The organism is Phyllobacterium sp. UNC302MFCol5.2 (assembly GCF_000686005.1).
Lineage (GTDB): Bacteria > Pseudomonadota > Alphaproteobacteria > Rhizobiales > Rhizobiaceae > Phyllobacterium > Phyllobacterium pellucidum.
This window is the reverse complement of sequence record NZ_JMLL01000010.1, coordinates 672,815-788,157: the sequence shown is the minus strand read 5'-3', so window position 1 is coordinate 788,157 and position 115,343 is coordinate 672,815. Positions and strand designations below refer to the sequence as shown.

Sequence of the window (115,343 nt, the reverse complement as noted above, 5' to 3'; positions counted from 1 at the left end):
ATCATCACCTCGAGGTGGCGGTCGCGCTCCGTAAGCACCAGAAGACCAGGTGCTTCATGCTCTACAAGGAAGAAATCTATCCGGTCTCCAGCCCGTACAGCGTCTCGCTTCGCACCTGAGAAACCGCCGATCCGCTTCACACCAAAGCGTGAAGCGATGGCGTCCCTTATTCGGAACGCCACGCGCATCATCGGCTGAGGGTCCTCCATGATGAAATTCCACGCCTCAAGCGGAGGGATAGCTATCGGCAACAGGACCGACCGGGTGTCGTAGTAATCGAGTTCAGAAACGGGGCGTAGAGTGTAAGCGGACGTATCTGAAACCATGCTTACTGCTCCCCGTCACCAATTTGCTCAGCCCTTCGGCTTTGCCTTATCCTTGTCTTTCAGCATGGTCCAGGAATTCTGCTGTGCCAGCATGGTGCGCAGATATTTGACATTGGCTTGCGCCTGCTGCGGCGAGAGCTCTTGGTTGGCGATGGTCTCGGCCTCGTCGAAGCGACCCTGAAGTCCGACCACGAGCGCAAGGTTCTGGCGGACGCGGCTGTCGGACCCCGGTGCCTTTACCGCCTGGCGCATGTAGTTTTCGGCACTGGCGAGATCGCCCGAGAGGACGTAGGACATGCCGAGATTGGAAAGGATCGAGGCTTCGTTGGGGTTGATCTGCAGCGCCTGCCGGTAGAGGTCGCGGGCTTCGCTTTCCTTGCCCAACTGGTCGAGGATAGCGCCTTGCGCCGACAAGAGCTTCCAGTCCGGATATTCCGGCGTCTGGGCCCGTCGCAACGCATCAAGCGCTGCTTCGAACTCGCCGGCGCTTGCCAGCGCTTTGCCGTAAGCGGCGAGCACGTCCCGATCCTGCGGGTAGGCGATGGCGAGGCTGCGCATGACGGCAAGGGCCTGATCGCTGCGATTGGTCATCCTGAGGACCGCGGCAAACTTCATCGCCGTGACCTTGTCCTTTGGATTAGCCTGATAGCGCGAACCGAGGCTGGTCGATGCCTGCATCAACTGCTGTTCGTTCATCTGGTCGAAATCGCCGCTTGCGCTCGTTGCCGTCGCCGCTACAGCGGGTGAAATGGAACCTGTCGTCGTCTTGTCGGTGGTCGTGCAGCCCGATATGCCCCCCACGAGCCCCGCTATCGCCACAGAGAAAAGCATGCGGCGATTACGTTGAATAATGCCTGCGATTACCATAGTTTGCCCCGTACCCACGCAAATCAGCTGTGTTAACCCAATCCCAGGACTAGAAATATTCTGTTAACCCTAACGGACCGTTAACGACCCGCGGTGCAGCACAAGAATGACCAAGGAGAAATTCGCCGATGCCGATTGAAATCAAAGGCAAAATGCCCGATGGCAGCAAACCCGTCTGGCTGGTGCGAAGCGGAGGACTGAACGACGCGGGACTAGACGACCGTGCGCTGAACTGGGCCAAGGCAAACGGTTTTGATGGTCAGTCCGCGCGCCTGTTAATCATTCCCAACGACAAGGGTGAAGTTGCCGGAGCGTTGCTCGGTACCGGCAAAGACGATGCACGTCTTGTTGCCGGCAAGCTTGCAACGGGTCTGCCCAAGGGGAGCTGGCATTTCGCCAATGTCGTGGGCGAGCCCAACCTTGCCGCGCTCGGCTTTCTACTCGGCGGATACAAATTCACAAAATATGGCAAGAAGGACGAACTGGATGTGACGCTTGCCTCGCCTGCAGGCGCCGACAAGGTCGATGTGAGACGTCTTGCCAATGCCGTCACCCTGGCTCGCGATCTAATCAACACGCCGACGAACGATATGGGCCCCGAGGCGCTGGAACAGGCAGTCCGCAAGGTTGCCGATAACTACAAGGCGTCGGTGAACGTCATCAAGGGCGACGCACTTCTCAAGCAGAACTTTCCGATGATCCATGCCGTTGGCCGTGCGGGGAGCGAGGAACCCCGCCTGATCGACGTCGAATGGGGCAAGAAGGATGCGCCGCGCGTGACGCTAGTGGGCAAGGGCGTTTGCTTCGATACAGGCGGGCTCGATATCAAGCCCTCGAGCAGCATGCTTTTGATGAAGAAGGACATGGGTGGAGCGGCAAATGTCCTGGCGCTCGCGAGCCTCATCATGGATGCGAAGTTGCCTGTGCGCCTGCGCGTCCTGATCCCGGCTGTCGAGAATTCGATCTCGGCCAATGCATTTCGACCAAGCGATATCCTTGCAAGCCGCAAGGGTTTGACTGTCGAGATCGGCAACACCGATGCGGAAGGGCGCCTCGTGCTTGCCGATGCGCTGGCGCTTGCGGATGACGAGGAACCGGAAATCCTGATCGACATGGCAACCCTGACCGGTGCAGCGCGCGTTGCGCTTGGCCCGGACCTTCCGCCGTTCTACACCAATGACGAAACGTTCGCCGCCGAGGTCGCGCGGGCCGCGGACACCGTTGCCGATCCTGTCTGGCGCATGCCGTTGTGGCAGCCCTACGAAAGCAAACTGTCCTCCCGCGTGGCGGACACCAACAATGTCACCACCGATGGCTTTGCCGGATCGATTACCGCAGCGCTTTTCCTGCAGAAATTCGTCGGCAAGGCCAAGGTGTGGGCGCATTTCGATATTTACGGCTGGAATCCCGTCGAGAAACCGCATTCCCCGGTGGGTGGTGAGGCTCAGGCGATACGCGCCCTTTACCATCTTCTGAAGCATCGTTATCCCAGCAAATGAACGGCTTGCCTGGGTCGGCCAAGGGGGTAGAATGGAACGGAACCGAAATGATCTCGGATACCGTCCATGTTCATCGAACTGAAGCCTATCCAGGCATTGACGCTGTGGAAGGAAATCGCGATCTCCGAGGTGCGCGATGATGCGCATGACCTTACGTTGCGGCAGATGGCCGTCTTGCTGACGGTCTATCTCGAGCCGCCGCCGCACACGATACGCGGCATGGCGGCGAAACTCGGCGTTACCAAGCCGGTCATAACCCGCGCGCTCGATACGATGGGCGGCTATGGTCTGGTCGATCGGCATCGCGATGAAAAAGACAAGCGCAACGTTCTCGTCAAGAGAACGGTAAAAGGTGCGCTTTATGTTGAAAAGCTTGGCGATCTCGTGATTGCCAAGGCAAGAGGATTACCGCTTTGACAGATCCAACAGTGTCGCTGGACAAACGACTGAATGCATATCGGCCCGACCGAGCCGATGAAAGCCTGCGTGGGCTGGTGCAGGCGGAACGCTTCGTTCCCGGCAAGCCCATGCGCATTGCGGACCCGGTGGTCGATGTGAGATCCGAGCCGCGGGGCGATGCCCCGATCACCACGCAATTCCTCTATGGCGACGACGTCCTCGTTTTCGAGGACGACAATGGCTGGTGCTGGATACAGAATGAGCGCGACGGCTATGTGGGCTATGTGGTCGATACTAGCCTCGACCGGCGAACCGGCGATCCCACGCATATCGTCATTGCCCCCCGCACTTTCGTCTATCCCGGATCCGATCTGAAATTCCCGCGCACCAAAGCCCTGTCGATGGGTTCGCTTGTTACGATTACGGGCGGTGAGGAACGGCGGGGCACGTTGTATGCCATGCTGCCGAGCGGTGAGGCGATCATCGCAAAGCATCTGGTGCCGATCGACGAGGTTGCGGAAGACCACGTGGCCGTCGCCGAGACGCTGATGCACACGCCCTATCTCTGGGGTGGCGTTTCAGGCTTCGGCATCGATTGCTCGGGCCTCGTTCAGCTGGCATTGCTCATGACCGGGCAGGGCGTCCTGCGGGATTCGGACATGCAGGCAGCCTCGATCGGAGAGGCGATCGAACCGGACCCGGACTATCATAATCTCAGGCGCGGCGATTTCGTCTTCTGGAAAGGCCACGCCGCAATGATGGCAAGCCACTCGACGCTGCTCCACGCCAGCGGACATACGATGAGCGTGACGCTTGAGCCATTGCGCGACGCGATCGAACGCATCGCTTATCTCTACGGCAAGCCGACCGCGGTCCGTCGCCTCACGTGATGTGCCCGCCACCTGCGCAGCGGACACAACCCGATCGCGCACTCAGGCGGCGGTGAGTTCGCTCACCTGCCGCAAGGTGCGGATGATCTGGAGGCAGGCCCGCGCCGCCTCCTCACCCTTCACGAGGAAATGCCGCGTGAAGAAATCGATATGCTGCTCGGTCTCCTGGAAGTGGTGCGGCGTCAGAACGGCCGACAGCATCGGCACGCCTGTTTGCATCTGCGCGGTCAAAAGCGCGTTGACGACAGAGCCGGCGACGAAATCGTGCCGGTAGATGCCGCCATCGACGACGAGCCCGGTAGCGACGATGGCGTCGTAACGGCCGCTTTCAGCAAGTTTTTTGGCGAGGAGCGGAATGTCAAAAGAGCCGGGCACGTCGAAGACATCGAAGCGGGCTGGTGTCACACCTTGCCGGCGCAGTTCTTCCTCGAAGCCGAGGCGGCACTGGTCGACAATGTTTGCATGCCATCGCGCCTGCACAAAGGCGATACGCGGGGCTGGGTCTTGGGGAACGTTATTCTGGAACTGATCCATGTCTTTCTCCTTCGAGTGGACGTGAATCAGGGCACAACCAAAAAGGCGCAAGGCTGACACGGAGCCAGCCTTCACTTTCGATTGTTCTCTTTCATCCGGACTATACCGTCGGCTTCGGAATTGCACCGAAATCTGCTGACCCTCCCGGATGACCGGGAGGCGCTCGCGGGCTCGCACCAGACATCGGGTGATGCAAGGTGATTACCGCCGGTGGGGAATCTCGCCCCGCCCTGAGAACACTAACGGTCGCACCCTAGTGAATTGGTCCGGGTGGTCAAGCTCGAAGCTGCCTAGAGCAACACGGGTACTCTAGTATTGGGCCGCGCGGTCGACGATATTTTTCAACGGTTCGCCGCGTTCGAAGGATTCGATCTGGGCGACGATCTCTGGGACCAGCGCCTGCGGGCTCGAGCTTGCCGCCGCGTGCGGAGTGATCGTTACCTGCGGATGCGTCCACAGCGGGCTGTCCTTCGGCAGGGGCTCGCGGTTGAACACATCGAGCGTCACCGCCGACAGCATGCCGCGGTCGAGCGCCGCGAGAATATCGGGCTCGTTCTGCAGCCCGCCGCGTCCGGCATTGATCAGCGTCGGGGCGCCTAGCGGCCCGTGCTGCTTCATCTGCGCGAACATGCTCATTGAAAGAATGCTCTTGGTGTCGGGCGTCAGCGGCAGGAGGCAGACGACGATATCGACATCCTTGAGGAAGTCCTTGAGGCCATCCTTGCCGTAATAGGTCGTAATACCTTCCATGGTCTGCAGGCGGCGGCTCCATCCGCTGACGCGGAAGCCGAGCGCGCGCAGCTTCTGCGCCGCATCGCGGCCAAGCACGCCGAGCCCGAGAATGCCGACATTCACCTCGTGCGCCGCAGGCTGGCGCCGATCCTCGTGCCAGACGCGCTGGCCCTGCTGCTGGCGATAGCGCATCCCGAGCCGGTGATGGTCGAGCACCTGCCACACCACATATTCGCTCATGCGCATAGTCAGGTCCGGCGAGACGATTCTTACGATCGGCACGTCCGGTATCTGCTGGTCATGGAAGATGTGATCGACGCCGGCGCCGAGCGAGAAAATAACATCGAGGTTAGGCAAGCCGGCCAACGAGCCCTGGCGCTGTTTCCAGACAAGCGCGTAGCGGATCTTATCCTTGTCCGTCGAGTTGAGAACCAGTTTGCGTTTCGGCGCGGCCTTGGCAAATTCGGACACCCAAACGTCCGGGTCCCATCCCGTCACGGCCAAAAGGATCGTATCGGTTGCATTGCCAGTCATTCACTCACCGCTCCCTGTTCGGCAGTTTCTATCCTGAAGGCCGCCGCCATCAGGGCTCTCGTATAATCGGTCTTGGGCCGCGCAAAAATCTCCTCCGACGGCCCATATTCCACTGCCTTGCCATTGCGCATCACCAGCACCTCATTGGCAAGCGCCTTCACCACCTTGAGATCGTGGCTGATGAAAAGATAAGCCAGATTGTGCTTCTGCTGCAATGTGCGCAAAAGGTCGACTACCTGCGCCTGAACGCTCATGTCGAGCGCCGATGTTGGCTCGTCCAGCATGACGAAGCGCGGATTGAGTACCATGGCGCGTGCGAGGGCGATACGCTGGCGCTGGCCCCCGGAAAACTCGTGCGGATAGCGGAAGCGATTCTCCGGGTCGAGGTTGACCTCCTTCAGGGCGGCGACGACCCGCGCGTCGCGCTCATCGGCGGAGAGCTTTGGTTCGTGCACTTCAAGACCCTCTGCAATGATATCGGCCACCGACATGCGCGGCGACAACGATCCATAGGGATCCTGAAAAACGATCTGCAATTCGCGGCGCAGCGGCCGCATCTCGCGGAATGAAAATTTGTTGATGTCCGTCTCGCCGAAGCGGATGACCCCTTCCGACGATATCATGCGCGACAGTGCCAGGCCGAGCGTGGTCTTGCCCGACCCGGATTCGCCAACAACGCCAAGCGTCTGGCCGGCGCGGATCGTTACATCGATCCCGTCGACCGCCTTTACATGATCGACCGTCTTGCGCAGGAAGCCCTGCTTGATCGGGAACCAGACCTTGATATTTTCGCCGCGCATGACCGGCGCCGCAGCAGCATTTGCTGCCGGCGGGTTGCCCTTTGGTTCGGCGGCGAGAAGGTGGCGCGTATAGGGATGCTTCGGGTTCTCGAATATTTCCCGCGTCGGGCCGGTTTCGACGATCTTCCCGCCGGTCATGACGCAGACGCGATCCGCAATCTTGCGCACGATACCGAGGTCGTGGGTGATGAACAGCATCGACATGCCCTGCGCTGCCTTGAGATCGGCAAGAAGCTTCAAAATCTGCGCCTGCACGGTGACGTCGAGGGCGGTGGTCGGCTCGTCGGCGATCAGGAGCTTCGGCTTGTTGGCAAGCGCCATGGCGATCATCACCCGCTGGCGCTGCCCGCCGGACAATTGGTGCGGATAGGCGTTCATGCGCTTTTCCGGGTCGCGAATGCCGACTTCCTCCAGCAGTGCAAGCGTGCGCTGCCGCGCCGCCTTGTCAGCCATGCCCTGGTGCAGCTTGAGGATTTCGCTGATCTGGTCCTCGATCGTGTGGAGCGGATTGAGCGACGTCATCGGCTCCTGGAAGATCATGGTGATATCATTGCCGCGCACCCGGCGCAGCTCGTTCTCGCTGCTTGCAAGAAGATCCTTGCCGCCGAACAGAATTTGTCCTGAGGGGTGCGACGCCGGCGGATACGGCAAAAGTTTCAGGACCGACAGGGCCGTGACCGATTTGCCGGAACCGGATTCGCCGACGAGCGCCACGGTCTCGCGCTCGCCGATATCGAAGGATATGCGATCGACGGCAAGCGTCTCCTTGCCGCCCTGCGAGAAGGCGACGGAAAGATCGCGAACTGAAAGAAGCGGGGCGCTCATTTGAATGCCTTGCGCGGGTCAAAGGCATCGCGCGTGGCTTCGCCGACGAAGATGAGCAAGGACAGCATCAGCGAAATCACGATGAAGCCTGTAAGCCCGAGCCAGGGCGCCTGCAGATTGTTCTTGCCCTGTGCGAGCAATTCGCCGAGCGAGGGCGATCCCGGGGGCAGGCCGAAGCCGAGGAAGTCGAGCGAAGTCAATGTCGTGATCGATCCGTTGAGAATGAACGGCAGGAAGGTCAGCGTCGTCACCATGGCGTTCGGCAAAAGGTGGCGGAACATGATGGTCCGGTTGCGCACGCCAAGCGCCCGGGCAGCGTTGACATATTCGAAATTGCGGGCGCGCAGAAACTCGGCGCGAACGATGCCGACGAAGCTTACCCACGAGAACAGCAACATGATGCACAAGAGGATCCAGAAGCCCGGCGGCAGGATCGATGCCATGATCAGCAGTAGGTAAAGCGTCGGTACGGAGGACCATATCTCGATGAAACGCTGCGCGATGAGGTCGAGCCAGCCGCCGAAGTAGCCTTGCAATGCGCCGGCGGTGACACCGATCACGGCAGACGCTGCGGTCAGGATCAGGCCGAACAGCACCGAGATGCGGAACCCGTAGAGCGCCCTGGCAAAGACGTCGCGCGCCTGATCGTCCGTGCCGAGAATATTCATGTTGCCGAAAACACAGTTTGGATCGTCCACGCCTTGCGGATAGCGGGCGCAGCGCTCCTCCGGCGTAAACAGCCAGAACGGCTTCGATGGCGCCGTATCGGGCAGTTCATTATTGACCGTCCGATAGGAATAGCGGACCGGTGGCCATATCGACCAGCCATTGCGGTTGATCTCCTCCTGGATGACCGGATCGCGGTAGTCGGTCACGGCATAAAAGCCGCCGAATTTCTCTTCCGGATAATCGACGAGGACTGGGAACAGGATCTCGCCCTTGTAGGAAACAATGATCGGCTTGTCGTTGGCTATGAACTCGGCAAGGAGTGAAGCGACGAACAGGAACAGGAAGATCCACAGGGCCCACCAGCCGCGCCGGTTCGCCTTGAAGTTCTGCCAGCGCCGGGCATTCAGCGGCGAAAGTCGCGGTCGTTTGACGGGAAGGGCTGGGGTCGTGCCGATAATATCGGTCATCAAACATCCCTCCGCTCAAAGTCGATACGCGGATCGATCCATGTATAGAGAAGATCTGAAAGCAGGCTGACGACGACGCCGACAAGGGCGAAGATATAGACGGTCGCGATCACCACGGGATAATCGCGGTTGATAATCGATTCGTAGCCGAGAAGGCCAAGTCCATCGAGCGAAAAGATCGCCTCGATCAGGAGCTGGCCGGTAAAGAAGATCGAGATGAAGGCGCTCGGAAATCCGGAAATGACAATGAGCATCGCATTGCGGAAGACATGGCCGTAAAGAATACGGCGTTCACTGAGGCCCTTGGCGCGCGCCGTCGTCACATATTGTTTGCGGATTTCGTCGAGGAACGAGTTCTTGGTCAGAAGCGTCGTCGTCGCAAAGGCGGAAAGCAGCATGGCCGTCAGCGGCAGGGCGAGGTGCCATGCGTAGTCGACGATTTTTCCGCCCAGCGACAGCTGTTCAAAATCGTTCGATGTCAGCCCGCGAATTGGAAACCAGTCAAAGAAGGATCCGCCGGCAAAGAATACGATCAGCGCGATGCCGAAGAGGAAGCCTGGTATAGCGTAGCCGACGATGATGATGCCGCTGGTCCATATGTCGAATGACGAGCCGTCCTTGATGGCTTTTCGTATGCCGAGCGGTATCGAGATCATGTAGGAGAGCAGCGTCATCCACAATCCGAGCGAAATCGATACCGGCAGCTTCTCCTTGATCAAATTCACGACGCTGATATCGCGGAAATAGCTCTTGCCGAAATCGAAGCGCACATAATTCCATACCAGCAGACCGAATCGCTCAAGCGGCGGCCTGTCGAGTCCGAACTGCTTCTCGAGGCTGGCGATGAAAGCAGGGTCGAGGCCTTGGGCGCCACGGTATTTCGAATTGCCTTCGCCGAGCCCAAGCTGTTCCTGCGACTGGCCAAGGTCAGCGCCGCCGCCGCCGATGCGGTCCATCGCATTGCCGCCCTGACCGGTAAGCTGGCCGATGATGCGCTCGACCGGGCCGCCAGGGACGAATTGCACGATCACGAAGCAGACAAGCAGGACGCCGAAAAGTGTGGGAACCATCAGCAGGAGACGGCGGAGAATATAGGCTCCCATCAGGCAACGACTCCGCCAAAGATTAAATCGATAGACGAAACGCGCAGGACGTTTCCTTGATCTTCAAGCCTTGCCAATAGCCTTTGCCTTTGCTTCATCGAACCACCACAGCGACTCAACCGGAAAGCCGTAATCGGGCTTGGGCTCCTTGAAGCCGAACATGTCCCAATAGGCGACGAGGTGATTCGCTGAGTACCAATTTGGAATCCAGTCGCGTCTTATACGCAAGAGTCGATCGAGAACACGCATGACTGTGACCAAATCGTCGCGGGAACGCGCTTCGCCAACCTTCTCGATCAGTGCGTCGATAACGGGATCGGCGATTCCGGGAAGGTTATAGGAACCCGGCGCCGAGGCCGACCGCGAGCCGAACATTGATGTGAGCGATTCCGATGTCGGGGTCGCGTTCAGCATGACAGCCACACCGATAATGTCGAAATCGAAATCCTGAACTCGAAGCTGGTATTGAGCCGGATCGACAAGACGCAGGGAGGCATTGACGCCGATTGCCTGGAGATTGTTGATGAAAGGCGAATAAGAGCGGGTGAATACCTCCGCCTGGATCAATATTTCGAGGTCGAACGATTTGCCGGCACCGTCGACAAATCGGTTGTTCTCACGTTTGAACCCTGCTTCCTGGAGGAGCTCGACAGCGCGGCGTAAATTCTTGCGGTCGCGCCCTGAACCATCGGTCGTCGACTGGATCACCGCTTCGCCGAAAATGCCCTCCGGCAGGCGATCGCGCAGCGGCTCCATTATGGCAAGTTCCTGCGGGGAGGGCATGCCGTTCGAACGAAAGTCCGACATCTCGAACAGCGACTGCGACTGCTCGTACATGCCATAGAACAGGTTCTTCCGGGTCCACGCGAAGTCGAAGCACAGCGCAATGGCCTCCCGCACCTTCGGATTGCGAAAGCGCTCCCGCCGCTGGTTGACAGCCCATGCTTGCAAGTGCGGGCGTTTCTCGTCGGGAAACTCACGCTGGATCACACGCTTCTGCTGGATGGCCGGGAAATTATACTCGGTGACCCAAGTCTTTGCCGTGTGCTCCATGCGCCAGAATATGTCACCCTTCTTGAAGGCTTCGAACTCGGGCTGGCGGTCGCGGTAGAACTCGATCTTGATCGTATCGAAGTGATTCAGTCCGCGCCGTACCGGAAGGTCCTTCGCCCAGTATTCATCGACACGCTGGTATTCGATGCCCTTGCCCGGTGCCATCCGGCCGACACGATAAGGGCCGGAGCCGAGCGGGGTCTCGAGCGTCGATGCATCGAACGCGCGGCCAGCAAACCACGCCTTTGAAAGAATCGGCATGTTGCTGGCGATATCGAGTATCGCGCGGTCGGAATGTTTGCCGGTAAAGGCGATGCGCAGCGTCTGGTCATCCTCGGCGACGATCTCCTTCATCTCGGTCAGCAACAGCAGAAGCTCCGGATGCCCTTTCTCCTTGATCGACTGGAAGCTGAAAACGACGTCGTGGGCCGTTAGGGGCGACCCATCGTGGAAACGCGCTGCGGGGCGCAGTTTGAAGGTGAATGTGTTGCGATCGGCCGTGACAGTGACGCTCTCCGCGACGAGGCCGTAGATCGAGTCCGGCTCGTCGAGCGCTTCCTCCATCAGCGTGTCATAGCAGATTTCCATGCGCGGCGGCGCATCACCCTTGGCCGAATAGGTATTGAGCGTGTTGAAGGTCTGTGGCGACTGATTATAGAGCCAGTTCGCCGGAGAAAAGGCGAAGGTCCCGCCCTTCGGCGCATCCGGGTTGGCATAGTCGAAGTTTTTGAAATCCTTCGGGTATTTCAACTCGCCAAAGGCCGATAGACCGTGCAGCGGCACCCCGGTGGCAATCTCGGCGAGCGCGATGCGCGGCGAAAAAGCGGTCAGAAGTGTTGCGCTCGAAATCTTCAGAAGATCGCGCCGGTTGAGCTGCGTCATTCGGCGCGCGCTTTCAACGCCTGCTCCTTGGCCGTGTCGATCCACCATGAGAACGGGTCGATACCTGCATAGTCCGGCTGTTTGGCCGGCATGCCGAATTTGTTCCAGTAGGCGATCTTGATGCGATCGTCATACCATTGCGGGACGGCGTAGTAGTTCCACAACAATACCCGGTCGAGAGCGTGGGTGGCGGCGACGAGTTCATCCCGGTCCTTGGCAAAGATGATCCGGTCGATCAGCTTGTCGACGGCCGGATTCTTGATGCCCATGTAGTTGCGGCTGCCGGGTGTGTCGGCAGCGCCCGAACCCCAGAAATCGCGTTGCTCGTTGCCCGGCGACAGGCTTTGGGAAAGAACGACGTTCGGGGTGGTGATATCGAAATCGAAATCATTGATCCGGGCGGTATATTGGGCGTTGTCCACGACCCTGATCTGGGCATCGATGCCGAGCTTTCGAAGGCTGGCCATGAACGGCCCGATAAAGCGCTCATCCGCCGGATCGTCCGCCAGGAATTCGATGGTGAATGGTTCGCCGGTCTTGGCATTGACGAGCTTGCCGTTCTTCTGCTCGTAACCCGCGTCGCGCAGCAGCGTGACGGCCTGGCGCAGATTGTCCCGCTGCGATTGGGGCGTATCGTATACGGGCAGCTTGAACTCCTTGGTGAAAACTTCCTCCGGCACGTCGCCTTTCACTGTTTCAAGGATTTCAAGCTCCTTGCCCGTCGGCAGGCCGCTCGACGCGAGTTCCGAACCGGAGAAATAGCTGTTTATGCGCTTGTATTGCCCGAAAAAGAGATTTTTGCTCATGCTCTCGAAATCATAAGCCCAGGTCAGAGCCTGGCGGACGCGCGGATCCTTGAATTTGTCGCGCCGGGTGTTGATCAGGAAACCCTGCATGCGCCCGGATGAACGTAGCGGAAACACGGCCTTGACCACATCGCCGCGCTGGAAGGCCGGAAAGTCATAACCGCGCATCCATTTGCCAATACTGGCTTCCGGGCGGTAGTCCTCGAAGCCTCCCTTCTTGAAGGCTTCCCACTCGGCATTCTGGTCGCGGAAATACTCGTAGCGAATACGATCGAAATTGTTGCGGCCGATATTTACCGGCAAGTCCTTGCCCCAATAGTCCGCCACACGGCTCCAGACGATGGTATTGCCGGGTGAGGCGCTCTCGATCTTGTAGGCGGATGAGCCAAGTGGGATTTCTGTTGTTGGCTTGCTTATATCGCGCTTCTTGCCGCTCGCGTCGTTACCCTCCCACCAATGCTTGGGCAGGATCGGGAAATCGCCCATGATACTCGGCAGTTCGCGGTTGCCGCCGCTCGAAAAGGTGAACGTCACCTCGTGGTCGCCGGTTTTCTCCGCTTTGGTCACATCGTGATAATATTTATTGTACAGGGGGCTTTGGGCTTTCAGCGTGTCGAAGGACCAGATGACATCGTCCGCGGTGATCGGCTGGCCGTCATGCCACCTCGCAGCGGGGTTCAGGCGAAATTTTACCGAGGAATAGTCATCCGGATAGGCGATAGCCTCGGCGATGAGCCCGTAATTTGTCGCTGGCTGATCGAGGGATTGGCTGAGCAGCGTATCGTAAAGCAAGCCACCGCCGACGGTGGCAGGCAGCCCCGCTGCTGGCGTTCCCTGCACGACAAAGGGGTTGAGACTGTCAAACGATCCGTACGCGGTCTGGTTGAGCGTCCCGCCTTTCGGCGCATCGGGATTGACGTAGTCGTAGTGCTTGAAATCGTCGCCGTATTTTGGTTCGCCGAGGACGCTCGCGGCCTTTCTCCATTCGGGTTCCGCAGCCTGTACACTCTGATGGGAAGCGACGGTGAAAGCGGCGAAAAGGGCAAGGCTGGCAATGAGGGGGCGAAATCGCAAATCAGGTCTCCACGGATTCTCTACAGTCATAAGTCTAAGAGAAATTGCGGCAGAGAACAGGCCTTCACGTTAAAAACACGCGCAGTTGATGCAAAAAAGCCGGGCGCAGGCCCGGCTTTTTTAAAGCAATTGTGACGGATTTAGTTCTTCGGTGCTTCCGGAGCAGCGGGAGCAGCGCCGTCGGCCGGCTTCTCCGCAGCGGGCGCGGCAGGAGCGGCAGGTGCTGCTGCGTCGGCAGGCTTGGCGGCATCGCCGCCTGCAGGTGCGGCATCAGCGGTCGGAAGCGGCTTCGGACTGTCGGACAGCGTGCGCAGATAGGCAATGAGGTCGGCGCGCTCATTATCCTTCTTGTCGCCGGCAAAGCCCATTGCCGTGCCCTTGATGTAGCCCTTCGGCGACGTCAGGAAGTGGTTGAGATGGTCGAAAGTCCACTTTTCCTGTCCGCCCTTGGAGAAATCCTTGATGGCCGAGGAATAGCTGAAGCCTTCATGTGTCGCGATTGGGCGATCGACGATGTCCCAGAGGTTCGGACCGACCTTGTTCGGGCCACCCTTTTCGCCGGTGTGGCAGGCAGCGCAGCGCTTGAAAACGGCTTCGCCGCGGGTTGCATCAGCTGAAGCCAGCAGCGTCGCGATCGGCACGGCTTCTGCAGCGGGTGCAGCAGCGCCGGCTTCGCCTTCACCGCCGGCCTCGGCGGCCTGGATGATGAAGCCGGGCTTTTCTGGCGCATGCGAGTCGAAAATAGAATCGGACAGGATACCTGCCGTCATGACAACGAACACGGTTGCCAGAAACGCCATGGCATATTTGTTGAACGGGGTCGATTCCATCGTCGATCAGTGCTCCACTTGTGTCCTGTTCAAGTGCGCTCAATATCAAGTCCACTCTGACGCTTGCCTGGAGCAATTGCAGGGCTCGATGTTCAGCACACTTGCGGAGGTTCTCAATATCTGGTCAATGCAGTGCGCTGCATTTCTTGACAAGAGTCCCCTCGTGATCGCGCGGAAACTAGGTCTTTTGCTGAAGACTTGCAACACCTATAAGGGCGCTTCTGCCTGAGACTTTTTGACACCTTAGACCGTGTGCAACGATGAAAATATTGACCCTGATCCCTGCCCGGATGGCCTCGACCCGGCTGCCCAACAAGCCACTGGCCGATATTGCGGGAAAGCCGATGATCGTGCATGTCGCCGAGCGCGCGATCGCCGCCGGTCTCGGGCGAACCGTCGTTGCGACAGATAGTCCCGACGTCAAATCGGCCATAGAAGCGCACGGCATCGAGGCGATCATGACGCGGGCCGACCACGAATCGGGTTCGGATCGCATCCACGAGGCGCTTCTCGCACTCGACCCTGACGGCAGCGTCGATGCAGTTGTCAATGTCCAGGGCGATCTTCCGACCATCGAGGCCGATATCATCAGGCGCTCGCTTAAGCCCCTGCAGTCCGGCCCCGCCGATATCGCGACGCTCGGCGTCGAAATCCGCCGCGAGGACGAGAAGACCAATCCGAATGTGGTCAAGATCATCGGTTCGCCGATTGGTCCCGACCAGATGCGAGCCCTTTATTTCACCCGCGCAACAGCGCCGTGGGGTGAGGGGCCGCTCTACCATCACATTGGGCTCTACGCTTACCGGAGAGCTGCGCTCGAGCGGTTTGTCAGCCTTGGGCCTTCGCCTCTGGAGCGCCGGGAACGCCTTGAACAGCTGCGCGCGCTCGAAGCGGGCATGCGCATTGACGTCGAGATCGTCGATTCGGTGCCGCTCGGCGTCGATACGCCGGAAGATCTCGAACGGGCGCGAGAAATCCTTACTTCCTCAAAAGGCAGATAATAATGGCAACGACTAACCGCATCTCGTTCCAGGGCGAACCCGGCGCAAACTCCGATACGGCCTGCCGCAACATGTTTCCCGACATGGAACCACTGCCGTGCCCGACTTTTGAAGATGCGTTCAATGCCGTCGAGAGCGGCGCCGCCGACCTTGCGATGATTCCGATCGAAAACACGATCGCGGGGCGCGTCGCCGATATCCATCACCTCCTGCCGGAATCGCGGCTGCACATCGTCGGCGAATACTTCCTGCCCATTCATTTTCAATTGATGGTGCTGCCCGGCACCAAGCGCAGCGACATCACTTCCGTGCACAGTCATATCCATGCGCTCGGCCAGTGCCGCAAATACATCCGCAAGAACAACTGGAAGCCGGTGATCGCCGGCGACACGGCCGGCGCAGCCCGGCTCGTTGCCGATGTCAAGGACAAGACGATGGCGGCGCTCGCCCCCCGCCTGGCCGCCTCGCTGTACGGCCTCGACATTCTCGAAGAGGATGTGGAGGATACTGAAAATAACGTCACGCGCTTCGTCGTTCTCAACAAGACCAAGAAATGGGCCCCGCGGGCCTCTGATGAACTGATGATGACGACTTTCGTCTTCCGCGTGCGCAACGTGCCCGCGGCGCTTTACAAGGCCATGGGCGGATTTGCGACGAACGGCGTGAACATGACGAAGCTCGAAAGCTACCAGATCGACGGAAAGTTCACCGCGACGCAGTTTTACGCGGATATCGAGGGACACCCGGACGACAAGAACGTGGCACATGCGCTTGATGAACTCGAATTCTTCTCGAAGGAAGTCCGCATCCTAGGCGTCTATCCGGCCGACACCACCTTCCGCAGCTCGCAGGCCGAGGAAGAGTAGCGTACCCTCAACCTTCCACCCAGCTGCGGATGAGATGAGCGGCGATGGCGCCGGGAGGAGGGGTGATCAGGCCGTCCGGATGGGTCCGGTCGAGCATCGACACCACCTCGTCGCGTGAGAACCAGCGCCCGTCCTCCAGCTCGGCCCGGTCAAGGATAAAGTCATCCGAAAGCGCTTCGGCATGACAGCCGATCATCAGGGAGTAGGGAAATGGCCAGGGCTGGCTCGCGTGATACAGCACCCGGCCGATCTTTAGGTTTGTTTCTTCGAAGGTTTCGCGTCGCACGGCGTTTTCAATCGTCTCGCCGGGTTCGATAAATCCGGCCAGGCAGGAAAACATGCCAGGACCGAAATGCGGCCCGCGCGCCAGGAGGCACTTGTCGCCGCGCACCACCATCATGATCGCCACCGGATCGGTCCGGGGAAAGTGTTGCGCCTCGCAGTTGGGGCAGGTTCGCCGGTAGCCGCCGTCACGCATGAGGGTCGCTGTGCCGCAGCGCCCGCAGTATTTGTGATTCTCGTTCCAGGTCAGGAGCGAAACCGCTTGCGCCATGGCGCCAAGTTGGTCGGGCGGGATGATGCCCTGCGTATAAACCGAGCGGTAGTCGATTGCCTGGACCGCCTCGGGCAGCGCGGCGAAATCAAAAGCGCTCGGCGCAGCGAGAACAGGCGCGTCATCCTGCAGGCCGAGATAAACCGTGGAAGACCGCGCAGGCAGAAAAGGCGCTGCGTCCTTTAGTGTAAAGAAAGCATTGCTGTCAGCCACCAACACCTTGCCTTGCCCGATCAGGAGCATCCGTGCGTCGGCATTGGCAAGCGCAACATCGACTGCGTCGTCGCTGCGCTTTTCAGCGTGGCGGTTGATCCGGTTGCCGGCGAATCCGACGAAATGGCTGGGTTCCTTTTCCGGGATATCGAAAAGGCGAAACGACATGCTTGGAGCTCCAGAAACGGACCCGGGGACAGGGCATTGATGATGTTGACGGATTAAATAGCGTTGAGTATGGCGCTGGCAAAGGCCCGGGCATCTTTTTCGCCGTAGGGCTCACGGGTGCCATGGCCCCACACCGGGCCAGGCCAGGCGGGATCGCCACTGTTGCGGGCAATCACATGAAGATGCAGTTGACGCACGATATTGCCAAGCGCACCGGTGTTGATCTTTTCGCAATTCACAACCGATTTCAGGGCCTGGGCGGCAATGCCCGCCTCGAAAGTCAGGATGGTCTGGTCGAGCGGGGTCAATTCATGAATCTCGCATATCCCCGGCCGCTGCGGCACGAGGATGAGCCACGGCCAGCGGCGGTCATTCATAAGGCGCAGATCGCAGAGGCCCAGCCTTGCAATTGAATAGGTGTCTGCTGCAAGTTTGTTATCCAGAACAAAAGTCATGATCGATAAGAGATAACAGTTTTTTCGCGGTTTCGCTTGCTTTTTGCGCGCGGATTGACGATATGAGCCTCGGGAGGTTGGTGGTGGACGAGCCACTCGCCAACCGGGTCAGGTCCGGAAGGAAGCAGCCCCAACGAGCCAGGCACGGGTCGCCGTGCCAGCCTCCCACCTTTTCCTGTCGCCTTGCCTGTGTCAAAGCCGTCCGCGGCATTGACGCTGCGGCGCATGCGGTTAGACTTCGTGAAGGGCAAGGGTCGGGAGCCTTAGCGCAGGAGCCAAACAGGACGCGATGGATACAAGAACGCCAGACAGCGCCTATCGCGTGCTCGCCCGCAAATACCGCCCGCAGAATTTCAACGATCTGATCGGCCAGGAGCCGATGGTCCGCACGCTGACCAATGCGTTCGAAACGGGGCGTATTGCCCAGGCCTGGATGCTCACCGGTGTTCGCGGCGTTGGCAAGACGACGACGGCGCGCATTCTGGCGCGTGCACTCAACTACCAGACTGCCGATATCGACAAGCCGACGATAGACCTCACCGTTCCGGGCGAACATTGCCAGGCGATCATGGAAGGCCGTCACGTCGATGTCATCGAGATGGACGCGGCGTCGCACACGGGCATCGACGACATTCGCGAGATTATCGAGCAGGTGCGCTATCGCCCGGTCTCGGCGCGCTACAAGGTCTACATCATCGACGAAGTTCACATGCTGTCGAACCAGGCCTTCAATGGCCTGTTGAAGACGCTTGAAGAACCGCCGCCGCATGTGAAGTTCATATTTGCAACGACTGAAATACGCAAAGTACCGATTACCGTGCTTTCGCGTTGTCAGCGGTTCGATCTTCGGCGCATCGATACCAGTGTCCTCGTTCGCCACCTGCAGAAAATCGCCGACCTTGAATCGATTGCCGTCGATGACGTTTCGCTCAGCATGATCGCGCGTGCCGGCGAAGGTTCCGTGCGCGATTCATTGTCGATCTTCGATCAGGCCATTGCCCATGGTGCGGGCCGTGTCGAGGCGGAAGCCGTGCGTTCGATGCTCGGCCTTGCCGATCGCGCCCGCATCATCGATCTCTTCGAAATGCTGATGCGCGGCGACGTCGCTTTGGCACTAAGGGAATTTCGTGCCCAGTATGATGTCGGCGCCGATCCTGCCGTGGTGCTGACGGACCTTGCCGATTTCAATCACCTGGTAACGCGCATACGGTTCACGCCCGATGTCGCCGACGACATTTCGCTTTCGGAAGACGAAAGGCTGCGCGGCAGGGATTTTGCCGAAAAGCTGTCGATCCGCGTCCTCTCGCGCACCTGGCAGATGCTGCTGAAAGGGATCACCGAGGTCGAGGGATCAAGCCGTCCCGTCCAGGCGGCAGAGATGTTGCTGATCCGTATTGCCCATGCCGCCGATCTTCCGACGCTCGACGAGGCGCTGAAGTCCCTTGAGGACGGCGGCATTCCGGCATCGCCGAATCGCAGCGATGGATCACGTCCGGGAAATGGTGGTGCGCCGACCGCGCGCGCAGGCCAGGTGGATGCGATGGCAACGCAACGTGGTGTCGTCACGTCCAATGGCGGCGCGACAATGCGGCTTGTCGAGCCCGCGCCGAAGTCCGAACCGAGTGTCGCTCCTCCGGTGGTTGTCGAGCAGCCGCAGTCTCCAGCCGTACCCGTTGAAAACATCGAAGATATCGTGGCGCTCGCCGACAAGCACCGCGACATGCAATTCAAGATCATGGTCAAGAATTGCGTACGGCTTGTCAGCATGAAGCCCGGGCGGCTCGAAATCAACCTGACCGAAAACGCTCCAAAATCCTTGCTGACGGATCTTTCGCAAAAGCTCAGCGAATGGACCGGTATTCGCTGGATGGTGTCGCTGTCGCGGGAACCGGGAAACGCTACGGTCAACGAGACAGAAACGGCCAAACGCGATACGCTGCTCAGCGATGCGCGCTCCGACCCGGATGTCGCCGCGATCCTTGCAAAATTTCCGGGCGCCAAGATCATCAACGTGCGCATTACGGCCCCGGCCGGACAGATGGATGATGCCGTCGCAGCGGGAGATGATACGCTCGCACCGGTCGAAGAAGACGATTGACGAACAGGAGTTTTCCCCATGCGTGACATTATGGGCATGATGAAGCAGGCCAAGGAAATGCAGGCCAAGATGGCAGCCATGCAGGAAGAGATCGCGGCTCTGGAGGCCGAAGGTCATGCTGGCGGCGGCCTTGTCACCGTCAAGCTTTCGGGCAAGGGCGCGATGACGGCGCTCAGCATCGATCCGTCCCTTTTCAAGGAAGACGATATCGAAGTCATCGAAGACCTCATCATTGCCGCGCACAATGAGGCAAAGTCGAAAGTCGAGGCGATCATGGCTGAAAAGACGCAGGCTTTGACGGCCGGGCTTCCGATACCTCCCGGTTTCAAGCTTCCCTTCTAAGCGTAGTCTACAACTGGAAGCTTATTGGAAAGCGAGATCAACTCAGCTATATTGAGTTTGGAGTGGGAACGAGCTTTCGCCAGTCCCCGTTTCTTATCTGAATTGAACCCGGACGGTCCATGACCAGCTCGTCCGGGTTTTCTTCATGATAAGGCTGATACTCCACGGAAATTTCCGCATCGTTTCACTCCAAGTTCGAAAGCAAGGCTGTTGCCGCAGTCGGGGAGCCCATTCTCCCGATGCGCCGGCTGGTGCGGCGCTGCTGCTTTCGCCTTCGAACCGCGGCATCATCGAGGTGTAATTTCGAGATGGCAACGAATGCAGGGTTGTATCGCTTTTGGCATTTGAGCCGTCGAGGTTGTGTTCCCGCCAATTCCATAAATCGTCAAATTGCTCTAAACCGACGCTATGTCGAAACGAATCGCCGGTCCCGAAATCGAACGCCTGATCCAGCTCCTCGCCAAGGTGCCGGGGCTAGGGCCACGATCGGCGCGCAGGGCGGCGCTGCATCTCATCAAGAAGAAGGAAGCCTTGCTCATCCCGTTGGGTTCGGCGATGCAGGACGCCGCCGAAAAGGTGCGTGTCTGCTCGACCTGCGGCAATGTCGATACCGCCGATCCATGCATGATCTGCACCGATCCGCGTCGGGAACGCTCGACGCTAATCGTCGTCGAAGACGTCTCCGACCTCTGGGCGCTCGAGCGGGCGGGTTCGATGAACGTGCGCTACCACGTGCTCGGAGGACGACTTTCCCCACTTGATGGAATTGGCCCCGATGATCTCAACATCGCCTCGCTTGTCGGGCGGGTCGCTGAGGGCGAAATCAAGGAAGTCATCCTCGCCGTCAATGCCACGGTGGAGGGACAGACCACCGCCCACTACATCACCGATCAACTGGCCGGCTTCGATGTGCGGATTACCCGTCTTGCCCACGGTGTTCCGGTGGGCGGCGAACTCGATTACCTCGATGAAGGAACCTTGGCCGCCGCCTTGCGGGCCCGAACGTCGCTATAGGAGACGACTTGAGCATGCGCCCATGGATGAATGCCCTCTGGGCGCTGATCGGACTGATCGTCATGCTTTACACGCCGGCAGGCCTCGCTGCGTCCAGGCCTCAGGTAGAAGCCCAGTTCCAACAATGGCTGGACAACGATCTGTGGCCGGAAGCCAAGGCCAAGGGGATATCGAGGGCGACATTTGACCAGGCCTTCAAAGGCGTGACGCTTAACTTCGACCTGCCCGACCTTGTCATGCCCGGAGAGAAGCCGCAGACACCGCAAAAGCAGGCACAGAGCGAATTCGGCTCCCCCGGAAAGTACTTCAACGACAAGACCGTCAACAACGTAACATCCGGCGGGACGGCGCGTGCTGGCCAATATGCACGGATATTGCAATCAGTCGAAAAGACATACGGCGTGCCGGGCGAGATTGTCCTCGCCATATGGGGCCGCGAAAGCGGCTTTGGCAGCGTCAAGATTCCGTATAATGCCTTTGCCGTCCTGGGGACCAAGGCCTTCCTCGCAACGCGCAAGGATATGTTCCGCAAGGAACTGCTTGCTGCGCTTGAAATCGTCGAGAAAGGCTATATTGGCGCCGGCAGCATGAAGAGTTCCTGGGCAGGAGCCCTTGGCCAGCCGCAATTCATGCCGACGTCCTACCTCGAGCATGCCGTTGATTTCGACGGCGACGGCAAGCGCGACATCTGGAACTCGGTGCCCGATACGCTGGGGTCGATCGCGCACTACCTTGCCCAATATGGCTGGCAGCGCGGCCGTGACTGGGGCTATGAGGTGACCGTCCCCGAGAGTGTCAGTTGCGCACTGGAAGGTCCCGACCAGGGCAAGCCCTTCAGCACCTGGGGAAAGCTTGGCATCAAGCGTGTCAATGGCAGGCCATTTCCTGCGGCGGAGGCCAAGGGCGAAGGGTTTCTGCTGATGCCGGCCGGAAGGCACGGCCCTGCATTCATCGTCACGAAGAATTTCTACGTACTCAAGGAGTACAATAAGAGCGATCTCTATGCGCTGTTCATCGGCCATGTAAGCGACCGCATCGCGAATGGCGCCGCGAACTTTACCGCAGGGTGGGGCGATGTCGGCGGGCTCTACCGGTCCGACATTGCGGCCCTGCAACGGGCGCTGGAGAAAAAGGGTTACGACGCTGGCGGTGCCGACGGATTTCCAGGGTTCAAGACGCGCCGCTCGATTGGAGATTGGCAATCGAAGCAGGGCATGGCGGCCACATGCTTCCCGGACAAGGCGGTGGTTGCTGCGATCCGCTAATGCCATCGCACATTGCCGGTCTGCCGTTTGACAGCCGTCCTCAAGGAGCGTCAAATCGCTTGCCTGAACAGGAGGTGCGGCCATGGCAGCCAATGAGCGTTCCAAGCACATCACCGAGGGTATAGCGCGGTCGCCGAACCGCGCGATGTATTATGCGCTCGGCTATGAAAAATCAGACTTCGCCAAGCCGATGATCGGCATCGCCAATGGCCATTCGACCATTACTCCCTGCAATGCCGGCCTGCAGCCGCTCGCCGATGCGGCCGTCGCCGCAGTAAAAGCGGCAGGCGGCAATCCGCAGCTGTTCGGCACGCCGACCATTTCCGACGGCATGGCCATGGGCACCGAGGGGATGAAATATTCGCTGATATCGCGCGAGGTTATCGCCGACTGCATCGAGACGTGCGTCAACGGCCAGTGGATGGATGGCGTGCTCGTCATCGGCGGCTGCGACAAGAACATGCCGGGCGGCATGATTGCCATTGCCCGCACCAATGTCCCGGCAATCTATGTCTATGGCGGTACGATCAAGCCCGGCAGATGGAAGGGCAAGGATCTTTCCATCGTCTCGGCCTTCGAGGCGGTGGGCTCATACATGGCCGGCAAGATGAGCGAGGAGGATTTCGAGGGCATAGAGCGTCATGCCTGCCCGTCGACGGGCTCATGCGGCGGCATGTATACGGCCAACACCATGAGTTCGGCCTTCGAGGCGCTCGGCATGTCGCTGATGTATTCGTCGACTATGGCGAATCCGGACGCGGAGAAGATCGACAGCACGGCGGAATCAGCGCGGGTGCTCATCGAGGCGGTGCGCAAGAATATTCGCCCTCGCGACATCATCACCCGCAAGTCCATCGAAAATGCGGTCGCATTGATCATGGCGACAGGCGGCTCCACCAATGGCGTCCTGCATTTTCTTGCCATTGCCCATGCTGCGGAAGTCGAATGGACGCTCGACGATTTCGAGCGCGTGCGCCGCAAGGTTCCGGTCCTGTGCAACCTGCGTCCCTCCGGCCAGTACATGGCGGTCGACCTGCACAAGGCCGGCGGCATACCGCAGGTCCTGAAGCTGTTGCTGAATGCTGGCCTGTTGCACGGCGAGTGCCTGACCATCACGGGGCGCACATTGGCCGAAGAACTCGCCAATGTTCCGGACGCGCCCCCCGAGGGCCAGGACATCATCCGGCCGATCGCCAAGGCACTCTACAGTGAGGGCCATCTTGCGATCCTCAAGGGCAACCTTGCAACGGGCGGAGCGGTCGCCAAGATCACTGGGCTTAAAAATCCCGTCATCAAGGGACCTGCACGGGTGTTCGACGACGAGCAATCGGCGATGGACGCCATACTCTCCGACAAAATCAAACCGGGCGATGTCCTTGTGCTGCGCTACCTTGGCCCGCGCGGCGGTCCAGGCATGCCGGAAATGCTGGCACCCACATCGGCAATCATCGGTCGGGGCCTCGGAGAAAGCGTTGGTTTCATTACGGATGGGCGCTTTTCGGGCGGAACCTGGGGCATGGTGGTCGGGCATGTGACGCCGGAAGCCTTCGAAGGCGGCACCATCGCGCTTGTCGAGGAAGCCGACACTATCACCATCGATGCGCATAAGCAGTTGCTGCAACTCGAGGTCAGCGACGACGAAATCGAACGCCGGCGCAGCAGCTGGAAGCAGCCACCGCCGCGTTATACGCGCGGTGTCCTCGCCAAATTCGCACAGTTGGCGAAATCGGCAAGCGAAGGCGCGGTAACCGGTTAGCAGCCACTGTTCCTTGCCGGAATACAGTCTGTCAAAGCGGCGCCGGTAGGAAACGCATGCGCGACGTGCAATCTTGGTCTTTTCAACAGAAGACCAGGATTTAGCACATGCCGGCATTGGTGAATGGAGAATGGGTCAAGGGCGACGTTGCCGCCAGCGAAATGAAGGATGGCGCGTTCCACCGTGAGGCGACGCATTTCCATAGCTGGATTACGCCGGATGGCGCGCCGGGTCCGTCCGGCCAACCCGGTCTGCCTGCCGAACCCGGACGCTATCAGCTTTTTGTCTCTTACCTCTGCCCCTGGGCTTCGCGCACGCTGATCTTCCGCAGTTTGAAGGGGTTGCGCGAAATCATCCGGATATCTGTCGCGGAGCCGGCAATTGGCGAAAATGGCTGGACCTTCGCGGACCCGCAGGACGCAGGGCCGAAGGCGCCGCCCATTCGCTATCTGCACCAGCTCTATACGGCGAGCGAGCCCAACTATACCGGCAAGGTTTCCGTTCCGGTGCTTTGGGACCGCAAGGAAGGGCGGATCGTGAATAACGAGTCAGCCGACATTATCCGCATCCTCAATACGGCATTCAACGAACTCACCGGCGACCACCAGGATTTCTATCCCGAACCTCTCCGCGCGGAAATCGACCGCTGGAACGGGCTCGTCTGTGACAATGTCAATAATGGCGTCTATCGCGCCGGCTTTGCCAAATCGCAGTCGGCTTATGAAGATGCCGCCGGAAGCGTGTTCAAGGCCCTCGACAAGATCGAGGCGCATCTTGCCGATCATCGCTATCTCGCCGGGCAATATCTTACTGAAGCGGATTGGCGCCTTTTTGTAACGCTTGTGCGGTTTGACGCTGCCTATCATGGCATCTTCAAGTGCAATATTCGCCGGATCGCCGATTACCACAACCTTTCCAACTATATGCGCGAACTATACCAGTGGCAGGACGTGCGCACGACGGTAAAGATCGACCACATCAAGGCCGGCTACTATTCGATTGCCCACATCAACCCGACACTCATTGTTCCGCTTGGGCCGGTCCAGAATTTCGATGCGCCGCACGACCGCGAGCACCTTTTGGGCAAGGGAATTTTCAAAGGATCATAAGCCAGACCGCTTGCCATTTCCACTCATATGTGAAAATATTATTCACAAGAGAAGATATGGGAGGCAATCATGGGACGCAACTGGCGCAATCCGCACGTTGAAAGCGTGCGGCATTGACTGGCTTTACGCCGACAGTCGGCGTATCCTCGACGCATCCAAGAAACATGCCGGAGGCCCATGCAGCGCTGCCCGTATGGAACGCGGAAAACTGGTATTATGAGGATTGGCCTGTTGGTCAGAAGATACGATCGCTGCGGAGGACAATATCCGAAAGCGACAGCCACCTCTTCAACGTCCTCGTCACCGACATCCATCCCTATGTCCAGGACCAGATGTTCGCGGAAAGCGAGGGCATGTTCGGCAAGCGTCTGGTCGCAGGTGCGTTCGTCTTTTCCGCTGGCCTCGGCCTGGTAGCCACCAATTGCATCAACGCTTTTTCGTACGGCTATGACAAGCTGCGGTTTATCAAGCCCGTCTTCCTGAACGACACGATCTATACGATCCGCACCAACCTCGACAAACGGCCGCGCTACAAGGACCTTGGCCTTATCCGGGCCAGCTATGAAGTCTTCAAGAATGAGGGCGAGCTCGTCCTCTACTGCGAACACCTGCAAACGGTGAAATACAAGAATCCTGCTGATTTTGTTGGAAAGACCGAAAAATAATGACTGCGAACGAATTGCCCCTGACAGGCCTGCTTGTCGTCGATATGAGCCAGTTTCTGTCGGGACCCTATGCCTCCCTGCGCCTGATGGATCTTGGCGCGCGTGTCATCAAGATCGAGCGGCCCGATGGGGGCGACCTTTCACGGCGCCTTTATCTCAGCGACACCGAAATCGGCGGGGATTCGACGATTTTCCATGCAATCAACCGCGCCAAGGAAAGCCTCGCGATCGATTTGAAGAACGAGGCTGACCTTAAGGCGCTGAAGGCGTTGCTCGCGCGTGCCGATGTGCTCATCCAGAACTTCAGGCCCGGCGTCATCCAGCGGCTGGGCCTCGATTATGAGGCAGTAAAGGCGATCAACCCGCGTCTGGTCTATGCCAGCATCAGCGGTTACGGCGAGGAGGGGCCATGGGTGTCGCGTCCGGGTCAGGACCTGCTGGCGCAGTCGCGTTCCGGCCTGATGTGGCTCAACGGCGATGAAAGCCAGGGACCTGTGCCCTTCGGCCTCGCCGTCGGCGACATGCTTGCGGGGGCGGCGATCGTGCAGGGTATCCTCGCGGCCCTGGTGCGGCGGGGGATCAGCGGCGAGGGCGCCCATATCGAGACGAGCCTGATGGAATCACTGATCGATTTTCAGTTCGAGGTGCTGACAACACACCTCAACGATGGGCGCCGATTGCCGAAACGCTCCGATTTCCGCAGCGCGCACGCCTATCTTTCGGCACCCTATGGCGTCTATCAGACGAAAGACAGCTATCTCGCGCTCGCCATGACACCTTTGCCGAAGCTCGCGGATCTCCTTGGTCTCGATGCGCTTGCTCCCTACCGCGATCAGCCTGCAACCTGGTTTACGGCCCGTGATGCGATCAAACGCATTATCGCGGAGAAGCTGGCGACCGAGCCAACCGATCACTGGCTCGCCATACTCGAGCCTGCAGATATATGGTGCGCGAAGGTGCTCAACTGGGAAGAGCTCCTGCAAAGCGAAGGGTTCAAGGTGCTCGATATGCTGCAGACGGTCGAGCGCGAAGACAATGTGTCGATCGAGACAACGAGGTCGCCGATCCGCGTCAATGGCAAGCGCGCCAAGTTCGATCGGGCTGCGCCACGGATCGGTGAGCATAGCGACCGCATTCGCAAGGAATTCGGGCTGTGAGCGACATTGTTCTCAAGGGGATGACGTGGAGCCATCCGCGCGGCTATGACCCGATGGTGGCTTGCTCGCAGCTCTGGAAGGAGAAGTCCGGCGTAACCGTCCAGTGGGAAAAACGCTCGCTGCAGGATTTCGAATCCTTTCCCGTGGATGAGCTTGCCCGCGCCTACGATCTGATCGTGATCGATCATCCGCATGTCGGGCAGATCACCGCGGAGAACTGCCTCCACCCGCTGGATGTTCCGGGCCGTGAGGCTGAGCGGAACGCGCTCATGACCGGCAGCGTCGGACAATCCTACCAGAGCTATTGCTGGCAGGATCGCCAATGGGCGTTCCCCATTGATACGGCGAGCCAGGTTCTGGCGTGGCGCTCGGACCTGCTCGACCGGCCGCCAACGACATGGGCAGAGGTGATGCGGCTCGCTCGCGAAGGCAAGGTGCTGCTGCCGCTGCGCCCGCCGCATACGCTGATGACGTTCTATACGCTCTGCGCCAATCTGGGTTCGCATTGCGCGACCACATTCGGTGACCTCGTAGCACCAGAGGCGGGTGCCAGGACATTCGAGATGATGCGCGAGATTTCAGCGCTGATCGATCCCGCCTGCTATGATATGGATCCGATCGCCGTGCTCGAACGGATGGCGCTACCGGAGGCGGACATTGCCTGTTCGCCATTGATTTACGGCTATGTCAGTTATGCGATCGAAGGTTTCAGGCCCTCGCTGATTGCTTTCGCCGACATCGCAGATGCGGGTGGAAATGGTCCTATTGGATCAGCGCTTGGCGGTACCGGCATTGCCGTTTCCGCATTTTCTGCGCATCGCGATGCCGCGAGCGACTTTGCCTATTGGATCGCAAGCGGCGATGTTCAGCGCGGTCCCTATGCCGCGGCCGGCGGGCAACCGGGCCACGCCGCGGCCTGGGAGGATGCTGCGGTAAATGCCGCAACGACCGATTTTTATGCCGCAACCCGAAGGACACTCGAGTCCGCTTGGGTCAGACCCCGGCACAATGGCTACATGGCATTTCAGCAGAAGGCGTCCGACCGTATCAATGCTGGGCTCATGAATGGACATGATGCGGCAGCCGTTGTGGCGGATTTGAACCGACTGTTCCGGGATAGCTTCTTGGCTTAAGGGCTACATGTTCCGGCGCATTTGGCCCGCGCGCCCGTAAGCGCCAGGGCAGATGCCGATGCCGCGCTGGCAATCGACCGGGCTTGACTGGGCCACATCCGGCGGCCGCGGCGACCAGGACGCATAGGTTCCACCGCCGCAGGCGCTCAAGACGAGACTGCTGAGCAAAGTGGCAAGGGTCATGAATTTCATTCTCGGCCTCGGCTGCAAGATTCCTCGCAGCCTGATAGCCGGAAACTGCGTTGAAAGTCAAAGTTGCAATTAGTAGCGCGCTCTACCCAAGGTGGGCTTGAAGGCATTATGCGACGCGCTGCTCGGTGCCATCCTTGGTCCCGCTGACCGTTGGATGCGAGTTCACCGCAATCACAACCGCCAGCGCGGCAAGCGAATTGATATCGCGATTGCCGCGGTTGAAAGCCGTCATTACGGTTTCGGCAATGACCTTCGCCTCTTCATCCGAACTGGACTTGACCACGAGCGTCGCAGCGGCCTTGTCGTAGGCTGCTTGCATGATGTCCCAGTCATCTTGAGAGTACATTGGATTCAGAGGGTTATCGAAAGCCATGGAGGTGTTCCTCTTCATTATTATTGCTCCAGCGACGGCGAGAATCGTAATCGCTGGATTGTGGCATGGCAAATCGAAACAGATTTTCAGGTCATTTAAAGGGCTTACCGCAAAGCAGCAATGAAATGCGCGCTGCGAAATGTGGCAAACGCGCTCATTCAGTCGAATTCATTACAAGGGAACCGACGCTAAAGCGTCGGCTCGGCTTCGCTGCGCTCGCGGATGGCACGCGACAGGCGCGACCAGCGCGGGCTGAACCATGGGGTCAGCAACGACACTTTATCGAAGCGCTGGCGGTTGAAGGAAGGGTCGTGCTCCTCGAACGTCCAGACCTTGAAATTGGTCAACTCATGCGGTCCGAACGTATGGATCAACGGAATATCGGCGGCGTCGCGGCCGCGCGCGACCACGATGCGCCCGATGCGACGCTGGTTGTGACGGGCGTCGAACGTGTGCCACCTGTCGCCGAGGAAAACCTCGATCCAGGCGTTGAAATCCATTGGCGCCGGGTCGGCCGGCACACCGATATCACCCATATAGCCGTTCACGTAGCGTGCCGGAATATTCATGCAGCGGCAAAGCGCAACGGCAAGATGGGCGAAGTCACGGCAAACGCCAACCCGTTCCTCATGTGCCTGGGCCGCGGTGCGTGTCGAGCGGGCAAAGCCATAGCTGAAGGTTAGCCGCTGGTTGACGTAGTCGCAGATCGACTGAACGCGGGTCCAGCCCGGCTTTATATGGCCGAAAAGGTTCCACGCAAGCTGGCTCAACTCGTCCGTCTCGCAGTAGCGGCTGGCGGAAAGGTAGGCGAGGCATTCGGTCGGAAGCTTGTCGACCGTGATCTCGACAGCATCTTCATGAACCGGATCCGGCAGGCCATCATCCTTGACCACGGCATCATAAGTCAAGGTGAGATTTCCAGCCGGAGCGAGAAGGCGGATAGCGGTATTGCCGAACAGATCCTTGAATTTTTCAAGCTTCACGTCCGGGCTTGCCACCGGGCCATTCTCGCACTTTATGTCGGCAGTCCGCGCCGATTCGAGATTGAGATAGGTGGTCATTGGAGTGGGCTGGTTGCACCTAATGGCAATCTCATAACCGACACGTATCAACATTGGCATATCCTTTAATGTTTGGAGGACAACGCCGCTTTTCCGTTAGAGTTCCGCATCCAATCATTAAAATACGATGGCAAGCTGAAGAGCGAATGCGGCTCGGATTCCGGTCCCGCCGGTCATATTCAGCATTTATTGACCATAGACCCATAGGATTTGAAACAAAAGCCTTCCGACCCCTTTATAGGGTCATGGATGTCGAAGCATGGAGTGAAAATGATGGCGCCAGCTTCAGAGCCGATTGGAAGTATTATGACTGGAAAACGAGTGGCTAAGCCTCATCCTACGGCAAGCGTCGTCCGCGACCAGCTTCAGCGCCCGGAATTCCAGCACGCTATCCGCACGACAAGCGCCGCCAGGGTCGAAAAGAAGATGCCCAAGCAATTCCTCGACTTGCTGGAACAACTCGACATCGCCGAAACCCGCAACAAGAAGCGCAGCTGATCGCTTAGCCCTGACGATAGACAAGGTTACCGTGCATGTCCGGATGCGCGATGCGCCCCGACTTCGTGTAATTGATAAAGCTACCAAACCCCAATGCGAAGACAAGGAAAATGGCAAATACGATGCCAAGACGTTGAACAAGCATGACAAAATTTCCCCAGTGACCGCTTGAAACTAGACAAGGGCATCTGAACGCTGGCTGAACCATCCATTCACCTGGCGGTTCAAATGATTGCCGAATTCTTCCCCCGTTGCGCGCACCGCACGTGACGCTGAAACGCCGCTGATCTATGCTTCGCGCAAAATTGTATTATCCATCGCTTTTAAAGCACGCAGGCAAGGGAGGTTCCGGCATGAGCAAGCCATTCGACGCCATCGTCATCGGGGCAGGACAAGCTGGCCCATCGCTTGTCGGCCGGCTCACTGGAGCCGGGATGAAAGTGCTGATGGTCGAGCGCAAGCTGTTCGGCGGCACCTGCGTCAACACCGGGTGCATGCCGACCAAAACCCTCGTCGCCAGCGCTTACGCTGCCCACCTTTCCCGGCGCGCCGCCGACTTTGGCATATTGGTCGGCGCCGAAGTTAGTATCGACATGAAGCGGGTGAAGCAGCGAGCCGACACGGTCTCCTACAACGCGCGCACCGGCGTCGAAAAATGGTTGCGCGGCATGGAAAACTGTACGGTGATCGAGGGCCACGCGCGCTTCACTGCTCCACACGAAATCGCAATCGGCGGCGAAACGTTCACTGCGCCCCGCATCTTCCTCAATGTGGGCGGACGGGCAAACATACCTGACATGCCCGGGATCAACGATATCGAGTACCTTACCAACACCTCGATCCTTCAACTGGATGAGGTGCCCGAACATCTGGTCGTCGTTGGCGGCAGCTATATCGGCCTCGAATTTGCGCAGATGTACCGAAGATTTGGCTCCAAGGTGACGGTGGTCGAAAAGGGACCGCGCCTTGTCAGCCGCGAAGACGAGGACGTCTCCGACGCCATAAAGGATATTCTCGAGGCCGAAGGCATCGCCATGCGGCTCAATGCGGAGTGCATATCGTTCAAGCCGCATCCGAACGGCGTCGAGGTCGGCGTGGATTGCACAAATGGCGCGCCGAGCGTCGTTGGGTCGCACGTGCTGATGGCAATCGGCCGCCGTCCCAACACGGATGACCTTGCCCTCGACAAGGCGGGCGTCGCCTTGGACGAGCGCGGCTTTATCAAGGTCGATGATCATCTTGCGACAAACGTCGATGGCATCTGGGCGCTCGGCGATTGCAACGGACGCGGAGCGTTTACCCACACGGCCTATAATGACTATGAAATCGTCGCGGCCAATCTTTTGGACGGTGAGAACCGGAAGGTCAGCGAGCGTATTCCAGGTTATGCACTTTATATCGATCCGCCGCTTGGCCGCGTCGGCGTGACCGAGAGCCAGGCCCGCGCGTCTGGCCGACCCATCCTCGTATCAAAGCGTCCGATGACGCGTGTTGGGCGCGCTGTAGAAAGGGATGAAACGCTGGGCTTCATGAAAGTGATAGCGGACGCCGAAACGCAAAAGATTCTCGGCGCGGCGATTCTCGGCACCAGCGGCGACGAAGCGATACACGGTATACTCGACACGATGAATGCCGATGTCGGCTATCCGCAGCTGAAATGGTCGGTGCCGATCCATCCAACAGTGTCGGAGCTCATTCCGACACTGCTTGGCGACCTGAAGCCTGCTTGATAGGGCATCTGCAGCTTCGGCAAGGTCATTCCATGACGGCGCTGTGGTCCGGCGGGGCCGCATCCGAACCGGGCTTGCGCAGCAGCATTACCAGCGGAATGGAGATGATCGACATGATCATCAACAGCTTGAAATCATCGATATAGGCGATGATCGTCGCCTGCTCGGTGATCATGCCGTCAAGCGCGGCGCGGCCGGCGGCTTTCATCGGGTCGAGATGCTGCATCACGGCCGGTGCATTGAAGGCATGATTGAACGGCGTCACATAGGCGGCGATGGAGGCGTGGTTGATCTGGACGTTCTCCGTCAACAGCGCCGAGACAATGGCGATGCCGACGCTCGATCCGATATTTCGCGACAGATTGTAGAGGCCCGTACCCTCGCCGCGCATATGGGCGGGCAGGGTGGCAAAGGCGATCGTCGTCAAGGGCACGAACAGGAAGCCGAGCCCGGCACCCTGGATGAAGCCGACCGAAATGATCGTCCATTGTGAAATATCGGGTGTCCAGCCGGTCATGTCGTACATGGCCCAGGCGGTCAGAGAAAAGCCGAAGATCAGCAAGGCACGCGTGTCGATCTTGCCGATCAGGCGCCCGACGATGAACATCGAAATCATCGTGCCGACACCACGCGGGCCCATGACGATGCCGGCGGTAATGACGGGATAACCCATCAGCGTCTGCAGATAGGGCGTCATCAGGGCGAGCGAAGCGAGGTAGGTGACGCCGATGACGAAGATGAAGAACATGCTGACGGAGAAGTTCCGGTCGAGAAAAAGGCGGGGATTGACGAAGGATTTCTTCGCCGTGAACGTATGCACGAGCAAAAGATAAAAGGCGCCGGCGCTGATCAGCGCCTCAACTTGGATTTCGCCGGAGGAGAACCAGTTCAGCTGCTCGCCGCGGTCCAGGAAGAGCTGCAGCGTGGCAATCGCAAGGCTGAGCATGCCGAAGCCGAACCAGTCGAGCTTGGCGCCGATGTCGCGCTTGGTCTCGGAGACGAAGGCGACGATGCCGAAGAAGGCGAGCATACCGATGGGCACGTTGATATAGAACACCCAGCGCCAGCTGATATTGTCGGTGAGCCAGCCGCCGATGACGGGGCCAAGCACTGGACCGACCATGACCGAGACGCCGAAGAGCGCCATCGCCTTGCCGCGCTCGTGCACTTCGTAGATGTCGAGGAGAATGCCTTGGGAGAGCGGCACCAGTGCGGCGCCGAACAGGCCCTGCATCAGGCGGAAGACTACAATTTGCGGCAGCGTCTGGGCGAGCCCGCACAGGACCGATGCAACGACGAAGCCGACAATCGCCGTCAGCAGCACATTCTTGCGGCCGAAGCGCGCCGCGAGGAACCCTGAAGGCGGCGTCATGATGGCGGCGGCGACGATATAGGACGTCAGAACCCAATTGATCTGGTCGGCGCTCGCCGAGACGCTGCCCTGTATATAGGGCAGCGCAACGTTGGCGATCGTCGTATCCAGCGCCTGCATGATCACGGCGAGGATAACGCAGGCCGTGATTGCCCCGCGGTTCGCCACCACGGGGGCCGGACCTGAAAGCGCGACAGTGTTAGCCATGGTTCTTGCTACCAAAGCCCCCAAAGAGATCTGAGATGAATTTAGGCATGCCGCGGGCGTGGCCGGTTTCGACGTCAGCGGTGACGCTCATGCCGACGCGCAGCGGCGGCTTGCCGGAAAGGTCGTCGATACTGACGAGCATGGGAATGCGCTGAACGACCTTCACCCAGTTGCCCGAAGTATTCTGGGCAGGCAGAAGCGAGAAGCTTGATCCCGATGCCGGGCTGATGCTGGCAACCTTGCCCTTCCACTCGACGCCCGGATAGGTGTCGACACTGATCGTCACCGGTTGGCCCTCGCGAACATAGGTAAGTTCGGTTTCCTTCGGGCTGGCGGCAACCCACATATGCGTGGTCGAGACCAGGCTGAATCCGGCCTGCGACGCCTGCAGATAGGCGCCGACCTGCAGCGCGGAAACATTGGTGACAATACCGTCAAACGGCGCGCGCACGATGGTGCGGTCGAGGTTGCGCTGGGCATTGTCCACAGCCGACTGAGCCTGAAGATAGGACGGATTCTGTTCGACCGGCTGGTTCGGGTCATTGCCGAGCTGTGCCAGCGTGGCAGCAGCTTCCGCCTTGGCAACGTCCACTTTCTGCTGGGCGGCGTCGAGGTCGAGCTTGGCCTTGTCATAGGCAGCCTTGGAAACCGCCGCAGTTGCGGTCAAATCCTGCTGACGCTGCAGTGTCTTGTTGTAGAATGGGACGTCGGTCTCCGCCTGCGTGATTTCGGCGAGCGATTGCTTGTAGCTCGCCGCGAGGTTCAGGATCTGGTTGCGGACGACACCAAGCTGCGCCTTCGCGCCCGCAAGGGCGATTTCATAGGCGCTCGGATCGAGCCGGAAGAGCACGTCGCCTTGTTTGACCATCTGGTTGTCGTGAACCTCGATCGACTGCACCATTCCGGAAACATCGGTCGAAACACCGACCATGTCGGCCTGCACATAGGCATTGTCCGTGGACATGACCTGGCCGCCAGTAACGTAGAAATAGCTGCCCGCGATCACGGAGATCGGCAGCACCGCGAACAGGAGCGGCCGTCTCAGGCTGCGGCGCGGCCGGACCGGTGCTGGCGGCTCTTCCTTGGTCACCGGGATTGCTGGCGTTTCGATTGTGGTGTCGCGCTGTTCAAGGACTGTGTCGCTGCGCTGTGAAGGAGCAGGGGCCTGATCCGAATTGGCGGGAATGCGCATGGAAGGTGAACCATCAGCCATGATTTTTCTCTCTGTCATCGACCGGCGTCTGGCATGCGTCGATCAAGTTCGTCTTCATAAGGGTAAGGGTGCGGATGAGGTGATCGCGGTCTTCCACCGAAACGCCGGCGAGTGCCTCGCCCCGCGTAGCTTCTCCAATCACGCGCATATCGGCGAGAAGCGGGCGGGTCTCGTCGCGCAGGAAGAGCAGCCATATGCGCCGATCCGTCGGATGCCGGCGGCGCTCGACCAGGCCACGCTCCTCGAGCTTGTCGAGAATGCGGACAAGCGTGATCGGTTCGATTTCGAGTATCTCGGCAAGTCCCGCCTGGTGGATACCTTCATTATTGGCAAGGTATGCCAGCGTCTGCCACTGCGACCGCGTCAATCCGAGATGCTTCGCACGCTGTTCGAAGCGCTTGCGTAGCAGGCGCGCGACGTCGTGCAGCAGGAAGCCAAGGGTCTTTGTGTTGTTCATGGGTGTGAAAGCATTTCATAAGGGTGCTTATTACATTGGTGCATATAACAATGATGCTAGGCAATAAAAAGATGACAGCTTGCCTTAGCCTGCAAAAATTTGGGCTTTGCCCTCAATTTGTTGTGAAAGCGGCCCGGGTGCTCGGTTTGGCGGTCAGTCCTGTTGGAGTTCCAGCATCCAAGTCTGCCCGATGAGGTCGTGGCCGAACGAATGGTGTTTCTCCTCATCGATCAACCGGAAGCCGGCAGCTTCGTAGATGCGGCGTGCTGAAACCAGTATGTCGTTGGTCCAGAGCTTGAGTTGGCGGTATCCCTTGGCCCGCGCCTCTTCAAGGCACATTGCAACGAGTTCCCGGCCAATGCCCAAGCCACGTGCGGAAGGCTCGACATAGAGCAGCCGCAGCTTGGCAACGCCTTCTTCGTCGCCTTTGACGAGGAAGATCGACCCGGCGATCGCGCCATTATGTTCGGCCACCCATGCAGCCTCCCGCTCCGGATCGAAATGCGCGACGAACTTGCCGAGGATGTCGCAAACAAGCCCCTCATAGGTCCAGTCCCAGCCATACTCGGCATGATAAAGCGCCATCTGCCGGTGGATGATCCAGCCGATATCGCCCGGCCGCAGGCCACGGTAGGTGACGGCATTTCGCTGTGCCTCGCTTGAATCGAGAAGCGCATGAATATGGCGCATCGCGGCGACGAGCCGCGTGCGCGCGTCTGCAGCGAGTGGCGCCAGCAGCCCTTCGATCTGTTGTTGCGAGCCGAGGTCCAGCGCGGCGAACGCTTTCTTTCCTGCCGGAGTCAAAGCGATCAAGCGGTGCTTGCCGTGTGCGGGACTGACGCGCACACCAATGAGCTTGCGCTTGGCAAATCGGGCGACGATCCGGCTGAGGTGCGCCTTGTCCATACCGAGGCTGCGACCGAGCTCTGCCGCGGTCTGCTCGCCATTATTAGCGAGTTCGTAGAGCACGCGCGCCTCGGCGAGCGTATAATCGCTGGCCAGCAGGTGCTTGTCGAGCAGGCCGATCTCCTTGGTGAAAAATCGGTTGAACTGTCGGAATTCTTCGATGGCATTCATGGCTGGACCTCAATGTTGTCGGTGACAACATATAATGGGTCGTCGGCTTTAGGCAAGTGAGTTGCAACCGGAGGTATGCGGCATTGTCGTTCAACCGGTGATATGTTTAGTTTTGGTCCAAAAGGCGTGAAAGTGGCAAGCGTGGAAGCAATCACCGATAAACCTCACACCAGTGAGCAGAAGCCGCCGGTCGAGACCGAATTGAAACTGCTCGTGGCAGTCGAACGATTCGCTGCCTTTCGCGAAAGTGCCTTGCAGCGGCTATCCGCCCGGAATAAGGGGATCATCCGCCGGCTCGACGCGATCTACTTCGACACGCCAGAGCATGCATTGTTCGACGCCGGACTGACATTGCGCGTCAGGCGCACCGGCCGAAGCTTCACCCAGACGGTCAAGCGCACGGCTTCCAACGGAACCCTGTCGCGCCACGAATGGGAATCGCCAGTCCATGCGATGGCCCCCGATCTGGGCTCGTTGCCGCTTCTGGAAATCGGCCCCCCGTTCGACAAGCTCGATCCGCAATCGCTCGTTCCTGCATTCGCCACCAATGTGCGCCGGCACGCGCTCATGGTCGACGTTCCGGGCGCCCAGATCGAGGTCGCCTTCGATGACGGGAAAGTCGAGGCAGGCGCCTGGCAACAGCCGATATCGGAAGTGGAACTCGAGCTGAAGCAGGGGCGCCCAGCGGCACTTTATGAACTTGGCCTCAGCCTCATGGAAACCGAGCCGCTCCGGCTCGGCGTCCAGACGAAATCGGATCGTGGCTATGCACTCGCCTGCATCAAGACGCCCAAGGCGTTCAAGGCAACGCAGTCCGGGATCGGCCGCGACGACATTGTTGACGATGCCATCGCGGCTCTCCTGGCCAATTGCCACCAGCAGATACTCGCCAATCTCGTTCCGGCCGAGCTCTCCGAAGTGCCGGACGGCGTCCACCAGTTGCGGGTGGGACTTCGCCGGCTGCGCACATTGCTTTGGCTGCTGTGCCACGAAATCGGCGCCCCGGCGCTGGCTGCACTCGAAGCCGAAGCCAAGCAGCTTGCCAGCAATCTTGGACCTGCCCGCAACTGGGAGGTGTTCATCTCATCGACCATCGCCAACCTCGAGGCGGTCGAACTCGAAGATATCGACTTTTCCGGCCTGAGGATGGCTGCGCATCCATTCAGGGACGAGGCCTATGTGAAGGTGCGTGAAGTGCTCGCCTCGCCGGGCGTCAATCGCTTCCTGCTTTCACTCGGTCTCGTGATCGAGCAGCGCAACTGGCGCAATGACATCAGCGCCGGAACGCTTGGCATCCTGTCGGAGCCGGTGGGCAAGCTTGGTGCGCGCGTCCTTGGCCGCATCGAGCGCAAGGCGCTCAAGCTTGGCCGTCATTTCCGCCATTTGGAGCCCGGGCAAAGGCACAAAGTGCGAATCACGCTGAAAAAGCTGCGCTATGCGCTGGAGTTCTTCCTGCCGCTCTATGCCGGTCATGGAGCGACGGGCAAGTATCTGAAGCGCCTCTCGCATTTGCAGGATTCCCTTGGCGCCGAAAACGATATCGCAACGTCACGCGAACTGCTGCACCAGCTCACCGAGGCAACGACCGATCCCGGCGTTCACCGCGCGATTGGTGCCGTGGCAGGCTGGCAGCGCTGCTATCAAATCGGCAAGGCAGATCAATTGCTGAGCGATTGGAAAAACTTCCAGCGTCAGCCGCTGTTTTCGGATTAGGTCTCACTGGGATGGACCGCTATTGCCGGCAGCAAAGCCGGTCCAGGTGGAATCGATATTCAGCCATGTGTTGGCCGGCTGCAACGACTTGAAACCGACGCTGCGCTGCAGGGGTGCGGACCCGCGATCAAAGCTGTTGCGATATAGAATGGTATTGTATTTGCGCGAACTGCGCGGCGGCGCTTCCTTAAAATTTCCATTATAGGTCCACATCAGGCGGAAGCCATCGATGAACCCGAAGGGAAGGTTGGTGAACCTGTTCTTCTCGAACACCGTGCCATTATAGTCGGCGCCCTCGTAGCTCCAGCTTTCGTATTCGACGCCGATATGGGCAAGCCGATCGAACGTGTTGTTGCGGTAGATATTGCCGAGACCGCCCCAGACCCCGGCTGTTCCTGCATCCGTGAATGTCGTTCCGACATAAAGCCCACTATTGCTGTCGGAGATGGTGTTGTTCGAATATTGCAGGAAGTAGGGGCTGAGGCCCGACGTTGACGTCAATGCGACGGTCATCATGGCGTGGCGCATTTGCGAAATCCGATTGCTGTCCACCACTGCATCGTAAACATTGCCGTAGAGCAGGACCGCCGTCGAATCCGAGTCGTGCTCGGCATAGCTCGCGCGGCCTTCGAAGCTGTTCTTGTAGATGGCGATCTGCGATGCGGTGGCGGCGAATGCAAACCGGCTCGACCGGTCGGGAACGACGTTCCAGGGTCGGTCCAACATCGCCGTGTTGGCTTTCACGTTAACGATATGGCGACGTTGCCCTGCGCCAGCGCCGCCGACGATCACCAGATCGCGGCCGCTCCGCTCATCGGGTGCAGCCAACCCTGCGAGCGTCACGCTGGTCGGCGTCGCTCCGATTAAGCCATCCTTGAGCTCACTGCCGACCATTTCGAAGCAGATCTGTTCGCCCTTGTTGCAATCGACGGTATCGCAGTCGTGCGGCGCGGCATTGTGGGAGCGATTGCCCTCCCAATACATGTTACGGAGGTTGCCGAAATGCCCCTGCGCGACGAAGAAACGGCCGATGCCGTGGCCGTCGTCGCGGGTCTCATCGGCATTGGCAAGATCGTTGCCGATCATCGAAAAGTCGCGGCCGCCCCAAAGTGCAACAACCGATTCGCCATAGCCGGTCATGCGGAACCGGTTATTGGTCATGAACAGCTGGTTGCTGCTGCCATAGAATGATCCATTCTCGATGAGCTCGGAACCATCGATGTAGATGCCGGACGAACGGTCCGTTTCCAGCGCCGGAATGTTCCATGCAATGAGCCGCACCGATTGCAGCCGCAAGTTGGAGACGGCGCCGAGGTTCATGAGCGGCTTCGAGCCGGTATTGCCATTGGCGTCGAAGGTCAGCCGTTCGAACTGCACATTGCGCTCCGCCTGGTCGATCATGCTCGCGCCCGTATCGGCATCGAGCCTTATGACGGTCTGGTCCAGGCCGTCGCCAAGCCAACGGACATTGTCTGGCGCGCTCAGCGCGGAAGACACGCGATAGGTCCCGGCCGGAAGATGCACCGTTGCGGGCGCGCTTGCTGCTGCTGCCTCGAGCGCCTCATTGATAGCGCTGGTATCGTCGCTGGTGCCATTGCCTGTCGCGCCAAACGATTTTACATCAAGGATACGCGCTTCCTGTCCCGCCCAGGGCGACTTGCCGAGAACCTGCAGCGGCAGCGGCCCACTCCAGCCGAAGCGGCCGCCATGGCCGTTATGAGCCCAGACTTCGTAGGAGCCAGCCACGAGATCCGGGACCTTGAATTCGACCCGGAAGGGGTTGACGGATATGGGGGCGACGAACAGGCCGGGCGCGTTCGCAGGCTTGATGTAGATAAAGGCAGTCGACGTGCCGTTCATATGCGCAAGGTTGCGTCCGTAGAGCGAAATGGCCGTCCCTGCCGTCGTATTGTTCGGGCCGAGCCACCAGGCTTCGGTACGGTTGACGGCAAAGGGCCTGCCGCGCGCGCCGTCGCGTTCCGGCCAAACGAGATACATCGACCATGCCGGCAGGGAGGCGGGGAGCAGCAGTGTTGCTGCGCTCGCATCGGCGCGTAGCGGCTTGGACGAGGAGAGGTTGCCCTCGATTGCGGTGGGCGCCTGCGCGAAAATTCCAAAGCCGGTTTGCTTGTCCAGCCCGACACCCGTCATCGAGATGATTTCATCGGGGCCGGCAGTGCGCGAGATTTCCGCAATTGCGGGCGCGCCGGCGCCGGCGGCAAATGCCGGTGGCGCAAAACGATCGATTTCGAATGGCAAGGTCGGTTCCGGGTTTGGAAGGGGGAAGCCAAAATCCGCCGGTTCTGCATTTCTGGTGCCGGCCGCGGCCGACGCAGCGTTTCCAGTGGGGGCCGCGGCGGCGCCAATCAGGCCCAACACCAATAGGAAACCCGCAATCAGCGCCATGATCGACCGTGGAAAATGGCGCATGCCGAACTCCGCCCCCTGTTGTTCGTGCATGAAGCCAGAGCACGCGGCGATTTGATAGAAGGCGCTCGATAAATTGAACGTGATTATCGTGTGCAACAGAAGCGCGGCGAGGAGAAACTGGTGCCGCTTGCGTGACTCGAACACGCGACCCCATCATTACGAATGATGTTACTACGGATTTCCGCAAGTTTCTGTACGTCTCTAAATATCATTAAACCGCTAGTATTATTGCATTTTGCGTCGTTGAGAGGTAGTTAAGCATCACTCGTAAATCTCCCTCCGGTGACGACCCAGTAACGACGCAATCCGCACGGACATACCAGACTAAGGACTCTCCATGACTGCCAAAAAAGTGAAGCTCATCAAAAGCACGGTTGACGCACTCAAGCCGGCCGTCAAGCCTTTCCGTGTTTTCGACGCCGAGTTGAAGGGTTTTTGCGTCCGCGTTGCTCCGACTGGTGACAAGCGCTGGCAGGTCGAGTACCGGCCGGCTCCCGGCGGCCGTGGCATTCCGGTCAAACGCCTAACCCTTGGGCCTACAGCTGTGCTTACAGCAGACGAGGCTCGCTCCGCCGCAAAGGCCACCCTCGCTGAGGTCGCCAAAGGTACAGATCCGGTGGCCGACAAAATCTCCAAACGGCGTGAGCTGAAAGTCACGGACCTAATCGATCTCTACGAACGGGAAGGGACCGTTGTGCAGCGCGGCGTCAACATCGGTAAACCGTTGGCACCTCGCAATAAGGCGTACACGCTGGCAGCTCTGCGCCATCATGTCGTTCCGCTGCTTGGTAACAAGCGCGTTTCGGAGGTCATGGCCAACGATATCGAACGCATGGTGCGGGACATTGCAGCTGGTAAGACCGCCAAGGACGGGAAGTTTGGCCCGCGTCAGCGCATCATCGTCAGAGGTGGCGAAGGCGCAGCCCGCCGAGTTGTCCGGGTGTTGTCGGCCGTCTACACTTTTGCGCTGCGCCGTACACCGCCGCTAGCCTCTCAGAACCCATGTGAAAAGGCGAAGGTCAATAAGGTCGACGGTAGACGTACCCGCTTTCTAAATCTGGGAGAGGTGCGGCAGCTCGGCAGGGCCCTCGACGAGTTAGAAACAGAAGGGGTAAATCCGAAGGCCCTCGCCATCACACGCCTGTGGGCACTCACCGGCTGCCGCCGCGACGAGATCGCGGGTCTATTGTGGTCAGAGGTCGATTTCGATTTCGCATGCCTACGACTTGCAGCAAGCAAGACCGGCAAGAGTGTAAGACCGCTGGCAACGCCAGCCATGGCGTTGTTGGCAGCACTGCCGCGCTACGGCGGATCACCATACGTGTTTCCCGCGACACGGGGTGATGGCCACTTTCAAGGCACGAAACGCATCTGGCCCACGATCGTGAAAAGGGCGGGTCTGCCCGGCGTAACACCGCACACACTGCGCCATACGCTCGGGTCGGCATCCGTGTCTTCCGGCGAAACGCTTGCCATGACGGGCGCCATCCTTGGCCATTCCGATCACCAATCAACGGCGATCTATGCCCATCTGCAGACTTCGCCGGTCCAGCAAGCGGCCAACCGTGTCGTCGTCGGCATTGCGGCGGCACTGGCCGGAAAGCCTGCGCGTAGCCAGCAGACAACGAAGAAACGGGTCTCATGAGCGTGCGACTCGAAAGCGCTCAAAGAACCACTCAACGCGACTGCAAGCCGCGGTGGGTCCACTCGCCGGCTTCAAGCGAACCGTTGCAGGAACGGGCCAAGGCCCGGAAATCCGCGGCCGACGCCGATGCGAAATACCCTCCCTTCTTGTCGATCGAGGCCGTCGTCTCAATCATTGCGAGCATTGATTTACCGGGCAGGCGAGGGAAGAAGGCGATTCCGGATAAACTAGATCTGCCCCAACTCCGCCGCGACTTAAATCGTGCGCTATGGTGGTTCGTGAACTGGAAATCACTCAGCCGCTCACAGCCATGGGCCGCACACGGAATCCGGGGCACACAGTTGATCAGGTCTGCACGCTCATCGCCTGATGGGCAGACGTTCTTCGACCTTTGGAACAGAACTGATCTTGCTGGGAACTGGTGGCGCGAACAAGTGCAGCCCTATCGGTCGCATGGTCAATCGCTGCAAGTCATCGAACGGATAATTCGCCGACTAATGGCGGAAAGGCTCACTCAACAGCGTCCGAATCGATGGAAGAAGCAGCGATTTATTGAGAGGCCTGCAACTTGGCTGCTTGAACCGGGTGGCCCTGAGAGCCCGATGGGATGGCTAACCGGTGACCATTTAGTCGTTATCTTCAGGCGTCATTTTCCGAAGTGGTCGGCTGCCGCTCGCCAATATCAATCGGTGCGCAAGAGCGGTGAAATAGTCCCCGGAAAGGTAAGTCCCTATGTCGCCCTTGCCCTCGCTGTTCTCGAAAGCGCTGGGATCAAAAATCCTAGGGCCCGCCCGTATAAGATTCATACGATTGTGACCTATCGCAAGGATAAAGCTAGGCGAAAAAAGGCAAAGCAAGCAAGGCTTTGAGTGAACAGTTATATACCCCCGTGCGCCTAAAGTGAACGTACTTCATAGTCGCTACAGATAACTTGGAGGCACCCATGAAGCCGCAAGATGCGCAGTCCCCAGAGGGGAGCAGTGACGGTAGCACGGCAACGCTGTTGAAAACGCCGCTCGCCTGCAAATACCTCCTCGACAAGCATGGCGTGGATCGCTCGCCAGTGACACTGCGTAACTTGCGACTGAGGGGGGGTGGGCCTGAGTTTCACAAGTTCGGCAACGAGGTTTTCTATAGGCCCGATAGGTTGGATGTCTGGGTCAGGCAAAAGCTGTCAAAGTCGTTCCGCTCGACCTCAGAGCTACCGGCGCGGAGGAGCTAACTCATCGGCCGGCGCATTAATAACGCATAGGAGAGCTGGAACGCCAGGTTCTATCTCTGACCTAAAAACGACCGCGGGGCGCTTTGCGGTGATTAAGGTAAGAGGTTGCCCACCGCCCCACAATGGGCAGCCGTGACCTGTTGTCGGAGGACACGATGGACGACACCTTGCCCATAGATGACATCATAGTCGACGAGCGGATCAGGCGTGATCTCGGCGATATTTCCGGTCTAGCCAACTCAATCCGCACCGTCGGCCTGCTACATCCAATCCTTATAACTTCGGAACGCCATCTCATTGTCGGCCTGCGTCGGCTACGCGCTTGCAAGATATTGGGATGGCCCACAATTCCGGTTCGGGTTTTGGGAGGAACCAATGATCGTTAACCAAGACCTATTCGCCTTGTTGCCCTATGGGATTCAGGCTGAGATTTCCGAAAACCTATTCCGAAAGAACTGGCTCCCGAGTGAAATTGACGAACTGCGCCAGCTCTGTGAGGCAACGTTAGGAGCCTTTCGTAACGCTCGGACGGGAATATTCCCCCCCGCTATCCGCACTCAGATTGGTGAAATTTGTGGAACCTCTTGGCGTAACCTCGATAAGATTAAAGGTGTTTGCGAAGCCGCCCGGAATGAGCCCGAAAGGTTTAGACACCTTCTTGCAGAAATGGATCGTACTGGGCGCTTTGACCCCGCATTCAAGCAGCTCGGAATTGCACGCGCGAGGGAAGACTATGCTGCGCGAAAGGAATGCGGTGGCACAGTTGACGATCTCGCCGCCCTCGCAGGAACCGGATACCGCGCGAGGGTCATCTACGCAGACCCCCCATGGCCATTCGAAGTCTACAGCGGCAAGGGAAAACAACGTTCCGCCGATCGCCACTACGACACACAGTCACTGGCGAGCATTATGGCACTGGGGCCAACGGTAAAGAATTTGGCAGCAAATGACTGCGCTCTGTTCTTATGGGCTGTATCTCCCGAGCTACGTGGCGCCCACAAGGTAATCGAATCCTGGGGCTTTACATACAAAACGGTCGGCTTTGTGTGGGTTAAAACAACCCAAGAAGGCGAACCCGCCACCGGAATGGGTTATTGGACACGATCCAATGTTGAGCATTGTCTGCTAGCGACACGCGGATCCCCAAGCCGGCAAGATAAGGGCGTGGCTCAGGTCCTTATGGCGCCTCGGGGTGAGCACAGCGCGAAACCCGAGGAGGTAGCCTCCCGCATCGAGCGCCTCGTTAATGGTCCATATATCGAACTATATGCCCGTAGCCGTCGCGCCGGTTGGCAGGTCTGGGGCGACGAAGTGCCGCTAGTTAAGGGCACCCATTGAGGTGCATTGAAACGAATTGAATCGCTGCTAATAAACGAAACCGCCACGCGCCCGCAGGCGGCAGCGGCTCCGTACGTCGTGTCACTACGATATTGTACGGCGAATTCGAGCGTGTGGCTAGCCAAGGGAGGTAAGCAAATGCTTACACTTCTAGAAATGCACGGCCATTACCGCGCAGTTTTCGACATCGGAAGTGCTCGCGTCGTTCATACGATTGGCAGCCGTGACCTCAAGGTCACAGAGAAACACCTTCGCTTCCTTGCCGATCAGGCAACGAAACTCGCGGATCATTGCCGTGGCCGCATCGATCGCAAAAAGACGAGCGGACCGAATTGCCCGATCTCACACCGGTCGACCGTTACTATAGCCCAACACCATTGATGCATCGCGACCGCTCCGTCGAGGGGCGGTCGTTTCACTTGTCGAGCAAAGGAAATCTCAATCATGAACTACGACCAGGACTATCTACCCGATCTCTTCACCGGAACTTACCTAAACGATCTTCTCGAGGCGCAGAGAACCAAAGAATTCGTCTTAACAAACGGTTCAATTTCGCTCCAGACTTTTCAAGACGCTAAAAACCCACAATGGGTTATAAGTTTTGGCGGCGGAATACCCAAACTGCGTGTCAAACCAGCTATCGGCGCTGTTCTACGGCAGGCCTTTGGTCCGGACTCCAAAAACTGGATTGGCAAGCGCATTGCCTTATCGGTCGAGCCGATCGAATGGGAGGACCACGAAACCCGTGAGATGAAGTCGGGCTTCGCAATTAGAGTGAGGGCGGTTGCCGACGAGGAACCTGCCAGCCAGCCGCCCCCGTCGTTCAATTCCCTTGACGACGACATACCTTTCGGCCGGAGGGATTGATGCAGCCGCCCCTGCCGCTTGCTGACGCCATGAGACTCAGGAAACTGATTCTGATGCTGTCATCCGATAGCGAGGGCGAGCGGCAGGTCGCTGTGTCGAAAATCGGCGGGCTGCTTATCCGTTGCGGTCTTGATTGGCACGATTTCGCTGACCGGTTGATCGCACCCGCAATGCCACCGACCGCGTACATTTCGCATCGTCCGCGAATCAAGATGAAGCAGACACAGGATCACCGCTACCGGATCGCCGCCACCGACCTTCTGGACGTGGTCGCGGCGATCCGCGACGGCGCGCCATTGGACGGTTACGAGCGCCAGTTTCTTGGCACCATGGAAGAGCGTGCGGCGCGTTACGCGGTGATTGTTCTGTCACCAAAGCAATTCGCTTACCTCACTGGGCTCTTGGAGGAAATATAAGCCATGCTGCAAGTCGCTCTTGACTACATTTCTCGCGGCTGGGCTCCGATCCCTGTTCAACCGCGAAGCAAGAAGCCCGCCCTCTCGAAATGGCAGACGACCGTCATCAACCCGGGTAACGCCGCCCGCTTCTTCAATCGGCCTGACGTCAACGTCGGTGTGATCCTCGGCGCCAAGAGCGCTGGGCTCGTCGACATCGATCTCGACCGGCCGGAGGCGCGCGCCTGCGCACCCTATTTCCTGCCGCCAACGGATGCGCTTTTCGGTCGCCCAGGCGCAATGGACAGCCATTGGTTGTACATCTCTGACCTCGCTGGTGACCCGCAGATTAAGGTTGCCACCATCAAACTCAGCGATCCCGATGAAGTCGATCTGAAGCAGGCAACCTTACTTGAAGTCAGAATCGGCGGCGTCGCTGGCGCACAAACTGTGCTGCCACCGAGTATCCACGAAAGCGGTGAGGCGATCCGCTGGTCCAATGGCGGATTGCATGATCCGGCCGTAGTCAGCGGTGTAGAACTGCTTACTAAGACAAAACGGCTTGCAGCGGCCTCCTTGTTGGCGAAGCATTGGCCGCAAGAAACCGGCATGCACAACGCCGCACTGGTGGTTGGCGGTTGCCTTGCACGCGCGGGCTTCACAACACCTGAGGCAGGTATCTTCATTGAGGCGGTTTGTCGCGCCGCCGGCGATCCAGACGTTAAGGATCGCAAGCGAACCGGCGAGGACGCGGCCGACGCCTTCCTGCGAGGTGCTAAAACGCTGGGACTTCCGACGCTGCGAAAGGTTTTTGGCGGCCCGGTCGCAGACCTACTAGGAGATTGGCTCGGCTTAAAACCCGACACGCAAGCGCGCACCACAGCCACCAACACAATAACTAGCCGGCCAACGATCCGGCTCGGCGCGAACATAGCCAAGACGGCCGAGGCGACTGAAGCGGCACTGGTGGCCGCCGGCCTCGAAATTTACTCCCGTGATACGCTGCTCGTTCGGCCCTATATCGCCGATAATGGCAAGACACGCTCAGGGCGATTTCTGCCAATCTCGACAGCCTACCTGCGCATGGCGATGGACGAGGCAGCAGACTTCGAGCGGTTTGACGCACGGACAAAGGACTTTGTCCCGGCGAAACCACCGGCGGAGGTCGCCGAAGGCATCCTCGATCGGGCCGGCCGGTGGCTGTTCCCGCCGGTGCGCGGCATCATTATGGCGCCGTCGCTGCGGTCCGATGCGTCCCTGCTTGCCATGAAGGGCTACGATCCCGAGACCAAACTCTATCTGCTCGACCCGCCGCCCATGCCAACCATACCCGACAGACCAAGCCTCGACGAAGCGAAAGCCGCTCTGGACCGGCTTGCCGATGTATTGCGAGAATTTCCACTCGTGGGGCCGGAGGATTTCTCCGTAGGCCTCTCCGCACTGATAACACCGGTTCTTCGGCCGGCGCTCGGCCGGGTGCCGATGCATGCAATCACAGCCCCGGATATGGGGAGCGGCAAAAGCTACCTTGCCCACTGCTGCAGCATGCTTGCCACCGGCCATCGCGCCTCGATCATCACCACGGGGAAAGACGAGGCTGAGTTGGAAAAGCGACTCGGGACCGCGTTGATTGACGGCCTGCCGATCGTGTTGATTGACAACGTATCGAGCGCTGTCAGGGGCGATTTTCTTTGCGCCGCAATCGACCAACCGCGTATGGCCATCCGGCTACTCGGACATTCCAAGGCAGTCCAGATCGAACCGCATGCGGTAATTTTCGTGACCGGAAACAATCTTAGGATAATCGGCGACGTTATCCGCCGCACCGTCACGTGCCAACTCAATCCCGGTATCGAAAACGCCTACGAGCGGAGCTTCGAAAGCAGTCCGCTAACGATGATCGCCGCCGACAGGGGCAAGTATATCGCGGCCGCGCTCGTCGCCTGTCGTGGCTTTCTCTTGTCTGATCTAAAACCGATAAAGCCGCCACTCGCTGGGTTTGATGAGTGGTCGAACGTCGTTCGCTCGACAATCGTTGGCCTTGGCTTCGCCGACCCAGTCAAGACGATCAGCGCTTTGCGCGAAAATGACCCTGACCGCGAACGGTTCGGCCAAGTCATGGACGCATGGCATGCCACCTTCGAGGACCACGAGGTAACGGCTTCCGGCGTCGTTGCGCTCGCTAACGAAAAAGACACAACGAACCATCTACTGCGAACCGATTTGCACGACGCCCTTATAGCCATAGCCAAGGAACGCAACGGCAGCATCCTTAGCGTTCAAAGGCTTGGGGAGTGGTTGCGCTCTCATCAAAACCGGATACTCAGCGGCCGGGTTTTTCGGCGCGGCGACCGAACGCAAAGCGGTGTCCTTTGGCGGCTCGAACGGCATGACGGCATGACTGTATGACGACTACTATGCCTACATCTCAAGAAGAAGTCAGAGGAAGAGAAGATGATAAATAGGGAGAGTGGATGGAGTGAGCGTCATGTCGTCATGTCGTCATCCCATAGAGCGCATCGCTCACTTTCTTGTGGTGGCAGGCTGTGGTCTCTTGCGGTATTGTAATACCACTATGTTGACCGCCCGACAGGAAGCCTTCTGCCGAAACCTTGCGCGAGGCCTCTCACAATATGAGGCCTACACGCGGGCCGGCTATCGTTCGAAAGGTCGAAATGCCGCCGACGCGCATGCGGCCCGGCTGGTAAGAAATGGCAAGGTGAAAACGAGGTTGATTGAATTGAAGGGCCGCGCAGCGAAACGCACCGAAAAAACCGTTGCTTCGCTGGTCGCAGACCTCGACGAAGCCATTGTTTTCGCAAGGAAATGCAACAGCCCATCCGCTGTCGTCGCCGCGATCAACGCTCAAGCGAAGCTCCTCGGCCTCGAGGCTCCGAGGCAGTTAGAAGTTATGCATAGGCCAGCGCCGCTACCGACGAAGGTCCTGGAACTGACCGAAGAGGAGTGGCGGCAGCAGTTTTCCACGCCGCTCGGGCTACCCGGGCCCAGCAGTAACCCAAAGCCCCTCAAACAGATTCGGGCGCCGAAACACCCCAAGGCCCGTGCTGTCGAGGAAACTATTGCCGAACGGCACGCTATGGTGGAAACTCCAACATGGCTCTCTGGTGTGGTCTACCTCGATGATGAACCGTAAAGCATCGACACGTGCCAATCCCGTCACGCGCGCTGGGTTAATCTCCGACCTGAGCACAATAGCCGCCGAGGCACGGAAACATGGCGACGCGGCTGCTGCCGAGTATGCACTCGAATTAGCATGGCGCATTGCGGAAGCCGAATTGGAGAACCCCACCCTCCATTGATTTGTGGCCCTTTCTGCTAGCGGCAGCTTGGGTATTGTTGTATCATTTGCTGAAGGAAATGATACAGAAATCAGGATATATTTGTTGAATAACAAAGGGACAGTGAAGGTTGTTGCCTATCTCCGCACCTCCAGTTCGGCCAACGTTGGCCAGGACAAGGACAGCGAAAAACGGCAGCGCGATGCCATCGATGCCTACGCTCAGGCAGCAGGCTGTAAGATCGTAAATAGCTATTACGACACGGCCATCAGCGGCGCGGATCCGGTGACAGCGCGGCCGGGCTTCTCGATTATGCTGGAGCGGCTGATGTCGAATGGCGTGCGAACGATCCTGGTCGAGAATGCCTCCCGATTTGCCCGCGACCTCATCGTGCAGGAAACCGGTTATGCGATGCTGAAGGCTCGCGGCATCGAGCTGATCGCAGCAGACAGTCCCGATAGCTTCGTTTCCGATACGCCAACCGCTACGCTGATCCGCCAGGTGCTCGGCGCAGTCTCGGAGTTCGAAAAGGCCATGCTGGTCGAAAAGTTGCGTGGCGCGCGCGAGCGCAAGCGAAGGGAAACCGGGAGGAAGGTTGGCGGCCGAAAAAACTATGCCGAGGTCGAAGGCGGCGCCAAGATGATTGCGCTGGCGAAGAGGCTACACCGCTACCCCGTCAACGGCAGGCGTAGAACACTCGCCGATATCGCAGATGCACTGGCCGAGGCTGGTTATCTATCTAGCGCGGGAACCCGTTTCACGGGAACTGCCGTCTCGCGCATGCTTGAAAGGGAGCAGCCCAAGTTGGTAAGTAAGTAGGGCTAGCGGAAATCATGTCGAAGCTCGGGTTTGACAGGTTTCAGGTGGCCGGTCACGACCGCGGCGCTCGTGTCGCTTTTCGAATGGGCCTGGACTATCCCGCTCGTATCGAGCGCCTGGCCGCCCTCGATATCGTGCCAACCCATCATGCGCTGACAAATGTGACGTGGGGTGGGGTATCGAGGCCTATCATTGGTTTTTCATGGCGCAGAAGGCGCCCTTTCCCGAAAAACTGCTGACCGCCGATCTCGCCTATTACATCGATTACAAACTCAACAAGAAGGGTGTGGGCCTCGAAATATTCTCCCCCTAAGCAATGGCGGAGTACAAACGCTGCACCGCCCGCATCCTGCATGACCAGCGCATGGCCGATGTGGCCCGCATCGTTGTCGTGGGCGACGCTCGCACCCTCGATCTCGGAAAACGGCAGGCCGGCGTATCGTTTGCATATCGAAGCTACCAGTCTCCGGCTTCCGTCGACTGGTCCGATAGCGCCGTGCCGCTGATCGACCTCGGCAACACCGATCCCTCGCTCTATGAGCCCGGCGTAGCAAGCGCCGAATCCGGCCGATTGACCGGAGACACGCTTGCCCGTGCGATCGACTTCGCCCTGGCAGGCGAGGTCGATGCGGTAACCTTTGCTCCCCTGAACAAGCGGGCCATGTACGATGGCGGCTGGAAATTCCCTGACGAACACAAGATGTTCGCCCATCTCCTCGGTCATCACAGCTATTTCAGCGAGATGAACGTGCTCGACGGTCAATGGATGTCGCGCGTTACCTCGCACGTCTCGTTGCGCCAGGCCGTCGACCAGATCACGCGACCGGCCATCGGGGAGGCGATCGTCCTTGCCACGACCATGATGCGCAAGGCCGGTATAGCAAAACCCCGTCTTGCGGTCGCAGCGCTTAAGGGGAAGGCAGCGACCCCACCCCCGGCTTTCCCCAAACGGCCGCCCACAAAGCAAAAAGGGGCCCACCGTTTACTCGCATGTCGGTGGCATAGACGAGCCAGTTCATTGGCAGTGCATTAAAGGCCGCTTCGCGCCTTCGTTCAAGTCATTGACCCGGTAGCGGCCGCATCCTGAAAGCTGACATTCAAAGGGACAGCACATTCACGGTTGGCCGCATTCATCCGACATATTTCGCCGTTTTCGAGATTGTCACAAACCTCGCATGGGTTGCAGACAGGGATACATTGCGCTTAGTGTCTTGCCCAACGATGCGATCGCCGAACTTTCGAAAAACAGGAAGTGCCCGTTGAAAGGAACAGACTTCAACGAGTTCAGGAACGGATGGCGGCTGGTGCTGGCCGGCTTACTCGGAACGGCTTTGGGCATGCCCGCCATTCCGTTCTACACGATCGGCGTCTTTGCGCCGATCTTCGTGGAAGAATTCGGCTGGTCCTTCGCGATCATTTTTGGCGGTCTGTCGCTGTTGGCCGGTGCAATTCTGATCGTCGGTCCATTTTTCGCGACGTTGATCGACAGGTTTGGTGCGCGACTGGTGGCGTCGATCTCGCTACCGTGCCTGGGCCTGAGCTACATGACGCTCGCGGCATCGAACGGCTCTATCGAACAATACTATCTGTCGTGGCTGGCTATCGCGATCTTCGGGTTGGGAGCGACCCCCGTCGTCTTCACGCGGGCGATGAATAATGCGTTCGAAGAACGCCGAGGTCTTGCCCTTGGCATCGTGCTATCTGGCGCGGGCCTGTTCGCCTTCGTGGTGAAACCGCTGGCACAACTGTTGATCGAAACTGGTGGATGGCGTGTCGCTATCTTGGTGATCGGGGCACTGCCCATATTTATCGCGTGCCCAATGGTCCTCTGGGGCTTTGCTAGGCTGCCAAGTAAGAATGCCAGCACCGAGTTGGCGATGAACGAGGTGTCGGATGGCATGAGCGCTCGTGAGGCCTTCCAGTCACGCTATTTTTGGATCTTGGCGATCGTTTTTGTGCCGATGTCACTCGCCATCGCCGCGCCATTGCCCAACATCGAAAACATACTTCGCTCGCTGAGCCTCTCGCCCAGCGAAATCGTCCAACTCGCCTCGCTCGTCGGAATAGCGGCCGTGGTGGGCCGACTGTTGGGCGGCATTCTGGTTGATCGCTTTTGGGCACCGGCAGTCGGTACGGTCATATTGACGTTCGGCGCAGTCTCCTGCCTCATCCTTTCGCTAGGCCAGGTGGACTTTCCCATGGCGTGCATCGCTATAATATTGCTTGGCCTAACTTCTGGGGTGGAATTCGACCTGATGGCCTATCTGGTTGCCCGATATCTCGGTATGCGAAGCTATGCCACGACCTACGCCACGTTGTACGGAATTTTTGTGGTGGGCGCTTTTGTAGGTCCCAGCCTGTTCGGCTACGCGTTCGACAGTACGGGTACCTATTCGGGATTACTCAAGGCCTGTGCGCTGCTGCTTGTGGCTGGCGCGGCAACGATTCTTCTCCTGGGGCCCTATCCGAACCGAAAGATCCAGGCATTCGCCTAGATCGCCGGATCAATTTTGGCCGTCAGGGCCCGTGTGGGTTTTAACCTCTTTTAACCAGCCAGCAGGGAAGCGCCGCGCTATCATGCCTACAGTCCGGATGGCTGGCTTCACTCCGCCCTCCGCCGTGAAACATCAGGAGGCGGGTTTATGAGCAAAGGAAAAGTGCTGGTGATGGGCTCAAACGCCACACGCATCGAAATTCAGGGAGCCGGCACCGGGCCTACGGGACAATATCTAAATGAAACAGTGGTGCCTATGTTGGCGCTTGTCGGTGCAGGCTATGAAGTTCTGCTTGCCACTCCCTCTGGGGCCAAGCCTTTCATTGACCCGGCATCGGACGCAGTCCAGCATTTCGACGGCGACGAGGAGGCGTATCTTCGCGGCAAAGAGTTCTTCGCCAACGATCCCTCAATGAACACGGGCCGCACCCTGCGATCTGTGATCGAGGAGGGGCTGGATAGGTATGCCGGCGTGTTCGCGCCAGGAGGCCAAGGACCCGTCGTCGATCTGATGCAGGATCCCGACGCGGGAGAGATCCTTCGGCATTTCCACGCGGCCGGAAAGCCCACCGCCTTGCTCTGTCACGGCCCGATCGTCTCGATCTCCGCAATGCCTCAGGCGAAGGAATTTCGCGCGGCGCTGATCCTGGGTGACCAGGTCAAGGCGGCAGAACTTGCCAACGGATGGCAATATGCAGGCTACAAAATGACGGTGTATTCGGGAAGCGAGGAAAAACCCATTGAGGATAACATCCTGCATGGCAAGCTTTATTTCTATATGCCCGAAACCCTGGACTTAGCTGGCGCCAAGGCGACAACCGGCCCAGACTTCGAACCCTACGTGATCGTGGATCGTGAACTTATCACGGGCCAGAATCCTCGCTCTGATCATCCGATCGCGGCAAAGCTCATCGAAGCACTCGATCGCGCCAGTCCGGCGTTGTGAAGCATATGGGGCGTAGTGTCTCGCCGTGTACATCCCTCAATCAAATGGAGCTGGTTTTATGGTGCGCATTGCTTTAGTCCTCCTGTTGTCCTTGATCGCTCCTGCAGCCGCGTTGGCGCAGTCGGGCGAAAAGCCTGTGTCGATTGTTCTTGTGCATGGCGCGTTCGTCGACGGCTCCGGCTGGAAAGCGGTCTTCGACATACTGACTAAAGAAGGATACGAGGTGCTGGTCGTCCAGAACCCGACGATCAGCCTCAATGGCGATGTTGCGGCCACGCATCAGGTGATTGCCGCGGCAAGACATCCGGTGATCCTCGTCGGCCACTCCTATGGCGGAATGGTCATCACGGAGGCCGGTGACAATCCCAAGGTACGAGGTCTGGTTTATATCGCTGCTTTTGCGCCAGACTCAGGGGAGTCGGTGGCATCGCTTGCGGAACAGAAGCCGCCGACGGGAGAATCGGCCGCGCCGCTGCTGCCGCCCCACGACGGTTACCTGCTCGTGGACCCGTCAAAATTCCCGGGTGCTTTCGCCGCCGATGTCGATGCTTCGATCACGCGATTCATGGCCGCCTCGCAGGTGCCGTGGGGGCTAGAAGCAGTGCAGACAAAAATCACCAAGGTCGCGTGGAAGGCCAAGCCGTCGCATTTTATGGTAACCACCAAAGACTCGATGATTCCGCCTACCTTCCAGCGGGCATTCGCGAAACGGGCCGGCGCTACAACCATGGAGATTGATAGCAGCCATGCCGTGATGCTCTCCCATCCGCGCGAGGTTGCAGCCTTCATTGAAACTGCCGGCCGTACGAAATAGCCGACTGGGAGATCCTGATCATGGCTCACATCAAGATTGTGGGGACATTGCTTGCAAGACCTGGGAAAGCGGGAGAGCTTGAGGCGTTGCTCTTCAGCATGGCGCCCCACTGCAGGGCCGAGCAGGGTAATCTACGATGGGACATCTGGCGGGACCAGACGAAAGCCGACCAATATGTTCTGGACGAGCTCTATCTCAACAATGCAGCGGTGGAGGCTCACCACGAGACGCCGCATTTCAAGAACTATCTGTCGAAAATCCACGACCTTGCCGACCGCAACGCCATTGTGCTCGAGCCCGCACTAGTAGCGAACAAGAATGGCTGTTAAGACCTACGATCGACCGGGCTGTGTACTATCGCCTAAGTGTCTCGAGCAGGTGACGCGCCTTCGCTATGTTCGCACAGGCCGGCACGTTATCGAACTCGGCGCAGATGGGCGACAGCAGGTCGGCTGCCGCCACGAGGCGATCGGTTTCGGCCCAAAGTTGCGCCAGAGCCGTCGAGGCCCGAAGCTGGAAGAAAAGCGCACCGCTTTCTCTTGCAGTCTCTGTGGCCAGCAGCAGCGTTTCCGACGCGCCCGACAAGTCGCCATCCCGCCACTGCACCAGTCCGTGCACCCGATGCAGTTCCGGCTGTGACCAGTATTCGCCTTGGCGGTCGGCACGGTCGAAGGCAGCGCTCAAGCTGTCACGGGCGAGCGCGATACGTTTATGACGCAATGCGGCTTCCGCGAGCATGGCGAGATATAGAGGCACCCGGACGAGGAAAATGTTGGAAATGAGTTGGCCTATCGCAAGTCGCATCATGTCAACGCCTCCGCCCTCGCCGTCCATGCTCCTCACGGCGCCCTCGTAGAATTTACAAACGGGTCGCCAGATGGCGATATCGCGCAAGCTAAGGTTGCGCGCTAGCATCGCAACATGTCGGCGCGCAGTTTCGCTCTCGCCGGACCACAGCGCGATAGGCAGCGCCGCCTGTGCAAGGGCGTTGGAATGCGAAACCAAGTGATCGAGCGCAAGGCTGTGATCGAGCGCCTCCTGCAGTGCCGTCGTCGCCTCGCTTCGATCGCCACACACCCAGGCCGCCGTCGCAAACGCCACCCGGATCGACACGAACCGGTCCATCTGGAATCGGGTGACGGCCGATCGTTTCGCGGTGATCGCATGCTCGCGCAAGAGCCTTTTCAGGTCATCGCACGCAAGCCGGACGTCGCCGCAGTAAAAGGCGGCCGTTGACCTTACGCGCTCGCCCTCCGCTACCACCGCCTGTTCATTTTCCCGTTCGGCGAGTTGGGCGAACTGCTTGAGAGTCGCAATTGCTTGCCGGTGCCGTCCGGTGAAGCTTTGCAGGATACCAAGTCCCCACAATGTACGCAGCTGGTAGTCGACATTGCCGATCTCGCGGGCCAATTGGTTGGCCTCCATCCACGCCGCATCGGCTTCGGGGCCTAAATGATCGGAGAAATTGAGGCCCGAGGCGTAGGACGCTATCAGTTTCATTTTGACGGCGGGGTCGCACCGAGACAGCGCTTCAACCGATTCCAGTGCCCGTTCCACGCGCCGGCGACTTTCCGCTACGGTCGACAACTCGTCCCAAAGCGAGATTGCCGCGCTGGTAAGACGCACACCGACCTCGGGATCGGCACCGTCGCCTAAGGTCCAGTCGATCGCCTTCCGCAAGTCGTTCGCTCGCGGTTCGTAGCAGGCGGTCCATTCATTCCTCGGTTGCCATTGCCAATCCGCCTCGGCTTGCTCGAACAGTTGTAGAAGATGGCGCGCATGGCTGGATTGAGCGTCGACGGCTTCTCCACTCTTGTTTAGCCGCTCGGCCGCAAAGCTGCGAGTACTGTCGAGCAGGCGATAGCGCGGCACGCCCGCATCGTACACGACCGACAGGAGTGATTTCGCGGCGAGGCTTTCAATGCACGCCGCTATCTCCTCGATCCTGCCGCCGATGCGACCGGCGACGCCGATGACGTCGGATAGAAAGAAGCTTGCCGAAAAAACCGAAAGCAACCGCAGGAGCCGGGCCTCATCCCGGGCGAGAAGTTGGTAGCTCCAATCCATGGTCGCAAGCAGCGTCTGGTGGCGGGCTGAAGTATCGCGTGCTCCTGCATTGAGAGGCTCGAAGCTGCGTTCCAGAAGACCGAGTAGGGTTGCCAGATCCATAGTCACCAGCCTCGATGCCGCAAGCTCGATGGCAAGCGGAATGCCCTCGAGTCTTCGGCAAATGGCCGAAACCGCAGGCGCGTCCATGTCATATAATTGGTAGCCACACGCCTCGTGTGCCGTTCTGACGAAGAGCTCCACGGCAGCAAAGGCCAAGGCATCCTTTCGATTGTTGATCTCTTCCTCTTCCGGATAAGCTAGTGGTGACAAGCGATAGACGCTCTCGGACCGCGAGTGGAGCGGTTCCCGGCTCGTCGCGAGGATGTGAACGCCGGGAGCTGCCAGCCTCAAATGCTCAGCGATGGCGCAGGCCGTGCTAAGAACATGCTCGCAATTGTCGAGCACAACCAGTATTTCGCGATCCCGCAATGTTTCGACGATGCCGGCAAGCACATTGGTCCATTTGCCGCTGACGCCCAGCGAAGCCGCAATCGTCGTGTCCACAAGCTGTGGGTCGCCGATGGTGGCGAGATCGACGAAGCAAACACCATCGCCATAACGTTTCAGAATGCGTGTCGCTGCGGCCAATGCGACGGTCGTCTTGCCGACTCCGGCCGGGCCGACAACAGTCACGAATTTTTCCGTCGGAAGCTTGGCTTCGAGCGCCGCGATAACTTGATCGCGTCCTATAATGGGCGCGATGTTCGACAATTCTCTCGCTGGCGCCTTGGCATCGAAAGCCGGCGGCGAATGATCTCCTCCATAGATACGCAGCGGGGCGACGAAGCGATAGCCGCGCCCGCTTACCGTGGCAATGCACGACAGTCCTGACGCTTCTCGCTGAAGAGCACGGCGCAATGCGGCGATGTTGACCTTCAGATTGCTTTCATGGACGAAGGTGTCCGGCCAGACGAAGCTCATCAGCTGGTTCTTGGTGACGACCTCTCCCGCATGGATGAGCAGCAAGTGGAGCAGATCGAGAGCTCGGGCTCCTACCCTCATCGGTTTGTCATCAAACATCAACAATTGCCGGTCCGGAATGAACCGATAGTCGCCGAAGCAATATGTCTTACCGTCTATCTTGCCGGATCGTTTCATGCACCCACGATTGACTCCGTGATCAACGCGCCGTTTCGTACTGCGCCTCAGCATCTGACCGGATGTCCCCCAGGCTCAGCTTAGTTTGCTCTGGCGTGGGGACAATTTAACCTCTTTATCCGCTCGCGTATAGAACCGTCGGACGTGGCAGGCAGGAGTGCGCGTCGTGGGGCCGGTGATGTCGGCCCTTGGTTGTAAATGTAGACCGTCCTGGCCAAACCATGACATCATTGATAGCGGTAAACTAAGTAATCAGTATTGGATTTTACCTCTTTTTACCACGCAGGCGGTGACTGTGGTGGTAGTCGTACTTTCAACATAGACGCTAGCATACCGGCTTTCGATTAATTCGACCGAAGTGCCCATCGATCTGAATAAACGCTAGATCTTCGAAGACGCGACCCCTGAACGACTGTGCCGCATCCACCCCTGCTCAGTGGGAAGCTCGATCAAAGAAAGGCCGCATACGATGCCACGCAAGTTCAACACCCTCACGCTTTCAGACGCGAAGCATATAATCGAGGCAGGCGAGGCAAAAGCTGCCAGCATTGGCATTGCCTACAATATCGCCGTCGTCGATGCGGGCGGGGCGCTCGTTGCATTCAGCCGGCAGGACGGTGCGCTGATCGGAAGCATCGATCTCGCCATCGGCAAGGCAGTGACGGCCCGTTTATTCGATAAAACCACCGCCTATCTCAGCGAACTGGCGCAGCCCGGCGCGCCACTCTTTGGTATCGAGCATAGCAATGGCGGACGGGTCATTATCTTCGGTGGTGGCGCTCCGGTGCGCATCGGCGTGAAATCATTGGTGCGGTGGGCGCGAGCGCCGGATCGGTCGAACAAGATATTTCGGTCACTGAGGCTGCGATCGCGGCACTCAATTCAAGCAACGCCTGAACGAAACATCGGTAATGAAAGCGGAGCGCATCGCTATTCGACCGACCGCCGCTTCCAGACATCATGCGTGGGTGCCCCCTGGCGCGAGCTCCGCCTTCAATGAAACCTGTCGAACGGCCAATATCCAATCGAAGACGGACCCCTGACCGTTGGGATGCTCAACCGCCGGTTAAAAGAAGTAAATTCTGGTCAACTGTCCTTTGCAGCTTCGGAAGCCGCGGGTACGGTCGCATGCAATAGCTGAGTCCTGGCAAATTTGGAAAGGCTTGCGATGTTTGATATCACGGTAAATGGCGTTAGGCACCAAGTCGACGTGGTTCCCGAGATGCCATTGCTCTGGGTTTTGCGCGACGAGCTTGCCATCACAAGTCCGAAGTACGGTTGTGGAATAGCCCAGTGCGGCGCCTGCACGGTACAGATTGACGGAATAGCCGTGCGCTCATGCCAAGCGCGCATGGATGACGTCGCAGGCAAGGCGATTACCACGATCGAAGCCGTCGGCAATGGCAAGCTTCACCCGGTGCAGGAGGCCTGGATCGAACATCAGGTACCCCAGTGCGGCTACTGTCAGACCGGCCAGATTATCCAAGCGATCTCGCTCCTGGAGATGATTCCCAATCCATCAGATGAGGATATCAATGAAGTCATGTCGGGCAATCTCTGCAGATGTGGCACCTATGAGCGTATTCGCGTCGCCATCCATGCAGCCGCCGAAAAGATAGGAGGCAGATGATATGGGCGAGATACCAGGTCTTTCCCGCCGAGCCTTCGTTTTCGGCTCTGCAGCTGTCGCCGGCGGTGTCGCTTTCGGTTCGTATGGTCGGGCCCAACAGGCGCCTTCTGCCCCTACTGCCAAAAATCCGTTGGCATCAGGTCTCGGGCCGGATTCGGTCACATTCAATCCGTGGGTGGAGATCAGTCCGCAAAGAATTACGCTCATTGCCCAGCATGCGGACATCGGCCAAGGCGTCGGTTCTATCCAACCGCTCATGATCGCGGAGGAGTTAGACCTCGAGCCGGGTCAGTTTGAGATTCGTTTTGCCGCACCTAGCCCCGCCTATTTTAATACCGGGTTCGCTCATGAACTTGCTCCATTCATGGCGCCTGACCAAAGCCCGGAAGCAGAGAAGGCACGAGCGGCTGCGCTGGAATGGTTGAGGCAGTCGGGCCTGCAGATGACAGGGGGCTCCAGTACCATACCAGATACCTACGAAAAACTGCGCGCAGCAGGCGCAGTTGCGCGAGAAACGCTGAAAGCGGCCGCAGCCAAGCGAAGCGGATTCGCCGTTGCCGAATTACGAACCGAGGCTGGCAACGTGATCCTTCCGGATGGAAAGAAAATCTCCTACATCGAGCTGTCTACAGACGCGGCAAACATTCCTCCGGTGATGGACGTCAAGCTTCGTGACCCGTCACAATGGCGACTGATTGGCAAGCCTATGGAACGGCTTGATATACGCTCCAAAGTTACCGGCGAATTGAAATTTGGCATCGATCGCGAGATCGACGGAATGGTTTACGCAGCCGTCAAACTGAACCCCAACAAGGGTCAGCCCATAAAGTCGTATGACGCAAGCAAAGCTCAATCGATGCCGGGCGTCCAGAAGATAATCAAGATCTCGAACGGCATTGCCGTGATCGCGACAAACAGCTGGTATGCCATGAAGGCGGCCGAGCTTGTCGATTGCCTATGGGAGCCGTCCAAATACCCCGCCGAGCAAGCTGAGCACTGGAATATCGTGGGCTCTTCCTTTACTGCGGAATTCCTCGGCAAAGAGTGGCGCAATGATGGCGATTTAGACGCTGGATTGAAAGAGGGCACGCTCGTGGAGGCAGAATATCGCGCCCCATATGTCGGACATCAACCACTGGAACCACTCAACGGTATAGGCATCGTTACCGACAGCGGAATGGAAATCTGGGCTGGTCATCAAACTCCGCAGTCAGTGCAATATATTGCAGCAAAAGCGATCGACATGAAGCCCGAGCAGATCACCTTTCATAACGAGTGGTCAGGTGGAAGCTTCGGACACCGTCTTGAATTCGAAAACATCAGAGTGCTCGCCGAGATCGCGAACCAGCTACGCGGAACTCCTGTAAAGCTCGTCTTCTCGCGTGAGGAGGATTTCCGGCAGGATATTCCGCGCCAGATTGCGATGGGGAGATATAGGGGTAGTGTCCATGACGGCAAGATAATCGCCGCTGACGTTCAGGTTGCAGCAACCCCTCCATTCAAAGAATTGCTTGGAAGGATGGGCTCGCCGCCCAAAGACCCTGATGCTCAACTGGCGGTTGGCATATGGAATGTATACTACGATATTCCAAATTATCGTGCGACGAGCTTCGAGGTAAAGGGACTATCCCCTTCCACCACTTGGCGGTCGGTCGGGGCTTCGGCGAACGGCTTCTTTACCGAGAGTTTCCTTGACGAACTCATCCACGCTGCACGGCTTGATCCGCTCTTGGCGCGCATCCAGTTTTGCAAGATCCCGATCTACCGAAAGCTTCTGGAAACCGTCGGAGAAATGGCCGACTGGCAGGGACCACTCGGGAACGGAAAAGGCCGTGGTGTGGCGTTTGTCGAGTCGTTTGGCACAGCGGTGGCTGAGATCGTTGAAGTGACTATGACAGACTCGGGCATCAAAATCGACAAGGTCTGGGTTGCGGCTGACGTCGGTAAGGTAATTGATCCCATCAATTTTGAGAATCTTGTCCAAGGCGGTGTCATCTGGGGCCTTGGTCATGCAATGAACTGCGAGCTCACCTATAGCAAGGGGGCTGTCCAACAGACCAACTACAACCACCACGAGGCTATGCGCATGTATCAGTGTCCGGTGATCGAGGTTCGTGGCCTGGAAAACGATTACACGGTCAGAGGCATTGGTGAGCCGCCGGTACCACCTGCAGCACCCGCACTCGCAAATGCCATATTCGCTGCGACAGGCAAGCGCATCCGCGAAATGCCCTTCAACAAGTTCATCGATTTCGTTTGAGTGAGGGCGGATATGACAAGAATTCTGATTGCCATTACGCTCGCAGTTTGCACGGTAACACCTCTTACAGTGATGGTTTACGCAAAGGGCGAAGGTTCGAAAGACGTACTTCCCCCGGGGAGCGTCAGCAGGACGGCCGGTCTAGAGGCATGGAAAAGGATCGAAGCGGTCGTTACCCATCCGCGCTGCGCCAATTGCCATGTCGATATTCGCGGCATTCCGATTTGGACTCCAGCCGGTGAAACGAAGTCTCGAATTCATGGCATGAACATTCATGCGGGCCTGAGCCGGATTGGAGCCGAAGAAATAGCCTGTTCGGCATGCCATATGACGTCCACTCAGCCGAACGACCCTGCTCCCGCGCCACCGCGTGCAGGCATTCCTTGGCAACTCGCTCCCGTGGAGTTTCTTTGGTACGGTCAGAGTGGTACTGAGATTTGCAAACAACTAAAGGATCCGGCCCGGAACGGAGGCCGCGATAATGTGGGCTTGCTCGACCATCTTCGGCACGATGCATCATTGGGTGGGTTCATTCCAAGAAGTTGGGAACCGGGAGCAGGCCGCAGCAGGCCGCCTGGAACCTTCGAGGACCATGTCAAAGACATGGCTCTTTGGGGGGCCGCGGGGCAACCCTGTCCAAACTAAGGAGGCATAATTGCTATGTGTTACTGGGGATCAGCGGGGTTATCCTAATGCATCGAGGTACACTGCTATGGTAAGCAAACATACCGGCCAATGCGCATGCGGCGCGTGAGATTCGGGTTCGACATCAATTCCGACTTTGTCGCTGTCTGCCATTGTATCGACTGCAAAAGGGCATCGGGTGGCGAAGCGATGACACTTCTCTGCGTAGCTGAAGATGATTTCACTCTCCTAAGCGGTCAACCCCAGGCTTTTCATTACACCGCTTCTTCGGGAAATGGGCTGGACCGTAATTTCTGTCCCGCTTGCGGCGCAAGACTGTTCACCAGCAACGGGGAAAGCTATCCGGGCATGGTCTTCGTCACGATCGGCGGCCTCGACAACCGCGAAGGCGTCATGCTGTGCTGAAATGTTCACCAAGCGCCGGCTCGCTTGGGCCGTTCCGCTCGAGGCGCCGCAATTCGAGGCTATGCCGGGATGAACTCTGCCGTTTGGCCGATAACTGGTCGCCGAATTTGACTATCCGCCTGAACAACGAGGGCGCGTAGGATGTTGGGGCGGATCGCAGCCATCCGCGCAAACATTACGAATGGAGGGACGAATGTTGGAGAATACCTATCGCGGTCAATGCGCTGCCGTGACCCTGCATTGCACGAACGAAGGGGAGCGGTGAAACCGCGGTCTTCGCCTTGGCGCCCGGCTATGGGATGCGTGGAAACGTCCGCGAACAGAGAGCCCTCGGAAATTGTTTGGTTTTGTAGTGCACAGGATAAACTGACGAGATCATCGGGATAGTCCGATATGGAGTTCACACAATGGCGATCACCGATGCTCGGCGGGAACAAGCATATCCAACACTTTCGACTTTCCAAATCGGGATGGCTCGACGCTTCGCGAGCGGCGAGCCGAGGCGCTTCGGCCCAGGCGACATCCTCTATGAGATCGGAACCCGCAACGTGCCTGCCTGGCTTATTCTAGAGGGCTCCGCCGATGCAATTCAGCGCGGTGCGGCTGGCAGGTCGTCCGTGATCGCCACTTACGGTCCGGGCCAGTTCACCGGCGAGACCAACCAGTTGTCTGGTCATGCAACCCTGGCATCGGTGGTCGCGGGCGAGAAGGGCGTAATTGCAATACCCTTTGATGCCCCACATCTTCGCGCGCTTGTCATCGGGTCGGCGGATGTTGGTGAGGCGATCATGCGCGCCTACATCCTCCGTCGCGTCTCGCTGATCGAAGAAGGGCGGGCCGGCGGTGCAGGGTCGATTCTGGTTGGACGCCGGGATGCTCCCGACATCGTGAGGTTGTCTGGATTTCTCACCCGCAACGGCTATCCCCACGCCCTCGTCGCCGCATGCGAGGCCGAGGGGCGCGAGCTGGTCGAACGGCTCGGCATCGCACCTGAAGATCTGCCGTTGATGATCTGCCCAAACGGCACATTGCTCAGAAATCCGAGCGACGCGGATGCTGCGTCCTGTCTGGGCGTCGTGCCGGATCTCGATCCGAAGAATGTCTATGACGTGGCAGTCGTCGGAGCGGGACCGGCTGGACTGGCCACGGCTGTCTATGGGGCATCTGAGGGGCTGTCTGTTTTGGTTCTCGATTCGCGCGCTTTCGGCGGCCAGGCGGGCGCATCCGCCCGGATCGAAAATTATCTCGGCTTCCCAACTGGTATCTCCGGACAGGCTCTTGCGGGCCGGGCCTTCAATCAAGCGACGAAGTTCGGTGCCGAGCTTGCGATCCCACTGACCGTCGGAAAGCTGTGCTGTCATGGACCTGAGTCGGAAGCTCCTTTCTCTCTCGAGCTCAGCAATGGGTGTACCGCACGGGCGCGTTCCATCGTGATCGCGTCAGGAGCGCGCTACCGACGGCCTGATGTCACCAATATCGAAGAGCTGGAGGGAGCCGGCGTCTCCTACTGGGCATCGCCGATCGAGGCCCGCCTCTGCGCCGGAGAGGAAGTCACTCTCGTCGGCGGCGGGAACTCGGCCGGCCAGGCCGTTGCTTACCTCGCACCACAGGTCAGGCACCTGCATCTCGTGGTCCGGCGACCACTCGAGCAGACTATGTCCCAGTATCTGATCGACCGGCTCGCGGTATTGGCCAATGTCGAACTCCATGTGGGCAGGGAGATTGTGGGCTTGCATGGCGACCGAGAGACAGGTTTGACCGGCGCCACCTTCCGTGACGTCCGAACCGGCGAGACCGAGGAGTGTGCTTCGCGCCATCTCTTCCTGTTTATCGGCGCCGATCCTAATACCAGCTGGCTTGACGGCTGTGTCGCGATCGACGGAAAGGGCTTCGTTCTCACGGGAGATGGTATCGGCCATCGGGAGCGACTGCCGCTGGAAACGAGTTGCCCTGGCATCTTTGCCATTGGAGACGCACGGGCCGGCTCCACAAAGCGGGTCGCGGCCGCCGTCGGTGAAGGCGCGGCCGTCATCGCGCAGATCCATTCTTTCTTGGTGCGAAATGTGGGAGGCACGTCTGCGCTGGCCGCTTCGCCGATCCCAACTTAGCAAGTGCGAAATGAACCAAGGTGGAAACTGCTCGGCGGCGAAAATCGCCACCGACGCGCTTTTAAAGTCAAACAATCTCAAAAATCTCTCGTCCCTGCAAAAGCCCCGCTCAGAAACTTTTTCTTTGAAAATGCCGATAATGGCTGTTTTGTTGTTGAATTCGATTGGTGCTAAAAACTCTACAATCGACAGGATGCATGATCCGCGCTCCGGTTTTAAGAACTGGATCCAGGGGTGGCCGCTTGGCTGCAGCGAGCCACCGCTTCGCGAGAAGGACGCTTGTAGGTGGAGCGGAAGCGTTCTAGCGTGCTTTTCAGAATGACGCTCTCCGACGTGATCACCGATCCTACTATTCAGGCCGGGACACTTGCGGCTGCGGGTGCATTTGTCTCGCGGGTGGCGCTACGCAACAACCCGACATGGCACCTGATCTTTCAGGTTACGTTTTTTGTGGTTTTGACTGTGCTGCTGCTTTACCATGATATAGTGCCATATCAGGCAGGCCCGCCCACGGCCTCCGGCGTCCAGAAAATATTCATTGGAATCGCAAAGGTTATCTGGTGGATCAACGCTGCCTGGGCGCTCGTTGGATTCGCCCGTGTGTTCCTGATCTTTGAACGGCGCCCACGCGAAGGGCGGCTGATACAGGATCTCGTCGTCGGCATTATCTATCTGGGAGCGGTTCTCTCCGTCGTCGCCAATGTCTTCAGCCTTCCCGTCGGCACGCTTATCGCCACATCCGGCGTACTTGCCATCATTCTTGGCCTTGCCCTGCAAAGTACATTGAGCGATGTCTTTTCGGGCATCGCCCTTAATCTTGGAAGGCCGTACGTCATCGGTGATCTGATTGTGCTTGGCGATGGCACCGAGGGCAGGGTTGTCGAAACCAATTGGCGTGCAACACATCTTCTCAACAATAAAAACGACCTCGTGATCCTGCCAAACAGCGACCTTGCAAAGGCAAGGTTGATCAATATCAGCAGCCCTGACCGGAGCCACGGCGTGAGTATCACCGTGCGTTTTTCGCCCACCACCAGGCCCTCGGCTATTGCAGATCTCATGCGCTCGGTTCACTTGAGCTCCACCACGATATTGAATTCCCCCGAGCCCGGTATTCAGATCAAATCGCTCGATGGTTCGGCCGTCGAGGTGGAATTGTTCTTTCGCGTGACTGACATCGCCAGGGCCGGAGAAGCGCAGAATGAAATATTCGATCTGATCTATCGGCACAGTCTGGCGGCCGGTCTACCGTTGGCATCAGCTGTAGGCGAGCATGGCTCCCTGCCAGCCAAGACGGACACGCTGTCCACTATGCGCTCAACACAAATGCGGCTACTCGATGCGATGCCACTCTTCAAAACACTCACCGAGGACGAAAAGGAAGTTCTAGCCAACGCCATGTCGCGTCGGACCTTCCACAAAGACGAGGTTGTCGCCGAACAGGGCTGCGAGATGAAATCATTGGTGATAGTTCGGACGGGTGTTCTGGTCGTTACCCGCAAGGAAGAACGTCGGCAGCTCGAATTGAACAGGCTCGCGCCTGGGGATTATTTCGGCGAAGCCAGCCTCCTGACTGGAGCTGGAGAGACCGGTTCCGTACGCGCCCTTGCCTACACCGTTGTTTACGAGATCGCCAAGTCTACCTTGGCTCCGCTGCTGCACGATCGACCAAGCCTGGTGGAAGAACTCAGTCTTATTCTATCGCGGCGCGCCGAAGCGGAGAAGCATCTGTTCGGTAACAGTGACGAGATTGCAGGCATTCATGCGGTCCCGGGTTTGGTGAAGAGGATCCGGCACTTGTTTGAGATTGGAACGGCAATAACCTGAATTCTTAAATGACACGTGACCCAGACCCAAGTAGGTGTACCGGCCGTCATGAATGCACCGTCGGGAATGCGGCCGCCGGGCGCTGTCACTTTGTTTTCTAAAGAGCTGATACGCTTGCTGAAAAAGCAGGGCTTTTCACCAAGCAGACGCGTCGAGGAAGGCCGACGCTTCGGCTCCGTTTCGAGGAGACCGATTACTGTGAGCGCGAAAGGTGTCAATGGGCGTTGAACTTTTGACCCCTTTGTGTATGAGGTCAGCACTTGCCCGACGCTGGTCGGGTTGCAGAGGGTCCGCAAGTGCGGCGACAGCACAATACTGTTGGCGTTGGCGGCCAACATGGGGCAGCACTATCAGGGAGAACCAGCCAGCCTGGCTGAATCTTGCTGCGACTAGCGCGGGACGGAAATAATATCCGAATGCAACGCCTCAGACAGTGTTCGAGAGTGTACCCAATCTAGTATCGACTATTCGTCCGCTCTCCAGCGGCAGCTTTCGGGGAGTCCAACAGATAGTGGAATGACCTACTTGAGGTCGCTTGCCGAATGGCGGCTATTCGCCGAGCCGCCCCGATAAGGGACCGACGGCTTCCGGCCCCAACACGGTCACCCAATCAAGTCAATGGCTAACGTCCACTGTTGGGGCGCAAAGGCGAACTCCACAAACGTACAATCACGCGGGAAAGGTGGAACGGCTGAAAAGCCGCCGGCGCGACCAAAATCTTTCAGGAAAGCGCTCCGGCGTCGATTGCGAGGGCGAAGAGCTGCAAAAGTGCCTGGACTACGTGCGCGAGGGTGACACGCTGCAGGTGACGAAACTTGATCGCCTGGCGCGTTCGACGGCTAATCTCTACGCGATCGCGACCACGCTGGAATCGAAGGGCGTGGCGTTCAAGGTTCTGGACAATGCGGCCGTTGATACGGCAAGCCGCACAGGCAAGCTGGTCATGGGCATTCTTGCGCTCATTGCTGAATTTAAGCGCGATCCGGCACGAGCGTCAAATGGAGGGCAGTGCCAGGGCGAAAGGGCGTACAGGTGGACGGCCGAAGGCGGTCACGGATGCGATCGCCAGGGACATTCATGCGCGCCGGTCTGACGGCGAAAGTTTCCGTTCAATAGCAAAGAGCGTCGGTTTTAGCGTGGCAACGGTCCAGAACGTTTTGAAAGCAGAAGACGCCGCCAAAGGGGTAGGGATGTGGGTACGGATCAAGGGTAGGAAGGCATGCCGAACGCGTCGGAATATCGGTATCAACCATGCGGCATTTTCCGCGTTTCCCGCCGCAGCGCAAGGCGGGCGCCATCGGCTGAAACCATGGTCGTCATCGCCGAACTGCATCAACGGGAAATGTGGCCGCCGCGAAGCATTGCGGGACGCTGCTTGGCGGCGCGCTTTAATCAACTTCGCTGGACTGGAATACCCGCTTTAGGGCTGGCGTCGAGTTCTCCTCTTCGGCTGCCTTGAGCGCGTAACCGTTTTGGTAAAATATCTCAATTTGCTGATTCTGGGAGAACGTCAGGTCATGAAGCAAGGGGGACCACGGACAACAAAAATCCCCAGAAGCGCTCCTTGCCCGTGTGGTAGTGGTAAAAAGTACAAACACTGCCATGGGCGGGTCCGACAAGCAGCGCCAGACCCCGATATAAAGGACGAGATCGCCGCGATGCTTCGGCAACGTGAGGCGCAGGAAATCATTCGCAAGAAGCAGCAGGGGCATGGGAGGCCCATAATCTCTGTCGAATTTCAGGGCCAACGATTGGTTGCCGTTGGCAATAGAATGGTAGCATCACCACACTGGAGATTTTTCGCAGACTTTCTGTTACACAATCTGAAGGTTGTTATGGGCCTTAAATGGGGCCACGATGCGCAAAAGGCCGGACTAGACCATCCACTCTTCCGATGGTTGCGCAAAATGAACGACTATCAGAAATTGCATGATACAATGGGGGCGCCCCGCCCCATCGGATACGTCAGCAGCTTCTTCCAGTTCGCGTATGCGCTTTATCTGATGGAGCATAATGATCAGCTCCCGAAAAGCCTAATAAGCCGATTGCGACAACCAAGTCATTTTTTTCCGGCGGCATACGAAACACTCGTTGCAGCGGCGTTCGCGTTGGCCGGAGCAAAAATCAAGGACGCCGTGGCAAAATCAGATAAGGCGCCGGAGTTTTGGGCCACTATGAGTTCCGGCCGAACGTACGCGGTGGAAGCGAAACGAAAAAACGCTTGGAAGAACGCTTACGATTTGAAGAGCGATGCCTTTAAAAGGGAGCTTCGCAGCTGGCTTCGCGATAAGATTTATGACGCGTCAGCAAAGAACCTGCTCCATGCTGTTTACTGGTTCGAACTGTCAATAGGAAGTGAAATTCCAAGTGGGGAACAATTGGAGCTTCAGGCTCTTATCCAAGGATACATCCGTGAAGCCGAGTCAATAACAGTCGGAAAAAAAGCGAACGGACTGAGTGTTCCGGCATACGTCTTCGTAACCAACCATACCCATTTTGCTGACGAAGAGGATCTTACGATTCAGCGCATGATGGTTCTTGAGGGATTTAGGATTGACGATTTCCGCACAGAGGACTTTGTTTCGTTAGAGGAGGCCATGGAACGGAGAGACAATCATCGGGACATGATCTGGGTCTACCAGTGCTTCCTTGAGGTTGAGGCGGTTCCCTCCACGTTTGATGGGACGCCCCCTGGCATTGGTGAAACCGCCGAGACATTGAGAATTGGTAAAACCCTACGATACCGCAGGGCAGATGGATCGGCTGCCGAAGGGAAAATCGAGGATATTGTGGCGCCGCTCGGCAACGCCGCGATGGTCATAGTCAAGAATGCTGTCGGCGAAGAACGGGTCATGTTGCAAGTTCCGCTGACTACTGAAGAGGCGAGGGCGGCCGCTGTTTATGGTGCTGCCGTCTTTGGAAAACCTGAAGGACCCTTCCGCGACTACCGTGATGACGTTTTTGGAATCTATGACCGCTTTCTCGAGATATTTTCCAGCTATCCACGCGAGTCATTGGTATCGCTTCTCCAAGGCCACCCTGACTACGAAGAGCTTAGCGGTCTTGATTCAGGCAAACTGCGCATTCGTGCCGCGCGCGAATTTACAAAAAGTGCTGCCGCACCGTCTCCGACATGTCGACCTTGAACGTCATTTGGCGGATTTCATTGACGGTCTGCGCAACGGTGGCCCCGAGCGCATTGGGAACAGCAAGGCCAATGCTAAAACCAGTCAAAACTCGTACCGAGTCACTCCCATTGGTTGGAGCAGATACGAACCCTTACCATCTAGGACAACGGTGGGAGCGTATCTTTCGGCAGCAGGCCAATCCGGGCGACGGAGCGAGAATGCTTGCGCCATCGCGGGCACGAACCGGTTGCGCGAGTCGCCGTACTGTGCGTCAAGTATAATTGCGCAGGCGGCAACGGCCGAGATGACAGCGCCAAGCGTTGCGCGTTTAAACTCTCTTTCCCGGTCGTGTTTCACCGCATTGTAGTCTTGGTACCATTTAAGGCACCTATCGGTCTTCCAAGCATCGAAAGGTCTTATCTCGCCCCACCAAGGAAAAGCAGTGAGGGCAGCGCCGTATTCCTCTAACCGCATGACCTCGGCGACGGCCTGATAGTCAATGATATTAAAATCCCTTCTATTAGAATTGGGTCTGGCTTCGTTTGCGTTCAGCACCCCTTTGCATTGGGCCTCGAACTCGGTGGACGCTAGTATGAGCAAGTTTCGTATTTCATGGCCGAAGGCACCGACGTTTTCTTGCTGAGGGTGCACCACACGACATATGTCCAGAAGATGCGAATAAAGAGCTTCCAACTGTATCATGCTTGATGCAATGTCGAGTTGGCTCGCCTCGTAACCGGGATAGTTCCAATGCCCGCCCTCAAATCCGATTGTCGGGCGGGTCATGCGGGGAAAGAACTTTCCAGCTAAATTATACTTCTCGATCGTCAACTTGGGAAACAGTTCGCGTAAGAACTGCTCGCCGTTCAGTCCGTCCGGAATTGCTTTTCCGACTTCAGGAGTCTCGTGTATCTTAAAAATCCTGTCCTCTCGTACCTCCCATACGGATACGCGAGGCACGCTACTAGCGTAGCCAACGTAGAATGGCATTTGACTCCCCCAAGCTAAGCATTTCAACGATACATAGCGGTACATCGCAATTAATTCTCAAACTAGAAATATGGAAGTCCACAAGCCTTTTCGGATAGTGACGTCTTAACGCGGCAACCGGGCTTTAGATGCGAGGCATCTATTCGGGGTATGACGCCTCGATTCTCTTGGAATGGCCGATTGAAGACGGATCAAAGCTATCCATAGTCAAGGGGATATTGCGGGAATGTCTCGGCGGCGAATGCTCTGCTGCCGTTGCGCGAGTGGCGTTAGTAGAAGCGGCGCTATGTTGAAGCGGTCCCGATGCCGCCAAGTGGAAACCGGCGCGCCATACTTGATGATATCAGGGGGAGCCCGGTTTGGAACTCGTCTCTGCCTTGATGCGGCCCGCGACGTGCAGCTTAACGATTTCGATGATTGCAAGGTTGCTCTTCCGAAACCGAAAGGCGCGGCGCGCCGAGGCTGGCGATGAACGATTGCGCGTCGACGGTGATAACCAGCCCGGGTTCGATGGCAGTTGATGTTACAATCGGGATCGGCAACGCCATGGCCACATGGCTAGCCCGATGACGTGAACCGGGTTTATCAGGATAACCGGCCGACCGCGCTTAGAACCACGGCCGTAGCGCGGCAAGGTCTGACATAAAAGGGGAGCAAAAATTAATCTCGCCGAAATCGCTGCTCCCTTGGCAAAGCGAAGCTGCTCTTTCTTCCCCTTACGCAAGTCGATGATCGCGGCAGCGAGCGCCGTCGCGAGGTCTTAACGGCTGACGATGATCTGAAACATTGGCATCGGCAGCGCATTTCCCAAATTTACTCGAGCAATCCGGCGCTTAGCTTTTTGTAGTCAATTTAAGGCGCACATAGGGCGCGCTCAGGGTTCTGAACCGACCTGTTCTATTGCAACAGTTCGCGCTTCAATGGATACGGCTTGCTCACAAGCTTGGGGTGTGGCCCAAAATTGGATGCAGGTAACGTTGTAGCTGTCTTCCACAACGCTGGAGCGGACCTTTCCATGTCCATCAGATGAGATGATCATCGGCTTTCCTGACGATGGCAAGATTCGACCACCATGCTCTATCTTCGCACAGCTTATTGCTGATCTCACGCCGCAACCAGGGTTGGCCGCAAAGCCTGGTGAATAGATACGCACAATAGGGCCAAAAACTATAAACTGATGAGGTGCCAACGAAAGTTTCAGACGAGACTCAAGGGTGTCCACTATCGATTTATAAGCTGATTTGAATGAAAGGTAGGGGGTATCATTTGGGCCGGAAGGCTTTGCAATCCCTATATGATCGGCGAGTATTGGATCTAAGTGCTCATTACATAAGTTGGTAGCACTTGAAATAGGCACAACCATTCTGCCAAATGTGGGTTGCGTTTCGTATGCGCAGAATGATGCAATTCGAAATTGGGCAGCCAGCCAGTTACTTTGCAACGCGGCTAGAAAAGTGGACGATTTAGAATCCATCGGCTTCATTTCGAACAACGATGGGTTGGTTGAAAAAAGACCCGCTAGCCCTACTAGATCAGAGCCCGTTGTTGGGGTGGACAAGAAGGTGATGAACTTCGTCTTCGCTGCGACGTCGCGATACTTCAGCAAATATGCTCGTACCACCAAGCCGCCCATACTGTGAGCGATAAATATTATCTGTGAGTGAGACGGAATGTCATCGCTTTCCAAAACGAGACGTGCGTTGTCGGTTAGTTGGTCGATTGTGAAGTTTTCGCCCCGAAAACTGGACGGATAGTCGAACACGTAAATGTCCGATCCATCGAATGTAGGGTCGCTCTTCAGTAGGTCCGGCCAATACGCTCCATTATCATTTTTCCAAGTCGACGCTGCGTTGCCCAAGATGCCGTGTACGAAGACAATAACAGAATTAGAACCCGAAGTCCGGCGGATGTACTTAGAATTGGCGCAGGCAGCATCCAAAGTTAGAGATATGAACACCAACAGTGCAATGAGTCGGCAGACCATCGTTCCACCAAGCTTTTGCGCGGCCCGGGTGCTCCAGTTAGGGCGCTCCAGCGAACTGCGGGCAGCAACAGCGAGCTTCGCATTCATGGATCCCCCTCAATTTGGCCGCTGCAATCCCCCGAGCGGCGACCATGGTAATTTGCGCTCGATTCATGATCTGTGCAAGCCGGGCGCTACTCTCCTGATCGTCGTGAAGCAACGCTGTCCGAAATTTCAACCGCACTAATGCGATGACCAATTCCCAAAAAAACGAGAGCCAAGGGCGAAAAGCCTCGGCACCGGCACGCGCAAAGGTCAACTCCCCACAACAAGACCATTCTGTGTCAGACCATCCTTGATACACCTGGTGGCGCGCGAGTCACTTCGATGACCTGAGGGCAGCCGCCCGCGGAATGTGGGAAGGCGACCCGCAGATGACCGGGGCGGGCATGGATGCCACCTTCCGCCGTCCCGAGAAAGCCTTATAGCGCGTCTTCCAGCTCTCTCGACAGATTTGGCGCCAGGATGCAGCGCGAGACCAAGAAGGTCTACACCTTTGCGTCGCGAACAACTTGCAGGACATACGTGGGACGCGCGTGATACGCAGGGCCAAATAGGCGCGCTAGCAACTACGAAAGGACCCTGAAATGGAAGTTAGCGAGTTCATCGACACCTACTCGGATGACTTGATAAATTTGCACGAGGCGCGGCACGCGCTGCTCACTCATCCACTGGGCGGGCATTATGCTTTCTCGGATCACTTCGACGCCTCCTTTTGCCGCATCATGGCCGTCTTTATGGTGGGTGCCATCGAAGCCATGCTTGCGGATTGGCGGCGACGTGACAACGCGAGCATTCTCGACAAGTATTTTGAGAATAACGTTAGAAATGACGACCGTGTCCGCAATCTATATCAGGCGTTCAGGAACGCGCATATCGCAGTGGATGAAGAGGTTTTTAACGACTATCTAGCGATCAAATATGTACGCAACTCGATCATTCACGGTAAGTGGAACAACCATGAGAGGGAATGGCTGGATCAGCGTGGGTTTCCAAATGACGCACGCAAGCTGACAATCGATCATCTGCATAAGATGGATCATACTGTCCAGAATATGATGCTATATATTGCTCTTACCGGTTTGGTCGACAAAACTAATTCTGGGCAGTCGCCTGTCGCATCAATTGCGCCAACAAAACCGCAGAAGCTTGTCAGGCTTGACGAGCTCACGACTAGGCGTGTCGATGACCCTGGAATTATCAAAATTCGCGACCTGGAGCGGATAATTTGGAACAACCTCGAAAGGATCAATTCGTTTCTCTACCGCGCCATCGAAGAAACAGTAACGCACGCGCCATATGAATGGACAGCGGGGAAAACGATCGAGGACATCAATTGCCTCAAGCCTAGCGAATCGAAACGGCTTTTCTACCTTGCCGCACGACATGCCGGGCAAGATGGTTACGAAGAACTAGCACGGCACCGCGGCCTGGCACGTGAAGCTCTTGTCTTCTGGCGCGAATATTGGACTAGGGCGGTTGCAAGCAATGGGGTCAACGAAGCGACAATCGAAAGCTCTCTGGTTGAGCTTGCACAGACGTCTGACAACCTCGCCTTGGATGATGCAGTTAACACGGGGAAGCTTATTTACTACGCGATTCCGAACATTATGCCCGTTACATTGCTGACCCTATATCTCCCAATCGTGGATCCGGAAAACACGGAGCGATATCTTCTGGAATCCGATCGAGCGCGGCAAGCCTTTCGGCTCAGCCGAACCTGGTACACGCGTATGGAACGCAACAGCACTGACCACAACGTCCTTGATTTCTATGATCAGATGCGGAAGGAGTTTTCGCATCTCACTTCCGATCGAGGTAGCTGAAAAGCAGTGTGACTACTTGAAGGTTCCTTGTCTGAATCGGATCCAATCTTTTGGCATCCATCCACAGACGGCGAAGCTGCGTCCGCGACATCTTAACGTCATCTGCCCGATGCAATTCTGATGGCCAACTCCAGATCGATTATGCTTGGCGATTCGTCCTACGGCATTCATTTGCTGTTAGTTATTCGTTCTTGTGCTTCCTCTTTACCATTCGTGATGTATTGGTCGGGTCATTTACGACGGCAAAGCCGATCTGCGCCGCCAAACGCGATACGAGGCTGCGATATTGAAACGACTGCAACAACAGCCATTGCTCGGACTGCTCGTGAACCTATTCGGGACGACATTTCGGGCCATGGAGCTTGACGGAGATCAATTGCGGCTGACGCGCCGCGGTTTGACCTCGTCCGTACCCCTTGAAGCGATATCTGCCGCCCCGCTTGTGCGAAAGGGTACGGTCGGTGCGACGATGACTATCACCACGGCAGAGCGCTCCTTCGTTATGCTTGGTCTACGATATCCTGAGGGGTCCAAGTTCGCTGAAATAATCAAAAGCGCTTGGATCGGGTTCAATCTTTCGGCGCTGGAGCGTGAAGCAGATCGCTTTCTGCGAGTCCATCGAGCGGTTGCCGAACTGGCCAAGCCGGCTCGTTATCCCGGTGCCTCTGAACTCGCGCCTCTTCTGAGCGATGCCAGGGCCCTTGATACCTCGCTGCTATCGAAACTCCAGCCTGACGCCATCGGAGCCGAGCAAGCCGAGCGTGTTGCGCTTGTCAGGAGTTTCGCTGCCGATGCTGGCACGATGAGAACGAATGCCGTCGCTACCTTTGTTGGTGCCGAGCTCGAACGCTGGAAGAACTTCTTCGATACAATCGAGGACAAGCCTCTGACGCTGGAACAGCGGCTTTCTGTTGTGGTGGACGAGGACGCAACGCTAGTGCTTGCCGGAGCCGGATCCGGAAAAACTAGCGTGATTACGGCCAAGGCCTCCTACCTCGTCAGGGCCGGTATCCGCCGGCCGGAGGAAATACTGCTGCTGGCATTTGCAAAGAACGCCGCAAAAGAAATGTCGGAACGGGTCGAGGCACGGTCGGGCGTGCCAATCGTGGCGCGAACTTTTCACGCACTTGCCTATGACATAATCGGTAGTGTCGAGGGGTCAAAGCCGGCTCTGGCCTGTCACGCCATAGACGACTTAGCATTCACAAACTTGATCAAGCAGATTCTAAAGGATCTGGTTCGCGCGCGCTCTGAAGTATCCAGAGCAATCATACAGTGGTTTGCGCACTTTCTAGTCGAGCCGAAAACCGAATGGGACTTCAAGACCAAACACGATTTCTACACTCATATCGAGAAGCAGGATCTTCGCACCCTACAGGGCGATAAGGTCAAGAGCTACGAAGAGCTGCAGATTGCTAACTGGCTCTACGAAAACGGTGTCGAATACGAATATGAGCCGGACTACGAGCACAAGATTCGGGGGACAGGACGCCGGGACTATTGCCCGGATTTTCGTCTGACCGATAGTGGTGTCTACATCGAGCATTTCGGTGTGCGGCGTCAGCAAATGCCAGATGGCACTGAGAGGTTGATCACAGCACCCTTCGTCGATCGTGACGAGTATCTGGCGGACATAAAATGGAAGCGCGGGATTCACGCAGCTTATCAAACCACCCTCATTGAGACATATAGCTTCGAGCGGCAGGAAGGGCTTCTGCTCACCGCTTTGGCCGAAAAGCTCGCACCGCATGTGACGGTAAAACCTCTCTCTGCCGACACTATCTTTGACCGCGTGATTGAATTGAAGCAGGTCGACGCGTTTTCACAACTGCTCGGGACCTTTCTGCGCAAATTCAAAAGCGGCAGCTACAGCATCGCTGACTGCGAGACGAAGTCAGAACAACTTAAGTTAGGCAGTCGCGCCATAGCGTTCCTCGCCGTTTTCGCGCCAGTTTTCACGGAGTATCAGAAGCGGCTTGGTGAAAGGATCGATTTCGAAGACATGATCCTGCGAGCCGCTCGCTATGCTGAAACTGGGCAATATGTTAGCCCGTTCCGCCACATCCTCGTCGATGAATTCCAGGATATCTCACAGAGCCGTGCCAAGTTGGTGAAGGCGTTGAAAGCCCAGCACACTGACATTCGTGTCTTTGCTGTTGGCGACGACTGGCAATCGATCTTCCGCTTTGCTGGATCTGACATCCATCTAATGCGCCACTTCGGAGATGAATTTGGTGGGAGCTTCAACGGCGAGACCGGTGTCCATCGGATAGTGGATCTTGGTCGCACATTCCGATCGGTCGACCAGATCGCATTCGCAGCCAGAACATTCGTGCTGAAAAACCCGGTCCAGATATCCAAGGAAATCGTTCCCGCCGGCAATGCAACCGAGCCAGCCATCAGGATCGTGATGACGCCGAAGAACGATGACGAGACAAAGCTCGACGAAGTTCTGGCAGAACTGTCCGCAAGGATTGACCTCGCGAACACGGCAAGCGTGTTGCTGCTGGGACGGTACCGCTTTCTTGAGCCGAATATGATCGATCTGAAACGACTTTTCCCCCAGCTGAATATTAGCTTCAAGACTATCCATGCATCAAAGGGCCTCGAAGCCGATCATGTGGTACTTCTGGGCGCGGACAGCGGCCGGATGGGCTTCCCCTCCGAAATCGTCGATGATCCCTTGCTTGCGCTGGTATCGCCTGAGGAGGAGTTGTTCGAAAACGCGGAAGAACGGCGCGTCATGTACGTAGCAATGACGCGGGCGCGCCACACCTTGACGATCCTCGCCTCCAACTCGAGACCATCGTCCTTTGTGACCGAACTCCACAAAGACCCCAAATATGGCATTGCTACGCGGGCTGGCGGCCGACAGGCGGCGCACGAGTGTGGAGAGTGTGGCGGAAGGTTATTGGACGTGCGGGGCCGGGAGGGTCGAACTTGGTATCGCTGCGAACACGTGCAGCATTGCGGAAATTATCTACCCGCCTGCTCGTCCTGTGGTGTTGGACTTCCAAGACGTGCGGACGGATCAGCGGAGGCCAAATGTAATTGCGCAGCCACCTATCCGTCCTGCCTCGAGTGTAAAGATGGATGGCTCATCGAACGATCCGGGCGTTACGGTGCCTTCCTGAGCTGCGTCCGCTATCCTGCCTGTACCGGCAAGGCTAAGATTTCAACCAACATGGCGGGAATCGGGGTGACAAAGTCAAAGCGTTAGTGAGATGGGGCGACGCTCCGCCGTCGATTGCATGCAGCGAAATTGCCTCGCCGGACAGGACGTGATGACATAAACGCCATCTGGGCGCACGAAGATGTTTTGATCGTCGTACAAGTTCCATGCGTGTTCGGGTACGTAAACGTCAAAATTGATGGCAGCATCGACACTCGCCTCGCAACGTTCAACGCGGATAGTGAGAAATGTGTGCTCCTCAGAGCGGTCTTCTGGCCCGTCCTCCGGTTGGGATCCGAACCTCCGCCATGGCCAAGCATACGATTTGGCCGGAGTAACTAAGGACTCACATCGTTTGGTCCGACACTATTGCCAATCTGGGACTAAATTGAAAGCTTGTTGAATGCGCCGGATCATGTCCTTTTTGAACGAAGACTCGGTGGAATATGGACCAAGATGATTAGCAATGTCTTTGTTGAACCTACATTTTGTTGTCTTGAAAGAGGGCATCGATCCCTTTCAAATACATTACCTCGTAATTGTTCCCAGTTTTCTTGAAGTCGAAATTCTCAGCGGGGATCTCGTAGCTCTTGCCAGTTTGAGCATTCTCCGGACCGATGTACAGCGTCTTTACCTCGCCGCCAGCCTTGTCGACGCTGGTAATTTTGCCGACAAGGTCTTTGTTCCAAGTGTATACAGGCGCCCCAATTAGCGCTTTGGGATCGAATGTAGATAGCGTTCCGGGAGGCCCACCGCATGTGTCGGTAGTCTGCTCTATCTGGTCGCTGGTAACCTCAAACGCGTTTCCATCGCATGGCTGGAATATCAGCGACTGCGCGCTAGGGGCGGGAGGCAGTAAGTAGCCCTTCGTAGGCTCATTCTTGTCTTTCAACCTGTAATACGTCACCGTTTCCTGAGCAGCGGTGGCAGTTGCAATACCGCAGAAGGTGACCACCATAAGTATCCTCAACCTGGCCTCCTCAATTGGAATAAACAGCGATGGAAGCGATTTCGTCGTTAGCCAACCTAAGCGTCCAGATTGGCCCTCGCTTGGCCTTTACAACGACAAACGTGTTTCGTTCCGTTGATGCCAAATAGTAAGTCTGCGCGAGGCTAAGATCTGTAACACGATAGTCAGATCCAGATTTCAATTTTATCTGTACTACCTTTAATGCGCTGATATCGCGGCGAGCATTAAAGGATCCACTAGCGGTAGCAGTATAATACAGTGAAGTTGGAATAGCCAACGCGAGGAGGAACCATAGTAAGACCGGCTTCTTCGAAATAAAGGAAATGGATTGTCGAATCGTGGTCATGTACCAAGCTAACCAACCGAAGAAAATCGAAGCGACAATTATCATCCAGTTCTCCTTCGTCATTGTCCAGATAGCTGGAAATGCGTGTACAAGGACATACTGGAGACTTAAATCCAGTTCGGCGAGCGAGACTGAGAAAAGGCCGTAGTATGCCCACAAATAGCAGAATCCCGTGAAATAGCCGAACGCAACTAAAACAACCGAGGCGGCCGCGTATATCGTTGCACCGTCAAATATGCTTGCCTTGCCCATTGCGCTGTCCATTCCGATGTATTCAACTCCATACCTAAACTGAAACTGCAGCATTGTGGGCCGCAGTATAGATGCTTATTATGCATGCAATTCGTCATTCGGCTGCAAATAGATAACCTGGGCACGTATGATTCACACGAGTTACCATCTTTGTCGGCACCAAGGTGTGCCCAATAGTCGTGCTGACCGCGACGGGCCGACGTGCATCCGTGGCGCAGGTTGAGATGAAAACCCATAAAAAAGGGAATCGTGGCCGCGTTCGCTGAATAAATATGACGCCACGAAGAGCACCGCGATGGTTCCGAGTTGAAATGAACGTTTGTGAAGGAAACGAAGCCATCCTGAACGCCTTCGTTTACCAGACACAGGGGCGGAGCGTGACACCCCTCCCGATCACTGACTCTACCAGATTTTGCCTTGTCCACGGCGAAGGCCATGGCGTTCTTTCTCCCATTGCACTCGACCGCACAAACATAAAAGAGCTCCGTACTAATTCAGTCAATCTCGACTGAAGGATTGAAGGCGGCGGCATTCATACTGCGCGCGGAGAAGACGCTAAAACATCAGCGTCGCCCAATCAGATACGGCGTTCGATGGGCCAAGCCGGTGGAATAGTTCTCCTGCTTGGCCAAAACCACTGCACACGCGGCGCAATCGGATACGCAAGGTTTTCGACACCCTGAGTTGCAGGTACTATCGCCTTTACCAACAGCAACCACCAACGATCCGGGGGGGAGCCGAGACCACACGCTCACCCCCACTGGTTAGCGCCAGGTACCGCCTTGTAAACTAACCCAACTCTTTTTTTGCGCCGGTTGACGTTCTTGCAAATCGTGGGTGGTACGTCTCCGCTATCTGTCCGATTTGAAACGAGATAGACCTTGCAACGCTCGCAAATGTTTCGCAGCTTATTGTTTTCCCGGCATAACGAGAGAGGCGTTTAATTGCGACGGCGGGTATTTGGGAGGGCCCACGATCGTCCCGATCTACGGGCAAGAGACGAGGGAGTCGTGTAGGCGCACTGGCGATTGAATCCGTGTTCGCCGGAGAATCCGTAGTATCGCTTTCGACTGGTAAAAGGATGGCAGCCTCTATCAAATAAAGAAACCGAAGAAATAAATCTATTCGCACACGTAGCGGCACGCGTTTTTACCGCGTACATCGAACCAAGCGCAAATACCCGTCCAAATTTCCAGAGGAATTAATGTTCTCCTTCTTGAAGAAAAAACCCAAAAAGCGATCAATACCGCCCATGCCCGACGAGGTTCTCGCAATCGGTGGGGAGACAACCGAATGGTGCAAGCAGCAGATAGGTCAACTACTAGAAGGTCCGCCTCGAAGCTTGCCTAACTACGGGACGCTCCATGATATTCGCGTGGCTTCGTACGTATGCGGATTTACCAGCGGCCAGTTTCTTATCAACGGTCTGCTAGCCGACTGGTCCAACGGTGAGGAAGGACTAGAGTACTGGGGGTATTCTGCCATTTGTACAGTTTCGCTAAGCTCAGTTCTCGGCTTTGATCGTTCACTCGAAGTAGTGAAGCACCTGCCGCAGATGATCCCGGGCCTCGAGTACAAAGATGATGTACTACTCCTTGAGAGATGGGGTGGTACTGACGGAATGAGCCACGCGCGCGGACAGTCCAAGCAAAAAGACGGTGCTCTTCTGCACTACCTAAAGAACAACGTCGCAGCATCTTAATGTCATTGCCCGGCAGGTGTGTTTGTGTCTCGTAAGGTGAGTTTATGCAGTTATTGAACGATGTTTATGGTGGCTATCGCCCCGCCGCTAAGGGCTTGATACGTGGTGATGAAGTCGACCCATCACTACTAGCTATTAAGGACCACCTGCCGGCCTTTATTCGTAGAGAGATTTTGGCGAGCGGTCGAAACGACGCGATTTACCGTTGGTATGGCGGTTTTGGCGAAGTAAACCGAAATTTCGCCCACATACCTTGGGTGGCGTGCTGCAGACGAGATATCACGCGCACTGTGAAAGATGGTTACTTTATTGTACTGTTGTTTCGAAGAGACATGGCCGGCTGTTGGCTTTCGCTTAACCAGGGTTTCACTCAGTACAAGAATGCCTTTGTCGATCACCAGTTAGCCCGTCAACAGTCGAGGACCGGTGCTCAGGCATTAGCCGGTATGATCAATCCCCCCGATGGCTTTGTTCTCGGGCCAATCGACTTGGGTGCAACGTCTGAACTCGGTCTCGGATATCAATCAGGGGCTATCGTTAGCCGCTATTATGCGGCGAGCGATTCCGATATGGATGAAGTCGGAGTAGCCAATGATCTCCGACGGTTGCTCGACGTGTACGATGCTCTCGCTGTTCGTGCTGGTAACCAGGTTGTCGCTCTGCTTCCCGACGTGGAGGGGCCCTATCAGGCCGCGGCAGCTGAAATCGCGCGTACTCCAGATGAAATACCGCAGTTGCCTGACGGCCCACTCGCCCCACCAGAGCGACTGCTGGGCAACAATCGTGGCGGATGGCGTAGAGATCCCAGGGCAGCTGCAGCGGCGCTCAATTCGGCGGATAGCCGGTGTGAATGGAATCCTGACCATGAAACCTTCACTGCGAGAAGGGGCGGGAGGAACTTTGTCGAGGCGCACCATTTGATTCCTGTTAGCCAACAGGGAAGTCATTCGAATCGTTTGGATGTACCAGAAAACATCGTTGCACTCTGCCCGACCTGCCACCGAAAGATACACCATGGTGTAAGTCGAGAAAGGATCCAAATGGCAGTCACTTTTTTTGGGCGTCGCGCACGCTTATTGGCTATACGAGGGATTTTTTTGACCGAGCAAGACGTCAGAACAATCTATCGATACGAGCTGGAAGATGAATAGCTGGCGACAACTGGGCGCTCGCTGACGTGCCATGCTCGTCCGGCTTCTTTCGCTTCTTCGACTGGAGAATTGGAACTTACGCTGGCAATGACTCGTTTTTCAACCCGGCAGTTGTTAAGACGCTAGACACGAAAGGCTGCCGTTTCAAACGCTTGTGCCATTTTTCGTATCGCATCGCCTAAAACTGCATTAGTTCAAGTCTTAAGCCATGTCGTCACGCTTTTTTTCAAGACCGATGCTTGCGGCCGACCGATAATTTCACGAGCAACGCACCCTTTGGGAATTTGCAAAAGCGTGACGACCCGGTGACGACCGAAGGATTGGGCTATAGGGATTTTTCGAGAAACGATCAGTCAAGCGACTGATTTACCATGAGAAAACTGGTGCCGCTTGCGTGACTCGAACACGCGACCCCATCATTACGAATGATGTGCTCTACCGACTGAGCTAAAGCGGCAGGGAAGATGCTTCCCGATCCCTGAATTCGGCAGAGACGATCATGCCGAAGGATGACGCGCCTGATACCCGCATTGCGCGCCGAATGCAAGCCTTGAGATCGCTGCTTTTTTGGGGCGTTCGAAGAACCGGCGAGCGATTCCGCCATGCGATGCGTACAACAAGGTGCACATTAGAATTTTTCTATTTGCCGATAGACAAGTGCGTAGGAGCGATTAATCTCTTCTTCGCGCAGATGGGTCTCGGGAGAAGATCGGTCTGCCAAGTCAACGGTCTGGGAGGAACCTATGGCGAAGGTTGAACTGGTCGTGAACGGGCGCGCCGTCAAGGGCGAAGCCGAAGACCGAACACTGCTCGTGCATTTCCTGCGTGAAAATCTTGGATTGACCGGCACCCATGTCGGCTGTGACACGTCGCAATGCGGTACCTGTATCGTCCATGTCGATGGCAGGGCGGTCAAATCCTGCACGATGCTAGCGGCGCAGGCATCGGGCTCTACGATCACCACCATCGAAGGGCTCGGCCTCAATGGCGAGTTGCATCCGTTGCAGGCCGCCTTCCGCGAGCATCATGCGCTGCAATGCGGCTTCTGTACGCCGGGCATGCTCATGAGTTCGGCGGACCTGATCCGGCGGCATCCAGACGGCCTTGACGAAGCCACTGTGCGTCTCGAACTTGAAGGCAATATCTGCCGCTGCACCGGCTATCATAACATCGTCAAGGCCGTGCTCGACGCATCGGAAAAAATGGGGAAGGGCGCCGAAAAGGCTGCCTGATCAGCGGATTCAAGTGTAGCAGCGGCATCGCCCCGGAGCGCTATTATCTCTCCAGCCAGGCCGCCTGCGACAGGGAGAACTAACCATGGGCGTTGAAGGTATCGGAGCACGGGTTCTTCGCAAGGAGGACAAGAGGTTTATCACCGGCAAGGGCAAATACACCGACGACATGGTCGTCCCCGGCATGAAGCATGCGACTTTCGTGCGCAGCCCCCACGCCCACGCCAGGATCACCGGCATCAATGTCGATGCGGCGAAGGCGATGTCCGGCGTCGTCGCGGTGCTGACGGGCAGCGAGCTCAAGGCCGACGGCATAGGCAACCTCATCTGTGGGTGGATGATCCACTCCAAGGACGGCACGCCTATGAAAATGGGCGCCTGGTCGCCGCTCGCAACCGACAAGGTGCGTTATGTTGGCGACGCAGTCGCTATTGTCATCGCCGACACCAAAGGTGAGGCGCGCGATGCTGCCGAGGCAGTCGAAGTGAGCTATGAGGAATTGCCTGTCGTCGTCAACGCGCTCGACGCGATGCAGCAGGGCGCGCCGGAAATTCATGCGGAAGCGCCCGACAATCTGATTTTCGATTGGGACCTCGGCGACGAAGCAGCAACGAATGCGGCCTTCGCCAAGGCGGCACACGTCACCAGCATGGACATCGTCAATAATCGCCTTGTGCCAAATGCGATGGAGCCGAGGGCAACGCTCGGCGTCTACGATTCCGGTGAGGATCACTACACCTGCTGGACGACCTCGCAAAATCCGCACGTTGCCCGCCTGGTGATGAGTGCATTTTATAATGTCGCGCCAGAAAACAAGCTGCGTGTGATTGCGCCGGATGTCGGTGGTGGTTTCGGTTCGAAGATTTACATTTATCCCGAAGAAATCACCTGCCTGTGGGCATCGAAGAAAACCGGCGTTCCCGTCAAATGGGTGGCTGACCGCACCGAGAGCTTTCTCACCGATGCGCATGGGCGCGATCACGTCACCCATGCGGAAATCGCCTTCGACAGCGACCACAGGATTCTTGGCCTCAAGGTTGCGACGATCGCCAATCTCGGCGCCTATATGTCGCTGTTTTCGAGCTGCGTCCCGACCTATCTGTATGCGACGTTGCTCTCCGGGCAATACGCCATTCCGGCAATCCACGCCAATGTGAAGACCGTTTATACCAATACTGCGCCCGTCGACGCCTATCGCGGCGCAGGGCGGCCGGAGGCGACCTATGTGCTTGAGCGCATCATGGAGACGGCGGCCCGCGAACTTAAAATTTCCCCCGCCGAACTGCGGCGCAAGAACTTCGTGAAATCATTCCCGCACCAGACGCCGGTGATCATGTGCTACGACGCCGGCGATTTCGATGCGACGCTCGACGCGGCCATGAATGCCGCCGATTATGCCGGATTTGAGAATCGCCGGCAGGAGGCAGCAAAACGCGGCAAGCTGCGCGGCATCGGCATGAGCTGCTATATCGAGGCTTGCGGCCTAGCGCCCTCTTCCGCTGTCGGCTCGCTGGGTGCGGGCGTCGGGCTCTGGGAGAGCGCGGAGGTGAGGGTCAATGCTGTCGGCACGATCGAGATATTGACCGGATCGCATTCGCACGGCCAAGGCCACGAAACCACCTTCGCCCAGCTAGCGGCCGAGCGGTTCGGCGTGCCCATCGATAGTGTTTCCATCGTCCACGGCGATACGGACAAGGTGCAGATGGGCATGGGCACCTATGGTTCGCGCTCCGGTGCCGTCGGCATGTCGGCGATCGCCAAGGCGCTCGACAAGGTCGAAGCCAAGGCCAAGAAGATTGCCGCCCATTTGCTTGAAGCTGACGAAGCCGACATCGAAATCAAGAACGGCGATGTGCGCGTTGCCGGCACGGACAAGAGCGTGCCGTGGTTCCAGGTGGCGCTTGCCGCCTATACGGCGCACAACCTTCCATCCGGCATGGAGCCGGGCTTGAAGGAAGGCGCATTCTACGATCCGTCGAATTTCACCTTCCCGGGCGGTTGCCACATCTGCGAGGTCGAGATCGACCCCGAGACCGGCACGACCGAAATCGTCCAGTTTGTGGCTGCCGACGATTTCGGCAACATCATCAATCCGATGATCGTCGAGGGGCAGGTGCATGGCGGTCTTGCGCAAGGCATAGGCCAGGCATTGCTCGAAGCCACGCACTACGATCCGAGCGGGCAGCTTCTGACGGCAAGCTACATGGACTATACGATGCCCCGCGCCGTCGACCTGCCATCCTTCACCGTCACGAACACCGTGACAGCCTGTCCTTCCAACCCGCTTGGGGTCAAGGGCTGCGGGGAAGCAGGCGCCATAGGCTCGCCTCCCGCCGTCATCAACGCTGTAACCGATGCCATCAACAACAATAATCTGGCCATGCCGGCGACCCCGCAAAATGTCTGGGCCGCACTGCAGGCGGCGAAATAAAGGAGGCACGCCATGTATGAGACACAATATCATCGCGCCACCTCCGTCGAAGGCGCTGCCCGGCAGATGGGCGAGGCCGAGGATGGCAAGTATCTTGCCGGCGGCATGACGCTCATCCCGACGATGAAACAACGCCTGGCCTCACCGAGCGATCTTGTAGATTTGCGTCGCATCGAAGCATTGAAGGGCGTGAAGATCACAGGCCGCACCGTCCGTATCGGGGCGGTCACAAGCCATTATGACGTATCGACGAACGTGGAACTGGCAAAAATCTGTCCGGCGATCACCAGCCTTGCCGGCCATATCGGCGATCCGCAGGTTCGCAATATGGGGACGATCGGCGGGTCGATCGCCAATAATGACCCGGCCGCGGACTATCCCTCGGCGCTTCTCGCGCTGGATGCGACGATTGTGACGAACCGCCGTTCGATAGCCGCCGCGGACTATTTTACCGGCCTCTTCGAAACAGCGCTGGAACCCGACGAAATTATAACGGCAGTTGAGTTCACGGCGCCGGACCGGGCTGCCTACAAGAAGTTCCCCAACCCAGCGTCGCTCTACGCGATGGCCGGCGTCTTCGTCGCCAAATCCGGCGATACGGTGAGGGTCGCGGTCACGGGCGCCGGCGAGAACGGTGTGTTCCGCCTCGAAGATGCCGAAACGGCGCTTGCGGCGGATTTCCACGCATCGGCGCTGGATAATCTGACAGTCGATCCGAACGGATTGCTGTCCGACCTGCACGCCTCGGCGGAGTACCGTGCCAATCTGGTGAAGGTGATGGCGAAGCGCGCCGTTGCCGAAATCGCCAGCCGGCCGATGTAGGCTGCTTGACTTCAACCCATTGGGGTCGTTGCGGCGGGTGCCATATTCACCCAGCGCAGAGCTTCGCCTTCGCTGCGTGGTATTCCCGCTCCAGCCGCGTGACAAGTTCGCCGGCAGGAACGATCTCCTTGATGGCGGCGATGCCCTGGCCGCAGCCCCAGATGTCCTTCCAGGCTTTGGCACCTGTCGTTGCCGCTTCGAAGTCCATCTTCGACGGATCGGCTTCCGGCAGGTGTTCGGGATCCATTCCGGCCTTCGCGATCGAGGGCTTGAGATAGTTGCCATGGATGCCGGTAAAATAGTTGGAATAGACGATGTCCGTCGAGGTCGAATCGACGATCATTTGCTTGTAGCCGTCGATGGCCCGCGCTTCGTCCGTGGCGATGAATGGCGAGCCGATGTAGGCGAGATCCGCGCCCATGGCCTGTGCGGCGAGGATTGCACCGCCATTGGCGATCGCGCCCGAGAGCAGCAGCGGACCGTCGAACCATTCGCGGATTTCCTGGACGAGGGCGAATGGCGACAGCGGGCCGGCATGCCCGCCGGCGCCTGCCGCAACGGCGATAAGCCCGTCAGCGCCCTTGCGGATTGCGGAATTGGCGTGGCGGTTGTTGATGATGTCGTGGAGGACAATGCCGCCATAGGAGTGGATCGCGTCGTTTACCTCGGGGACTGCTCCCAAGGATGAGATGACGATCGGAACCTTGTATTTGACGCACATGCCGAGGTCATGTTCGAGGCGCTTGTTGGAGCGATGGACGATCTGGTTGACAGCGAACGGCGCGGCGGGGCGGTCCGGGTTCTTTTCGTCGTGATTGCGCAACTCCTCGGTTATCTCCGCGAGCCAATCGTCAAGCTGCGCCTCGGGTCGCGCATTGAGCGCCGGAAATGAGCCGACGATGCCGGCCTTGCATTGCGCGAGAACCAGTGGCGGATGCGAAACGATGAACAGCGGCGCACCAACGACCGGAATGCGCAATTTCGACTTAAGTACATCCGGCAAAGCCATCGACCACTCCCAGAAAATTTTGACGTTTGCGTAAACGTAACTCTTTTACCAGACCTGCAATATTCGGCAAGCGAAACCAGAACCATGTGATCGAGCCGCGCCGCCGCAGGCAGCGATCTTAATGAATAAGCGTCTGTTCTGTCGCAAGGCACCTCAACCCTTTTATGGGGTGTATCTGGGGCTCTGCGGCCTGTACCCTCCAGGCAGCGGCGAAGTGCCATCATTGCGCCGTCAAAGTCTTGAATAAGCAGTCGAATGCGCTATGGCTAGCCATTCATTACGAAATGATTTGAAGGAAGCGGCTGTTGGAAGCGATCGAACAAGCGATCCGGAACGCATTGGCGAAAGCCGACGCGAGGAACCCTGCCATTCGTCAGAAAATCTACGAATCAGCATGGGGTGCGCATGAGCGCTCGCTCGCGGCCAATGGCGCGCTCGAAGAAAGCCAGCGCGACGACCGTCGCGAAATGCTGAAGGCGGCCATTACGCGGATCGAGGACGAAGTGCAGGCAACCGGCGCGATTACCCCGCCGGCGGCGCCCGAGCCCGTTGCGGAGCCGCGCGAACCGATGTTCGTCGCAAATCCCGCGCGCCAACACGGGGCCGATGAGCGGATCGAGCCATCGATCGACATGGACCCGCCAGAAGTGGAAGGGCCTGTTTCTGGGTCCGATGAGCCGAGCCCCGACAATTATCGACCGGGCAAGACACGCCGGAAAGTGCGTCGCGACGCCGAGCGGCGCAAGGCGAGCGGCTTTTCCAAGGCGCTGATCCTTTTGGCCCTCCTGGCTGTGGCCATCGGCCTTTTCTGGGTCGTCGCTTCCGGCATTATCAAACCGGTTCCGAACATGGGGGCATCGAACACCACGAGCGCGCCGGCCTCCAGCAACAGCCAGGAGCCGATGAAGGAAGGCCAAATGTCGGCGACGGGCAACTGGATCGAGGTGTTCAACCCCGCTGACATGTCGCAGGTTGCCCTCGAAGGCCGCGCGACGGCGACGATCGCCGGCGACCAACTGGAGAAATTCGTGCGCATTCAGTCGCCGGAGGATGCCGATACGATCAGCTTCAAGGTCGGACAGGGCGTACTCGACCAACTCGCCGGCAAGACCGCCGTGTTCGATATCATCGCCAAGACTGACGACGGCAAGAGCTCGCAGATTGCGGTGAGTTGCGATTTCGGCAGTCTCGGCGATTGCGGGCGCAAGCGCTTTGATGTCTCGGATGCGAGCAAGGAATATCTGGTGCAGGTGCAGTTCCCGCAGGGCAATGCGCCTGCCGAAGGCGGCGTGATCAAGGTCAATTCGGATGTCACGCAGTCAGGGAAATCCGTCAATATCATCGCCATTCGCGCCCAGGTCGCCAATTGAGCAAGCTGGCGCGGGCGTTTCTTTCGTCCGGCGATCTGATCGCGGATCGTCGTGCTTCCTACGCGGACATGCTGTTCGATGGTGGCGAGCATGCAGCCGCCGCCGACCTGATGCGGCAGGCGCTTGAGATTGTCCCCGAATGGGCGGCGGGATTGTTCCGCCTCGGCGAAATGGAAGAAGCTGCCGGAAATGGCGATGCTGCGGCCATCGTCTGGAAAAGGCTGGTCGAACTTGACGTCGAAGACCGTTTCGGGGCTGGCCTCAAGCTGGCCGCTTCCGGCCGGGGCGACATCCCGGTTACGCCGCCTACCGCCTATGTCGAAACACTTTTTGACGCCTATGCGCCAACCTTCGAGAGCGCACTCCTCGAAAAGCTCAAATACAGGGTGCCGGGGCTTCTGGCAGCGGCGGTGGAAGACGCCGCGCCCGGCAGACGCTTCGCCTCGGTGCTCGACCTCGGCTGTGGCACAGGTTTGATGGGCCCTTTGCTGCGTGCCAGGTGCCAACATCTCGTCGGGATCGATCTATCCGAGGTCATGCTGCAGCGTGCCGCGGAAAAGAACGTCTACGACAGCCTCGCCAAGGGCGACGTGAACGAACTCGATGTTCCAGCAAATGAAGCTGATCTCATCATCGCCGCTGATGTCTTCGTCTATGTCGGAGCGCTCGACCGCGCCTTCGCGAAGATTGCCTCTGCTCTTGCGGCTGATGGGCTGTTTGCCTTCTCGGTCGAGACGCATGACGGCGATGACGGGTTGGTGCTGCAGCAATCGCTGCGCTACACGCACTCCGAAGCTTACGTGCGCCGGCTTCTGGCGGTCCATTCGATGACGCCGGTGAGCATTGACCGCCAGACCATCCGCATGGATCGCGGCGAGCCCCTTAGCGGGCTCATTGTCGTTGCGAAACACCTTTGATCAATCTTTGCGGAAGACAAGGCGTCCGGCCCAGCCGGTGACGACAGCAAGAAACACCGCAAAGAGGCCATAGAGCAGGCTGTGCTGGTTGGCGGCCCGGAAGATGCGGAATTCCAGTCCGGCCTTGACGATGTTGAGACTGGTCGAGCTTTCACGCAGGAACTCGCCGTTGCGGAAGAGGTAGGCGCGCGCCACGTGCTTGCCAACGGGCACATTGGCCGGGAGCGACAGCGTCGCGCGAAACAGCGTCGAGGATAGAAACTGCACATCCCCCACACGCTGGTTGTAGAGCAGCTGTTTCTGTTTGAGTCGCGGCAATTCCTTGGTGAACTCCCGCAACGATGCGCTCGAATCGAAACCCTCCGGCATCGGTTCGTAATAGATGTTGTTTACGCCAAGGCTTAGCTGGGCGAAGATCTTCGGCGTCGTGATGTCCTGCAGGCTGCGCGTCGATGCCAGTGAATAGGATGCGGGAATGTTCTGGAACGAAACGGATTCCGTATTTACCCAGATGCCGAAATACCTGTCCTTGCGCCGGACGACAAAGTTCCGGGGAGGACCCTCAAGAATGACGACCACATCGTAGCGGCCCTGCCGCTGGATGAGCGGATCCGCATTGTCGAGCGCGCCGAAGACGGTAAGGTCAGTGCCCCGAAATCCCGACGTGATCGAGATCGTGTCGGTGGAGAGTCCGATCTCGATCGTTTCCTTGCTGGCCGGGACCGGTTGTTGCGCTTGGGCCGCCCGGCCGGCGACCAGGCACAGCATCATGAGCGGGATCATGGCAAGGCGCATTATGAGCCTCCCGAGACCAGGGCGAGCGTTACCGAATAGATGTCGTCCGGCGTAACGAAGAGTTCGATGGCGAGGCGAAGACCGACTGCCAGCACCAGCGTCGCAAGCAGTGCTCGCAGCTGTTCGCCCCTGAGCTTCTGGCCTATGCGAGTGCCATATTGCGCGCCAACGACACCGCCGCTCATCAGCAGCATCGCGAGAACGATATCCACCGACTGGTTGGTCGTCGCCTGCATGACGGTGGTGAACGCAGTCACGAAAACGATCTGATAGAGCGAGGTCCCGATGACGACATTGGTCGGGACCTTGAGGAGGTAGATCATGGCGGGGACCATGATGAAGCCGCCGCCAACGCCCATGATCGAGGAAAGAAAGCCGATGGCGCCGCCAAGCACGAGTACCGGAATGATGCTGACATAGATCTTGGAGGCGCGAAAACGCATCTTGAACGGCAGCTTGTGCACCCAGTTGTGCTGGCCGGGCCGCTTCAACGTCGCAAGCTGGCCAGCGCGGGTACGGCGCATCGCCTTGATGCTTTCATAGAGCATCAGCCCGCCGATCGTGCTCAGGAACACGACATAGAGCAGCGAGACAATGAGATCGAGCTGACCGAGCTGGCGCAGGAGTACGAAGACATAGATGCCTATCGCCGAGCCGACGATACCGCCGACAACGAGCAGCGACCCGAGTTTCACGTCGAGCGAGCCGCGCTTGAAATGGGTAAGCGCGCCGCTGAAGGACGAGGCGATGACCTGGTTGGCGCCGGTGGCCACCGCGACGGCGGGGGGAATATTGTAGAAGATGAGCAGCGGCGTGATCAGGAATCCGCCGCCAACGCCGAACATGCCCGACAGAAAGCCGACCGCCGCGCCCATGAAGAAAAGCACGAAGATGTTGACCGAAATCTCGGCTATTGGCAGGTAGACGCCCAATTCAAACCCCGGAACCATTGCGGTGCTACGCCTGCGGCGTGACAGCACAATGACAGTAATTCTTTAAGGTTTCTTGCCCACTTGCGGGCTTCACGTCAAACTTTGACTTAACGGCGCGCATTGGGCCGGTTCAAATGCGAAGATGCGTGTCGCTTCGTTAAAACGAAGCGCATTTCCGGTTGACTTGCAGGCCGCTTGAAAGGCGCCCCCTCCCGGTCGAACCGGGAGGGGAAACGCAGTTCAGATCTGCTTGTTTTTCTGCAGAAGGTTCCTGACGAAATCCTTGTCGATATTGCCCGTCGGCTTCAAGCCGTTGTCCTTCTGGAAGGCCATGATCGCATCACGTGTCTTCGTGCCGATCTTGCCATCCGAGCCGCCCGCATCATAGCCGTTCTTGTTGAGGATCAGCTGAACGTTGCGGATGGCCTTCTCCATGTCGAGCGCTCCTGAGGTCACCGAGCCGGTAACAGCTGGGGAATCGCGCCATTCCGCCGGAACATTGGTGGCGTTCGCGTCGGGATTGAGGGGCTTGGCGTTCCAGAGTTCGACAGCAGCCCGGGCTCGCTCGAGCTGCTCGGGTCTCATGACTTTCGCTACATCCTCACGCTTCTGTGCGGCGTCGACATCTCCGGCCTTGGCTGCGAGCGCGAACCATTTGTAGCTTTCCTCAAGGTTCTGGGGCACGCCCATGCCTTTGGCGGAAAGGATGGCAAGGTTGAACTGGCTGTCCTTGACGCCGAGTTCCGCCGCCTGGGCAAACCAGCGCGCGGCTGCCTCGTTGTCAGGGGCGCCATCGGCGCCGCCTGCAAAGAGCACCGCCAGATTGTGCATCGCGCTGGCATTGCCCTTTCCGGCCGCCAATTCGTAATAGGACTTCGCCTTGGCAAGATCGCGCGTGACCCCGAGGCCCTTTTCGTAGAAGTTGCCAAGCCGGTATTCGGCCGGCGCAAAGCCACGCTCCGCAGCGCGGTCATACCACTCGATGGCCTTGGCGTAGTCGCTCTCGACGCCGCGACCTTCCATGTAGCGGTTGCCGATCTCGAACAGGGCACGGCTGTCGCCCTTGGTCGCAGCGTCGCGCAGCGGCTCAGGTCCCGCCTCGACCGGGATGAACGGCAGCACGGCGGAGGACGCACCGGTTGCCGGCACGGTCGCGGGCACCGGATCGATCATGCGCTCGGAATTGATGACGCCGGCCACCGGGTCCTGGACGGGCGCAGGCTGCGACACTGCCGACGCATTGTTTTCGGCAGGTGTTTCGGGCGCAGCGTTGGTGTGAGGCTCCGCCTGTGGCTGCTCCTGCGTGATAGCTGGCTCTTCCGGGGTGGCTGGCTCCGGTGCCTTGGAGGCGAGGTCCGTTCCCGGATGATCGACGAAGGCATTTTTCAGCTGCAGACCGGCTATCGCGATCATGATCGCACCAATCGCGAGCAGGATGGGCTTGCGCTGACGCGAGAAGATTCCGCTCTTGGCCGCGCCGTCGGTCGCGCCGTCACCGAATGCGATGCCGCGTTTCTGATTTTCGGCCTCTGTGGCTGCTGCCTGCGCTGCGCGGCGGGCCGCCGTAATGAAATCCGCCTTGCCGCCGGCGATGTCAGTCGCAGCCGACATGTCGCGCCGTTCGTCACGGACGCGTTTGAGGATGGAATTGAGGTCGGGCATGCCAGACCCGGGCTCGAGCGGGCGGTTGAGAATGTCGGCGTCGATCTCTGTCGCCGGCTCTTCCTTGATGTCGTCCGATAGGTCGAGTGAAGGTTCCTGTGCCGCTGCCTCGCGCTTGCCGCGTACCTTGAGGCTGCGTGTAAGGCTGCCGAACAGTGATTTACGCTCCCGCGGCGTTTCCGTTGCAATTTCCGCGTCGACGATTTCGTCAGACGCAGGCTGTTCTTCCCGGGCGGATACAAGCGGCGCATTGAAGGCAGGCGCACTTTCTGCGACAGGCTCCTTGGTGAACGTTGCTGTTTCGGCCAGCGGCGCGTCCGGAGCGACGACCGCCGTGCTTTCGGCAGGTCCGAAATTCTTGTAGATCGGAACGGCGCCGCTTTCGAGCGAAGCCAGGCGATCAACGATCTTGAGCAGCGTATCGTGAATGGCCTCGAAGGTGCGGCCGTTGCGCTCGTCGGACCGTCGCGCCAGCTTCTCCAGCGTCTTCAGGTCGTCGGCGAGCTCGCGCGCGATCGAATTGTCATGATCGCTGCCGAAGTTCGCTGTATTGCGGATTGCCTCGGCCGCCGCATTGCGTGCTGCCTCGACGACCAGATCGCGATTGCCGGCGATGGCGACTTCGATGGCTTCGAGGCGCGGCGAAATCTTCGCGATTTCAGCATCGCGATCGTTGGATTGGGCGAGACGTTCGGCAAGACCGGCAATCTGCAGTTCGAGACTGCGTATGGCGTCCTTGGTGCCGTCTGCTTGCGGCAGGTTCTCGGCAAAGTAGCGGGCCATGTCATCGAAGCGTGCTTCGAGATTGTCGGTCAGGCGGATATCATTGTGCTCGACGAGCGTATGATGCTGGTCGAGGCGGCGGGTGAGTTCCTCGAAGCGCTGATCCATCTTCTCGATGAAGGCCGGGTCAACCGCCGCCGGCTGGGGCGCGGCATCGAGCTTGCTTATGATCTGCAGTACGCGGCCCTCCAGGTCGCGGAAGTCCGAAATGCTGATCGCGGCGGGCGCACTCTGCAAATGCCGCGCCACGGCCGAAAGCTGTTCAGCAAGAACGTCGAGGTTCTGCGTCGTCGTTCCATGCTGCTTGTTGAGTTGCTCGATATGATGCGCGAGTTCACCCATCCGCTTGAGAATAACGTCCGAGGTTCTGTCGTGCGTGGCTGACTCAATTGTCGAGGCAAGCGACGAAATACGTGTCTCGACGCGTTCGAAGGCATCGGCCTCGGCATATTGCAATGCAGCTGGCCGCGCGGTGGCGACGATGGCGCGGCTGATCTCGTCGAGGCGCTCGTCCATCTGTTGCATGAACTGCGTCGGGATGCCGGAGCCGTGGCGACGCGACATCTGCTCAACGGCCCCGGTGAGAAGATTGAGCTTTTCCTCGACGTTGTGCAGCGGCAGCATGTGCGACGGCGCATCGACAGTGCGATGCATTTCATTGAGGCGGCGTTCCAGCGAACCCAGCGCAGCCTCGGCCTCATTCGCATAATAAGTGCTGCGGCCATAGGGCGCGCGCTCATGCGTGGTCGAATGGCGCAGCCGGTTCATGGTCTCGCCATGAAGCTCTCCGCGCGAAGTGGTCTCGATATCGTCGCGCATCTCGTCGCGCAATTGCTTCAATTGGGCGGCGATGGCGGACAGATCGTGCTTCTCTTTCGAAGCTAGGCTCGCGGAAGAGGTTGCAGGTTGTGCTGCCTGCGCGATGCGTTCGGGCAGGGCCGATTGTCCTGCGCGGGAGGCGAGGGCGGCGAAACGATCGGCGATGTCGGGCGTTTCCTCGCCGACCTCCGGTTGCATCGAGCCGCGCAACTGCGCTTCAAGGGTTTCTAATGTGCGGTTGAGGCTGTCGAGCGACGTCGCATCGCGGCGTGCGCGGTTCACATTGACCTGTTCCATTAATGACCTTTGGTTTGTCATGGATGTCTGCTGCCCGAGTTGACGCGCCGGCCTGGCGCTTCCAGTTTCGACTGGGCGGAAAAAGGTGGCCTTGGTCTGCCGAAAAGCGAATGCGCCGCAAGACGATCATTCGGGCCAATTCGGAAAGCCGGGACCTTTGCCCCACACAGTCCGACAAGCCGTGAAAAACCAACCACACATAGACACGGATCACCGACACGTTGACATTGGCGAAACGTGGTAAACAACTCGTTAAGATAAGGCGCTAAAAGGTTAAAAATCTGCTCGCCTGCTGCTGCCGCGGTTGCGGCCTTGTTTTGCAACTGGGAATTGTAGGGGGTGCGCCCAAGTCTTGGCGCTGCCTGTGAACTTCGACAAACTTTGACGTTTACGGAAACGTCAAAGTTTGCTAGATAAATATGGCGGTGCCGCTTATGGGCGCCGCATCTGCTCGTTTATGTTTTGGAGGAAACCTGATGCCGAGTTACCGCGCGCCCGTTGAAGATACGTTGTTTATCCTGAACGATGTCCTGGGATTTGAACGCTACAACAACCTCCCGGGTTTTGCCGATGCGTCGCCGGATATCGTGGAAGCCATCCTAGGCGAAGGCGCTAAACTCGCTGAGAACACGCTGTTTCCGGTGAACCAGATCGGCGATCATGAGGGCTGCGTGCGCCACGACGATGGTTCGGTCACGACGCCCAAAGGCTTCAAGCAGGCCTTCGATGCCTATCGCGAAGGTGGCTGGGTTGGGCTTGCCGTTCCGCAGGAATTCGGCGGCCAGGGCCTTCCCTATACGTTGCATGTCGCCGCCGGCGAATACATGGCATCCGCCAACATGGCGCTGGTGATGTATCCCGGCCTAACCCAGGGCGCGATTGCTGCCATCGTCACGCATGGCACCGAGGAGCAGAAGCAGGCCTACCTTCCCAAGATGACCGACGGCATCTGGACCGGCACGATGAATCTCACCGAACCGCATTGCGGAACGGACCTCGGGCTTTTGCGCAGCAAGGCGGTACCGAACGGCGACGGCTCGTACAAGATTTCCGGCCAGAAGATCTTCATCTCGGCCGGCGAACACGACATGGCCGAGAATATCATTCACCTCGTTCTCGCCCGCATCGAAGGAGCGCCGGAGGGCGTGAAGGGCATTTCGCTGTTCATCGTGCCGAAGTTCATTCCCGATGCGAACGGCAATCCGGGCGAGCGCAACGGCGTTTCCTGTGGCTCCATCGAAGAAAAGATGGGCATTCACGGCAATTCGACCTGCGTCATGAATTATGATGAGGCGACCGGCTACCTCCTTGGCGGGGAGAACAAGGGCCTGCGCGCCATGTTCACCATGATGAACGAAGCACGGCTCGGCGTTGCGCTCCAGGGTCTGTCGATCGGTGAAGTCGCCTACCAGAATGCCGCCATCTATGCCCGCGACCGTATTCAGGGCCGCGCGCTGACCGGCCCCAAGGAACCGGACAAGAAGGCTGACCCGATCATCGTCCACCCCGACATCCGCCGTATCCTCCTGACGATCAAGTCGTTCAACGAAGCGGGCCGCGCCTTCATCCTCTGGTCAGCGCTGAAATCCGACGTCGCGCATCGCTCCGGCGATGAGGCCGAGCGCCAGCTTGCCGATGACATGCTCGGCCTGATGACTCCGGTACTCAAGGGTGTTCTTACCGACAAGGGCTTTGAACATGCCTGCATGGCACAGCAGGTGTTCGGTGGCCACGGCTACATCGAAGAACACGGCATGAGCCAGTATGTGCGCGACGCGCGCATCGCCATGATTTACGAGGGCGCGAACGGCATTCAGGCAATGGATCTGGTCGGACGCAAGCTCGGCCTCAATGGCGGCCGCGCCGTCATGGCCTTCTTCAAGGAAGTCGGCGACTTCTGCGAGGAAAATCGCAGCGACGATAATCTCGCCTTCTTCACCAAGCACCTGAAGAAGGGCTTGAACGACCTGCAGGCCGCCTCCATGTGGCTGATGCAGAATGGCATGGCCAATCCGGACAATGCCGGCGCGGCATCGACCGATTACATGCACCTCTTCGGTCTTGTCAGCCTCGGCTATATGTGGGCCCGCATGGCGAAGGCGTCGCATGCGAAGCTCGCGGAAGGCACCGAGAACAAGGCCTTCTTCGAGACGAAGCTCGCCACCGGCAAATTCTTCATGGAGCGGGTGATGCCGGAGACATCGGCGCATCTCGCCCGCATCCAGACCGGAGCGGATACGATGATGGCGCTGCCCGCCGAAGCATTCTAAGCTGCCGGCGAACGCTTTTCCGAGCCGCGCCTCACGCGGTTCCTGTAACCGAAATCGGGAGGTTAGTGATGGGTCTGCGACCGGAAGAAGTATTGGGTGTTCCGAAGCCTACGTGGAAGACCGATGATGTCGTGATGCTGGAGGATATGGCCACCAGGTTCCTTGAGGCCGAGGTGGTGCCCCATTACGACCGCTTCGAAAAGCAGGAGATTTTCGACCGGTCCATCTGGGAACTCGCCGGGCAGAATGGCTTGCTTTGTGCTTCGATGCCGGAAGAATATGGCGGCGCCGGCGGCACCTACGCCCATGAAACCGCAATCCTCGAAGCGATCAGTCACGTCGGGACCGACGGTTTTGGCATTGCACTCCACAATTCCATCGTCGCGCCCTATATCCTCCACTATGGCTCGGAAGAGCAGAAGCGGAAATGGCTGCCGAAAATGGCGACCGGTGAGCTTATCGGTGCCATCGCAATGACGGAACCGGGAGCAGGCTCCGATCTCCAGGGCGTCAAGACCAGCGCCAAGAAGGACGGAAACCACTACGTCATCAATGGATCGAAAACGTTCATCACCAATGGCCAGCTCGCCAATCTGATCATCGTGGTCACCAAGACCGATCCGTCGCAGGGCGCCAAGGGCACGTCGCTCATCGTCGTTGAAACCGATGGCCAGGAAGGCTTCGAGCGGGGCCGCAATCTCGACAAGGTCGGTCTCAAGTCCAACGACACTTCGGAGCTGTTTTTCAACGATGTGCGTGTGCCGACCTCCAACCTTCTCGGAACCGAGGAAGGGCAGGGCTTCGTCCAGTTGATGCAGCAATTGCCGCAGGAGCGCCTGCAGATCGGCGGTTCGGCTATTGCCATGGCCGAACGCGCCATCGCGTTGACGATCGATTATGTGAAGGAGCGCAAGGCGTTCGGCAAGTCGGTCATGGAGTTTCAGAACACGCAGTTCAAGCTCGCCGAACTCAAGACCGAGGCGACCATCGGCCGGGTTTTCTACAATCATTGCGTCGAGCGGCATGTGAACGGCGGTCTCGACCCCTTTACCGCATCCATGGCGAAATACTGGCTGAGCGATCTGCAGAACAAGGTCGTCGACGAATGCCTGCAACTGCATGGCGGCTATGGGTACATGAACGAGTTCCCGATCGCCCGCATGTTCCGCGACGCGCGCGTCCAGCGGATTTATGGCGGCACCAACGAAATCATGAAGCTTTTGATCGCCCGCAGCCTATGAGCCGCGGGTTCGAACAGGGAGAATGAAATGACTGAGGCATATATTTACGACCACGTGCGCACGCCGCGCGGCAGAGGCAAGAAGGATGGCAGCCTGCACGAAGTGCCTGCCGTCCGCCTTGGCGCCCATGTTCTCGAGGCGCTGCGCGACCGCAACGGCCTCGACACGGGGCTGGTCGACGACATTATCTATGGCTGCGTCGATCCGGTCGGCGAAGCGGGCGCCGTCATTCCGCGTTCCTCGGCTTTTGAAGCCGGCTATGATTTCAAGGCGCCCGGCATGCAGATATCGCGCTTTTGCGCCTCCGGTCTCGACGCAGTGAATTTCGGCGCTGCGAAGATCGTGCAGGGCGCGGACGATATCGTCATCGCCGGCGGGGTCGAATCCATGTCGCGCGTCGGCATGGGCATGTCCGGCGGTGCCTGGTACATGGATCCGTCCGTAGGGCTCCCCGGCTATTTCATGCCGCAGGGCGTTTCCGCCGACCTGATCGCCACCAAATACGGTTTCAGCCGCGACGATGTGGATGCCTATGCCGTCGAGAGCCAGAAGCGTGCAGGCGAGGCCTGGAAGAAAGGCTATTTCAAGAATTCGGTGCTCGAGATCAAGGATCAGAATGGCCTGACCATTCTCGATCATGACGAACACATGCGCCCGTCGACCGATATGCAGGCGCTCGCGGCACTCAACCCCTCCTTCGTGATGCCCGGCGAAATGGGTGGCTTCAACGCGGTCGGCATTCAGGCGCACCCCGAGGTCGAGACGATCAACCATGTGCACCATGCCGGCAATTCCTCCGGTATCGTCGATGGCGCGGCCGGCGTTCTCCTCGGCTCGAAAAGTGCCGGCAAGGCGCTCGGCGCCAAGCCTCGCGCCCGCATCCGCGCCTTTGCCAATATCGGTTCCGACCCTGCATTGATGCTGACCGGCCCGGTGGATGTGACGCACAAGCTCCTGAAGCGCGCCAAGATGAAAATCTCGGATATCGACCTCTTCGAACTCAATGAAGCCTTTGCCGCAGTCGTGCTGCGCTACATGCAGGCATTCGACATCCCCCGCGACAAGATCAACGTCAATGGCGGGGCCATTGCCATGGGCCATCCGCTCGGTGCAACCGGCGCGATGATTCTCGGCACGGTTCTCGATGAACTCGAACGCCGCGATCTCAATGTCGCCCTCGTTACCCTGTGCATCGGTGCGGGCATGGGCACGGCAACAATCATCGAACGCGTCTGAGGGAGAACGGACTTATGAGCTATATCAACTTCAAACTCGACGTCGACGCGGACGGCATTGCACTCGTCACCTGGGACATGCCTGACAAATCGATGAACGTCTTCACCGAAGAGGTGATGAAGGAACTCGACCAGATCGTTGATCGCGTTACCAAGGACGATTCGGTCAAGGGCGCGGTGATCACCTCCGGCAAGGATACCTTTTCCGGCGGCGCCGACCTCACCATGCTCAAGCGCATGTTCCAGATGTTCCAGGCCGAAAAGGCAAGGGACCCGAAGAAAGCGGTCGAACTGCTGTTCGAGAACACCGGCAGGATGGGCGGGCTCTTCCGCAAGCTCGAAACCTGTGGCAAGCCCTGGGTCTCGGCGATCAACGGCACCTGTATGGGCGGCGCATTCGAAATGTCGCTGGCCTGTCATGGCCGTGTCGTCTCCGACGATCCGTCGGTGAAGATGGCGTTGCCTGAAGTCAAAGTCGGTATTTTCCCGGGTGCCGGCGGCACGCAGCGTGTCCCGCGCCTGACGAACCAGCAAGATGCCCTGCAGATGATGACCACTGGTTCCAGCCTGACCGCATCGCGCGCCAAGGCCATGGGCCTGGTGCACGAGATCGCTCCGGCCAAGAAGCTTGTCGAGGCCGCAAAGAAGATGATCAAGGGCGGCCTGAAGCCGGTTCAACCCTGGGACGAAAAGGGCTTCAAGCTTCCAGGCGGCGCCATCTATTCGCCGGCAGGCGCCAATCTGTGGCCAGCCGCAACTGCGATCCTGCGCCGTGAAACCTACGGCAATTATCCGGGCGCAGCCTCCATTCTCAAGGCTGTCTATGAGGGACTGCTGGTCCCGTTCGATACCGCCTTGAAGATCGAACAGCGCTATTTCACCAAGATCCTGCAATCGACCGAAGCCGGAATGATGATCCGCTCGCTCTTCGTCTCGCTGCAGGAACTGAACAAGGGTGCGCGCCGACCGGTGGACGTGAAGCCTACAAAGTTCAAAAAGGTTGGCGTCGTCGGTGCCGGCTTCATGGGTGCCGGCATCGCCTATGTCACTGCCAAGGCCGGCATTCCGGTGGTGCTTCTCGACCAGAGCCTCGATGCCGCCGAAAAGGGCAAGGCCCATTCCGCCGATCTCATCACCAAGGACGTTCAGCGGGGCAAGGCGACGGCCGAGGACAAGGAAAAGCTTCTCGCCTTGATAACGCCGTCTTCCGACTATGCCGATCTCGAAGGCGCAGACCTTGTCATCGAGGCGGTGTTCGAAGACCGTGAGGTCAAGCGTGTGGTGACCGAGAAGGCCGAGGCCGTACTGAAGCCTGCCGCGGTTTTCGCATCCAACACCTCGACGCTGCCGATCACCGGGCTTGCCAAGGTCTCGCAGCGCCCGAAGAATTTCATCGGGATCCATTTTTTCTCACCCGTCGACAAGATGATGCTGGTCGAGGTCATTCTCGGCAAGAAGACCTCGGACAAGGCGCTTGCGGTGGCGCTGGATTACGTACGTGCCATCAAGAAGACGCCGATTGTCGTCAATGACACGCGCGGCTTCTACGTCAACCGCTGCGTGCTGCGCTACATGGCCGAGGCCTACAACATGCTGATCGAGGGCGTGCCGCCGGCGATGATCGAAAACGTCGCGCGCATGACCGGCATGCCGGTCGGGCCGCTGGCGCTCAACGACGAAACGGCCATTGATCTGTCGCAGAAGATCCTGAAGGCGACGCTCGCCGATCTCGGGCCGAAGGCGATCGATCCCCGCCACGTTGAACTGGTCAATACCTTAGTCGACAAGTACGACCGCCGCGGGCGCAAGAACGCCAAGGGCTTTTACGACTATCCTGCGAAGCCCGCAAAGAAGCAGCTCTGGCCGGAACTGAAGACGCTCTACCCGCAGCAGGACCCGGACAAGATCGATATCGAGGTGCTGAAGCAGCGCTTCCTCGTTGCGATCGCCCTGGAAGCTGCCCGCGTGATGGAGGAAGGCATTGTTACCGACCCGCGTGAAGCGGACGTCGGCTCGATCCTCGCCTTCGGGTTTGCCCCCTATACGGGCGGAACGCTCTCCTATATCGACGGGATGGGCGCAGCCAGGTTCGTCGAGATCGCCAAGGGTCTGCAGCGAAAGTATGGCGCCCAGTTCAAGGCGCCGAAACTCCTTCTCGACATGGCGGAAAAGGGCGAGACCTTCTACGAAAGGTTCAATCCTTATCCGGTCGAGGAGAAAAAGCAGGCTGCTTGACGGCGTCTGCATGAATCTGAAAAGGGTGGGCAGCTTATGCCCACTTTTCTTTGGATAATAAGAAAGTTTTCCGTAATTCCCCTCGACTTTTCCAAAATTCCTTCTTAAAACACCTCTGAAGGTATTTTTTCCTTTTATCCGAGACCCAACATGTTCTCACATGACCGCATTTGGGCGGCCATAGACGCATTGGCAGAACGCCATTCGCTTTCCGTTTCAGGATTGGCGAAGCGCGCGGGGCTTGATCCGACGACCTTCAACAAATCAAAGCGTTTCGCGGTCGACGGGCGGGCTCGCTGGCCCTCGACCGAATCCCTCGCCAAGATCATGGAGGCCACGGGTGCCTCGCTCGATGAGTTCATGATGCTGGTCGTGGGCAAGGCTGTACGGGCGGGCGGCACGGCCATCCGCTCGATACCCCTTCTCGGCTTTGCGCAGGCCGGCGCCGGCGGCTTCTTCGATGATGGCGGCTTTCCGGTCGGGCAGGGTTGGGACGTGGTCGAATTTCCCGTGGGCTCCGGCGACTCCGTCTATGCACTGGAGGTGTCGGGGGATTCGATGCTGCCGCTTTACCGTGACGGCGATACTATTATTGTTGCGCCGGGTGCTGCGGTTCGCCGCGGCGACCGCGTCGTGGTTCGCACCAGGGACGGCGAAGTCATGGCCAAGATTCTGGCCCGCCAGACCGCCCGCACGATCGAGTTGCAGTCGATGAATCCCGAACATCCCAATCGCACCTTTGACGCGGTCCATATCGACTGGATCGCGAGGATCCTGTGGGCAAGCCAGTAGGACTGATCCGCATGCGCCAGCTGCCGCTTTATATCCTGACGGTTCTGGTTGCCCTGACGCTTGTTTACGCCTTCGTTGCCCCATTCAACGGCGCGCTGGAGACTGCGCGGCCAGCCAGCGGGGACGAGCCAACGGTAACGACCGAGAATTTCGAATTGCCCTCGGAAATGCAGGACGCGCAAAGCGATGAGGCGAGCCCGGCGCCGGATGAGCCAAAGGCAGCGCCGAAGGCGGCCCGTACGGTCAAGCCGGACCTAATGTCGCCTTCGATCGGTGACGCAACGCCATTGCAGAGGGTCGCGCCGCGCCAACCCTTGAGCGAACTCGGCCAAGCCCTGCCCCCTAAACCGCCGGCGCCACCGGAACCGCCGCCATCGCTCACACCCCCGCCACCGCCGGTGCCGGTGGACGATACGGCAAAGCCGACCTTGCTCTATCGGCCCGTTGCAATCGCGGCCGGTTCGCTCGAAGTTTCCGGCTATCGCATCACGCTCGAGGGCATCGAGGAAGTCAGGCCGAACGAGACTTGCACCAGCGAGGGTACGACCTGGCCCTGCGGCATGGCGGCCCGCACCGCGTTTCGCAATTGGCTGCGCCAGCGTGCCGTCGAATGCGACGTGCCGGGCCAGCCGCCCGAAGCTGTCATTGCGACCCATTGCCGGCTCGGTGGTGCCGACCTTGCGCAATGGTTGGTCGAGAACGGCTGGGCTCGCGCACCGGACGGTTCGCCCCAGTCGGAAACGATGAAGAAGGCGCAAGAGGCGAAGCTCGGCATATTCGGCAGCCCACCCCCAGCGCTGTCGATTACGCAGGAACTGCCGGTGCCTGCGCTCCAGGATAATTTACCGCCGGAGGAATTGGCGGCGCCGGCCGTCCCTGCGCCGTTGCCGGTCCCGGACGCACCGTTCCCGCCGCCACCGCAGCAGTAGGGATCCAAGGTCGATCAAGCCGTGAGGCCCCCGGGTAAAGACTTGCGGCTCGATTTGTCCTTAGGACCCTTGTGAGGAAATGGGGCAGCCATGAGGGGGGGTGTCGTAATTGCCACCCGCCGCCTATCAACCCTCGTGGCAGACAGCCTCGATATTGTGCCCGTCGGGATCGCGAACGAAGGCGCCGTAATAGTTGGGATGGTAGTGCGGCCGCAGCCCCGGCGCGCCATTGTCGGTTCCGCCGGCGGCAATTCCCGCCTTATAGAAGGCATCGACGATGTTCCGGCTGCCAACACGAAACGCTACGTGGACTGTTGGCCGGTTGGGTTCGCCGCTGGCGATCCAGAAATCCGGCTTGCCGCCTTCACCAAAGCCCGCAACGTCCGAACTGCCGGTCACGGACGCCGGGAATTCAAGGATCAACTCATAGCCGATTGACGGGAACAACTGGCGATAGAACGCCTTGCTCTTTTCGAAATCGCTGACTGAAACTCCAGTATGATCAAGCATAGAGGACTCCCGCTGGTTGCCCCTGACTACGACAGATCGCCGGCCAGGGCCTTTGCAATGAGGGCACGCGTTTCCGGGATGCCATAGAGAGCGACGAACGAGCCGAAGCGCGGGCCACGCTCCTGGCCGATCAGTACCTCATAGAGCATCTGGAAGAACGACACCGAGACGCCTGGACCGCCTTCCGGGCTCTTCTTTGTGTGGTCCTGATAGCGCTCGATGCTGCGCGCGACATCGAGAATGGCGTTCTGGATGTCGGTCCCGTCGGCATCGTCCGCGAGCGTCGCGAGTTTCTCGTCCATGGCGGCGAGGGCGCCGCGTTCCACCTCGTCGGGCGCGCGGAATTTCTTGGTCGGCTTGACGAAATCGTTGAAGTAGCGGATCGCATAGCCAACCAACGCGTCAAGTTCCGGATTGTTTGCCGGAGTCACATTCCTGGCATGGCGCGAAATGAAACCCCAGAGCACGCTGCTGTTTTCGGCATTGGAGGCGCTTACGAGGTTCAGCAGCAGTGCGAAGGGCACCGGCAGGTCCACGGTCGGCGGGTTGCCGTCATGGAGATGCCAGACAGGGTTGTTCAGCCGGTCCTTCCAGCTTTGACGCCCATAGGCCGAAAGATAGGTGAAATATTCATCGACCGCCTTGGGAATGACGTCGAAATAGAGCCGTTTTGCCGTGCGCGGCTTCTGGAACATGTAGAGGCCGAGACTCTCGGTCGGGGCGTAGGTCAGCCATTCGTCAATGCTGAGGCCGTTGCCCTTCGACTTCGAAATCTTTTGACCGATCTCATCGAGGAAAAGCTCGTAGACGAAATGTTCGGGTGCCCGGCCACCCAGTATCTCGCAAATGCGGTCATAGATGATCGCATTTGTCTGGTGGTCCTTGCCGAACATCTCGAAATCGACGCCGAGCGCTGCCCAGCGCATGCCGAAGTCGGGCTTCCATTGCAGCTTGACGTTGCCGCCGGTGACCGGGAGCGTCGTCTCTTCACCGTTCTCATCATCAAAGGTGATTGTGCCGTTCCCGGCGTCGATCTTCTTCATCGGCACATAGAGCACGCGGCCGCTTGTCGGCGAAATCGGCAAGAACGGGCTGTAGGTCGCCTGGCGCTCTTCGCCGAGCGTCGGCAGCATGACCTTCATGATATCGTCATAACGCTCGGCGGCACGCAGCAGGACGGCGTCGAAACGGCCCCCTTTGTAATATTCCGTTGCGCTCGCAAATTCATAGTCGAAGCCGAACGTATCGAGGAACCGGCACAGCATGACATTGTTGTGGTCGGCAAAACTCTTGTAATCGCCGCCAAACGGGTTGGGCACTGCCGAGAGCGGCATGTGCAGATATGGCGCCAAAAATGCTGGATCCGGCACATTGTCCGGTATTTTGCGCATGCCGTCCATGTCGTCGGAGAAGCAGAGAAGCTTGGTCTTTACCTTGTCGCCGGTCAGAACGCGGAAAGCATGGCGCACCATTGAGGTACGCGCCACTTCGCCGAAGGTGCCGATATGCGGCAGTCCCGAAGGGCCGTAGCCGGTCTCGAACAATACCGTTTCAGGAAAGCCGGATTTCGCGTAACGCTTGATGATCTTCTGCGCCTCTTCGAAAGGCCATGCTTTGGCCTCTGCTGCCGCCGCGATCATTTCGGGGGTCAGTTCGATTTCGGTGTTTAGGCGCGAGTTCATTCGTTGTTCCTGTTAACGCTTGGATTTGATGAAACGCTCTACGTCCGCGGGTCGTCCGCGTCAATCGCACTGGCCGCGCCGAGGCGCAATCGGCAATGATTTCGGGGTTAAGACGATCGATTAGTAGAAATCGACGGGAAAGTACCGAAGATAAAGTTCGGATGTGATGCCTTTTTCCTCGATCGCCTTCAGTGCGAAATCGAATGCATCGACAAGCTTTTGATTTTCGAGCGTGGTTGCGATCATCATCCCTTCACCCAAGAACTGCGGCGCAATATAGGGGCCGCCGACAAAGGCACAGCAATCCTTTGCCTCGGGACTGCCGATCCAGAAGGAAAGGTCCGAGCCGTCGCCAAATACGGCATCGATCTTTTTGGCCTGCAGGTCCCTGAACATGAGTTCGCGCGTCGGAAAACCAACCCAATGGCTGTTTGGAAAATAATCGGCAAAAATCGCCTGGTGCACTGAACCCGCAATCACGCCGATAGTCTTTTGCTTCAGCGTATCTGCGAACGGTTCGGCAAAGGACGTTTCCTTGAGCGCCATGAAGCGCGCAGGCAGGCGGATATAGGGAGCCGTAAAGGCAAACTTCTCGCGCAGCGCTGCGGTCGGCTTTAGCCCGGCGATGATCGCCTCAGCCTCGCCGCTTTCAAGCGTCGGTTGCAACTCGTCCCACGGACGAGCCTCAATCTGGCAGATGGCGGTCACGCCGAGTTCGTTGCAGAGTGCCCGCGCCAGATCGACATTGAATCCCGAGATGCGCCCCGTCGCATCGACGAAGTTGAACGGCGGATAATCGACGGTCGTCACGAAGCGAATGCGCTCGACGGTCGAAAGATCGGGCTTGGCGACATGCTCGCGTCCATCCCAGTAGTGCGGAAAATCGGATTGCGCGGCCATAGCTGGCAGGACTGCCAAAATGAAGGCGGCGAGAAACGAGGCGATGTTGCGGAAAGGCATGCGATACCGTGATGCGATTTGATTTGGGGCCAAGCTAACACGATCTCTTCACCTCAAAAAGCGCAATTGGCTGCTGAGCCTTCGCAAGCAAAAACTCAAGGGTATATTGACTCGGTTTACGCATTGATCTCTATTACTGCACTATATCGCACATATTACTACCAAGAGTATACTTCGATTTATAAATTCAATCTATAATTGAAAGAATTAATCATGGTATTATTGTATATATTGCGAATTGCATCCCGAAACGAGAACGGTCGGCCTGATCATCGGCCTTTACTTTAGGCGGGCGCCGCAATGCGGCAGATCGAGGCTGCCCTCGCTGCAAGACTATGCCAGGCGGGAACGGCGAAACACGCCATTATCGCGGCCTTTCGCGAGGCGGTTGCCAACCGCACCTCGCTGCTCGAAGAAGTTGCGGCATCCGGCATAGCGGACGAGGCGGCAATAGGCCGGGCCATAGCGGCGGAACTCGGGCTGAGCTTTGCGGCAATTCCAGAGGGAGCGATAGTCATCGGCAAAAGTTCGGCTGTTGCACCCGATTTGCACTCCCGCCGGCTGATGGTGGTGACAGCTGAAGGCCAACTTTTGCTATTCGCGGCGCCGACGCTTACCGAGATAGGCGACCTGAAGCACAGCCTGACTTCCGATCCGGCGGCGAAGGCACGCACAAGAATAACAACGCCAACAAAGCTGCATGAATTCATCCGTTCCTACCGCGAGCGCGAACTGTTGCTGAAGTGCGTGAACAGGATGGAGACGGGCGGGCTTGAGCGTACGTCCCGGGTGGTCCTGAGCGGCACTCAGGGGATCATCCTAGGCATTGCGATAAGCCTCGGCATGATCGGACTGATTTTCCATCTTTCCACCCTCTGGGATGGCTATCACTATTTTTCGTTGCCCTTCTTCTTTGCATGCATCGCGCTTCGCTTCCTGGCAGCAGGCAGGACCGGCGAAATTCCCGCCGAAACCGGCTGCCTTGCACAACGACATGGTGAACTTCCGTTCTACACCGTCATGATCGCGCTTTATAAGGAAGCGGCGGTGGTACCCCAACTTGTAAGGGCGATGCAGCGGCTCCATTGGCCAAAGTCGAGGCTTGAAGTCCTGTTTCTCTGTGAGGCAGACGACACGGCAACATTGAAGGCTTTGGCAGACCAGACGTTACCGCCGGGTTTCAAGATCGTCCCTGTTGCCAATTTCGGCCCACGAACCAAGCCAAAGGCGCTCAACTATGGGCTGCAATTGGCGAAGGGCGATTTTGTCGTGGTCTACGATGCGGAAGATCGGCCGCATCCCGACCAGTTGCTGGAAGCCTGGCGCCGCTTCGACATATCCGATGTGGGGCTTGCATGCCTGCAAGCGCCGCTGATTATTTCGAACGCAGGCTCCTGTCTGCTGGCGCGCCTGTTCGCCTTCGAATATGCGGCCCATTTCGGCGGCCTGCTTCCGTGGCTGGCCCGCCACGGCTTCATTCTGCCGCTCGGAGGAAGCTCCAATCACTTCAGGCGTAACTGCCTTGAAGCGGTTCGCGGCTGGGATCCATACAACGTCACCGAGGATGCCGAGCTCGGCGCGCGCTTGGCGCGCTGTGGCTACGATGTGGGTGTGATCTCCCGACCAACCCTTGAAGACGCGCCGGTCCGCGTCGATATCTGGCTGCGGCAAAGGACGAGATGGCTGAAAGGATGGGCGCACACGTGGCTTGTTGAAATGCGCAATCCGAGAGCCTTCCTGCGCGACGTAGGATTGCAACGATTCATGGTGTTCCAAACGCTCGTTGCGGGGATCATCGTCTCATCGATCGTCTATCCGTTCATGCTGCTCTGGATAGGCTTTGGGATTGTCCATATCGCGCGCGATGACGCCTTTACCTGGCACAATGCGATACTCGCCCTCGATCTCGTGTGCGTTGTCATGGGCTTCCTGTCATTCCACAGGCTCGGCCAAAGAAAAACACCGGTCGCCGCCTCGATTTCTGGATCGATCCTGCAGTGGCTGCCGCTCTATTGGCTGCTTACCGCCATGGCTTCATGGCGTGCCATTTGGCAGCTCGGCAGAGCCCCTTCGCTTTGGGAAAAGACGCCGCACGATCCTTCAGAGATAGTGTTGCCGAAGCCGATCAGCCGGCGCCCTCACAGAAACTCATGGCCGGAGCCGATGATCAACGCGTCTTCATTGCCGACCACATCCATGTCCCGGCCCTTATATGGCAGGCTCAAGAGAATTCTGCGGATGACGGCGATGCGCGCGCGTCGCTTGTCGTTGGACCTGACAATCGTCCATGGGGCATAGGCCGTGTGCGTGCGTGCCAGCATTTCGTCGCGCGCCTTCGTGTAGTCGTCCCAGCGCTTGGCCCCTTCGATGTCAATTGGCGAGAACTTCCAGTTCTTCAACGGACTGTGCCTGCGGTCGTGAAATCGCTTCAGCTGCATGAGCTGACCGATATCGAGCCAGAACTTGAAGAAATGAATGCCATCCGCAACGAGAAGGCGTTCAAATCCCGGCACTTCTTCCAAAAAGGATTCATGCTGCTCGGGCGTGCAGAACCCCAGCACTTTTTCAACGCCGGCCCTGTTGTACCAGGAACGGTCGAACGTGACGAACTCGCCTGTCGTCGGGAAATGCGAGATATAGCGCTGGAAATACCATTGGCCGCGCTCGATCTCGCTGGGCTTCGGCAGGGCGACATTGCGGGCCGACCGCGGGTTCATATATTGGCGCAGCGTGAAGATTGTGCCGCCCTTTCCGGCGGCGTCACGGCCCTCGAACGCGCAGACGACACGATTGCCGGTGTCCTGCAGCCAGTACTGCATTTTGACGAGTTCGATCTGCAGCCGCTCGACAGTCTTCTCGTATTCGTCGTTCGGCATCTTGTCGTTATAGGGATAGCCCCCTGAAGCAAGATCGCCGTCATCGATCCAGTCCGGCAGTTTGGGATCGTCTATATTGAAAGTGCGTTTCTTGCCGTCGATCTTGAGTTTGAGAGTGGTGTCTACGCCCGCTACGGGTTTATCGGTTTTCTTTTTCGAATCTTTACCCACAGCAATCGTCCTCAATTGACACAATGGCATGTTATTGAGAGAGCGTTGTATCGTCCAGAGCCAAAAAAGGACGCCGGGCCAGGAGTTTAGTGCATGAGCATTTTGGGGCAGGAGGGCCGTACGTTTCGCCAAAAGGCTGTCGAGCGTGTGATCCAAGCACGCTTCGTGCTCGGCGCCGCCGCCTTCATTACCGCTCTTGTCCTCAGCACTCAGGCGACATGGTGGCTGAGTTTTGCCGTCCTCATGCTCGTCCTTCTGGCGGTCGTTGCGCTTTCTGCGACGCTGCCGCGCAGCGATGCACCAGCGGAATCTCCCGCCAGCGATCCGGCAATTTTCCGTCTGTCCGGCCAGCAGCTTGCCGCGCAATTGCCCGACCCGCTTATCATCTTCGACCATGGTGGGACGATCCTTTACGTCAATCCCGTCGCCAATGGCGCCTTCGGGCCGCTGGCGCGCGGCGGGGCTCTGCTCCTGCATTTCCGGGCCCCCGAACTGCAGGCGCTGGTTCAGTCAGTCATGGCCGATGGCGTCGCCCGGTCGGTAGACTTTGCCGAAAGGGTGCCGGTCGAGCGCTGGTATCGGGCGACGGTTCTCCTCCTCGACCGGGCCGGTGGCAAGGACCGGCAATATCTCCTCTCCTTTCGCGATCAAACCGAAGCGCATCGCCTTGAACGCATGCGCAGCGACTTCATCGCCAATGCCAGCCATGAGTTGCGCACGCCCCTCGCGTCCTTGACCGGGTTTATCGAGACGTTGCGCGGGCCGGCCCGCCGCGACGAGGCGGCGCGTGACAATTTCCTTGAGATCATGCAGAAGCAGGCCGAGCGCATGGCCCGCCTGATCGATGACCTGTTGTCACTGTCGCGCATCGAGATGAAGGCGCATATCGCGGTCAAGGACCAGGTGGACCTGACGACGCTGATCAATCATGTGGTGGATTCGCTGCGCCCGCTTGCGGATGATCTCGGCGTCGACATCGAACGCAAGATCGATCCCGATCCCGTCATCGTGCTTGGCGACAGGGATGAGCTGACGCAAGTCTTTCAGAACCTTGTCGAAAACGCCTTGAAATACGGCCAGTCGGGCAAGCGCATCGTCGTCGAGCTCAAGCGCGGCGACGATGGCATCAAGGCCATGGTCCAGGATTTCGGCCCTGGCATACCGGAGGAACATATCCCGCGCCTGACTGAACGCTTCTACCGCGTCAATCTTGAAACCAGCCGGGCCCAGAAAGGCACCGGCCTCGGGCTCGCGATCGTCAAGCACATACTGACGCGGCATCGCGCGCGCCTCGTCGTTCGCTCGCGGGTCGGCGAGGGCTCTACCTTCACCGTCGTCTTCGGGCCTCAGAAGGCCTGACGCCAACCGCTCGTTGAGCTTGGTGCACAGCAACAAAAAAAGGGCGCCGAATGGCGCCCCAGTCAGAAGGAGCTAAGATTAGCGGACGCGCCTGCGATCGGACGCCGGCTGATAGGCTAGGCGGGAGTGATAGCCGCAATAGGGCCCGGACTCGCCGACATCGTTGCCGCAGAAATTGAAGTCCGGCTGCAGCGGATCTCCCATCGGCCATTTGCAGGTACGCTCGTTGAGCTGCACCAGTTCGAGGCGCCGCGAGATCGGAACGACGACATCCGTGACAGTCTTCATGACCGGCACGAGTTCCGTGCTGTATTCGGTCTGCAAAGCGGTCGCGCCGATGCTGCGGCTGACGACGCGGGTCGCGACATGCCCCGAGGAGCCGCCGCCGCGCGAGGCGCCGGATGACCCTGTATTGATCTTCTTGCTGCGTGTCTGGGTGGACGTGGTCTTGCCGCGCCCGGACAGCTTCAGCCTGTGAACCTTGCCGATGACCGCATTGCGGCTGACACCGCCCAGCTGTGCTGCGATCTGGCTTGCACTCAGACCTTCGGCCCAAAGTTTCTTCAGCTGTTCTACGCGCTCATCTGTCCAGTTCATTGTTTTCCTAGCTCCATATGGGGCTTGTTTATGTAGACTCCGGACTGAATCCTTCCTCGCATCTGGATTGCTCCAGATTGGTTCGATACCATATCTATTCAGATGACGAGGACGCCGTACGAAATCTAGCTTTTTCGATTACCAAGCTACAATATGCGATGACTCTGTGACAAGAGTCGGGCGCCGATCCCAAGGCTGCTTTTTTGGGTTTTCCCCAACTTGCGCAATAGACTGTTGCAGAAATGACGAATTGCAGAGTCGGTGGCAAATATTCCAGCGGATACGCGCAGAAGTTGTAGTTAATGGATCGGCTCATCCGGTTCGTGCTGGTGATGAATGGGATCAAAAGTGTTCATTTGACAATTGGGGTTCGAATGACGATATTACTCGCATATGGCCGCCCTCAAAATGGCATTGTGGGGCGGCTTTTTGATTTCAACACGGCCGTTTCTTCTTTGTAATCAGCAGTTTCGGCAAGCAGGGTATTGGAGGCCCGTAACGACATGACGGACGCAATCGCGCAACCGCTTTACGACACTTTTGCTCGTGCGGATTTGCGCTTTGAGCGAGGTGAGGGTGTGTGGCTGGTGACCGAAACCGGCGAGCGCTATCTCGACTTCGCCGCCGGCATTGCCGTCAATTCGCTCGGCCATTCGCATCCCCATCTCGTCGAAGCGCTGAAGAGCCAGGGCGAAAAACTATGGCACGTCTCCAACGTTTACGAGATCCCCGGCCAGCGCCGTCTCGGCCAGCGTCTGGTCGATGCAACTTTCGCCGACAAGGTGTTCTTTACCAATTCCGGTGCGGAAGCGCTTGAATGCGCGATCAAGACCGCGCGGCGCTACCACTATGTCAACGGCCATCCCGAACGGTTTCGCATCATCACCTTCGAAGGCGCGTTCCATGGCCGCACGCTGGCAACGATCGCGGCTGGCGGCCAGGAAAAATACCTTGAAGGTTTTGGACCCAAGGTCGAGGGTTTCGACCAGGTGCCTTTCGGTGACGAAAAGGCCTTGAAGGCTGCAATCGGGCCGGAGACTGCTGCCATTTTGATCGAGCCGATCCAGGGCGAGGGCGGCGTACGTCCCGTCCCGGATGAAGATCTGCGCGCTCTGCGCAAGCTCTGCAACGATGAGGGTATTTTGCTGATCCTCGATGAAGTTCAGACCGGCGTCGGTCGAACCGGCAAGCTGTTCGCCCATGAGTGGTCGGGCATCAGGCCGGATATCATGGCGGTCGCAAAGGGCATCGGCGGCGGCTTTCCGCTTGGCGCCTGCCTTGCCACGGCCGAAGCCGCAAAAGGCATGACCGCTGGCGTTCATGGCACGACCTATGGCGGCAATCCGCTTGCCATGGCTGTCGGCAACGCCGTGCTCGATGTCATCCTGGAAGAGGGCTTCCTTGAACACGTGCAGAAGATTGCCCTCACGATGAAGCAGGGCCTTGCGTCAATTGCCGACCGCTATCCGGCCGTCATTTCGGAAGTGCGCGGGCGCGGCCTCTTGATTGGCCTTAAGAGCGTCGTGCCCAATACGACGCTGGTGCAGGCACTGCGCGATGAGCATTTTCTGACGGTCGGCGCCGGTGAGAACGTCATTCGCCTGCTTCCACCTCTGGTTGCATCGGAAGAAGAGGCGCGCGAGGCGCTTTCACGCATCGAGGCGGCGGCTGAACGCCTATCGGTTGCCGCCAGGCAGAAGAGCGCGTGAGGGACGGGCCATGACAATCAAGCAGGACCTCCGGCATTTTACCGACCTTTCAGCACTCTCATCCGGCGATCTGCGCACGATCCTTGACGACGCTCGCGAACGCAAGACGCGGCTGAAAGCCGGCAACATTGAAAAGCCATTTGCCGGCAAAGTATTGGCAATGATCTTCGACAAGCCGTCGACGCGCACACGCGTTTCCTTCGATGTCGGCATGCGCCAGCTCGGCGGCGAAACCATCATGCTGACCGGTTCGGAGATGCAGCTTGGCCGCAGCGAAACCATTGCCGATACGGCAAAGGTGCTGTCGCGCTATGTCGACATCATCATGATGCGCACGACGACGCATGACCGCCTGACCGAAATGGCGCAAAACGCCACGGTGCCCGTCATCAATGCTTTGACGGACGACACGCATCCCTGCCAGATCATGGCGGATATCATGACGTTCGAAGAACATCGCGGGCCGGTGCAGGGCAAGACGTTCGCCTGGACGGGCGACGGCAACAATGTATTGCACTCGCTGGTCGAGGCGGCAGCCCGTTTTGACTTCAATCTCAACATTGCAACGCCGGACGGCAGCGAACCCAGCAGCAAGTATCTTGACTGGGCGCGCGGCGCCGGCGGCAAGATCAAGCTGACCACCGATCCCGTCGCTGCGGTCAAGGACGTCGATTGCATCGTCACCGACACCTGGGTGTCGATGGGACAGGAAGGGCGTGCCCGCGGCCATAACGTGTTCATGCCCTATCAGGTCAACGATGCGTTGATGCAGCATGCCAATCCCGACGCTCTGTTCATGCACTGCCTGCCCGCGCATCGCGGCGAAGAGGTAACCGACTCCGTCATCGACGGACCACATTCGGTGGTCTTTGATGAGGCGGAAAACCGGCTGCACGCGCAGAAGGCAATTCTCGCATGGTGTCTTGAAGGAGGACGTTCCAGTGTCTGATACCGGAATTCGTTCCGACGAATATGTATTTGCCGGCGACGACGCCGTTGTGCCGTTTCAGGTTGCGGATCTAGATGCCCGCGGCCGGGCGGTGCAATTGGGGCCGACGCTCGATGAGATCCTCAATCGCCACGACTATCCCGAACCCGTTGCAAAGCTGCTCGCCGAAGCCATCGTTTTGACCGTGCTGCTTGGTACCTCGCTGAAGTTCGATGGCAAGTTCATCTTCCAGTCCCAGTCGGATGGCCCTGTCGATATGCTGGTGGTCGATTTCCGCACGCCAAATTCCGTGCGCGCCTATGCGCGCTACGACGAGGAACGTCTGGCGGAGGCGATTGCCGAGCACCGTACCGCCCAGGAGGAATTGATCGGCAGCGGCACGCTCGCGCTGACTGTGGACCAGGGCGAATACACACAACGCTACCAGGGCATCGTCGCACTCGACGGCTCGAACCTCGAAGAGATTGCCAAGACCTACTTCCGCCAGTCGGAGCAGATCCCGACCGATGTGCGCCTCTCCGTCGCCAAGCTCGTGGAGCGCGGCCCGGACGGCAAGCCCGTCGAACAATGGCGCGCCGGTGGTCTCATCGTGCAGTTCCTGCCGGAATCCGAGCTTCGCATGCGCCAGCGGGATCTGCCGGCCGGCGATGCGCCGAGCAATGACGAGGACGAGTTTTTTGAGGATGACGACTGGGCCGAAATCAAGGCGCTGGTCGCGACGATCGAGAGCTCTGAATTGACCGATCCGCAGGTTGGCGCGGAACGGCTGCTGTATCGGCTGTTCCACGAACGCGGCGTCCGCGTTTTCGATGCGGTCCGCGTCAACGACGACTGCTCCTGTTCGCGCGAGAAGATTGCCGGCGTTCTCTC

The 115,343-nt window shown here is 58.3% G+C and carries 93 protein-coding genes, 1 tRNA gene, 1 other RNA gene, 4 pseudogenes and 1 riboswitch (2 of these 100 running past the window's edge); of the genes and pseudogenes, 61 read left to right on the top strand and 38 right to left on the bottom strand.

The annotated features are described in order from the left end of the window. On the bottom strand, positions 1–326 hold the 5' portion of the coding sequence (locus BR48_RS0105780) for a DUF2867 domain-containing protein (protein WP_027230423.1). It extends 169 nt beyond the left edge of the window; only the first 326 of its 495 coding nucleotides appear in the window; it begins with the start codon at positions 324–326; the stop codon falls past the left edge of the window. A 27-nt stretch (positions 327–353) separates the two neighbouring features. Next, positions 354–1,157 carry a tetratricopeptide repeat protein gene (locus BR48_RS0105775; RefSeq protein WP_245273353.1) on the bottom strand — a complete coding sequence of 268 codons (804 nt, stop codon included), beginning with the start codon at positions 1,155–1,157 and terminating at the stop codon, positions 354–356. Between the two features lie 164 nt (positions 1,158–1,321). Between BR48_RS0105775 and BR48_RS0105770 the strand changes: the two genes are divergently transcribed. From BR48_RS0105770 to BR48_RS0105760, 3 genes are all read left to right on the top strand, one after another. After that, on the top strand, positions 1,322–2,692 hold the full coding sequence (locus BR48_RS0105770) for a leucyl aminopeptidase family protein (protein ID WP_027230421.1): 1,371 nt from the start codon (positions 1,322–1,324) through the stop codon (positions 2,690–2,692). A gap of 66 nt (positions 2,693–2,758) precedes the next feature. Further along, a complete protein-coding gene (locus tag BR48_RS0105765; RefSeq protein ID WP_027230420.1) occupies positions 2,759–3,109 on the top strand; it encodes a MarR family transcriptional regulator in 351 nt (116 codons plus the stop codon). Next, positions 3,106–3,981: an NlpC/P60 family protein gene (locus BR48_RS0105760; protein ID WP_174207799.1), complete on the top strand. Its 876-nt coding sequence runs from the start codon at positions 3,106–3,108 to the stop codon at positions 3,979–3,981. The genes BR48_RS0105765 and BR48_RS0105760 overlap by 4 nt, the downstream gene beginning before the upstream one ends. Before the next feature lie 42 nt (positions 3,982–4,023). Here BR48_RS0105760 and BR48_RS0105755 read toward each other — a convergent pair whose 3' ends face one another. From BR48_RS0105755 to BR48_RS0105720, 8 genes are all read right to left on the bottom strand, one after another. Then, positions 4,024–4,515 (bottom strand): 6,7-dimethyl-8-ribityllumazine synthase, encoded by a 492-nt coding sequence (locus BR48_RS0105755; RefSeq protein WP_051614599.1) that lies wholly within the window; start codon positions 4,513–4,515, stop codon positions 4,024–4,026. A gap of 79 nt (positions 4,516–4,594) precedes the next feature. Beyond that, a riboswitch (FMN riboswitch) is annotated at positions 4,595–4,757 on the bottom strand. Positions 4,758–4,824: 67 nt separating this feature from the next. Further along, positions 4,825–5,781: a glyoxylate/hydroxypyruvate reductase A gene (locus BR48_RS0105750; RefSeq protein WP_027230417.1), complete on the bottom strand. Its 957-nt coding sequence runs from the start codon at positions 5,779–5,781 to the stop codon at positions 4,825–4,827. Next, positions 5,778–7,406 (bottom strand): ABC transporter ATP-binding protein, encoded by a 1,629-nt coding sequence (locus tag BR48_RS0105745; RefSeq protein WP_036813395.1) that lies wholly within the window; start codon positions 7,404–7,406, stop codon positions 5,778–5,780. Before BR48_RS0105745 ends, BR48_RS0105750 begins: the two co-directional genes overlap by 4 nt. Further along, entirely contained in the window at positions 7,403–8,542 is a 1,140-nt protein-coding gene (locus tag BR48_RS0105740) for an ABC transporter permease (RefSeq protein ID WP_027230415.1), read from the bottom strand. Before BR48_RS0105740 ends, BR48_RS0105745 begins: the two co-directional genes overlap by 4 nt. Continuing rightward, complete coding sequence (locus BR48_RS0105735) at positions 8,542–9,645, bottom strand: microcin C ABC transporter permease YejB (protein ID WP_027230414.1); 1,104 nt, start codon at positions 9,643–9,645, stop codon at positions 8,542–8,544. Before BR48_RS0105735 ends, BR48_RS0105740 begins: the two co-directional genes overlap by 1 nt. Before the next feature lie 63 nt (positions 9,646–9,708). Continuing rightward, complete coding sequence (locus BR48_RS0105730) at positions 9,709–11,580, bottom strand: extracellular solute-binding protein (protein ID WP_027230413.1); 1,872 nt, start codon at positions 11,578–11,580, stop codon at positions 9,709–9,711. Beyond that, on the bottom strand, positions 11,577–13,460 hold the full coding sequence (locus BR48_RS0105725) for an extracellular solute-binding protein (RefSeq protein WP_245273352.1): 1,884 nt from the start codon (positions 13,458–13,460) through the stop codon (positions 11,577–11,579). The genes BR48_RS0105730 and BR48_RS0105725 overlap by 4 nt, the downstream gene beginning before the upstream one ends. A 140-nt stretch (positions 13,461–13,600) precedes the next feature. Beyond that, positions 13,601–14,290: a cytochrome c family protein gene (locus tag BR48_RS0105720; RefSeq protein WP_027230411.1), complete on the bottom strand. Its 690-nt coding sequence runs from the start codon at positions 14,288–14,290 to the stop codon at positions 13,601–13,603. A 260-nt stretch (positions 14,291–14,550) separates the two neighbouring features. On the opposite strand from BR48_RS0105720, the gene BR48_RS0105710 reads away from it, so the two are divergent. Further along, the gene (locus BR48_RS0105710) at positions 14,551–15,291 is read left to right on the top strand and encodes a 3-deoxy-manno-octulosonate cytidylyltransferase (RefSeq protein WP_027230410.1); all 741 of its coding nucleotides are present in this window, start codon (positions 14,551–14,553) and stop codon (positions 15,289–15,291) included. 2 nt (positions 15,292–15,293) lie between these two features. After that, positions 15,294–16,157 (top strand): prephenate dehydratase, encoded by an 864-nt coding sequence (locus tag BR48_RS0105705; protein WP_027230409.1) that lies wholly within the window; start codon positions 15,294–15,296, stop codon positions 16,155–16,157. A 7-nt stretch (positions 16,158–16,164) separates the two neighbouring features. On the opposite strand, the gene nudC is transcribed toward BR48_RS0105705, so the two are convergent. Together nudC and BR48_RS0105695 are read right to left on the bottom strand one after the other, a co-directional pair. Continuing rightward, complete coding sequence (gene nudC, locus BR48_RS0105700) at positions 16,165–17,091, bottom strand: NAD(+) diphosphatase (protein ID WP_027230408.1); 927 nt, start codon at positions 17,089–17,091, stop codon at positions 16,165–16,167. A gap of 53 nt (positions 17,092–17,144) precedes the next feature. Further along, positions 17,145–17,549 (bottom strand): HIT family protein, encoded by a 405-nt coding sequence (locus tag BR48_RS0105695; RefSeq protein WP_091921432.1) that lies wholly within the window; start codon positions 17,547–17,549, stop codon positions 17,145–17,147. A gap of 69 nt (positions 17,550–17,618) precedes the next feature. On the opposite strand from BR48_RS0105695, the gene ffs reads away from it, so the two are divergent. The 10 genes and pseudogenes from ffs (at position 17,619) to BR48_RS0105650 (ending at position 28,085) form a co-directional block, all read left to right on the top strand. After that, positions 17,619–17,715: signal recognition particle sRNA small type (ffs, locus tag BR48_RS25770), an RNA gene on the top strand. A gap of 117 nt (positions 17,716–17,832) precedes the next feature. Further along, positions 17,833–19,644 (top strand): annotated as a pseudogene (locus BR48_RS23925) (DNA polymerase III subunit gamma/tau); the annotation flags it as partial. Between the two features lie 18 nt (positions 19,645–19,662). Continuing rightward, a complete protein-coding gene (locus BR48_RS0105685; protein WP_027230406.1) occupies positions 19,663–19,986 on the top strand; it encodes a YbaB/EbfC family nucleoid-associated protein in 324 nt (107 codons plus the stop codon). Positions 19,987–20,394: 408 nt separating this feature from the next. Beyond that, positions 20,395–21,000, top strand: a complete 606-nt coding sequence (gene recR / locus BR48_RS0105680) for a recombination mediator RecR (protein ID WP_027230405.1) — start codon at positions 20,395–20,397, stop codon at positions 20,998–21,000. Positions 21,001–21,014: 14 nt separating this feature from the next. Beyond that, positions 21,015–22,265: a lytic murein transglycosylase gene (locus tag BR48_RS0105675; protein ID WP_155810854.1), complete on the top strand. Its 1,251-nt coding sequence runs from the start codon at positions 21,015–21,017 to the stop codon at positions 22,263–22,265. Positions 22,266–22,347: 82 nt separating this feature from the next. Further along, entirely contained in the window at positions 22,348–24,021 is a 1,674-nt protein-coding gene (ilvD, locus tag BR48_RS0105670) for a dihydroxy-acid dehydratase (RefSeq protein WP_027230403.1), read from the top strand. A gap of 107 nt (positions 24,022–24,128) precedes the next feature. Then, complete coding sequence (locus BR48_RS0105665) at positions 24,129–25,130, top strand: glutathione S-transferase family protein (RefSeq protein WP_027230402.1); 1,002 nt, start codon at positions 24,129–24,131, stop codon at positions 25,128–25,130. Positions 25,131–25,243: 113 nt separating this feature from the next. Beyond that, complete coding sequence (locus BR48_RS0105660; RefSeq protein ID WP_027230401.1) at positions 25,244–25,795, top strand: MaoC family dehydratase; 552 nt, start codon at positions 25,244–25,246, stop codon at positions 25,793–25,795. Continuing rightward, the gene (locus BR48_RS0105655) at positions 25,792–26,952 is read left to right on the top strand and encodes a CaiB/BaiF CoA-transferase family protein (RefSeq protein WP_027230400.1); all 1,161 of its coding nucleotides are present in this window, start codon (positions 25,792–25,794) and stop codon (positions 26,950–26,952) included. The genes BR48_RS0105660 and BR48_RS0105655 overlap by 4 nt, the downstream gene beginning before the upstream one ends. 20 nt (positions 26,953–26,972) lie before the next feature. Further along, positions 26,973–28,085 (top strand): extracellular solute-binding protein, encoded by a 1,113-nt coding sequence (locus tag BR48_RS0105650; RefSeq protein WP_155810853.1) that lies wholly within the window; start codon positions 26,973–26,975, stop codon positions 28,083–28,085. 3 nt (positions 28,086–28,088) lie between these two features. Here BR48_RS0105650 and BR48_RS0105645 read toward each other — a convergent pair whose 3' ends face one another. The 3 genes from BR48_RS0105645 to BR48_RS0105630 all read right to left on the bottom strand — a co-directional run bounded on the left by BR48_RS0105645 (position 28,089) and on the right by BR48_RS0105630 (position 29,765). Beyond that, positions 28,089–28,277, bottom strand: coding sequence for a hypothetical protein (locus tag BR48_RS0105645; protein ID WP_027230398.1), 189 nt, complete (start codon positions 28,275–28,277; stop codon positions 28,089–28,091). A gap of 106 nt (positions 28,278–28,383) precedes the next feature. Then, entirely contained in the window at positions 28,384–28,650 is a 267-nt protein-coding gene (locus tag BR48_RS0105640) for a hypothetical protein (protein ID WP_027230397.1), read from the bottom strand. 188 nt (positions 28,651–28,838) lie between these two features. After that, positions 28,839–29,765, bottom strand: coding sequence for a transglutaminase family protein (locus BR48_RS0105630; RefSeq protein WP_027230396.1), 927 nt, complete (start codon positions 29,763–29,765; stop codon positions 28,839–28,841). A 267-nt stretch (positions 29,766–30,032) separates the two neighbouring features. Between BR48_RS0105630 and BR48_RS26150 the strand changes: the two genes are divergently transcribed. Beyond that, positions 30,033–30,209, top strand: a complete 177-nt coding sequence (locus tag BR48_RS26150; RefSeq protein WP_153666449.1) for a hypothetical protein — start codon at positions 30,033–30,035, stop codon at positions 30,207–30,209. A gap of 4 nt (positions 30,210–30,213) precedes the next feature. On the opposite strand, the gene BR48_RS26145 is transcribed toward BR48_RS26150, so the two are convergent. Next, positions 30,214–30,354 (bottom strand): hypothetical protein, encoded by a 141-nt coding sequence (locus BR48_RS26145; protein WP_153666448.1) that lies wholly within the window; start codon positions 30,352–30,354, stop codon positions 30,214–30,216. 208 nt (positions 30,355–30,562) lie between these two features. Between BR48_RS26145 and BR48_RS0105615 the strand changes: the two genes are divergently transcribed. Next, positions 30,563–31,939 (top strand): FAD-containing oxidoreductase, encoded by a 1,377-nt coding sequence (locus BR48_RS0105615; protein WP_027230395.1) that lies wholly within the window; start codon positions 30,563–30,565, stop codon positions 31,937–31,939. A gap of 25 nt (positions 31,940–31,964) precedes the next feature. On the opposite strand, the gene BR48_RS0105610 is transcribed toward BR48_RS0105615, so the two are convergent. From BR48_RS0105610 to BR48_RS0105595, 4 genes are all read right to left on the bottom strand, one after another. After that, positions 31,965–33,518 carry an MDR family MFS transporter gene (locus BR48_RS0105610; RefSeq protein ID WP_027230394.1) on the bottom strand — a complete coding sequence of 518 codons (1,554 nt, stop codon included), beginning with the start codon at positions 33,516–33,518 and terminating at the stop codon, positions 31,965–31,967. After that, positions 33,511–34,731, bottom strand: a complete 1,221-nt coding sequence (locus tag BR48_RS0105605) for an HlyD family secretion protein (RefSeq protein ID WP_027230393.1) — start codon at positions 34,729–34,731, stop codon at positions 33,511–33,513. Before BR48_RS0105605 ends, BR48_RS0105610 begins: the two co-directional genes overlap by 8 nt. Then, positions 34,724–35,188, bottom strand: coding sequence for a MarR family transcriptional regulator (locus BR48_RS0105600; protein ID WP_027230392.1), 465 nt, complete (start codon positions 35,186–35,188; stop codon positions 34,724–34,726). The genes BR48_RS0105605 and BR48_RS0105600 overlap by 8 nt, the downstream gene beginning before the upstream one ends. 153 nt (positions 35,189–35,341) lie before the next feature. Further along, entirely contained in the window at positions 35,342–36,265 is a 924-nt protein-coding gene (locus BR48_RS0105595) for a bifunctional helix-turn-helix transcriptional regulator/GNAT family N-acetyltransferase (RefSeq protein ID WP_027230391.1), read from the bottom strand. A gap of 141 nt (positions 36,266–36,406) precedes the next feature. Here BR48_RS0105595 and BR48_RS23920 point away from each other — a divergent pair, with 141 nt between their 5' ends. Then, positions 36,407–37,978 carry a CYTH and CHAD domain-containing protein gene (locus BR48_RS23920; protein ID WP_051614596.1) on the top strand — a complete coding sequence of 524 codons (1,572 nt, stop codon included), beginning with the start codon at positions 36,407–36,409 and terminating at the stop codon, positions 37,976–37,978. Between the two features lie 3 nt (positions 37,979–37,981). On the opposite strand, the gene BR48_RS23915 is transcribed toward BR48_RS23920, so the two are convergent. Next, positions 37,982–40,552 carry a glycosyl hydrolase family 28-related protein gene (locus BR48_RS23915; RefSeq protein WP_245273351.1) on the bottom strand — a complete coding sequence of 857 codons (2,571 nt, stop codon included), beginning with the start codon at positions 40,550–40,552 and terminating at the stop codon, positions 37,982–37,984. 193 nt (positions 40,553–40,745) lie between these two features. Here BR48_RS23915 and BR48_RS23910 point away from each other — a divergent pair, with 193 nt between their 5' ends. The 9 genes from BR48_RS23910 (at position 40,746) to BR48_RS0105525 (ending at position 49,993) form a co-directional block, all read left to right on the top strand. Further along, positions 40,746–42,053, top strand: coding sequence for a site-specific integrase (locus BR48_RS23910; RefSeq protein ID WP_051614594.1), 1,308 nt, complete (start codon positions 40,746–40,748; stop codon positions 42,051–42,053). Beyond that, the gene (locus tag BR48_RS0105570; RefSeq protein WP_027230390.1) at positions 42,050–42,922 is read left to right on the top strand and encodes a hypothetical protein; all 873 of its coding nucleotides are present in this window, start codon (positions 42,050–42,052) and stop codon (positions 42,920–42,922) included. Before BR48_RS23910 ends, BR48_RS0105570 begins: the two co-directional genes overlap by 4 nt. Before the next feature lie 728 nt (positions 42,923–43,650). Continuing rightward, on the top strand, positions 43,651–44,613 hold the full coding sequence (locus tag BR48_RS0105555; protein WP_245273350.1) for an MT-A70 family methyltransferase: 963 nt from the start codon (positions 43,651–43,653) through the stop codon (positions 44,611–44,613). A 138-nt stretch (positions 44,614–44,751) separates the two neighbouring features. Then, the gene (locus tag BR48_RS26140; RefSeq protein WP_155810816.1) at positions 44,752–44,994 is read left to right on the top strand and encodes a hypothetical protein; all 243 of its coding nucleotides are present in this window, start codon (positions 44,752–44,754) and stop codon (positions 44,992–44,994) included. Between the two features lie 63 nt (positions 44,995–45,057). Next, the gene (locus tag BR48_RS0105545; RefSeq protein WP_027230387.1) at positions 45,058–45,480 is read left to right on the top strand and encodes a hypothetical protein; all 423 of its coding nucleotides are present in this window, start codon (positions 45,058–45,060) and stop codon (positions 45,478–45,480) included. 53 nt (positions 45,481–45,533) lie between these two features. Next, positions 45,534–45,896, top strand: a complete 363-nt coding sequence (locus BR48_RS0105540; RefSeq protein WP_155810815.1) for a hypothetical protein — start codon at positions 45,534–45,536, stop codon at positions 45,894–45,896. A 3-nt stretch (positions 45,897–45,899) separates the two neighbouring features. Beyond that, entirely contained in the window at positions 45,900–48,284 is a 2,385-nt protein-coding gene (locus BR48_RS0105535) for a bifunctional DNA primase/polymerase (RefSeq protein WP_027230385.1), read from the top strand. A 79-nt stretch (positions 48,285–48,363) separates the two neighbouring features. Continuing rightward, on the top strand, positions 48,364–49,029 hold the full coding sequence (locus tag BR48_RS23900) for a terminase small subunit (RefSeq protein ID WP_245273379.1): 666 nt from the start codon (positions 48,364–48,366) through the stop codon (positions 49,027–49,029). A 193-nt stretch (positions 49,030–49,222) separates the two neighbouring features. Next, a complete protein-coding gene (locus BR48_RS0105525) occupies positions 49,223–49,993 on the top strand; it encodes a recombinase family protein (RefSeq protein WP_348625677.1) in 771 nt (256 codons plus the stop codon). Between the two features lie 2 nt (positions 49,994–49,995). Here BR48_RS0105525 and BR48_RS26610 read toward each other — a convergent pair whose 3' ends face one another. Then, a complete protein-coding gene (locus BR48_RS26610; protein ID WP_245273349.1) occupies positions 49,996–50,139 on the bottom strand; it encodes a hypothetical protein in 144 nt (47 codons plus the stop codon). Between the two features lie 20 nt (positions 50,140–50,159). Here BR48_RS26610 and BR48_RS26605 point away from each other — a divergent pair, with 20 nt between their 5' ends. From BR48_RS26605 to BR48_RS0105490, 6 genes are all read left to right on the top strand, one after another. Next, the gene (locus tag BR48_RS26605) at positions 50,160–50,306 is read left to right on the top strand and encodes a hypothetical protein (RefSeq protein WP_245273348.1); all 147 of its coding nucleotides are present in this window, start codon (positions 50,160–50,162) and stop codon (positions 50,304–50,306) included. A gap of 3 nt (positions 50,307–50,309) precedes the next feature. Further along, positions 50,310–51,026 (top strand): 4-hydroxythreonine-4-phosphate dehydrogenase PdxA, encoded by a 717-nt coding sequence (locus tag BR48_RS23890; protein WP_051614591.1) that lies wholly within the window; start codon positions 50,310–50,312, stop codon positions 51,024–51,026. Between the two features lie 226 nt (positions 51,027–51,252). Continuing rightward, entirely contained in the window at positions 51,253–52,488 is a 1,236-nt protein-coding gene (locus BR48_RS0105505; protein ID WP_027230383.1) for an MFS transporter, read from the top strand. A gap of 147 nt (positions 52,489–52,635) precedes the next feature. Beyond that, positions 52,636–53,433, top strand: a complete 798-nt coding sequence (locus BR48_RS0105500; RefSeq protein ID WP_027230382.1) for a type 1 glutamine amidotransferase domain-containing protein — start codon at positions 52,636–52,638, stop codon at positions 53,431–53,433. Between the two features lie 58 nt (positions 53,434–53,491). Then, on the top strand, positions 53,492–54,247 hold the full coding sequence (locus BR48_RS0105495) for an alpha/beta hydrolase (RefSeq protein WP_027230381.1): 756 nt from the start codon (positions 53,492–53,494) through the stop codon (positions 54,245–54,247). 20 nt (positions 54,248–54,267) lie between these two features. Continuing rightward, entirely contained in the window at positions 54,268–54,576 is a 309-nt protein-coding gene (locus BR48_RS0105490) for a putative quinol monooxygenase (RefSeq protein WP_081815769.1), read from the top strand. A 25-nt stretch (positions 54,577–54,601) separates the two neighbouring features. Here the strand turns inward: BR48_RS0105490 and BR48_RS0105485 are convergent, their stop codons facing one another. Beyond that, complete coding sequence (locus tag BR48_RS0105485) at positions 54,602–57,454, bottom strand: winged helix-turn-helix domain-containing protein (RefSeq protein ID WP_027230379.1); 2,853 nt, start codon at positions 57,452–57,454, stop codon at positions 54,602–54,604. A gap of 469 nt (positions 57,455–57,923) precedes the next feature. Here BR48_RS0105485 and BR48_RS23885 point away from each other — a divergent pair. The 8 genes and pseudogenes from BR48_RS23885 (at position 57,924) to BR48_RS26600 (ending at position 67,422) form a co-directional block, all read left to right on the top strand. Continuing rightward, positions 57,924–58,351: pseudogene (locus tag BR48_RS23885) on the top strand (heme-binding protein). Positions 58,352–58,622: 271 nt separating this feature from the next. Next, positions 58,623–59,084: a (2Fe-2S)-binding protein gene (locus tag BR48_RS0105475; protein WP_027230378.1), complete on the top strand. Its 462-nt coding sequence runs from the start codon at positions 58,623–58,625 to the stop codon at positions 59,082–59,084. A gap of 1 nt (position 59,085) precedes the next feature. Beyond that, positions 59,086–61,344: a molybdopterin cofactor-binding domain-containing protein gene (locus BR48_RS0105470; RefSeq protein WP_027230377.1), complete on the top strand. Its 2,259-nt coding sequence runs from the start codon at positions 59,086–59,088 to the stop codon at positions 61,342–61,344. 712 nt (positions 61,345–62,056) lie between these two features. Beyond that, positions 62,057–62,467, top strand: a pseudogene (locus tag BR48_RS23880) (GFA family protein). A gap of 334 nt (positions 62,468–62,801) precedes the next feature. After that, positions 62,802–64,502, top strand: a complete 1,701-nt coding sequence (locus BR48_RS23875; RefSeq protein WP_051614586.1) for an FAD-dependent oxidoreductase — start codon at positions 62,802–62,804, stop codon at positions 64,500–64,502. A 10-nt stretch (positions 64,503–64,512) separates the two neighbouring features. Further along, the gene (locus BR48_RS26135) at positions 64,513–64,824 is read left to right on the top strand and encodes a hypothetical protein (protein WP_139217658.1); all 312 of its coding nucleotides are present in this window, start codon (positions 64,513–64,515) and stop codon (positions 64,822–64,824) included. Then, positions 64,809–66,329 carry a mechanosensitive ion channel family protein gene (locus BR48_RS0105450; protein WP_027230375.1) on the top strand — a complete coding sequence of 507 codons (1,521 nt, stop codon included), beginning with the start codon at positions 64,809–64,811 and terminating at the stop codon, positions 66,327–66,329. Before BR48_RS26135 ends, BR48_RS0105450 begins: the two co-directional genes overlap by 16 nt. Before the next feature lie 682 nt (positions 66,330–67,011). Further along, positions 67,012–67,422 (top strand): recombinase family protein, encoded by a 411-nt coding sequence (locus BR48_RS26600; protein ID WP_051614584.1) that lies wholly within the window; start codon positions 67,012–67,014, stop codon positions 67,420–67,422. Between the two features lie 295 nt (positions 67,423–67,717). Here BR48_RS26600 and BR48_RS26595 read toward each other — a convergent pair whose 3' ends face one another. Then, a complete protein-coding gene (locus BR48_RS26595; RefSeq protein ID WP_051614582.1) occupies positions 67,718–68,041 on the bottom strand; it encodes a hypothetical protein in 324 nt (107 codons plus the stop codon). A gap of 195 nt (positions 68,042–68,236) precedes the next feature. Between BR48_RS26595 and BR48_RS0105440 the strand changes: the two genes are divergently transcribed. Continuing rightward, entirely contained in the window at positions 68,237–69,475 is a 1,239-nt protein-coding gene (locus BR48_RS0105440; protein WP_245273347.1) for a hypothetical protein, read from the top strand. A gap of 84 nt (positions 69,476–69,559) precedes the next feature. Here BR48_RS0105440 and BR48_RS25420 read toward each other — a convergent pair whose 3' ends face one another. Next, the gene (locus BR48_RS25420; RefSeq protein WP_155810814.1) at positions 69,560–70,447 is read right to left on the bottom strand and encodes a hypothetical protein; all 888 of its coding nucleotides are present in this window, start codon (positions 70,445–70,447) and stop codon (positions 69,560–69,562) included. Positions 70,448–71,321: 874 nt separating this feature from the next. Continuing rightward, on the bottom strand, positions 71,322–72,518 hold the full coding sequence (locus tag BR48_RS0105425) for an alpha/beta fold hydrolase (RefSeq protein WP_027230373.1): 1,197 nt from the start codon (positions 72,516–72,518) through the stop codon (positions 71,322–71,324). 539 nt (positions 72,519–73,057) lie between these two features. Between BR48_RS0105425 and BR48_RS0105420 the strand changes: the two genes are divergently transcribed. Both BR48_RS0105420 and BR48_RS0105415 read left to right on the top strand, forming a co-directional pair. Next, entirely contained in the window at positions 73,058–74,296 is a 1,239-nt protein-coding gene (locus tag BR48_RS0105420) for a hypothetical protein (protein WP_027230372.1), read from the top strand. Positions 74,297–74,582: 286 nt separating this feature from the next. Next, the gene (locus tag BR48_RS0105415; RefSeq protein ID WP_027230371.1) at positions 74,583–77,516 is read left to right on the top strand and encodes a UvrD-helicase domain-containing protein; all 2,934 of its coding nucleotides are present in this window, start codon (positions 74,583–74,585) and stop codon (positions 77,514–77,516) included. A 433-nt stretch (positions 77,517–77,949) separates the two neighbouring features. On the opposite strand, the gene BR48_RS0105410 is transcribed toward BR48_RS0105415, so the two are convergent. Further along, positions 77,950–78,438 carry a PRC-barrel domain-containing protein gene (locus BR48_RS0105410; protein WP_155810812.1) on the bottom strand — a complete coding sequence of 163 codons (489 nt, stop codon included), beginning with the start codon at positions 78,436–78,438 and terminating at the stop codon, positions 77,950–77,952. A 10-nt stretch (positions 78,439–78,448) separates the two neighbouring features. Further along, the gene (locus BR48_RS0105405; RefSeq protein ID WP_155810811.1) at positions 78,449–79,048 is read right to left on the bottom strand and encodes a hypothetical protein; all 600 of its coding nucleotides are present in this window, start codon (positions 79,046–79,048) and stop codon (positions 78,449–78,451) included. A 1,734-nt stretch (positions 79,049–80,782) separates the two neighbouring features. On the opposite strand from BR48_RS0105405, the gene BR48_RS0105395 reads away from it, so the two are divergent. Next, positions 80,783–81,889 carry a DUF3578 domain-containing protein gene (locus BR48_RS0105395; protein WP_027230367.1) on the top strand — a complete coding sequence of 369 codons (1,107 nt, stop codon included), beginning with the start codon at positions 80,783–80,785 and terminating at the stop codon, positions 81,887–81,889. 381 nt (positions 81,890–82,270) lie between these two features. Here BR48_RS0105395 and BR48_RS0105390 read toward each other — a convergent pair. Beyond that, positions 82,271–82,346: transfer RNA gene (locus BR48_RS0105390), tRNA-Thr, on the bottom strand. Positions 82,347–82,632: 286 nt separating this feature from the next. On the opposite strand from BR48_RS0105390, the gene BR48_RS0105385 reads away from it, so the two are divergent. The 3 genes from BR48_RS0105385 to BR48_RS0105375 all read left to right on the top strand — a co-directional run bounded on the left by BR48_RS0105385 (position 82,633) and on the right by BR48_RS0105375 (position 86,374). Next, positions 82,633–83,121, top strand: a complete 489-nt coding sequence (locus BR48_RS0105385) for a (2Fe-2S)-binding protein (protein WP_027230366.1) — start codon at positions 82,633–82,635, stop codon at positions 83,119–83,121. A gap of 85 nt (positions 83,122–83,206) precedes the next feature. After that, positions 83,207–85,552 (top strand): xanthine dehydrogenase family protein molybdopterin-binding subunit, encoded by a 2,346-nt coding sequence (locus BR48_RS0105380; RefSeq protein WP_027230365.1) that lies wholly within the window; start codon positions 83,207–83,209, stop codon positions 85,550–85,552. Between the two features lie 12 nt (positions 85,553–85,564). Continuing rightward, on the top strand, positions 85,565–86,374 hold the full coding sequence (locus tag BR48_RS0105375) for a xanthine dehydrogenase family protein subunit M (RefSeq protein ID WP_027230364.1): 810 nt from the start codon (positions 85,565–85,567) through the stop codon (positions 86,372–86,374). Positions 86,375–86,420: 46 nt separating this feature from the next. On the opposite strand, the gene BR48_RS0105370 is transcribed toward BR48_RS0105375, so the two are convergent. Then, positions 86,421–87,383: a nitronate monooxygenase family protein gene (locus BR48_RS0105370; protein ID WP_027230363.1), complete on the bottom strand. Its 963-nt coding sequence runs from the start codon at positions 87,381–87,383 to the stop codon at positions 86,421–86,423. A gap of 305 nt (positions 87,384–87,688) precedes the next feature. Here BR48_RS0105370 and BR48_RS0105365 point away from each other — a divergent pair, with 305 nt between their 5' ends. Next, the gene (locus BR48_RS0105365; RefSeq protein WP_027230362.1) at positions 87,689–88,753 is read left to right on the top strand and encodes a hypothetical protein; all 1,065 of its coding nucleotides are present in this window, start codon (positions 87,689–87,691) and stop codon (positions 88,751–88,753) included. Then, complete coding sequence (locus BR48_RS0105360) at positions 88,750–89,670, top strand: methyltransferase domain-containing protein (protein ID WP_348625676.1); 921 nt, start codon at positions 88,750–88,752, stop codon at positions 89,668–89,670. The genes BR48_RS0105365 and BR48_RS0105360 overlap by 4 nt, the downstream gene beginning before the upstream one ends. On the opposite strand, the gene BR48_RS0105355 is transcribed toward BR48_RS0105360, so the two are convergent. The 3 genes from BR48_RS0105355 to BR48_RS0105345 form a co-directional block, all read right to left on the bottom strand. Further along, positions 89,671–90,465 (bottom strand): TIGR02186 family protein, encoded by a 795-nt coding sequence (locus BR48_RS0105355; protein ID WP_027230360.1) that lies wholly within the window; start codon positions 90,463–90,465, stop codon positions 89,671–89,673. It lies immediately after the preceding gene. Further along, positions 90,465–91,415: a sulfite exporter TauE/SafE family protein gene (locus tag BR48_RS0105350; RefSeq protein ID WP_174207786.1), complete on the bottom strand. Its 951-nt coding sequence runs from the start codon at positions 91,413–91,415 to the stop codon at positions 90,465–90,467. Before BR48_RS0105350 ends, BR48_RS0105355 begins: the two co-directional genes overlap by 1 nt. 222 nt (positions 91,416–91,637) lie before the next feature. Beyond that, the gene (locus BR48_RS0105345) at positions 91,638–94,979 is read right to left on the bottom strand and encodes an SEL1-like repeat protein (protein WP_027230358.1); all 3,342 of its coding nucleotides are present in this window, start codon (positions 94,977–94,979) and stop codon (positions 91,638–91,640) included. A 455-nt stretch (positions 94,980–95,434) separates the two neighbouring features. On the opposite strand from BR48_RS0105345, the gene BR48_RS0105340 reads away from it, so the two are divergent. From BR48_RS0105340 to BR48_RS23860, 6 genes are all read left to right on the top strand, one after another. Next, on the top strand, positions 95,435–97,228 hold the full coding sequence (locus tag BR48_RS0105340; protein ID WP_027230357.1) for an acyl-CoA dehydrogenase C-terminal domain-containing protein: 1,794 nt from the start codon (positions 95,435–95,437) through the stop codon (positions 97,226–97,228). A gap of 68 nt (positions 97,229–97,296) precedes the next feature. Next, a complete protein-coding gene (locus tag BR48_RS0105335; protein WP_027230356.1) occupies positions 97,297–98,469 on the top strand; it encodes an acyl-CoA dehydrogenase family protein in 1,173 nt (390 codons plus the stop codon). 27 nt (positions 98,470–98,496) lie between these two features. Continuing rightward, positions 98,497–99,705, top strand: a complete 1,209-nt coding sequence (locus BR48_RS0105330) for an acetyl-CoA C-acetyltransferase (RefSeq protein ID WP_027230355.1) — start codon at positions 98,497–98,499, stop codon at positions 99,703–99,705. A 14-nt stretch (positions 99,706–99,719) separates the two neighbouring features. Further along, a complete protein-coding gene (locus BR48_RS0105325) occupies positions 99,720–101,939 on the top strand; it encodes a 3-hydroxyacyl-CoA dehydrogenase NAD-binding domain-containing protein (RefSeq protein WP_027230354.1) in 2,220 nt (739 codons plus the stop codon). A gap of 150 nt (positions 101,940–102,089) precedes the next feature. Continuing rightward, entirely contained in the window at positions 102,090–102,731 is a 642-nt protein-coding gene (locus BR48_RS0105320; RefSeq protein WP_027230353.1) for a helix-turn-helix transcriptional regulator, read from the top strand. Further along, entirely contained in the window at positions 102,716–103,660 is a 945-nt protein-coding gene (locus tag BR48_RS23860) for a thermonuclease family protein (RefSeq protein WP_155810810.1), read from the top strand. The genes BR48_RS0105320 and BR48_RS23860 overlap by 16 nt, the downstream gene beginning before the upstream one ends. Positions 103,661–103,786: 126 nt before the next feature. On the opposite strand, the gene BR48_RS0105310 is transcribed toward BR48_RS23860, so the two are convergent. The 3 genes from BR48_RS0105310 to BR48_RS0105300 all read right to left on the bottom strand — a co-directional run bounded on the left by BR48_RS0105310 (position 103,787) and on the right by BR48_RS0105300 (position 106,812). Further along, entirely contained in the window at positions 103,787–104,170 is a 384-nt protein-coding gene (locus BR48_RS0105310; RefSeq protein ID WP_027230352.1) for a VOC family protein, read from the bottom strand. A 26-nt stretch (positions 104,171–104,196) separates the two neighbouring features. Then, positions 104,197–105,852 (bottom strand): lysine--tRNA ligase, encoded by a 1,656-nt coding sequence (locus BR48_RS0105305; RefSeq protein WP_027230351.1) that lies wholly within the window; start codon positions 105,850–105,852, stop codon positions 104,197–104,199. Between the two features lie 120 nt (positions 105,853–105,972). Then, positions 105,973–106,812, bottom strand: a complete 840-nt coding sequence (locus BR48_RS0105300; RefSeq protein WP_027230350.1) for a transporter substrate-binding domain-containing protein — start codon at positions 106,810–106,812, stop codon at positions 105,973–105,975. A 300-nt stretch (positions 106,813–107,112) separates the two neighbouring features. On the opposite strand from BR48_RS0105300, the pseudogene BR48_RS26825 reads away from it, so the two are divergent. After that, a pseudogene (locus BR48_RS26825) lies at positions 107,113–108,639 on the top strand (glycosyltransferase); the annotation flags it as partial. Positions 108,640–108,950: 311 nt separating this feature from the next. Here BR48_RS26825 and ppk2 read toward each other — a convergent pair. After that, on the bottom strand, positions 108,951–109,859 hold the full coding sequence (ppk2, locus tag BR48_RS25755) for a polyphosphate kinase 2 (protein ID WP_027230349.1): 909 nt from the start codon (positions 109,857–109,859) through the stop codon (positions 108,951–108,953). 93 nt (positions 109,860–109,952) lie between these two features. Between ppk2 and phoR the strand changes: the two genes are divergently transcribed. Then, positions 109,953–111,218 (top strand): phosphate regulon sensor histidine kinase PhoR, encoded by a 1,266-nt coding sequence (gene phoR, locus BR48_RS0105285; protein WP_027230348.1) that lies wholly within the window; start codon positions 109,953–109,955, stop codon positions 111,216–111,218. A gap of 78 nt (positions 111,219–111,296) precedes the next feature. Here phoR and BR48_RS0105280 read toward each other — a convergent pair whose 3' ends face one another. Then, positions 111,297–111,815: a GcrA family cell cycle regulator gene (locus BR48_RS0105280; protein WP_027230347.1), complete on the bottom strand. Its 519-nt coding sequence runs from the start codon at positions 111,813–111,815 to the stop codon at positions 111,297–111,299. Between the two features lie 503 nt (positions 111,816–112,318). Here BR48_RS0105280 and BR48_RS0105275 point away from each other — a divergent pair. The 3 genes in view from BR48_RS0105275 to BR48_RS0105265 are tightly spaced (at most 10 nt apart) and all read left to right on the top strand, a layout consistent with a single transcriptional unit that may run on beyond the window. Beyond that, complete coding sequence (locus BR48_RS0105275) at positions 112,319–113,524, top strand: aspartate aminotransferase family protein (RefSeq protein ID WP_027230346.1); 1,206 nt, start codon at positions 112,319–112,321, stop codon at positions 113,522–113,524. Between the two features lie 10 nt (positions 113,525–113,534). Beyond that, a complete protein-coding gene (gene argF, locus BR48_RS0105270) occupies positions 113,535–114,473 on the top strand; it encodes an ornithine carbamoyltransferase (RefSeq protein WP_027230345.1) in 939 nt (312 codons plus the stop codon). After that, positions 114,397–115,343: the 5' portion of an Hsp33 family molecular chaperone gene (locus tag BR48_RS0105265; RefSeq protein ID WP_081815764.1), read on the top strand. The gene runs 118 nt beyond the window's last position; the window shows 947 of its 1,065 coding nt (coding positions 1–947); it begins with the start codon at positions 114,397–114,399; its stop codon lies off the right edge, out of view. The genes argF and BR48_RS0105265 overlap by 77 nt, the downstream gene beginning before the upstream one ends.

Excerpts from the sequence above, each read along its gene's own strand:
- BR48_RS0105610 (WP_027230394.1), bottom strand. The coding sequence starts at position 33,518 with ATGGCTAACACTGTCGCGCTTTCAGGTCCGGCCCCCGTGGTGGCGAAC.
- BR48_RS0105630 (WP_027230396.1), bottom strand. The coding sequence starts at position 29,765 with ATGTTGATACGTGTCGGTTATGAGATTGCCATTAGGTGCAACCAGCCC.
- BR48_RS0105335 (WP_027230356.1), top strand. The coding sequence starts at position 97,297 with ATGGGTCTGCGACCGGAAGAAGTATTGGGTGTTCCGAAGCCTACGTGG.
- BR48_RS0105705 (WP_027230409.1), top strand. The coding sequence starts at position 15,294 with ATGGCAACGACTAACCGCATCTCGTTCCAGGGCGAACCCGGCGCAAAC.
- BR48_RS0105595 (WP_027230391.1), bottom strand. The coding sequence starts at position 36,265 with ATGAATGCCATCGAAGAATTCCGACAGTTCAACCGATTTTTCACCAAG.
- BR48_RS0105770 (WP_027230421.1), top strand. The coding sequence starts at position 1,322 with ATGCCGATTGAAATCAAAGGCAAAATGCCCGATGGCAGCAAACCCGTC.
- BR48_RS0105765 (WP_027230420.1), top strand. The coding sequence starts at position 2,759 with ATGTTCATCGAACTGAAGCCTATCCAGGCATTGACGCTGTGGAAGGAA.
- BR48_RS0105420 (WP_027230372.1), top strand. The coding sequence starts at position 73,058 with ATGGAAGTTAGCGAGTTCATCGACACCTACTCGGATGACTTGATAAAT.
- BR48_RS0105350 (WP_174207786.1), bottom strand. The coding sequence starts at position 91,415 with ATGGTTCCGGGGTTTGAATTGGGCGTCTACCTGCCAATAGCCGAGATT.
- BR48_RS0105275 (WP_027230346.1), top strand. The coding sequence starts at position 112,319 with ATGACGGACGCAATCGCGCAACCGCTTTACGACACTTTTGCTCGTGCG.
- BR48_RS0105555 (WP_245273350.1), top strand. The coding sequence starts at position 43,651 with ATGATCGTTAACCAAGACCTATTCGCCTTGTTGCCCTATGGGATTCAG.
- BR48_RS0105330 (WP_027230355.1), top strand. The coding sequence starts at position 98,497 with ATGACTGAGGCATATATTTACGACCACGTGCGCACGCCGCGCGGCAGA.
- BR48_RS0105535 (WP_027230385.1), top strand. The coding sequence starts at position 45,900 with ATGCTGCAAGTCGCTCTTGACTACATTTCTCGCGGCTGGGCTCCGATC.
- BR48_RS0105485 (WP_027230379.1), bottom strand. The coding sequence starts at position 57,454 with ATGAAACGATCCGGCAAGATAGACGGTAAGACATATTGCTTCGGCGAC.
- BR48_RS0105750 (WP_027230417.1), bottom strand. The coding sequence starts at position 5,781 with ATGACTGGCAATGCAACCGATACGATCCTTTTGGCCGTGACGGGATGG.
- BR48_RS0105355 (WP_027230360.1), bottom strand. The coding sequence starts at position 90,465 with ATGCGCCTTGCCATGATCCCGCTCATGATGCTGTGCCTGGTCGCCGGC.
- BR48_RS0105305 (WP_027230351.1), bottom strand. The coding sequence starts at position 105,852 with ATGAACTCGCGCCTAAACACCGAAATCGAACTGACCCCCGAAATGATC.
- BR48_RS0105600 (WP_027230392.1), bottom strand. The coding sequence starts at position 35,188 with ATGAACAACACAAAGACCCTTGGCTTCCTGCTGCACGACGTCGCGCGC.
- BR48_RS0105735 (WP_027230414.1), bottom strand. The coding sequence starts at position 9,645 with ATGGGAGCCTATATTCTCCGCCGTCTCCTGCTGATGGTTCCCACACTT.
- BR48_RS0105375 (WP_027230364.1), top strand. The coding sequence starts at position 85,565 with ATGTATGAGACACAATATCATCGCGCCACCTCCGTCGAAGGCGCTGCC.
- BR48_RS0105545 (WP_027230387.1), top strand. The coding sequence starts at position 45,058 with ATGAACTACGACCAGGACTATCTACCCGATCTCTTCACCGGAACTTAC.
- BR48_RS0105425 (WP_027230373.1), bottom strand. The coding sequence starts at position 72,518 with ATGAATGCGAAGCTCGCTGTTGCTGCCCGCAGTTCGCTGGAGCGCCCT.
- BR48_RS25420 (WP_155810814.1), bottom strand. The coding sequence starts at position 70,447 with ATGCCATTCTACGTTGGCTACGCTAGTAGCGTGCCTCGCGTATCCGTA.
- BR48_RS23875 (WP_051614586.1), top strand. The coding sequence starts at position 62,802 with ATGGCGATCACCGATGCTCGGCGGGAACAAGCATATCCAACACTTTCG.
- BR48_RS0105755 (WP_051614599.1), bottom strand. The coding sequence starts at position 4,515 with ATGGATCAGTTCCAGAATAACGTTCCCCAAGACCCAGCCCCGCGTATC.
- BR48_RS0105745 (WP_036813395.1), bottom strand. The coding sequence starts at position 7,406 with ATGAGCGCCCCGCTTCTTTCAGTTCGCGATCTTTCCGTCGCCTTCTCG.
- nudC (WP_027230408.1), bottom strand. The coding sequence starts at position 17,091 with ATGTCGTTTCGCCTTTTCGATATCCCGGAAAAGGAACCCAGCCATTTC.
- BR48_RS0105645 (WP_027230398.1), bottom strand. The coding sequence starts at position 28,277 with ATGAAATTCATGACCCTTGCCACTTTGCTCAGCAGTCTCGTCTTGAGC.
- BR48_RS0105615 (WP_027230395.1), top strand. The coding sequence starts at position 30,563 with ATGAGCAAGCCATTCGACGCCATCGTCATCGGGGCAGGACAAGCTGGC.
- BR48_RS0105710 (WP_027230410.1), top strand. The coding sequence starts at position 14,551 with ATGAAAATATTGACCCTGATCCCTGCCCGGATGGCCTCGACCCGGCTG.
- BR48_RS0105675 (WP_155810854.1), top strand. The coding sequence starts at position 21,015 with ATGCGCCCATGGATGAATGCCCTCTGGGCGCTGATCGGACTGATCGTC.
- BR48_RS26610 (WP_245273349.1), bottom strand. The coding sequence starts at position 50,139 with ATGGGTTGGCACGATATCGAGGGCGGCCAGGCGCTCGATACGAGCGGG.
- BR48_RS26140 (WP_155810816.1), top strand. The coding sequence starts at position 44,752 with ATGCTTACACTTCTAGAAATGCACGGCCATTACCGCGCAGTTTTCGAC.
- BR48_RS0105605 (WP_027230393.1), bottom strand. The coding sequence starts at position 34,731 with ATGGCTGATGGTTCACCTTCCATGCGCATTCCCGCCAATTCGGATCAG.
- BR48_RS0105540 (WP_155810815.1), top strand. The coding sequence starts at position 45,534 with ATGCTGTCATCCGATAGCGAGGGCGAGCGGCAGGTCGCTGTGTCGAAA.
- BR48_RS26145 (WP_153666448.1), bottom strand. The coding sequence starts at position 30,354 with ATGCTTGTTCAACGTCTTGGCATCGTATTTGCCATTTTCCTTGTCTTC.
- BR48_RS0105370 (WP_027230363.1), bottom strand. The coding sequence starts at position 87,383 with ATGGCTTTGCCGGATGTACTTAAGTCGAAATTGCGCATTCCGGTCGTT.
- BR48_RS0105395 (WP_027230367.1), top strand. The coding sequence starts at position 80,783 with ATGCAGTTATTGAACGATGTTTATGGTGGCTATCGCCCCGCCGCTAAG.
- BR48_RS0105730 (WP_027230413.1), bottom strand. The coding sequence starts at position 11,580 with ATGACGCAGCTCAACCGGCGCGATCTTCTGAAGATTTCGAGCGCAACA.
- ilvD (WP_027230403.1), top strand. The coding sequence starts at position 22,348 with ATGGCAGCCAATGAGCGTTCCAAGCACATCACCGAGGGTATAGCGCGG.
- BR48_RS0105475 (WP_027230378.1), top strand. The coding sequence starts at position 58,623 with ATGTTTGATATCACGGTAAATGGCGTTAGGCACCAAGTCGACGTGGTT.
- BR48_RS23890 (WP_051614591.1), top strand. The coding sequence starts at position 50,310 with ATGGCGGAGTACAAACGCTGCACCGCCCGCATCCTGCATGACCAGCGC.
- BR48_RS23910 (WP_051614594.1), top strand. The coding sequence starts at position 40,746 with ATGACTGCCAAAAAAGTGAAGCTCATCAAAAGCACGGTTGACGCACTC.
- BR48_RS26135 (WP_139217658.1), top strand. The coding sequence starts at position 64,513 with ATGAACCAAGGTGGAAACTGCTCGGCGGCGAAAATCGCCACCGACGCG.
- BR48_RS0105405 (WP_155810811.1), bottom strand. The coding sequence starts at position 79,048 with ATGGACAGCGCAATGGGCAAGGCAAGCATATTTGACGGTGCAACGATA.
- BR48_RS0105740 (WP_027230415.1), bottom strand. The coding sequence starts at position 8,542 with ATGACCGATATTATCGGCACGACCCCAGCCCTTCCCGTCAAACGACCG.
- BR48_RS0105320 (WP_027230353.1), top strand. The coding sequence starts at position 102,090 with ATGTTCTCACATGACCGCATTTGGGCGGCCATAGACGCATTGGCAGAA.
- phoR (WP_027230348.1), top strand. The coding sequence starts at position 109,953 with ATGAGCATTTTGGGGCAGGAGGGCCGTACGTTTCGCCAAAAGGCTGTC.
- BR48_RS0105310 (WP_027230352.1), bottom strand. The coding sequence starts at position 104,170 with ATGCTTGATCATACTGGAGTTTCAGTCAGCGATTTCGAAAAGAGCAAG.
- BR48_RS0105650 (WP_155810853.1), top strand. The coding sequence starts at position 26,973 with ATGACGTGGAGCCATCCGCGCGGCTATGACCCGATGGTGGCTTGCTCG.
- BR48_RS0105325 (WP_027230354.1), top strand. The coding sequence starts at position 99,720 with ATGAGCTATATCAACTTCAAACTCGACGTCGACGCGGACGGCATTGCA.
- BR48_RS0105500 (WP_027230382.1), top strand. The coding sequence starts at position 52,636 with ATGAGCAAAGGAAAAGTGCTGGTGATGGGCTCAAACGCCACACGCATC.
- BR48_RS0105685 (WP_027230406.1), top strand. The coding sequence starts at position 19,663 with ATGCGTGACATTATGGGCATGATGAAGCAGGCCAAGGAAATGCAGGCC.
- BR48_RS0105495 (WP_027230381.1), top strand. The coding sequence starts at position 53,492 with ATGGTGCGCATTGCTTTAGTCCTCCTGTTGTCCTTGATCGCTCCTGCA.
- BR48_RS0105300 (WP_027230350.1), bottom strand. The coding sequence starts at position 106,812 with ATGCCTTTCCGCAACATCGCCTCGTTTCTCGCCGCCTTCATTTTGGCA.
- BR48_RS0105720 (WP_027230411.1), bottom strand. The coding sequence starts at position 14,290 with ATGGAATCGACCCCGTTCAACAAATATGCCATGGCGTTTCTGGCAACC.
- BR48_RS0105280 (WP_027230347.1), bottom strand. The coding sequence starts at position 111,815 with ATGAACTGGACAGATGAGCGCGTAGAACAGCTGAAGAAACTTTGGGCC.
- BR48_RS0105570 (WP_027230390.1), top strand. The coding sequence starts at position 42,050 with ATGAGCGTGCGACTCGAAAGCGCTCAAAGAACCACTCAACGCGACTGC.
- BR48_RS0105340 (WP_027230357.1), top strand. The coding sequence starts at position 95,435 with ATGCCGAGTTACCGCGCGCCCGTTGAAGATACGTTGTTTATCCTGAAC.
- BR48_RS0105665 (WP_027230402.1), top strand. The coding sequence starts at position 24,129 with ATGCCGGCATTGGTGAATGGAGAATGGGTCAAGGGCGACGTTGCCGCC.
- BR48_RS0105775 (WP_245273353.1), bottom strand. The coding sequence starts at position 1,157 with ATGCTTTTCTCTGTGGCGATAGCGGGGCTCGTGGGGGGCATATCGGGC.
- BR48_RS0105385 (WP_027230366.1), top strand. The coding sequence starts at position 82,633 with ATGGCGAAGGTTGAACTGGTCGTGAACGGGCGCGCCGTCAAGGGCGAA.
- BR48_RS0105490 (WP_081815769.1), top strand. The coding sequence starts at position 54,268 with ATGGCTCACATCAAGATTGTGGGGACATTGCTTGCAAGACCTGGGAAA.
- BR48_RS0105440 (WP_245273347.1), top strand. The coding sequence starts at position 68,237 with ATGAACGACTATCAGAAATTGCATGATACAATGGGGGCGCCCCGCCCC.
- argF (WP_027230345.1), top strand. The coding sequence starts at position 113,535 with ATGACAATCAAGCAGGACCTCCGGCATTTTACCGACCTTTCAGCACTC.
- BR48_RS23900 (WP_245273379.1), top strand. The coding sequence starts at position 48,364 with ATGTCGTCATGTCGTCATCCCATAGAGCGCATCGCTCACTTTCTTGTG.
- BR48_RS0105640 (WP_027230397.1), bottom strand. The coding sequence starts at position 28,650 with ATGGCTTTCGATAACCCTCTGAATCCAATGTACTCTCAAGATGACTGG.
- recR (WP_027230405.1), top strand. The coding sequence starts at position 20,395 with ATGTCGAAACGAATCGCCGGTCCCGAAATCGAACGCCTGATCCAGCTC.
- BR48_RS0105380 (WP_027230365.1), top strand. The coding sequence starts at position 83,207 with ATGGGCGTTGAAGGTATCGGAGCACGGGTTCTTCGCAAGGAGGACAAG.
- BR48_RS0105470 (WP_027230377.1), top strand. The coding sequence starts at position 59,086 with ATGGGCGAGATACCAGGTCTTTCCCGCCGAGCCTTCGTTTTCGGCTCT.
- BR48_RS26595 (WP_051614582.1), bottom strand. The coding sequence starts at position 68,041 with ATGCCCCTGCTGCTTCTTGCGAATGATTTCCTGCGCCTCACGTTGCCG.
- BR48_RS0105345 (WP_027230358.1), bottom strand. The coding sequence starts at position 94,979 with ATGACAAACCAAAGGTCATTAATGGAACAGGTCAATGTGAACCGCGCA.